The sequence below is a fragment of the Belnapia mucosa genome, assembly GCF_016775475.1.
In the GTDB taxonomy this organism is placed as follows: Bacteria; Pseudomonadota; Alphaproteobacteria; order Acetobacterales; family Acetobacteraceae; genus Belnapia; species Belnapia mucosa.
On sequence record NZ_JAEUXJ010000002.1, the window covers coordinates 564805 to 676058 of the forward strand.

The following is a 111254-nucleotide window of genomic DNA, read 5'->3' on the forward strand; positions in this document are numbered from 1 at the left end:
CGCGTCGATCGCGCCCTTCAGATTCTCCTGCACCAGGATCGCCATGCGATTGAAGCCGTTCAGGCTGCCGATCGCCGGCTGCTGGGCCAGGACGATGCTGCGCTTCGCCGCATTGCGGGCATAGTCGCCGATCCGCTCCAGCCCATGGCTGATCTTGAGGCAGGCGATGACGAGGCGAAGATCCTGCCCGACCGGCTGGCGCAGCGCGAGGATGCGGATGCAGAAATTCTCGACCTCACGCTCCAGCGCGTCGATCGCGGTGTCGCGGCCGACGACCTCGGTGGCGAGGTCGGTGTCGCGCCGGATCAGCGAGGCAACGGCATCCGCCACCTGCCGCTCGGCCAGGCCGCCCATGCGGGCGATCATGTCGCGCAGCCGGCGGAGTTCGTCGGCATAGGAACGCACGGTATGCTCGGCCATCTGTTCCATCCCTCTGGCCCCTTGCTCAGCCGAACCGGCCGGTGATGTATTCCTGGGTCTTCGCATGCTTCGGCGCGGTGAAGAGCTGCGCCGCCGGCGCCACCTCGATCAGCTCGCCCAGGTAGAAGAAGGCCACCTGGTCGGCGCAGCGCGCCGCCTGCTGCATGTTGTGGGTGACGATGGCGATGGTGAAGTCGCGCTTCAGCTCGTCGATCAGCTCCTCGATCTTCAGGGTCGAGATCGGGTCGAGCGCCGAGGTCGGCTCGTCGAAGAGGATCACCTCCGGTCGCACCGCGATGGTCCGGGCGATGCAGAGGCGCTGCTGCTGCCCGCCCGACAATCCCATGGCGGAGGTGTTGAGCCGGTCCTTCGCCTCGGTCCAGAGGGCGGCGCGGGTCAGGGCCCATTCCACCCGCTCATCCATCTGCGACTTCGAGAGCCGCTCATGCAGGCGCACGCCGAAGGCGATGTTCTCGTAGATGGTCATGGGGAAGGGGGTCGGCTTCTGGAAGACCATGCCGATCTTCGAGCGCAGAGCGTTGAGATCGACCCCGTCCTCGATGATGTTCTGGCCATCGAGCAGCACCTGCCCCTCGGCACGCTGGCCGGGATAGAGGCTGTACATCCGGTTCAGCACCCGCAGCAGCGTCGACTTGCCGCAGCCGGAGGGGCCGATCATGCCGGTCACCTGGCGGGCCGGGATGTCGAGATGGATGCCCTTCAGTGCCTTGTTGGTACCGTAGAAGAAGTCGAGGCCCTTGATGGCCAGCTTCGCTTCGTTCAGGGCCGCGCCCGAACGCGCCTGCATGGCGTTGATATTGGGGCGGGCGGCCGCGGTCTTGTCATCCATCGCTTGGTCGCTCATGGGGTGCGGGTCCTTCACTTGCGGCTGCGGAGAAGGGTGCGGGCGCCGATATTCAGCAGCAGCACGGCGAGGGTGATGAGGAGGGCGCCGGCCCAGGCGAGTTCGATCCAGTCCTGGAAGGGCGAGCCGGCATAGGAATAGATGGTGATCGGCAGGCTCGGCATCGGTGCCGAGAGGTCGGTGGACCAGGCATTGTTGCCGAGGCTGGTGAAGAGCAGCGGCGCCGTCTCGCCGGCGATCCGGGCGATGCCGAGCAGCACGCCGGTGATGATGCCGGAGATGGCGGAGCGCCAGCAGACCATCACCACCATCTTCCATTTCGGCGCGCCGAGCCCGATCACCGCCTCGCGCAGCGTGTTCGGGATCAGCCGCAGCATGTCCTCGGTGGTGCGGACCACGATCGGGATGATGATGATGGCGAGTGCCGCGACGCCGGCCCAGCCGGAGAAGCCGCCGAAGGGCAGCACCAGGAGCTGATAGACGAAGAGGCCGATCAGGATCGAGGGCGCCGAGAGCAGGATGTCGGAGACGAAGCGAACGACGTCGCCGAAGCGGGAGCCGCGGGCATATTCCGCCAGATAGGTGCCGACCAGCATGCCGATCGGCGTGCCGATCAGCGTGGCCAGCGCGACCTGGATCAGGCTGCCGACGATCGCGTTCAGCAACCCGCCCTCCGAGCCCGGCGGCCGCGTCACCTCGGTGAGGACCGAGAGGTTCATCGCCCCGAAGCCCTTGGCGAAGAGCGTGACGAGGATCGAGGCCAGGAAGACCAGCCCGATGCCGGTCGCGGCGAGGGAGAGCGTGCGGATGACGACATCCACCCGCTTGCGGCGGCTGCCCAGCCGGGCGGCGACCTTCGGGTCCTTGACCGGGCCGAGGGCAGGGGAGGCGGTGGCGCTCATCGGTTCAGCCCTTCAGCCGCGAGCGCAGCAGGAAGCGGGAGGTTGCGAGCACGATGAAGGAGATGACGAAGAGGATGAAGCCGAGCGCCAGCAGCGAGGAGAGCTTCAGGCTGCCCGTCTCGCTCTCGCCGAACTCGAGCGCGACGACTGAGGCGATGGTGTTGCCCGGGCCGAACAGCGTCGTCGTGATGCGGTTGGCATTACCGATAACGAAGGTGACGGCCATGGTCTCCCCCAGCGCCCGGCCGAGCCCGAGCATGATGCCGCCGGCGACCGAGATGCGGGTATAGGGCAGCACCACGTTCCGCATCACCTCCCAGGTGGTGCAGCCGAGGCCGTAGGCGCTCTCCTTGTAGACCGGCGGCACCTGCTCGAAGACGTCGCGCATGGTCGCCGCGATGAAGGGCAGGATCATGATGGCGAGGATCAGCGCCGCGGTCAGGATGCCGGTGCCGAAGGGCGGGCCCTGGAACAGTGCGCCGATGCCCGGCAGCTCACCGAGGCTGTCGATCAAGGGCGGCTGGACATATTGCGCCATCAGCGGGGCGATCAGGAAGAAGCCCCACATGCCGTAGATGATGGAGGGAACGGCCGCCAGCAGCTCCACCGCGGTGCCGACCGGGCGGCGCAGCCAGGGCGGCGCCAGCTCGGTGAGGGTGAAGGCAACGCCGAAGGCCAGCGGCACCGCCAGCAGGATGGACAGCACCGCGGTGACGATGGTGCCGTAGATGGACACGCCGGCGCCGAAGACCTCGCTCACCGGGTCCCATTCGGTGGACCAGAGGAAGGGCAGGCCGAAGGCCTTGAAGGCCGGCAGCCCGCCCAGGAACAGCTCGACAATGATGCCGCCGAGCAGGAGAAGCACGAATCCGCCGGCCGCCTGGCAGGCGCCGGCGAAGAGCGTGTCGCCGAGTTGGGAGCCGCGGCGGCCGGAGGCCGACCGCGCGCCCAGGGTCATGGTGGTGGCCTGCTGCACGCGCGGCGCTCCGTCCTTCGGGTTGCTGCCGTCAGCCGTTCCAGACCGGCTGGCCGTTCGCCTTCACCTCGGCCTTCCAGGCGGCGCGGATCTGGTCCTGCACCGGCTTCGGCAGCGGGATGTAGTCGAGCTGCTTCGCCAGGTCGGCGCCGTTATTGAAGGCCCAGTCGAAGAACTTCATCACGTTCCGGCTGCGGTCGGCATCGGTCGGGTTCTTCGGCAGCAGGATGAAGGTCGGCGAGACGATCGGCCAGGAGGTCGCGCCCTGCTGGTCGATCAGGCTGGCGGCCATGCCCGGCGCGTTCCAGTCGGCACTCTGCGCCGCGGCGATGAAGCTATCATGCGTCGGCTTCACGAACTGGCCGGCCTTGTTGCGGAGCTGGGTGGTGACCAGCTTGTTCGAGACCGCATAGGCGTTCTCGACATAGCCGATGGCGCCGCGGATGTTCTTCACCGTGCCGGCCACGCCCTCATTGCCGCGCGCGCCGGTGCCGGCGGGGAACCGGACCGAGGTGCCGATGCCGACCTTCTCCTTCCATTCCGGCGAGACCGCCGAGAGGTAGGAAACCCAGACGAAGGTCGTGCCAGAGCCGTCCGCCCGATAGACCGGCGCGATGGCGAGGTTCGGCAGCGACACGCCGCGGTTCAGCTCAACCAGCTTCGGGTCGTTCCACTTGGTGACCTTGCCCATATAGATCTCGGCGAGCAGCTCGCCGGTCAGCTTGAGCTGGCCGTCCTCGACGCCCGGGATGTTCACGATGGCGACCAGGCTGCCCATCACGGAGGGGAACTGCAGCAGATTCGCCTCGGCGAGCTGCTGCGGCGTCAGCGGCGCGTCGGAGGCGCCGAAATCCACCGTGCGGTTGCGGATCTGGTTGATGCCGGCGCCCGAGCCGACCGACTGGTAGTTCACCGTGATGCTGGTGGCGCCGCGGCCCGCCTCGGCCCATTTCTGGTAGACCGGGTTGGGGAAGGTCGCGCCGGCGCCGGTGATCTGGGCGGCCTGGGCGAGGACGCGGCGGCCGCCGAGGGCGGTTCCGGCGAGCAGGCTGGCCGCAGTCAGCAGATGGCGACGTTGCACGTGTGTCTCTCCACAGTTGTCGTGGCCAGGACTGGAGGGCCCCGGCGGCGGCGCCTTCCTAGAGCCGCCGTAAGACGCCCCGGTTGCAGATCGATGAAGCTTCTATGACGGCAACCGGATGATATGCCCCTGTCATCCAGTATTTATTAGGCTGACGGAGGCGGCCCCGCCCAGGCCGGCCGGCGCTTTTCGCGGAAGGCGGCCAGCCCCTCCCGCCCCTCGGCCGAGGCACGCTGCATCCAGCCTTCATGCGCCAGCAGTGCCATCTGCCGGGCATCGAGCTTCATGCCATTGACGCCGAGCAGGCTGTCCTTGGTGACGGCCGACGCGCCAGGGGCGGCGAGCAGGACCTCGCCGAGGATCGCCTCCAGCCGCGCCTCGATGTCCGATGCCGCCACCACCTCATGCACCAGTCCGATCCTGAGCGCCTCGGCCGCGTCGAATCTCTCCCCGGTGACGGCATAGCGCCGGGCCTGGCGCAGCCCCATGGCCTGGACCATTTGGGCCGAGATCGGGGTGGGGGAGACGCCGACCCGCACCTCGGTCAGGCCGAAGATCGCCTCCGGCACCGCCAGCGCCACATCGACGCAGCAGACCAGGCCGCAGCCCCCGCCGAAGGCCGCGCCCTGCACCAAAGCGAGGGTCGGGCGGGGGAATTCGTTCAGCAATTGCATGGCGCGGGTGGTGGCGAGCGAGGCCTCGAAGGCCGCCTCCGGCGGGTAGGTGGAGACCTCGGCCAGCCAATTGATATCGGCCCCGGCGGCGAAATGCCGGCCCGCCCCGCGCAGGACCAACGCCCGCACCCCGGCATCGCCGGCCAGCGCCTCCAGCGCCCCGGTCAGGGCGGCCAGCAGCGCGGCGTTATAGGCATTGCCCTGGCGCGGCCGGTTCAGGGTGGCGGTGACGATGCCGCGGGCATCGCGGCTGAGCAGGACGGGCGGCTCCTCCATCGGGGTCTTCTCCATGATTGACAGGGACTCGGCGGTGGGCGGAGCCTTCCTCGTCCAAGGGAGCCGCCGCCATGCACGCCACCCGCCCCACCCTATACGGGTCCCGCCATGCCGTCTCCGCTGGCCATTACCTGGCCGCCGCCGCCGGCTTCGCCGTGCTGGAGGGGGGCGGCAATGCCGTGGATGCCGGCTGCGCCGCCGGCATCGCGCTCGGCGTGCTGCTGCCGGATCTGGTGAATGTGGCGGGCGTCGCGCCCATCCTGATCCGCATGGCCGATGGCAGGGTCGAGACCATCGCCGGCCTCGGCCCCTGGCCCGCCTCCATCCCCGCCGACCTCTTCATGCGGGAGCATGGCGGCAAGATCCCGAACGGCGTGCTCCGCACCGTGGTCCCGGCCGCGCCCGCTGCCTGGATCACGGCGCTCGAGCGCCACGGCACCATGGGCTTCGGCGATGTGGCGCAATACGCCATCCGCTATGCCCGCGACGGCTTCGCGGTCTATCCGCTGCTGGCCGAGAATATCCGCACGCATGAGGAGGACTATGCCCGCTGGCCCAGCACGGCCGCGATCTTCCTCCCCGGCGGCAGGCGGCCCGAACCGGGGGAGAAATTCCTCCAATCCGACCTCGCCCGCAGCCTGCAATATATGGCCGATGAGGAGCGCGCAGCGTCCGGGAAGGGCAGGGCGGCCGGACTCGCCGCCGCCCATGCCGCCTTCTACCGCGGCGACATCGCCCGCGAGATCGCCGCTTTCATGGCGCGGGAGGGCGGCTATCTCACCATGGCCGATCTCGCCGCCTACCGGTCCCGCATCGAGCCGGCGGTGAGCCGCATGTGGCGCGGGCATGAGGTGCTGACCTGCGGCCCCTGGTGCCAGGGCCCGGCCCTGCTGGAGGCGCTGCTGCTCTTCGAGCGCGGCGGCTTCGCCGGGATGGAGCACAACAGCGCCGACTACCTGCATCTGATGGCCGAATGCGTGAAGGCGGCGATGGCCGACCGCGAATACCATTTCGGCGACCCGGCCTTCGTCGATGTCCCGCTCGACACCCTGCTGGGCGAGGCGCATCTCGCCGCCCGCCTGGCCGAGATCGACCCGGCCCGCGCCCTGCCGGGCATGCCGCCGCCGATCCTCAGCCCCGGCACCGGGGCGCATGGCCCGGCCGAGCGCGCCCTGCCGATGGTGGAGGCCGATACCTCCTACTGCGCGGTGGTGGATCGCTGGGGCAATGCCTTCAGCGCCACACCCTCGGACGGGTCCTGGAATTCGCCGGTGGTGCCGGGGCTCGGCCTCATCCCCTCCAACCGCGGCAGCCAGAGCCGGCCGGACCCGCGCCATCCCTGCGGCGTCGCCCCCGGCAAGCGCCCGCGCCTGACGCCGAACCCGGCCATGGTCGTGACGGCCAAGGGCGGCGTCATGCCTTTCGGCACGCCGGGCGGCGATGTGCAGATCCAGGCCATGCTGCAGGTGATGGTGAACATCCTCCATTTCGGGATGGAGTTGCAGGAGGCGATCGAGGCCCCGCGCATCGCCAGCTATTCCTTCCCCTCCTCCTTCGCGCCCTTCGACTATTTCCCCGGCCGGCTGGCGGTGGAGGACGGCATCCCGCAATCGACGCGCGACGCCCTCGCGGCCCGCGGCCACGAGGTCAAGGACTGGAAGCACCGCACCTGGCTGGCCGGCACGGTGGAGGTGGTGAAGAGCGACCCGGCCAGCGGCCTCATCGCCGCCGGCGCCGATCCGCGCCGCCCGGCCTATGCCATCGCGGGGTAGAGCGTGATCGGCGGAGGCTGGAACGGCCGGAGCCGTGAATCACGCGACGAAACAACAGGCTGGAGCATGATCCACGATCCTCGGATCGTGGATCATGCTCCAAGCGCCCCTTGCCGGCCGGCGCCTCCGGTCGCAGACTTGGTCAACCGACCAAATTCCGGAGGAGGCGCCCATGCATGACCTTGTGATCCGCGGCGGTACCATCGTCGATGGCACTGGCGCTCCCGCCTTCACCGGCGACATCGCCATCACCGGCGACCGGATCGCATCCGTCGGCGGCAAGGCCGGCCCTGGCCGGCGCGAGGTCCAGGCCGAGGGCCGCCTCGTCACCCCCGGCTGGGTCGATGTGCATACCCATTACGACGGGCAGGCGACCTGGGACCCGGTGCTCGCCCCCTCCTCCTGGCATGGCGCGACGACCATCCTCTTCGGCAATTGCGGCGTCGGCTTTGCCCCGGTGCGGAAGGCCCATCACCAGGCGCTGATCGACCTGATGGAGGGCGTCGAGGACATCCCCGGCATCGCCCTGGCCGAGGGGCTGAAATGGGACTGGGAGAGCTTCCCGGAGTATCTGGACGCGCTCGCCCGCCTGCCGCGCACCATCGATGTCGCGGCCCAGATCGCCCACCATCCCTTGCGCGTCTTTGCCATGGGCGAGCGCGCCATCAATCGGGAGATGGCGACGGGCGAGGATATCGAACTGATGGCCCGCCTGACCGAGGAAGCCCTGCGGGCCGGTGCCTTCGGCTTCACCACCAGTCGCACCGACCAGCACAAGACCCCCGCCGGCGAACTGGTCCCCGGCCGCTATGCCGAGCATGAGGAACTGATCGCGATCGGAAAGGCCATGGGCCGGGCCGGCCGCGGCGCCTTCGGTATGCTCTCCGACTTCGAGGATGAGGCGGCCGAATTCGGCTGGCTCCGCCAGGTCGCATCCGATAGCCGCCGCCCGGTCTGGTTCCTGCTGACCGATCGCAGCTACGACCCGCAGCGCTGGCGGCGGCTGATGGACAGCGTCCGCTCCGCCCGCGCCGAGGGCCTAGCGCTCTCCGCCCAGGTCGCCGGCCGTCCGGTCGGGCTGATCCTCGGCCTCGCCACCAGCCTCAACCCCTTCGCCCTGCGGGAAGGCTTCGCCGAACTCGCCCGCCTCTCCCCGGCCGAGCAGCTGGCCCGCCTGCGCGACCCTCGGGTGAGGGCCGATATCCTGGCGCAGGAAGCCTCGCCGCGGCTGATGGAGATCCTGCCGCCGCTCTCCCGCCAGATCGCCACCCGCTGGGACCGCATGTATGTCCTGGGCGAAACCCCGGATTACGAGCCGCCGCCGGAGCGCAGCATCGCGGCGCTTGCGGCCAAGGCCGGCCAGTCGCCCGAGGCCTATTGCTACGACTACCTGACCGGCGGCGATGGCGGCCGCATGCTCTATTTCCCGGTCACCAATTACGTCCATGGCGACCTGGAGGTGGTGCGGGAGATGATCGAGGATCCTCACACCGTCCTCGGCCTGTCGGATGGCGGCGCGCATTGCGGCGTGATCTGCGATGCCTCGCTGAATACCACCATGCTGACGCATTGGGTCCGCGACCGCAGCCGCGGCCCGCGCCTGAAGCTGGAATTCGTGGTGAAGCGCCAGACCAGCGAAACTGCCGACTTCTTCGGCTTCCATGACCGGGGAAGGCTGGCCGTTGGCAAGAAGGCCGATGTGAACATCATCGATTTCGAGGCCCTGCGGGCGCATCGGCCGGAACTGAGTTTCGACCTGCCCGCCGGCGGCCGGCGGCTGGTGCAGCATGTCGATGGCTATGACATGACCATCTGCAGCGGCGTGCCGATCTTCGAGCGCGGCGAGGAGACGGGTGCACGGCCGGGGCAGCTGGTTCGGGCGCCGGGCTGAGCCAGGCCCGCTTCCGGGCGACGAGACCAGCTTCGATTCGGGAAATGCCCTGCCGGAACGGCAGGGTATTTTTTTGCCCCAATCAGGCCGAACCATCGCCCGCTCGAAACCGGGCGAAAGTGGGCGCGCATCGCTTGCTGCGCATTTTGAGATGTTATAGGAAAAGCCAGGATCTACGGGAAAGCCGAGTCGTGGAAAAAGCCAAATTCGATCTCGAAAACATGAGCGTCCAGGACCTGACCGCCCTGCGCGATGCCGCCGAGGCGAAGCGCCTGGAAAAGCTGGACGGTGCGCGGGATGCGATCCTGGCCGAAGCCAAAGAGAAACTGGCGCAGCTCGGCCTCCCCTTCGAGGCCGCTTGGTCGGGGCGTTCCGCAGAGGCTCCCGCCCGCGGTTCGAAAAAGACCTCTTCGGGAAGCCAGGTCGCCGCGAAATATCGCGGTCCGAATGGCGAGGAATGGTCCGGGCGGGGCCGCCTGCCGAAATGGCTTCATGCCATGGAAGCGGAAGGCCGGAAGCGGGACGAATTCCGGATCTGAACCGTCCCGCGAAACCGGTCAGGCGAGAAAATTCAGCACAGCCGCGTTGAAATCCGCCGGGTTGTCGCTGCTCATCCCATGCGCCGCATTCGGGATGACGACCCGGCTGGTATCCGGCATTACCCGCGCCAGAGCCTCGATAATGGTGGTGAATTGCGGCTGGGTTTGCGCGCCATTCACCAGCAGGGTCGGAACCCGGATCGACTCCGCCGCGGCCTTTCCATAAGGCCGCCGCCGCTCGTCGATCTGTCCCAGGAGCGTATGGGCATTATCGAGGTTGATCGCCTTGCGCGTGGCGGTCCGCCGCTCCCAGGCGCCGGGGCCGCCGGTATGCTCGGCGAAGCGGCGCATGGCCCCTTCAGTATTGCCCGCCTTCAGCAGCGCGGCGGCCTCGGCGAAGGCCTGGCCCTGCTTGCCGGAGCCGCCCGAGGCCCCGCCCAGGCTCTCATCCAGCTCGCCGCCCGGCTCCGCCAGGACCAGCCGGCGGATCAGCGCCGGGTGCCGCTCCGCCAGGCGGAAGGCGATATGCCCGCCCCGCGAATGCCCGATCACATCCACCGGCCCCGCCCCGAGCGCGGCGATGAAGCCCGCCATGTCCTCGACATGCTGGTCGATCTTGAAGGTGTCGCCGACGCCATCCCAGCGCTCCGGCCAGTAGTGGCGGAGGCTCGGCGCCAGCACCCGGAAGCGCGCCCCGAGGGGTTCCATCTGCGGCGCCCAGTAGCGCTGGTCGTTCAGCGAGCCATGGATCAGCACCAGCGGCTCGCCGCTCCCGGCTTCCGCATAGTCCATCTCATAGCCATTGACCGTCAGGCGCGGCATCGCTTCCCTCCCATCCTTTGCCTCAGGATGCGGGCCCGCCGGCATCCCCGCAAGGAGCCCCGATGCGCCGCCGCCATCTCCTCGCCGGCCTCGCCGCCAGCCCTGCCCCAACCCTTGCGCTCTCCCAGCCGGCGGAGGTCGATCTGCTGCTGGCGCTGGCCGTCGATGCCTCCGGCTCCATCGACCCGGATGAATTCCAGCTCCAGCGCGAGGGCTATGCCGAGGCGCTGACGCATCCCGGCGTGCTCGCCGCTATCCGCGGCAAGCCGCGCGGCGCCATCGCCGTCGCCATGGTGGAATGGGGCTCGCCGGGCGGCGCGGCGACAGTGGTGGAGTGGATGCGGCTCTCGGACGGCGCCTCCGCCATCGCGCTGGCCGAGGCGGTGCTGCGCGCGCCGCGCAGCGGGCAGAGCTGGAACGCGATCGGCGATGCGCTGGACCATTGCGCCGCCCTCATCGCGCAGGCGCCCTTCCGGGCGACGGAGCGCGTCATCGACCTCTCGGGCGATGGTCCCGATCTCCGCTCCCGCACCCCGGCGCCGGTGGCCCGCGATGCGGCGGTCGGGTCGGGCATCACCATCAACGCCCTGGCCGTCGCCGCCGCCGGGCAGGTGACCCGCGCCGGCGAGCCGCTGGCCGAGACCTATCGGCGCGAGGTGATCGGCGGGCCCGGCGCCTTCGTCGTCACGGCCGAGGATCGGCGCGACATCTCCCGCGCCCTGCGGGCCAAGTTGATCCGGGAGATCGCCTGACGCGGTCCGATGGCCGCAGCGCCGCACGGCGCGAAGGGCTGAATCGGTCCGCCAGCCAAGCTACTCGATGCGGAGCCCTGCGCCGCGGATCACCCCGCCCCATTTCTCCAGCTCGCTCCGGATCAGCGCCGCGAACTGCACCTGGTCCTGCACCCAGACCGTGGCGCCGGCGCGGCGGATGCGCTCCGCGGTTTCTGGCGCCTGGACGACGCCGATCAGCGCCGCCGAGAGCCGGTCGCGGATCGGCTGCGGCATGGCGGCGCCGGCGATGAAGCCGAACCAGACATAGACCACATAGTCCCGCAGCCCGGCCTCGGCGAAGGTCGGCACATCGGGCAGGGCGGGGTCGCGCTCGCTGCCCGTCACCGCCAGGGCCCGCAGCCGTCCATCCTGCACATGCGCCAGGACATTCGGCAGGTTGTCGATGGTCATGTCGATCCGCCCGCCGATCAGGTCGGCGACGGCCGGCGCGCTGCCGCGATAGGGCACATGCACCAGCTCGAGCCCCGCCCGCGCCCGGAACAGCTCGGCCGCCAGATGCGGGCTGCTGCCGGCGCCGGAGCTGGCGAAGCTGATCCGCCCCGGCTGCGCCTTGGCCCGCGCGATGAGGTCGGCGAGCGAGGCGATCCCACTATCCGCCCGCACCGCGAGGCAGTTCATCAGCCGCGTCGTGACGCAGAGCGGCGCGATGTCCCGCACCGGGTCGTAGCCGGTATTGGCGAAGAGGAAGGGATTCATCGTCAGATTCGCCGTATTGGCGACCGCGATGGTGTGGTGGTCGGTCGCCTGCGCCGTGGCGGCGATGGCGAGCGAGCCGCTCGCCCCCGGCCGGTTCTCCACCAGGCCGACCTGCCCGAGCGCATCCCCGATCCGCTCCCCGACCAGCCGAGCCAGGGTGTCGTTGATGGCGCCGGGGGTATAGGGCACCAGGATGCGGATCGGCCGGTCGGGCCAAGCCTGGGCCCGGACCGGTGCGGCGAGCAGGGCAGGGGAGGCGAGCAGTGCCCGCCGCATGATGGCCATTCCCGTTTCCTCCCAGGCTTTGGGAGGAAGGCTACACGCCCTGCAACCGCCCGCGCAGTTCGAATTTCTGGATCTTGCCGGTGGAGGTCTTGGGCAGCGGGCCGAAGCTGACGCGCTTCGGGCATTTGAAATGCGCCAGCCGCGCCCGGCACCAGGCGATCACCTCCGCCTCGGTCGGCGGCTCGGCGCCGGGGCGTGGGGTGACGAAGGCATGCGGCACCTCGCCCCATTTCGGGTCGGGCGCGGCGACGACGGCGGCTTCCATGATGGCGGGATGGGCATAGAGCACCTCCTCCACCTCGAGGGTCGAGATGTTCTCCCCGCCCGAGATGACGATGTCCTTCGCCCGGTCCTTCACCTCGATATAGCCATCCGGGTGCATCACCCCGAGATCGCCGGTATGGAACCAGCCGCCGGCGAAGGCCTGGGCATTGGCCTCCGGATTGCGGAGATAGCCCTTCATCACCGTATTGCCGCGCAGCATCACCTCGCCGAGCGTCCGGCCATCGGCCGGGACGGGGGCCATGCTGGCGGGGTCGATGACGGCGGCCTCCTCCAGCATCGGGTGGTTGACGCCCTGGCGGGCCATGAAGGCGGATTTCTCCGCCAGCGGCATCTCCTCCAGCCCTGGCTGCCAGAGGCAGATGGTGGCCGGCCCGTAGCACTCCGTCAGGCCATAGAGATGCGTCACGGCGAAGCCCATCGCCTCCATCCCGGCGATGACCGGCGAGGGTGGCGCCGCCCCGCCGGTGGCGATGGCGACCGGACCGGGGAGGGGGCGCTTCACCGCATCCGGCGCATGGATCAGCATGGTCAGCACGACCGGGGCGGCGCACATATGCGTCACGCCATGCCCGGCGATGGCGGCGAAGATCGCGCCGGGCTCGACCCGCCGCAGGCAGACATGCGTGCCGCCCTGCAAGGTCACGGCCCAGGTATAGGTCCAGCCATTGCAGTGGAACATCGGCAGCGTCCAGAGATAGACGCTGCGCGGCGTGAGGTTGAAGGCGAGCGCATTGGCCGTGGCGTTCAGATAGGCGCCGCGGTGATGGGTGACGACGCCCTTCGGATTGCCGGTGGTGCCGGAGGTGTAGGAGAGGCCGATCGCCTCCCACTCATCCTCCGGCATCCGCACCGGCGCGGCCGGGTCGCCGCCGGCGAGGAAGGCCTCATACTCGGTCGCGCCCAGCACCTCGCCATCCGGGGCCTCGCTATCGGCGATGTCGATGACCGTCATGCCCTCCGGCACCGCGCCGCGGGCGGTGCGGGTGAATTCGCGGTCCACCAGCAGCAGCTTCGCGCCGGAATGCCGCAGGATGAAGCCGATCGCCGCCGTATCCAGCCGGATGTTCAGCGTCAGCAGCACCGCGCCGGCCATCGGCACGCCGTAATGCGCCTCCAGCATCTCCGGCGTGTTCGGCGCCATGATGGCGACGACATCGCCTGGCGCGATGCCCGCCTGCCTCAGCGCCGAGGCGAGGCGCCGGCTTCGCTCCGCCATTTGGGCGTAGGTGGTGCGCCGCTGCCCGTGGATGACTGCGACCCGCCCCGGATAAATGCGCGCCGCCCGCAGCAGGAAGGAGATGGGCGAGAGCGGGACATGGTTGGCCGCGAGCCGGGGGAGGTCCGCGTCATCCACGGTCGGCGCCCCATTTGAAGAAATCCTTGCCCTGGCGGCGGAGGAAATTCGCCAGCACCATGCGATGCACCTCGCTCGCCCCATCCACCAGCCGCGCCTGGCGGGCATACCGGTACATCCACTCCACCGGCGTATCCTTGGAGTAGCCGCGCGCCCCCAGCAATTGCAGCGAGGTATCCACCGCCTTGTGCAGCGCATCGGCGACGACGACCTTCGCCATCGAGATCTCCTTCCGCGCCAGGCTCCCCTGGTCGAGCAGCCAGGCCGCGCGCATGGTCAGCAGACGGCCGATATCCAGCTCCATCGCCGCCTGGCCGACCAGCTGCTGCACCGCTTCCTTCTCGACGAGCTTGCTGCCGAAGCTGCTCCGCTGCTCGATATGCGCCATGGCGATCTCGAGCGCGCGGCGGCCCATCCCCGTCCAGCGCATGCAATGGGTGAGGCGCGCAGGTCCGAGCCGGATCTGCGTGACGCGCAGCCCGTCGCCCACGCCCATCAGCACATTGTCGTCGGTGACTTCGAGCCCGTCGAATTCCAGCTCGCAATGCCCGCCATGCTCCTCCGGCCCCATGATCGGGATGCGGCGGACGATGCGCCAGCCCGGCTGGTCGGCATGGAAGAGGAAGGCGGTGAGCCCCGTCCGGTCGTCATCCGAGGTCCGCGCCATCAGGATGAAATGCTTCGAGGTCTCGGCGCCGGTGATGTAGTGCTTGCGGCCGGTGATGACCCAGCGGTCGTTGCCGCGCCGCTCGGCCTTCGTGTAGGTCATCGAGGGATCGCTGCCGCAGCCATCCGGCTCGGTCATGGCGAAGCTCGACTGGACCTTGCCGTCGATGATCGGCTGCAGCCAGCGCTCCTTCTGCGCCTCGGTGCCGACCATGTTGAGCACGCGCATGTTGCCATCGTCCGGCGCCGCGCCGTGGAAGACGACGGGGCCGAAGATGCTGCGGTTCATCTCCTCGTAGAAGGCGGCGATCGCCACCATGGGGAAGCCGCCGCCGCCCCGTTCCTTCGGCAGGTTGAGCGCCCAGAGACCTTCGGCCTTGGCCTCGGCCCGCAGGCGCTCCAGCAGCGGCTTGGCGATATTCTCGTGCTCGTCATAGCTGGCGGGGTCGGCCTCCAGCGGGATGATCCGCTGCTCGACGAATTCGCGGATGCGGGCGCGGGTCGCCTCGACCTCGGGAGACAGGCTGAAATCCATGGTCGGCTTCCTAGAGAGCGTTGACGGAATGCCCGCCATCCACCACCAGCGCGGCGCCCGTCATGTGGGCGCCGGCGGGGGAGGCGAGCAGGAGGAGCGGGCCGGTCAGGTCATCGGGCTGGCCGAGCCGGCGCTGCGGCACCCGCTTGACCACCGCCTGCCCGGCCTCGGAGGCGAAGAATTCCCGGTTGATCGGCGTCTCGACATAGCCGGGGCAGAGCGCGTTCACCCGGATGCCATGGCGCGCCCATTCGACGGCGAGCTGCTTCGTCAGCTGCACCAGCCCCGCCTTGGCGGCGGTATAGCCGGCGACGCCCTGGAGGATGCGCAGGCCACCGATGGAGGCGATGTTGACGATGGCCCCGCCGCGCTTCGCCGCCACCAGCCGCCGCGCCGCCTCGGTCGCCACCAGGAAGCAGCCGCGGAGATTGACCTCCATCACGCCGTCCCAGTCCTCGGCGGTCTGCTGCAGGGCGGGTTTCGAGACGGCAATGCCGGCATTGTTCAGGATGATGTCCGGCACGGTGCCGAAGGCCGCCTCGGCGGCGTCGAAGGCGGCCGCCACGCTCTCGGCCCGCGCTACGTCCAGCGGCACCGCCACGGCGCCCTCGCCGAGCTCCGCCGCCAGCGCCTCGAGCGCTTCCACCCGCCGTGCCGCCAGCACCACCCGGGCGCCGGCGCCATGCAGCACCCGCGCGAAATGCGCCCCGAGTGCCCCCGAAGCCCCGGTGACCAGGGCCACCGAGCCCGCCAGTCCGAAGATCCCTTTCGGATCGACCATGCCGTCCCTCCCACTTGCCGGCACTTGACCACCGGGGCGGGGGAGGGGGCAAGCCAGGGGCCCGTCGGGCAAGGCCGGTCGGGTCGGTCCGACGGGTCTTTTCCGCCCCCGGTGCGTCGGCCGGCTTGCCGATGCAACCAGCATCGGCCGCGCCGTCCTTCTTCCGGGGACAAAAAATCCCTCGCCGGCCCTCAACCGCCGGCCTTGCCCGACGGGCCCTAACCCGGGTTCAGGTTCATCGCCGCCACGATCGGCGTCCAGCGCGCGATCTCGCGGGCCAGCAGCGCCTGGGCTGCCTCGGGCCGGGCATCCGGCCAAGTCTCGCAGCCGGCCAAGGCCAGCCTCTCCCGCACCGCCGGCTCGGCCAGTGCCCGTGCCGCGGCCCCGCGCAGCGCCTCCAGCGCCTCGGGCGGCGTGCCAGGCCGGGCAAACAGGATCTGCCAGATCGTCATGTCGTAGCCGGTGACCCCCGCCTCGGCGAGGCTCGGCAGGTCGGGCACCAGGGGCGAGGCCGCCTCGGTCGAGACCGCCAGCCCGCGGAGCTGCCCATCCCGCAGCAGCGGCAGGATCATGGTCGGGCTGTCGATGGTGAAGTCCAGCCGCCCGGCGACCACATCCTGCACCGAGGCCGCGGCCGCCCGGTAGGGCACGATGGTGAACTCCACCCCCGCCCGCTGCCGCAGCAGCTCGCCGGCCAGGTGGTTGCTGCCGCCGGGATTGGCGGCGCCGTAATTCGCTGCCTCCCGCCGCTGCCGCAGCCAGGCGAGCAGCTCCGGCACGGTCCGCACCGGCACCGAGGGGTTCACCACCAGCACGAAGGGCTGCCGCGCCACCAGGGCGAGGGGGGTGAAATCGGACATCGGGTCGTAGGGGAATTGCGGATAGATGGTCTTCATCACCGCATGGTTGTTGGTGCCGAGGAAGATCGTGTGCCCATCCGCCGGGCTGCGCTGGAAGGCGGTGGCGCCGACCGTGCTGCCGGCGCCGGCGATGTTCTCCACCACCACGGGCTTGCCCAGGATCGGCGCCATCGCATCGGCCAGCACCCGCCCGACGATATCGGTGACGCCGGCGACCGCGACCGGGATCACCAGCCGCACCGGCCGGCTCGGGAATCGCTCCTGCGCCAGGGCGGGGGCGGAAAGGAGGGAGGCGGCCAGCAGGGTGCGGCGATGCATGAGGGGTACTCCCGGGCGTGTGGCTTCCAGGGTAGCAAGGAATGCGCCAAGCTGGCGCATGGCCCTTGCCCCGATCACCCTCCAGGAACCCTTCCGCGCCGTCTTCTACGCGCCCTTCTATGCGGCGCTGGCGCGCGGCGACTATGCCGCCGAGGGGGTCCAGGTCACGCTCCGCACCGGCACCATCCCCGCCAACGCCAAGGATGCGGTGCTGGCCGGCCTTGCCGATCTCGCCTGGGGCGGGCCGATGCGCATCCTCCTCGCGCATGAGGCCGATCCCGCCAGCCCCCTGCGGAATTTCGGCGCGGTGGTGATGCGCGATCCCTTCTTCCTCCTCGGCCGCATGCCGCGCCCGGGCTTCTCGCTGCGCGACCTCGCCGGTCTTCGCCTCGGCACCGTGGCCGAGGTGCCGACGCCCTGGTGGACCCTGCAGCAGGATATCCGCGAGGCGGGGCTCGACCCCATCACGCTCACCCGCACCACCGGCCAGGGCATGGCGGCGAACCTCGCTGCGCTGCGCGAGGGGCGGCTCGACGTCGTCCAGCTCTTCGAGCCCTTCGTCACCGAGGCGGAGGAGAGTGACGCCGGGCATATCTGGCACAGCGCCGCCAGCCGCGGCCCGACCGGCTACACCACCTTCACCAGCAGCACCGAGCGCATGGCCACCCGCCGCGCCGAGTTCCAGGCCATGCTGCGCGGCCTCGCCCGCACCCTGGCCTGGGTCGGTGCCAGCCCGGCCGAAGCGCTGGCCGAGACCATCGCCCCCTATTTCCCGGACCTCGCCCCGGCGCGGCTGATCCGGTGCCTGGACCGATACAAATCCATCGGCCTCTGGACGCCCGATCCCTTCTACCCGGAGGAAGCCTTCACCCGGCTGGAACATGCGATGTTCACCGCCGGCGCCATCACCCGAAAGCCCGGCTTCGCCGCGACGGCCGACAACGGCATCGTCAGCGAAGCGCTGCGCTGACCTCGGCTTCGATCGCCGCCAGAAGCCGCGCCGGGAAATGGCGCGGGATGCCCTGGCCGATCAGCACGATCCGCGTCCGCCGGTCGCCGCCCGGCCAGTGCTCCAGCCAGTCCGGCGGATGGACAATATGCTGGATGGCATGCACCACCATCGGCCGCGACGGGTCCTCGGCCAGCGCCACCAGCCCCTTCAGCCGCAGCAGCCGCGTCCCGGCATGCTCGGCCAGCGCCTGCATCCAGAGGGTCAGGGCAAGGGCCGGGATGGGCTCCTCCCGCTCGATGACGATACTGGCGAGGCCGGCGCTGTGGCGTGCGGTCGGATCGGGCAGGGGGGCCGGGTCGCCGGGGGCGAAGAGCCAGTCCGGCTCGACCGCGCCGCGCACCGCCGCCCGCAGCGGCAGGCCGGGATGCAGCGCCTGCACCGCCTCTGCCACCGCCGCGGCATCGCCGAGATCGGGCTTGGTCACCAGCACCCGGTCGGCCAGCAGCACCTGCCGCCGCGCCTCCGGATGGCGGTCCAGCGCGCCGGCGCCATGCAGCGCATCGACCAGCGTCACCACCCCGCGCAGCCGGTGCGTCTCGGCGACGGCGGCATCGGTCATCAGCGCATGCAGGATCGGCGCCGGATCAGCGAGGCCGGAGGTCTCCACCAGCACCCGCGCATAGGCAGGAAGCTCGCCCGTGGCGCGCCGCCGCGCCAGATCCATCAGCGTTGCGGTAAGGTCGGTCCGCACCACGCAGCAGAGGCAGCCGGTCGAGACATTGACCAGCACCTCTTCGCTCGCAGCCAGCAATTCATGGTCGAGCGGCACCTCGCCGAATTCATTGACGATGACGGCGCTGTCCGCCCATGCGGGATCGGAGAGCACCCGCCGCAACAGGGTCGTCTTGCCCGCGCCGAGGAAGCCGGTGACGACCGAGACGGGTATCACGCGCCGGCCACGCGCAGCCGCCGCGCCTCGCCCTCGCCGGCGCCGACCGCGTTGCGGAGGCTGCGCAGCAGGCCGGTGACCGAGGTGCAGGGCCGCCGCTGCCCCGGCCGTTCCAGCCACCAGCGGATCGGTCTCTCGTCGTCCCTGGCCGCCTGAATGCGCAGCCCCATCCCCTCCAGCGCCACGCCGCCCTCGGCGATGGCGACGCGCCCCGGCACCTCCCAGAGCGCCAGCGCATCCGCCAGAAGGTCGCGCAGCTCCGGCGGCGTCACAGCGCCGCGCCGGCCCTGATCTCGTCCGGGATCTTGCGCGCCACCCATTGCCCGCCGCGGTCGTCGCCGCACCACCGGTCGCCCTCCACCACCACCTTGCCGCGCAGGATGGTCATGCTGGGCCAGGCATCCACCTGCCGGCCTTCCCAGGGGGAGTAGTCGCTCTCATGCATGGCCTCGGCCCGCACCTCGCGCCGCAGCGCGGGGTCGAGGATGCAGATATCCGCATCCGCCCCCGGCGCGATGCAGCCCTTCCGCGGATACATCCCCATGATCCGCGCCGCATTGGTCGAGACGGCATCGACGAACTGCCGCAGCGTGAAGCCGCGCTTGCCGACCATCTCGGAATACATCACCGCGACCCGCGGCTCGACGCCGGAATTGCCGCCGGTGGTGTCGTCGATCCGCTTGCCCTGCGTCTTCACCGCCAGCGAGCAGCAGAGCTCATCCGTGGCGACGCAGTTGATCGTGCTGTCCATCGCGCCGCGCCACAGCTCGTCCTGGTCGGCCTGCGACTTCAGCGAAGGGTAGGTGTGATACATCTGGCCGTTCGGCCGCTTGTAGTCTTCCTGCGTGTAGAGCATGTACTGGTGCAGGCTCTCGCCATAGGCCGGCTGGTTGCGCGCCCGCGCCTCGCGGATCGCCCGCACGCCGTCGCCCGCCGAGACATGCAGCATATAGAGCGCCGTGCCCGGCACCCGCTCCGCCAGCCGCAGCACGCGGCGGAAGGAGAGGTCCTCCGACAGCGTGTTGTGCACCTCCGCCATGTTCTCGAAGCCTGCGCGGCCCTCGCGGAACAGCTTGGCATACATGTGCATGACGATGTCGTTGTCCTCGGCATGGATGACGCCGAGCCCGCCCTTCCGCGACAGCACCTGGAAGACTTCCCAGATATCGCCGAAATCGACCATCCGCCCCTTGCGGCTCGGGGTGATGTCGGTGGTGAAGATCTTCACCGAAGCATGCCCCGCCTCGATCGCCTCGGCGAGCTGGCCGGGGATTTCGGGCGGGAGGTCGCCCTCGACCATGGTGTGCAGCGCCCAGTCGCAGGCGCAGCCATCCGCCTGCCAGGCCACCATCCGCTCCTCGATCGCGCCCTGCACGGTCTTGCCATGCATCCAGCGGGTGAAGTCGATGATGGTGGTGGTGCCGCCGAACAGCGCGGCCTTGCCGACGACCGAGGGGCCCTGGGTCAGCGTCGGCGTGCCATCCGGCACCACCACCGGCCAGAGGCAATGGGTATGCGGGTCGATCCCGCCCGGCATGACGATCTTGCCGCCCGCATCCACATGGCGGGCGCCCGACGGCACCGGGAAAGCGCCACGCTCGGCGATGGCGACGACCTTGCCGCCACCGATCGCCACATCCGCCGGCCCGATCGCATGCGGCGTGACGACGCAATCCCCGCTGATGACCAGCTCGACCATGACCCATCCTCCCCCGCAGCGGCAGCCCCATGCTGCCGCCGGTGGCGGCGATGGGCAAGCTAGCGGGCGAGGGGACGGCCGAAAGCCGCTTCCCAGCGCGTGGCGAAGCGCGGCACCACATCGGGGTTGATGATGCGCGGCGGCAGCCGCCCCTCCGCCGCATCGGCGAAGGCCAGCGCCGCGATCCGGGTGATATTGGCCCGGCTTTCCTGCGTCACCCCCGCCGTGTGCTGGGTGAGGATGACATTGTCCATCTGCAGCAGCGGGTGCGAGGGCGGCGGCGGCTCCTGCGCCCAGACATCGAGCCCGGCTGCCGCGATATGCCCGCTCGCCAGCGCTTCGGCCAGCGCCGGCTCGTCATGGATATGGCCGCGCGCGGTGGTGACGAAGATGGCGCCGCGCTTCATCCGCGCGAAGCTCGAGGCGCTCATCAACCCACGGCTCTCAGGCGCGAGGGGCAGGTGCAGGCTGACCACGTCGCTCTCGGCCAGCAGCTCCTCCATCTCCACCTTGCGGGCGCCGCGGGCGGCGATGGTCGCGGCATCCAGATAGGGGTCGCAGGCGAGGACCGGGCAGCCGAAGGCGAGGCGCACGATCTCCGCGACGCGCGTCCCGACATGGCCGATTCCGACCAGCCCGACGGTCCGCCCGCGCAACTCCCGGCCCATCAGCGTCTCGCGCTTCTGGGCGCGGCCGGCGCGCATCGCGGCCTGGGCCTCGGGCATCCGCTTCAGCAGGGCCAGCATCATGCCGACCGCATGTTCCGCCACGCCTTCTGCATTGCCGCCGGCCTGGTTCACCAGCAGCACGCCCGCCTCGGTGCAGGCCTTGGGGTCCACCGTGTCGTAGCCGGCGCCGGTGCTGCCGACCATGAGCAGCCGCGGCAGCTTCGCCAGCAGCTCGTTCGTGACATGGAAGGGCCGCGGCAGCTCGTCGCGGGAGGCCATGCAGTAATAGCCGTCCATCTCCTGCAGGGCCGCCAGCACCTGCGCCTCCGGCTGGTCGAGCGGGATCCGCGTCACCTCCAGCGCCGCGCAGCCCGCCGCCGTATCGAGGAAGGCCTGGTGCGGCAGGTGGGAGAGGTAGCCGAGGCGGAAGCGACGCATGGAGTTTCCCCGATTGGTCCTTGGCCCCGGTTGTATCCCCCGCCACCCCGGGCGAAAACCCAGGCGCTGACAGGTCAGGGATGTGCCGGGTGACATTCGGGTTGGCCATCGTGATCTTCGGCGGGGCGCTGGCGGGCTTCATCCAGGGCGTCTCCGGCTTCGCCTTCGGCCTGGTGGCGATGGCCTTCTGGTCCTGGGCGCTGGAACCGGCCATCGCCGGGCCGCTGGTGGTCTTCTGCTCCCTCATCGGGCAGGCGATGGGGATGCGGCTGCTGAAGCTCTCGGCGGTGCCGCGGGCCATCCCCTTCATCCTGGGCGGGATTCCCGGCGTGCCGGTCGGGGTCCTGCTGCTGCCGATGGTGGATCCGCGGCTGTTCCAGGCGGGGCTCGGGGCGCTGCTGATCCTCTGGTGCCCGGCGATGCTGCTGGCGGCGCGGCTGCCGCGCATCACGATCGGCGGGCCGGTGGCGGATGGGGTGGCAGGCTTCCTGGGCGGCGTGATGGGCGGCCTCGGCGGGCTGCCTGGGCCGATCCCGACCCTCTGGTGCGTGCTGCGCGGCTGGGACCGGGCGACGCAGCGAGGCGTCTTCCAGCTCGTCTTCCTCAGCATGCATGTGATGACCATGGCCGGCTACCTGCTGACCGGCACCGTCTCGGCCCGCGCCGCCTGGCTGTTTCCGGTGATGCTGCCGATCGTCATCGCCACGGCGCTGCTCGGCGCCGCGGCCTATCGTCGGCTCGGCGATGTCGGCTTCCAGCGCGTGGTGCTGGCGCTGCTGGCGGCCTCGGGGGTGGCGCTGCTGGCCGGGAGCCTGCCGAAGCTGTTGCTCTGACGCCTCAGGCCGCCATCTGCCCCTCCAACACCCGCCAGACCTTCTCCGGCGTCACCGGCATGTCGATGTGCCCGACCCCGAGCGCATCGCAGACCGCCGAGACGATGGCCGGCGGCGCGCCGCAGGACCCGCCTTCGCCCGCTCCCTTCACGCCGAGATCGTTGTTCGGGCAGGGCACCACATGGAAGCCCAGCTCGAAATCCGGCGCATCGGAGGCGCGGGGCATGCAGTAGTCCTGGAAGGTCGCGGTCAGGAACTGGCCGCTCTCCCGGTCATAGAGCGCATGTTCCAGCAGCGCCTGGCCGATCCCGCTCATGATCCCGCCATGCGACTGGCCATGCACCAGCATCGGGTTGATGACGTTCCCTACGTCGTCCACGGCCGCATAGCGCACCAGCGCCACCTGCCCGGTCTCCGGATCGATCTCGACCTCGGCGACATGGCAGCCATTGGGGAAATTGCATTCCGTGTTGCGGGTATAGAGAAGCTGCTCGTCGAGCCCGGGCGTCTCCCCCTCCGGCGGGGTCTGGGCGAGCTGGTAGACCCGCTCCCAGCCGGCCTGGAGGTCGGTCCCCGCCACGCGGAAGACGCCGCGGTCGAATTCCACATCCTCCACCGCCGCTTCCAGCAGATGCGCCGCCAGCCGGCGTCCCTTGGCGACCACCAGCTCCGCCGCGCGGGCGATGGCGACGCCGCCCATCTGCGAGCTGCGCGAGCCACCGGTGCCGTTGCCCTTCTCGACCACATCCGTGTCGCCCTGGACTAGCCGCACCTTCTCGAACTCGACCCCGAGCCGGTCATGCAGCACCTGGGCATAGGCCGTCTCATGCCCCTGGCCATGGTTGAAGGTGCCGACGGTGACCGAGACGGTGCCGTCCCGCTCGAACCGCACCCGCGCCCATTCGCTCGGCTGCCCGCCCGAGGCCTCGATGAAATAGCCGAGGCCGATCCCGCGCCGCTTGCCGCGCGCCGCCGCCTCCGCCCGCCGCGCCGGGAAGCCGTCCCAATCAGCCAGTTGCAGGGCCCGCGCCTGGGTCTCGGCGAAGAGGCCGCTGTCGATGGCGTTGCCGACCACGTTCACGTAAGGAATCTGCTCCGGCCGAATGTAATTGCGCCGCCGGATCTCCTCCCGCCCCAGGCCCAGCTCCGCCGCGCCCAGGTCGAGCAGCCGTTCCAGCACATAGGCCTGTTCCGGCCGCCCGGCGCCGCGATAGGCATCGGTCGGCGAGGTATTGGTGAAGACGCAGCTCACCTGCGCATTCAGCGCCTGGATGTCATAGACCGTGCCCATGATGCGCCCCCCGGCGACGGTCGGCACCCGCGGCCCGAAATCCTGCAGATAGGCGCCCATGGCGGCGAAGGTGCGGATGGTGGCGCCGGTGATGCGGCCGGTCTCGTCGAAGCCCATCCGCGCCCGCGTCACATGGTCCCGCCCATGCGGGTCACACACAAACGTCTCGCTGCGGTCGCTGGTCCATTTGACCGGCCGCCCGACCTTCCGCGCCGCCCAGAGCACCATGCCGCTTTCGGGGTGGATCTTGCCGCGCAGCCCGAAGCCGCCGCCGACATCGGGCGAGACGACCCGCACCTTCTCCTTCGGCACCTTGAGGATCAGCCGCGCCAGCCCGTCCTGCACCCGCATCACGCCCTGGGTCGGCGAATGCAGCGTGTATTGCCCGCCCGCCCGGTCGTATTCGCCGATTGCGACGCGCGGCTCCATCGGGTTGCCGACCAGGCGGTTGTTGACCAGCTCCAGCTCGACGGTCCTGGCCGCGGCGGCGAGGCCGGCCTCGGCCTCCGCCTCCCGCCCGCTATCCCAGAGCACGCAGAGATTGCTGCCATTCTCCTCCCAGAGCAGCGGCGCGGCGGGATCGAGCGCGCCGGCGGTCTCGGTCACGCTGGGGAGGATGTCGTAGTCCACCTCGATCAGCTCGGCGGCGTCCTGCGCCAGGGCCCGCGTCTCCGCCACCACCAGCGCCACCGGATCGCCGACGAAGCGCACCTTCTCGGTCTGGAGGATCTCGCGCGGGGTCGAGAAGAGCTTGGTGCCGCCCTTGCCCGGCACCTCCACCATCACCGGGAAATGCCCGATCCCGTCCTTGGCCGCGTCCAGCCCGGTCAGCACCGCCAGCACGCCCGCCGCCGACAGCGCCTCCACCGTATCGATCGAAAGGATGCGGGCATGGGCATGGGGGGAGCGCAGGACATAGGCATGGGCCTGACCGGGGCGGTTGATGTCGTCGGTATAGGTGCCGCGCCCGGTCAGCAGCCGAACATCCTCCTTGCGCCGCACCGGCTGGCCGATCCCGAATTTGTCCATGGTGCTGCCCCCTCCGCTTCCCGGCGAGCAAAGCCGGGCCATCTCCCGCTGTCGAGGGGGGTGGCGCCGCCTGGCATTCTGGGCCACCAAGGACTCCAAGGAGGAAACGGACGCATGGCCGGACTGCAATTCCCGCTGCGGGACACCCCGCCCACTGCCCCGGCCCTCCGCGCCGAGCTCCGCGCCTTCCTCGCCGAGATAGGGCGCGACTGGCCGCCCATCGTCCCCGCCTATTCCTGGATGGGGTTCGACCGCGAATTCTCCCGCGAGGTCGGCAAGCGCGGCTGGATCGGCATGACCTGGCCGAAGGCCTATGGCGGAGGTGAGCGCACCGCCCTCGAGCGCTATGTCGTGCTGGAGGAGATGCTCGCCGTCGGCGCCCCGGTCGGCGCCCACTGGATCGGCGACCGGCAATCCGGCCCCCTCATCCTCCGCCTCGGGACGGAGGAGCAGCGGCGCGAATTCCTCCCCCGTATCGTCTCCGGCGAGCTGGCCTTTGCCATCGGCCTCTCCGAGCCCGACAGCGGCTCCGACCTCGCCAGCCTCCGCACCCGGGCGGAGAAGGTGCCGGGCGGCTGGAAGGTGAATGGCCGCAAGGTCTGGACCAGCAGCGCCCATTGCTGCGACTTCATGATCGCCCTGCTCCGCACCGCCCCGGCGCCCGACCCGAAGGCGAAGCACCAGGGCCTCAGCCAGTTCCTGGTCGATCTGCGCAGCTCCGGCCTCTCGATCCGGCCGATCCTCGACCTCGTCGGGCAGGACGGGTTCAACGAAATCACCTTCGACGATGTCTTCGTCCCCGACAGCCTGCTGGTCGGGCAGGAGGGCAATGGCTGGGAACAGGCCACCGCCGAGCTGGCCTTCGAGCGGGCCGGGCCGGAACGCTACCTCTCCTCGCTTCCCCTGCTGACCGAGGCGCTCGACGACCTCCGCGCCGAGCCGGCGGCGCCCGAGGCGGCCGGCCGGCTGCTCGCCCGCGCCAGCACCTTGCGGCAGATGTCCCTCTCGGTCGCCGGCATGCTGCAGGACGGGCATACCCCCGCCCGCGAGGCCGCGCTGGTGAAGGATGCCGGCAATGACTTCGAGCAGGCCCTGCCGGAGACCATCCGGCGCCTGATCGACCCCACCCGCACGCCGCCGCAGGTGCTGGAGATGCTCGGCCTGATGACCATGGTCGCCCGCAGCTACTCCTTGCGCGGCGGCACCCGTGAGATCCTGCGTGGCATCATCGCCCGCCAGCTGGGGCTCCGCTGAGATGAGCGATATCCGCGAGATGCTGGTGGAGCAGGTGGACCGCCTGCTCGCCGACCGCTCCGAGCCCGCCACCCTCCGTGCTGCCGAGGCCGGGACCTGGCCGCAAGCCCTTTGGGACGAGGCGGAGGCGCTGGGACTGCCGCTGGCTCTCGTCCCGGAGGAGCAGGGCGGCGTCGGCCTCGGCTGGGGTGATGCCGCGGCGCTCTGGCAGGTGCTCGGCCGCCATGCGGCGCCGCTGCCGCTCGGCGAGAGCATGGCCGCTGCCGGTCTGCTGGCCGGCGCGGGCATAACTCCGCCCGCCGGCTTCATCGGCCTCGGCCTGCCCGGCGAGCCCGTCGCCTGGGGCCGCCGTGCCGCCCATCTGGCCCTCGCCCCGGGCGGGGAGGTGGCGCTGCACGCGCCATCCGGCTGGCAGGAGGGCAGGGGGCCGATCGCCCGCGAGCCGGCCGACCGGCCGGTCCTGGCCGCGCCGCTGGCCGAGGGCAGGCTCCCCGCCGCCTATGGCCCGGACGCCGCGCTGCTCGCCGGCGCCTTGCTGAACGCCGCCCGCATCGCCGGCGCGCTGGAGGCGGTGCTCGACATGACGGTCGAGTATGCGAATACCCGCAAGCAATTCGGCCGTGCCATCGGCGGCTTCCAGGCGGTGCAGCAGCTCCTCGCCCGCTGCGCCGGGGAGGTGGCGGCGGCCGGCGTCGCCGTCGCCAATGCCGGCCGCGCCGCCGATCGCCGCGGCCTCGCCGGCGCCGAATTCGAGATCGCCGCCGCCAAGGTCGTCGCCGGCGAGGCCGGCGGCACCGGCGCCGAGATCGTGCACCAGGTCCACGCCGCCATCGGCTTCACCGACGAGCACCCGCTTCACCTCTTCACCCGCCGCATCTGGGCCTGGCGCGACGGCGCCGGGCCGGAGCGGCTCTGGGCCCGCCGCATCGGCGATGCCGCGCTCGCTCGCGGCGGCGCGCATCTCTGGGCCGACCTCACCAGCCGCGACGAGGAACCCGCCGCATGACCGACTACGTCAAGTACGAACAGGATGGCCCGATCGTCACCCTGACCCTCAACGCGCCGGAGAAGCGCAACGCCATCTCCACCTTCGCCGATTGCGACGACGTCGTCGCCGCCCTCCACCGCATCAACCGCGACCGCTCGGTCCGGGCCGTTATCCTCACCGGCGCCGGCACCGCCTTCTGCGCCGGCGGCGACCTCAAGGCCATGCGCGACCGGCGTGGCATCCTCGAGGGCAGCCACGCCGATGTCCGCGAGAATTACCGCCGCGGCGTCCAGGCCATGGCCAACGCCCTCTACGATTGCGACGCCCCCACCATCGCCGCGGTGAACGGCCCGGCCATCGGCCTCGGCCTCGACGTCGCCTGCATGTGCGACATCCGCATCGCCTCCGACAAGGCGAGCTTCGCCGAAAGCTTCGTCAAGGTCGGCATCGTCCCCGGCGATGGCGGCGCCTGGCTGCTGCCGCGCGTCGTCGGCATGTCCGTCGCCGCCGAAATGAGCTTCACCGGCGACCTGCTGAGCCCGCAGGAGGCGAAGGAGGTCCGCCTCGTCTCCAAGGTCGTCCCCCATAAGGAGCTGATGGCCGCCGCCGGCGCGCTCGCCGCCCGCATCGCCGCCAACCCGCCCGAGATGGTGCGGATGACCAAGAAGCTGCTGCGCGAGGGCCAGCACACCCGCCTCTCGACACTCTTGGAAATGTCCGCCGCCTTCCAGGCCCTGGCGCACACGACCGAGGACCACAAGGAAGCGGTGAACGCCATGCTGGAGAAGCGGAAGCCGAGCTTCACCGGGCGGTAGCCGCCCCGCCGGGCGCGCCGGAACTCGGGAGCCGGCGCGGCCTTCGCGCGTTGCCGAGGCACACCCGAGCCAAGGCGCGCCCCGATGGATCACCTTTCCGAGATGCTTCGCAGCCAGCCCCATCAGCCCTCGGCGATGGAGGCGATCCAGCGCTGCATCGAGGCCTGCACCGACTGCGCCCAGATCTGCACCAGCTGCGCCGATGCCTGCCTGTCCGAGCGTGACCCGGCCAAGCTGGTCTACTGCATCCGCCTCGACCTCGATTGCGCCGATCTCTGCGCCGCGACCGGCCGGATCATCGGCCGGCTGACCAAGCCCAACCGGGCCCTGACCGAGGCGGCGCTGGAAGCCTGCATCGTCGCCTGCGGCGCCTGCGCCGATGAGTGCCGCGAGCATGCCGAGATGCATGCCCATTGCCGCGTCTGCGCCGAGGCCTGCGACGCCTGCGCCGCCGCCTGCCAATCCCTGCTCGAAGCGATGAGGTGAGAGATGGCCAGCAAGCAGTCCCGTCCGCAGCGCGAGACGGTCGAGAGGGTGATGCGCGAGTTCAAGGAAGGGGAGCTGGAGACCAGCCGCGGCACGCCCGTCCGCTCCCAACGCCAGGCCGTTGCCATCGCGTTGCATGAGGCGGGCGCCTCCCGCGACGAGAGCCCGGCCCGCAACCGCCGGAATCTCCGCCGTACCAAGGCAAACGAAAGCATGGCGGGGCAGAGCAAGGCCGAGCTCTATGCCGAGGCGAAGCGGCGGGGCATATCCGGCCGTTCCGGCATGGATAAGGCGGCGCTGATCCGGGCACTCAACGCGCATTAGCCGACCCCGCAGGGTGGGTGCTAGGCTCCGGTCTCCGCAAGCGGAGAGCCGACGATGTCCGACGCCAAGCTCGCCCCCAACCTGCCGCAATGGATGCTCGACCACGCCAACCGCTACCTGTCCAGCGGCGGCACCGAGGGGCATGACTACAAGATCGCGCCCCCCGGCTATGGCGAGATGGTGGTTCCCGCCCTGCTGCTGACGACCACCGGCCGCAAGTCCGGCGAGCGCTACATCTTCCCGCTGTTCTACGGGAAGACCGGCAACAGCTACATCATCGTCGCCTCGAAGGGCGGGGCGCCGGAGCATCCCGGCTGGTATCGCAACCTCCTCGCCCATCCCGAGGCCGAGATCCAGGTCGCCACGCAGAAGCTCAAGGTGCGCGCCCGCACCACCAGCGGCGAGGAGCGCGAGCGGCTCTGGAAGCTCGCCCTGGGCTTCTGGCCGCCCTATGCCGACTACGCGAAGAAGACCGACCGGGAGATCCCGGTGGTCGTCCTCGATCCGGCGGGCTAGCGCCCCTCCAGCAGCCCCTGCGCCACCGCCAGCTCCGCGATCTGCACGGCGTTCAGCGCCGCGCCCTTGCGGAGATTGTCGGCCACGCACCAGAAGGCGAGGCCATGCGGCACGGTCGGGTCGGCACGCAGCCGGCTGACGAAGACCGCATCCTCGCCCGCTGCCTCGGCCGGCGTGACGTAGCCGCCATCCTCGCGCTTGTCGACGAGCTGCACCCCCGGCGCGTCGCGCAGGACCTCGGTGGCCTGCTCGACCGTGATCGGCACTTCGAATTCCACATGCACCGCTTCGGCATGGCCGATGAAGACGGGCACCCGGACGCAGGTCGCCACCACCGCGATATCGGGGTCGAGGATCTTCCGCGTCTCGACCGCCATCTTCCACTCCTCCTTCGTCGCCCCGTCATCCATGAAGCGGTCGATATGGGGGATGCAGTTGAAGGCGATGGGCTTGGTGAACTGCTCGGGCGTGGTCGCGTCGTTCACATAGATGGCGCGGGTCTGGTTGAAGAGCTCATCCATGCCCTCCTTCCCCGCGCCGCTGACCGACTGGTAGGTCGCCACCACCACGCGGCGGATGCGGGCCAGGTCGTGCAGCGGCTTCAGCGCCAGCACCATCTGGATGGTCGAGCAATTGGGGTTGGCGATGATCCCCCGCTTCGCCCCGCGCCGCAGCGCCTGCGGATTGACCTCCGGCACCACCAGCGGCACATCGGGCTCCATGCGGAACTGGCTGGTATTGTCGATGACGAGGCAGCCCGCCGCCGCCGCCCGCGGCGCCTGCACCGCCGAGATCGCCGCACCGGGCGAGAACAGGGCGATGGAGGTCCCCTTGAAGTCGAAGCGCTCCAGGCTCTGCACCTTGAGGACGGTGCGGTCCCCGTAGGAAAGCTCGGTCCCGACCGAGCGCGCCGAGGCCAGCGCCACCACCTCGCTCACCGGGAAGTCCCGCTCCGCCAGCGTCTTCAGGATCTCCCGCCCCACCGCGCCGGTGGCGCCGGCGACTGCGACCTTCATGCCCATGCTGCGCTCCCATTCCAGCCCCCTTGCATGGGCCCGATGCGCAGCGTGTTCAAGGAAGCGGGCGCTTTCGGGGGCGGATGGCTTGTGCGCTAGGCTGCGGTGCCTACCTTCCAGACACCCAATCTGAGACGGAGACAGCCATGTTCATGCGTGCCGCCGCGACCGCCACGACGGCCGGAATGGTCTTCGCGAGCCTTGCCTTCCTGACCGGCGTCGGCGTCGGCGCTGCCGCCATCGGCGGGGCCTGCCTCGCCCGCCAGGCGATGAAGCAGCGCAACAGCTGGCGCGACGAGGATGCGGGCGCGAGCGTATCCGCCACCGATGCGATGCCGGATGAAGGCGAGGCGATGCCGGGCGCCAATCCCATTTAGTCGGGAACGAGGGCGGTTGCCTCGATCTCGACCCGCGCCTCGGGCTCGACCAGCGCCACCACCTGCACCAGCGTCATGGCCGGGAAATGCCGGCCCATGACGGCGCGGTAGATGGGCCCGAGCGCCCGGAGGCTGTCCCGGTATTCCGCCATGTCGGTGACGTACCAGGTCAGCCGCCCGATATGCTCCGGCCCGCCCCCCGCCTCGGCCAGGACGGCGAGGATGTTGCGCAGCGCCTGCTCCACCTGGCCGAGGAAGCCCTCGGCCATGCGGCCCCCTGCATCCCAGCCGATCTGGCCGCCGAGGAGCACGGTCCGCCCGCGCCCGGCCATGCCATTCGCATAGCCTTTGGGTTGCGGCCAGCCCGGCGGCAGAAGGGTTTCGAGGCTCACGCGATGGCTCCCTGGCGCAGGGCGAAGCGTTGCAGCTTGCCGGTCTCGGTCCGCGGCAGGCTCGCCACGAAATCGATCCGGCGCGGGTATTTATAGGGCGCGATCGCGGCCTTCACATGCTCCTGCAGCGCCCGGACCAGCGCGGCATCGCCGGTGGCCCCCGGCTCCAGCACGACGAAGGCCTTCACCACCATGCCGCGGTCCTCATCCGGCACGCCGACCACGCCGCATTCGCGCACCAGCGGATGGCTGAGCAGCGCCGCCTCCACCTCCGGCCCCGCGATGTTGTAGCCGGCGGAGATGATCATGTCGTCGCTGCGGGCCTGGTACCAGAAATACCCATCCTCATCCTGGATGTAGGTGTCGCCGGTGATGTTCCAGCCATCCTCGACATACCGGGCCTGGCGAGGGTCATCCAAGTAGCGGCAGCCGGTCGGGCCGCGCACCGCCAGCCGCCCGGGCGTGCCGCGCGGCACCTCGGCGCCATCCGGCCCGACCACCTTCGCCTCATAGCCCGGCACCGGCAGGCCGGTGGCGCCGGGGCGGATCTGCTCCTCCCGCGCCGAGATGAAGATGTGCAGCATCTCCGTCGCGCCGATGCCGTCCATGAGCTTGAGGCCGGTCGATGCCTGCCAGGCCTCGAAGATCGGCCGCGGCAGCGCCTCCCCGGCGGAGACGCATTTGCGTAAGGATCGCAGGTCGTGGTCCGCCGCCTTCGCCGCCATGGCGCGATAGGCGGTGGGCGCGGTGAAGCAGATAGTGGCGCGATGCCGAGCAATGGCCGGCAGCAGCTCCTCCGGCGAGGCGCGTTCCAGCAGCACCGCCGTCGCCCCGACGCGGAAGGGAAACAGCACCAGCCCGCCCAGCCCGAAGGTGAAGGCAAGCGGCGGCGAGCCGATGAAGATGTCGGAGGGCTCCGGCCGCAATACCTCCCGCGCATAGGCATCGCAGATCGCCAGCATGTCGCGGTGGAAATGCAGCGTGCCCTTCGGCTCCCCGGTAGTGCCGGAGGTGAAGCCGATCAGTCCAATATCCTCGGCCGCGGTGTCGCAGGCGGTGAAGTCCGGGCTCTCGGCGGCGCAGAGCCCCTCCAGTTCGCCATCGCCCCAATGCAGCACATGCCGCAGCGCGGGCGCCTCCGCCTCGCGCAGCGCATCTGCCAGCCGCGCATCGCAGAGGGCGTGGCTGATGCGCGCCTTGCGCAGCATCTGCCCCAGCTCCTTCGCCCGCAGCAGCGGCATGGTGGCGACGACGATCCCGCCCGCCTTCAGCACGGCGAAATAGGCGGCGACCATCCAGGCGGTATTGGCGCCGCGCAGCAGCACCCGGTTGCCCGGCACCAGCCCGGTGCGGTTCACCAGCACATTGGCGATGCGGTTCACCCGCTCGGCAAGCTGCGCATAGGTCAGCGTCTCGGCCGGCGTGACCAGCGCCGGGTGGTCAGCGCGCGTCGCCAGGTTCCGGTCCAGCAGCGCGGTCGCGCAATTCAGCCGCGCCGGGTAATGGAGCTGCGGCAGGGTGAAGCGGAATTCCGGCCATTGGTCGCGCGGCGGCAGTCCATCCCGCGCGAAATCGTCGAGATGGGCGCTCGGGGTCTCCATCATCATGCCATCCATCGCAACCTCCCATCCGGAGTGCAGTCGGCCGGCTGTTTTCTGTCCCTAATCGCCCTTGAAGACCGGGCGCTGCTTGGCCGCGAAAGCCTCATAGGCGCGGCGGAAATCCCCTGTGGTCATGCAGAGCGCCTGGGCGACGGCTTCCGCCTCGATCGCCTGCTCGACGCTCATCGCCCATTCCATCTGCAGCATGCGCTTGGTCATCGCATGGCCGAAGCTCGGCCCCTCGGCGATCTCCCGCGCCAGCGCCGCGGCCTTGTCGGCCAGCGCCTCCGGCGCGTGCAGCGCGTTGAAGAAGCCCCAGGCGAGGCCTTCCTCGGCGCCCAGGCTGCGGCCGAGATAGAGCAGCTCGCTCGCCCGCCCCTGGCCGATGATCCGCGGCAGGATGGCGCAGGCGCCCATGTCGCAGCCGGCGAGGCCGACGCGGTTGAACAGGAAGGCCACCTTCGCCCGCGGCGTCGCCAGGCGGAGATCGGCGCTCATGGCGAGGATCGCGCCGGCGCCGGCCGCCACGCCATCCACCGCGGCGATGATCGGCTGCGGGCAGGCCCGCATCGCCTTCACCAGCTCCCCGGTCATGGCGGTGAATTGCATCAGCCCCTTGGTGTCGCGCTCCAGCAGCGGGCCGATGATCTCATGCACATCGCCGCCCGAGCAGAAGTTGCCGCCCGACCCGGCGAGGACGAAGACCTTCACCTGCTCCTCCCGCGCCGCGGCGCGGAACAGCGCGCCGAGCTCGGCATAGCTCTCGAAGGTCAGCGGGTTCTTCCGCTCCGGCCGGTCGAGGGTGATGGTGGCGACCGGACCCTCCACCGCCAGCCGGAAGTGCTCAGCCCGGTATTCGGCCAAGGGGATCATGTGCCGCCCTCCTGCAAGCCTGCCCTGACGCTGGCTTTCGTGCGGCCGAGCAGCCGGTGCAGCGCCTCCCGTTCGCTGTCCGAGAGGCCGGCCAGCAGCTCAGCCACCCAGCCCTCATGCGCCGCGCTCTGGCGGGCGAATTCGCGCCGGCCGCGCGGCGTCAGCCGCAGGCTCTGCGCCCGGCGGTCGGTCGTGCTGACGCGCCGCTCCACCAGCCCCTCTTCCTCAAGCCGGGCGGCGAGGCCGGTGACATTGCCGTTGCTGACCATCATCCGGCGCGAGATCTCGCCGAGGGTGAGGCCGGCCGGATGCCGTTCCAGCTGCGCCAGCAGGTCGAAGCGGGGCAGGGTGGTGTCGAATTCGGCGCGCAGCCGCCGCCTGATCTCCGCCTCGATCAGGTTGGTGCAGGTCAGCAGGCGCAGCCAGAGCCGCAACTCGTCCTTGTGGCCGGGCGGCGTATCGGCCAGCGCCGTCTCGGCATCCAGCGGCATCATGCCTCGCCCCCTGCCACCGGCAGCGCCACGCCGTTCACCGCCGCCGCTCCGGGCCCGCAGAGGTAGAGCACCGCGGCCGCGACTTCCTCCGGCCGGACCAGGCGGCCCTGCGGGTTGTGCCGGGTGAGTTCCGCCCGCGCCTCCGCCTCGCCACGGCCGGTCCTGGCCATGATGCGGGCGATGCTCTCGGCGACGATCTCCGTCTCGGTGAAGCCGGGGCAGACGCAATTCACCGTGACCCCGCGCCCGGCGACTTCCAACGCCAGTGCCCGGGTCAGGCCGAGCAGCCCATGCTTCGCCGCCGCATAGGCCGCGACATAGGGATAGCCCTTGAGCGCTGCGGTCGAGGCGATGTTGACGATGCGTCCCTGCCGCGCTTCCAGCATGGCGGGCAGCACCGCCCGGATGACGGCGGCCGCGCCGGTGAGGTTGACCGCCAGCATCCGCGCCCAGAGTTCGGCATCGGTCTTGAGGAAAGGTGCGCTCTCCGCCGCGCCGGCCGCATTCACCAGCAGCGCGCAGCGGGGCAGGGGAGGGAGTTCGCCCGCCACATCGGCGACGACGTATCCGGCCGCCGCACCCGCTTCGACCGCCGCCCGCAGCGGCGCTTCCCGCCGGCCGAGCACCGTGACCTCGGCGCCGGCGGCGCTCAGCGCCCACGCGCAGGCCAGCCCGATCCCGCTGCCCCCGCCGGTGACGAGCGCAGGCAGACCATCCAGTGCGGGGCTGCCCTGATCCATGATGCTTGAAGCCTAAAACATCGTCCGGCGGCGCCGCAACGGCCAAATCCGGTTGCCCGGCGAATAGTTGAAGCCTAAACTATCCCGGTCAGCGGAGGCTCCCTCCATGCGCATCGCGATCATCGGCGGCGGCCCCGCCGGGCTGTATTTCGCCATCCTCATGCGGCGCGACTTTCCCGAAGCGCGCATCACCGTGGTGGAACGCAACCGCGCGGAGGATACCTTCGGTTTCGGCGTGGTCTTCAGCGATGCGACGCTGGACGCCTTCGCCGCCGCCGATGCGCCGAGCTACCGCGCCATCACCGAGAGCTTCGCGTACTGGGACGATATCGAAATCCATGCGAAGGGCGCGGTGCACCGGATCGGCGGCAACGGCTTCTGCGGCTGTTCCCGCCGCACCCTCCTGCTGCTGCTGCAACAGCGCGCCCGCCAGCTCGGCGTCGAGTTGCGCTTCGGCCAGGAGGCGCAGCCGGAGGACTTCCCCGATGCCGACCTGATCGTCGCCGCCGATGGTATCAACAGCCCGATCCGCACCCGCTTCGCGGATCACTTCCAGCCGGAGATCACCCTCCGCCCCAACCGCTTCGCCTGGATGGGCTCGACCCGCCCCTTCGATGCCTTCACCTTCTTCTTCAAGGAACGGCCGGAAGGTATCTTCATCGCCCATTGCTACCAGTATGAGGCGAATGCCAGCACCTGGGTGCTGGAGACCGATCCCGAGAGTTTCGCCCGCGCCGGCCTTGGGGCCATGGACGAGGCGGAGAGCGCGCGATTCCTGGAAGGCGTCTTCGCCGAGGAGCTGGCGGGCCACCGCCTCATCACCAACCGCTCCGCCTGGCGCCGCTTCCCGGCGCTGAAATGCGCCCGCTGGACGCGCGGCAACCTGGTCCTGATCGGCGATGCCAAGGCCAGCGCGCATTTCTCCATCGGCTCCGGCACCAAGCTCGCCATGGAGGATGCGATCGCGCTGCATCGCGCCTTCCTCCAGGGCGGCAGCGTGGCCGACAGCCTCGCCCGCTACGAGCATGGGCGGCGCGAGGATGTGGAGAAGACCCAGCACGCGGCGGATGTCTCCCTGGTCTGGTTCGAGCATGTGAAGCGCTTCTGGGACATGCACCCGACGCGCTTCGCCTTCGGCCTGATGACCCGCAGCAAGGCCATCACCTGGGACAACCTCCAGCTCCGCGCTCCGGAATTCATGGCCGAAACCCAGGCCGTCTTCGCCGCCGAGGAAGGCGGCGACCCAGCCCGGCCGCCCATGTTCCAGCCGCTGCGCCTGCGCGGCATGGAGCTGGCGAATCGCATCGTCGTCTCACCGATGTGCCTGTACAGCGCGGAGGAGGGCGTCCCGACCGATTTCCACTTGATGCATTACGGCGCGCGGGCCGTCGGCGGTGCCGGGCTGATCTTCACCGAGATGACCTGCCCCTCAGCCGAGGCCCGCATTACGCCCGGCTGCGCCGGCCTCTGGAATGACGAGCAGGAAGCCGCCTGGACCCGCATCGTCTCCTTCGTTCATGCGCATGGCCCGACGAAGATCGCCCTCCAGCTCGGCCATGCCGGCCGCAAGGGCGCGACGAAGCTGATGTGGGAAGGCATGGACCGGCCGCTGGAGGAGGGCGCCTGGCCCGTCATCTCCGCCAGCCCCATCCCCTATCGCCCGGAGAACCAGACCCCGCGGGAGATGACCCGTGCCGAGATGGATGCGGTGAAGGCGGATTTCCTGGCCGCCGCCGCCCGCGGCCTCCGCTGCGGCTTCGATATGCTGGAGCTGCACTGCGCCCATGGCTATCTGCTGGCGAGCTTCCTCTCCCCGCTGACCAACCGCCGCACCGACGGCTATGGCGGCCCGATCGAGAACCGGCTGCGCTACCCGCTCGAGATTTTCACGGCGCTGCGTGCCCTCTGGCCCGCGGACAAGCCCATGTCGGTCCGCATCAGCGCCACCGACTGGGCCGATGGCGGCATTTCGGATGAGGACACGCTGGCCATCGCCCACGCCTTCGCCGCGGCCGGCTGCGACCTGATCGATGTCTCCACGGGGCAGACGGTGCATGATGCCGCCCCGGTCTATGGTCGCATGTTCCAGGTCCCCTGGTCCGACATGATCCGCCAGGAGGCCGGCATCGCCACGATGTGCGTCGGCAACATCACCACCGCCGACCAGGTGAACACCATCCTCGCCGCCGGCCGCGCCGATCTCGTGGCGCTGGCCCGGCCGCATCTGACCGATCCCAGCTTCACCCTTCGCGCCGCGGCAGCCTATGGCGTCGCCGATATCGCCTGCCCGCCGCAATACCGCTGGGGCAAGGATGCGCTGCTGCGGAACGCCGCCCGGGACCAGGCCGATCTGCGCGAGCTTCGGCTCAAGGCCCGCCCGCGCAGCCACGCCCCGCAATGGACGCTGCCGCGCGCCGCGGAGTAGGCTCCCGGGGGCAGGGAGGGGAGTAGGCCGAGATGATCCTGATCGCGGGCGGCGGCGTCGGCGGCCTGACTCTCGCCCTGATGCTCCACCAGCGCGGCATCCCCTGCACGGTCTTCGAGGCCGCGGAGGAAGTCCGCGAGCTCGGCGTCGGCATCAATACCCTGCCGCATGGCATCGCCGAACTCGCCGCGCTCGGCCTGCTGCCCGCGCTGGATGCGGTGGCGATCCGCACGCGGGAGCTGCGCTACCTCAACCATCTCGGCCAGACCCTGTGGTCGGAGCCGCGGGGCCTGCATGCCGGGCATCCGATGCCGCAATTCTCCATCCATCGCGGCCGGCTGCATGGCGTGCTCTGGCGCGCCGCGGCCGAGCGCCTGCCCCAGGGCGCGCTCCGCACCGGGGAACGCCTGCTGGGCTTCACCCAGGATGCGGAGGGCGTCACCGCGCAATTCACCTCCGGCCCGCAGCGCGGCACGGCACTGATCGGCGCCGACGGCATCCATTCCGCCCTGCGCGCCCTGCTGCACCCGCAGGATGGCGGCATCCGCTGGCAGGGCATCCAGATGTGGCGCGGTGCCCTCGATTGGCCGGCCTTCGAGACCGGCGATGTCATGCTCATCGCGGGCGACCTGAAGGCGAAGCTGGTCTTCTACCCGATCGGCCCCGGCAGCACGCCGGGGCACCGCCTGACCAATTGGGTGATCTACGCGCGGGTCGCCAGCGGGGAGACCCCGCCGCCGCGGCGCGAGGACTGGTCCCGGCGCGGCAGGCTGAAGGATGTCCTCCCGCTCGCCCGCCGACTGAAGCTGCCCTTCCTGGATCTGGAGGCGCTGATCCGCGCCTCGCCCGCCCGGCTGGAATACCCGATGTGCGACCGCGACCCGCTGCCCTGGTGGACGCAGGGGCGCGTCACCCTGCTCGGCGATGCGGCGCATCCGATGTATCCGGTCGGCTCCAACGGCGCCTCCCAGGCGATCCTCGATGCCCGCTGCCTCGCCGATCTCCTCGCTTCGCAGCCCGCCCCGGCGGCGCTTGCGGCCTATGAGGCCGACCGCCTGCCGAAGACCGCCGCCATTGTCGCCAGCAACCGCAAGGGTGGGCCGGAGCGCGTGGTGGATGTGGTCTGCGAACGCGCGCCCCGCGGCTTCACCCGCATCGAGGATGTGATCCCCATGGAAGACCTCGCCGCCATCGCCCGGGGCTATGCCCAGACCGCCGGCTTCGCCGTCACCAGCCCCATGGGATCCCGCTGATGCCCGGCACCATCCAGGTCACCCATAGCGAGGCGCCCGAGACCGGCCGCATCGCCCGCGTCGTCATCGACCACCAGGCCAAGCTGAACACGCTGAACCCCGGGCTCATGCGGGACTTCATCGCCGCCATGGACGGGGTCGGGCGGGATGAGAGCCTGCAGGCGGTGGTCGTGACCGGCGCCGGGCCCAAGGCCTTCATCGGCGGCGCCGATATCGGCACCATGGCCGCCATCGACGACAAGGACGCCGCCGAGGCCTTCATCACCCTGGTCCATGGCTGCTGCCGCGCGGTGCGCGACTGCCCGGCGCCCGTCATCGCCCGGCTGAATGGCTGGACCCTCGGCGCCGGGCTCGAACTCGCCGCCGCCTGCGACCTCCGCCTCGCCGCCGAGGGCGCCCGCTTCGGCATGCCCGAAGTCCGGGTCGGCATCCCCTCGGTGGTCGAGGCGGCGCTGCTGCCCGGCCTGATCGGCTGGGGCCGCACCCGCCGCCTGCTGCTGCTGGGCGAGACCATCTCCGCCGCCGAGGCGCTGGACTGGGGCCTGGTCGAGCGGGTGGCGCCCGAGGCAGGGCTGGATGCGGCGCTGGCCGAATGGCTGGCGATGCTCGGTTCCGCCGGTTGCCGGGCGCTGCGGTTGCAGAAGGCGCTGATCCGCCGCTGGGAGGATCTGCCCCTGACCGAGGCCATCGCCGCCGGCATTCCCTCCTTCGCCTCCGCCTGGGAGACAGAGGAGCCCCGCCACATGCTGGGCGCCTTCGCGCATCGGCCCAGAAATATCCGGTAATACCGCTCGCAGGAGTTTGACGCTGCGGTGCAGCGGCGCTCGGCCTCCCCGGTTCTTAACTGGGATGGTAGTGGACGGCGGCCTATTCTGGTCGCCCCTGCCGAGCGGGAGTGACCGTGCCGGAGCCCATCCTCATCGAACCCGATGCCGCCTCGGCGGAAGCCCGGGGCTGGCTGGCCCTGCGCAATTGCCGCCTGTCCGGCCATGTGCTGCCGCTGGTGCTGCTGCATCCACGCTACGGCATCGCCGTCCAGGGCGGGCCGGAGGACGCGCCACGCCTGGTGCAGGAGAGGCTGGACCGCGCCTGCTTCCCGGCCATCTTCCCCGGCCACCTGCCCATCGCCCGGCTGGCGCATGAGGATGACCCGCCCGAGGCCGCCTTCGCCGGGCTGAAGCCCCTCTTCCTGCCTGGCGAGGATGCCTGGATCAAGACCGTCCGCCGCACGCTGGAGCGCGAGGGACCGCAGGGCGAGCGCGTGGCGCTGCCGCGCCGTCCCGCCCGGCAACACGCCCGCCGCCGGCGGCTGATGCTGGTGGCCAGCCTCGCCGCGGTGCTGGTCGGCGGCTTCGGCGTCGGGCTGCTGGCGACCATGCCGCATAACCCCTCCTTCGCCTCGCTGCTGCCGATCGGCCGCGGCGGGCGATAGCCGGCTCAGCCCGGGGGCGGCAGGAATTCGACGTCGTATTCGGCGGCGATCCGCACCACCTCGGCCGGGTCGCCGACATTGTGGATGCGGGTGAAGAGCTCATAGAGCCCATGCGCCGGCGCCACCCAGAACAGCGCCCGCACCGGCTGGCCGGACTTGTTGAAGATGCCGTGCGGCATGCCCATCGGCATGCGGATCAGGTCGCCGGTGCCGGCGAGTTTCGTCTCGCCGGCCAGCATCAGCTCGAACTTCCCGTCGAGGATGTAGATGAACTCATCCTGCTTCGCGTGGATATGCGGCGGCACGAAGGTGCCGTCGGGGAAGAGGGTGTGGAAGGCGAAGGACGCCTCCGAGCATTGCAGCGGCTTGTAGGTCTGGCCGAGGATGTTCCAGGCAACGCCACCCTCGCCCTCGCCCGCCGGGGTGATCCCGGCCGTCATCTGCGGCATCTGCATGTTCGCCTCCCATTCACAGGTGCAGGTAAGTCTCGCGCAGGGCAGGTGTGGCTGCCAACTCCGCGCTTGTCCCGGACCAGACCGTGCGGCCTTTTTCGACCACCACATGCCGGTCCGCCAGCCGCATCGCCGCGGCCAGGTTCTTGTCGATGAGGAGGATCGCCTCGCCCTCGGATTTCAGTCGCGCCAGCACGGCCCAGATCTCGGCCCGGATCAGCGGCGCCAGCCCCTCCGTCGCCTCATCGAGCAGGAGCAGGCGCGGATTGGTCATCAGCGCCCGGCCGATCGCCAGCATCTGCTGCTCCCCGCCCGAAAGCTGAGAGCCCATATTGCGCCGCCGCTCCTCCAGCCGGGGGAAGAGCTGCCAGATGGCCGGCAGCGTCCAGCGCGGCGCACCATGCCGGCTGGCCGCTGTCGCGGTCAGGTTCTCCTCGACCGAGAGGGTCGGGAAGACCTGCCGCCCCTCCGGCACCAGGCCGAGGCCGAGCTGCCCGATCCTGTGCGGCGGCAGGCCGGCAAGGGCGGTGCCGGCGAATTCCATCCGCCCGCCCAGCACCCGCCCGCCGAGCCCCGGCAGCAGCCCCATGATGGCGCGCACCGTCGTCGTCTTGCCCATGCCGTTGCGGCCGAGCAGGGTCACCACCTCCCCGGCGCCGATCGCCAGCGAGATGTCCTGCAGCACCTGGCTCTGGCCATAGCCGGCGGCGAGGTTCTCGACCCGCAGCATCATGCCACCTCGTCCTCGCCGAGATAGGCAGCGCGCACCGCCGGGTCGGCGCGGATCGCATCCGGCGTATCGGTGGCGATGACCTTCCCGTAGACGAGGACGGAGATGCGGTGGGCCAGGGCGAAGACCGCCTGCATGTCGTGCTCCACCAGCAGGATGGTGTAGCTCCGCTTCAGCCCGCGCAGAATGCCGATCAGCCGCTCCGTCTCCTCCGGCCCGGCGCCGGCCAGCGGCTCGTCCAGCAGCAGCAGCCGCGGCTGCATGGCGAGGGCGATGGCGAGCTCCAGCTGCCGCTTCTCCCCATGCGACAGCGCGCCAGCCAGTGCCGCCGCGCGCGCGCCGAGCCCGACCGCATCGAGCGCCGCCATCGCCTCCTCGTTCAGTGCCCGCTCATCGGCCGCGGCGCGAAGGAAGCGGAAGGAGGAGCCGCTGCGCGCCTGCACCGCCAGCGCCGCATTCTCCAGCACGGAGAAGCCGGGCAGCACGCAGGTGATCTGGAAGCTTCGCGCCAGGCCGAGCCGCGCCCGTCGGGCGAGGCCCATCCCCGTCACCTCCTGCCCGGCGAAGCGGATGCTGCCCGCATCCGGCCGCAGCGTGCCGGAGAGCTGGTGGATCAGCGTCGTCTTGCCCGCCCCGTTCGGGCCGATGACGGCATGGATGCCGCCCGGCGCCACGGCGAAGGAGACATCGTCGGTCACCGTCAGCGCGCCGAAGCGCTTGCGCAGCCCCTGGACTTCAAGGATCGACTCAGCCACGGCGCAGCAGCCCCACCAGACCGCCGCGCAGGAACAGCACGGACAGCACCAGCAGCGGCCCGAAGATCAGCCGCCAATGCTGGGTCAGGTGGCCCAGCCACTCCTCCAGCAGCACGAAGGCCAGCGCCCCCAGCACCGCCCCCTGTAGGGAGCCGAGCCCACCCAGGATCACCATGAAGAGCAGGTCGCCCGACCGCTGCCAGGCGAGATAGGAGGGTGCGACGAATTCCGCCGCATTGGCCAGCAGCACCCCCGCCAGCCCCGCCACCGCCCCAGCGATGCCATAGGCCAGCAGCCGGTAGGGATAGGGCGAGAAGCCCACCGCCTGCACCCGGACCGGATTCTCCGCCGCCGCCCGCAGTACCCGCCCGAACCGCGAGTCCAGCAGCACCCGCCCGCCGAGCAGCGAGAGCGCCAGCAGGCCGAGGCAGAGATAATGGAAGACCAGCCGGTCCTCGAGCCAGCGATGCCCCAGCACCGTGGTCCGGCCATAGAGGGTATAGCCGTCATCCCCGCCATAGGCGGCGAGGGAGGCCGTGGTGAAGAAGGCCATCTGCCCGAAGGCCAAGGTGATCATGATGAAGTGCACGCCGCTGGTGCGGATCGCGACCGCCCCGGTCGCCAGCGCAAACAGCCCGGCCGCCATCATCGCCACGGGCACCACCACCGCGGCCTCGGTGATGCGGGCATCGTCCAGCACCACCACCGCATAGGCGCCGATGCCGAGCATGGCCGCATGGCCGAGGCTGATCAGCCCAGCCCCGCCGACCAGCAGCCAGAGGCTGACCGCCGCCATCGCCAGGATCATCGCACGGGCCAGCAGGGTCAGCACATAGCCCTCGCCGAAGCCGAGGAAGGGCGCGGCGGCCAGCGCCGCCAGCACCAGCAGCGCCGCCCGCATCAGCCCCGCACCGGGAACAGCCCGCGCGGCCGCACCGCGAGGATCAGCGCCATGGCGATATAGACCAGCATGGAGCCGATCGCCGCCCCCGCCTGCCGCGCCGGGGAGGCGGCCATGACCAGCCGCAGCAGATCCGGCAGCAGGCTCCGTCCCAGCGTCTCGATCAGCCCGACCAGAAGGGCTGCCAGGAAGGCGCCGCGCACGCTGCCGATCCCGCCGATGACGATGACGACGAAGGCGAGGATCAGCACCGAATCCCCCATCCCCGGATCGACCGAGAGAACGGGCGCCGCCATCACCCCGGCGAAGCCCGCCAGCATCGCCCCGAAGCCGAAGACCAGCATGAAAAGGCGCCGGATATCGACGCCGAGCGCCGCCACCATCGCCGCATTGCTCGCCCCGGCGCGGACCAGCGCGCCGACCCGCGTCCGCTCCACCAGCAGCCAGAGCAGCGCCGCCGTCAGCAGCCCCGCCGCCAGGATCGCCAGCCGGTAGATCGGGTATTGCAGCCCTGGCATCAGCGCGATCCCACCCTCCAGCAGGGCGGGGACCGGCATCTGCAGCGGCGCCGAGCCCCAGATGGCGCGGACCGCCTGGTTGAGGAACAGGATCACCCCGAAGGTCGCCAGCACCTGGCTTAGGTGGTCGCGGTCATAGAGGTGGCGGAAGACCAGCCATTCCAGCAGCAGGCCGAGCGCGAGCGCCGCCGGCAGCGCCAGCAGCAGCGCCAGCCAGAAGCTGCCGGTCATGGCGGCGAGGCTCGCGCCGAGATAGGCGCCCAGCATGTACTGCACGCCATGCGCCAGGTTGATGAAATCCATCACCCCGAAGACCAGCGTGAGCCCCGCCGCGACCAGGAAGAGCAGCACGCCGAATTGCAGGCCGTTCAGCGCCTGCACCAGCAACAGGCCGAGGCTCATGCCCCTGGCTCAGCGCATGCGGCACTCGGCGGCATAGGGGTCGGTGTCGTTCTCCAGCACCTTCCGCACCGTCTCGGTCTGGAACTTGCCGTCCGCCCGCTTCGCCACCTTGCAGAGCCAGAAATCCTGCACCGGGTAGTGGTTGGCGCCGAATTTGAAGTTGCCGCGGACGGAGCGGAAATCCGCCGCCCGCACCGCCGCCCGCAGCGCATCCTTATCGGCGATCTTGCCGCCCACGCGCCGCACCGCGCTGTCGAGCAGCATCGCCGCGTCGTAGCTCTGCGCCGCATAGCTGGCGGGGACGTAGTTGTAGGCTGCCTCGAAGTCGCGGACGAAGCGCAGGTTCTGCGGGTTGTCCATGTTCGGCGCCCAGGTGGCGGCGGCGTAGAAGCCGACCGCGGCATCGCCCTGCGCCGGCAGCGTCGCCTCATCCACCGTGAAGGTCGAGAGGAATTCGATATTGCCGAGCCCCGCCTGGCGGTACTGCCGCACCAGGTTCACCCCGAGCCCGCCGGGCATGAAGGTGAAGAGCGCATCCGGCTTCGCCGCCGCGATCTTGGCCAGCTCGGCCGAGAAATCGAGCTGGTTCAGCGGGACATAGACCTCGTCCACCACCTCGCCCTTGAAGCGGGACTTGAAGCCGGCCACCGCGTCGCGCCCGGCCTGGTAGTTCGGTGTGAGGACGAAGACGCGCTTGTGCCCGGCATCCTGCGCCGCCTGGCCCATCACGCTATGGACCTGGTCGTTGTTGTAGGAGGTGGTGAAGAAATTCGGGTTGCAGCCACGCCCGGCGAAGGTCGAGGGCCCGGCATTGGTCGAGATCAGCAGCGTGCCGGATTCCGTCACCGGCCGGATGATCGCGGCCAGGATGTTCGAGAAGACGACGCCGGCGACGACATCCACCTTGTCGCGCTCCAGCGCGGCGCGAACCTTGGTGACGGCGACCTCGGGCCGCAGCTCGTCATCGATCTGGACCACCTCGGCCGGCAGCCCGCCGAGCTTGCCGTCCAGGTGCTTCAGGCCGAGCAGGAAGCCGTCGCGGAGATGCGTCCCGAGCGATGCGGCCGGTCCGGTCTGCACCGCGACCAGCCCGATCTTGATGCCTGGCGATGCACCTGCCCCTTGGGCCCGCGCCCAAACCGCCGGCATCGCCAAGCCCGCCGCGAGGCCCAGCGTGCCCCGCCTGCCGATGGTCACCATCCCCCGATCTCCCATTCCCGGCGGCTGCGCCGATTTGCTTTAAGCCTCAACCATATCGGCGCCGCGCTCAAGCAGCTTTGCCCCGCTATCTACCCTTTTCCAAGCGGTCTTTCCGCTCCCGCCGCCTCTCCCCGCGGCGGATGACGTTCCGATGACGTGGCATAAATCGTTCCTCCGCTCAGTCTCCGCAATGAACGAATCGGTCCGGGACCTGTTGAAGCAGCAGTCGAGGCAATACTTCACGCGGGAAACCCAACAAGTGGCGATGGACAACGAGAGAGACTCATCCGTCGTTACTGAAACGGTTCCCGTGCTGGAGGAACGTCTCAGCCTGCACCGGCGGGAGGTGGAGGCCGGGCGCGTGCGGGTTGCGATCCGCACCGAGTCCGAGCCCCAGCAGTTGCATGCGCAGCTCCGCTCGGAAGCCATGGCGATCGAGCGCGTGGCTATCGGCCGCGAGCTCGCTGCCGGCGAGACCCCGCCGGCACCGCGTGAGGAGGAGGACGGCAAGGTCCTCGTCATCCCGGTGCTGGAGGAGGTCCTCGTCGTCGAGAAGCGGCTGGTGCTGCGGGAGGAGATCCGTCTCCGCCGCACCACCACGACCGAGGAGGTCACCGAGACGGTGACCCTGCGGCGCCAGCACGCCGATATCGAACGGCTTCCGCCCGAGCGGCACGACCCCGCCTGATACCCAAACCGAAGGAAACACCCATGGCTCACCAGACCATTACCGCCGTCTTCGATTCCGTCGCCGAAGCCGATGCCGTCTCGCGCGATCTCGCCACCCAGATCGGCGGCGTCCGCGCTGCGATCTACACCTCCTCCTCCGAGGCGTCGGAGCTGAGCCGGCTCGGCATCACCGGCCCCGATCGCAGCGTGCTCGACGAGGCGATGCGCCGCGGCGGCGTCGTGCTCTCGGCCACCGTGCCGGAGGCGCAGTTCCACGAGGCGGCCGATCTGATCGAGGCCAAGGGCGCCGTCGATCTCGACCAGCGCGAAGCCGAATGGCGCAGCAGCGGCTGGAGCGAGGGCAACGTGGCCGCCCATGGCGACACCGCCACGACCGCCACCGCCCCGGCGACGCCGGCCCAGGCGACGGGCACTACCGCTGGCACCACCGCCACCGGCATGGGCGCCATGAGCACGGGCAGCATGGGCACGAGCGGCACCGCCCGTAGCACCGGCACCGCCAATACCCTCGCCACGGGCGCCGAGGAGCGCATCCCGGTGGTCGAGGAGCGGCTCAGCATCGGCAAGCGCGAGACGGCGCATGGCCGCGTCCGCATCCGCTCCTACGTTGTCGAGACGCCGGTGCAGGAGCAGGTGACGCTGCACCAGGAGCATGTGCAGGTCGAGCGCCGCCCGGTGGACCGCCCGGTGGAAGCCGGCGCCGACGCCTTCCGTGAGCGCACCATCGAGGCGACCGAGACCGCCGAGGAGGCCGTGGTCGCCAAGGAGGCGCGGGTGACGGAGGAGGTGGTCATCCGCAAGACCGCCGACGACCAGACCCGCACGGTGCAAGACAAGGTTCGTCGCACCGAGGTGGAGGTCGAGGATGACCGCCAGGCCGGCGCCACCAGCCGGACCACCGGCACCACGGGCGTCAACCCGACGCGGGACCGCTAAAGCTCCTGCGCTATCCGGGCAGCGCGCGCGACCAGCGCGCTGCCCGGATCCGTGAGCGGCGCCAGGACGGTGAAGTGATTCAGCCCCGGCAGCGCTTCCCAGCTGCCGCCCCAGGCGGTGGCGAAGTCGCGGCTCTGGCGGATGAACTCGCTGCTCTCGGCCCCGCCCACCACGGCATGCAGCCGCGCCCCCGCGGGCGGCGGCAGCGATGCCGGTGAGAGCGCGGCGGCCTCCTCCGCCTCCAGCCGCAGCCCGGCGCCGATCGTCGTTGGCAGCAGCGGCAGCAACTCGAACACGCCTGAGATCGGCAGCCCCGCCGGCACCAGCCCGGCCGGCAGGCCGCGCGCCGCCCAGTCGGTCGCCATCAGCATCGCCGTCAGATGCCCGCCCGCCGAATGCCCGGTGGCCAGCACCCGCCGCGCCCCGCGCCGGTGCAGCAGCCCCACCGCCTTGCGCATCTGCTCGACGATCCGCGCCAGCGTCACGGCGGGGCAGAGATCGTAGGAGGGCACCGCGACCGCCACGCCCTGCGCCAGCAGCCCGCGGGCGCAATGGCTGAAGAAGCTTCGGTCCAGCGCCTGCCAGTAGCCGCCATGGATAAAGAGGGCTGTGGGCCAGTCCGTTCCCGGCCCGGGGCGGAACAGGTCCAGCCGCTCCCGCTCGCCTGGCCCATAGGGAAGGCCAAGCTCCGCCTCGGCCCAGCCCTCCCGGAAGGCCGCCGCGTCGCGGGCCCAGCCGGCGATGATGGCGGGATTCTCGGGCACCCGGGCCCGGTTGTCGTATTCGGCCTGCGCGTCCATGGGCCCATCGCACAGGATCGTGCCCCTCCTGTCCATGCCCCCTGGCCCGGGCGATGATGGGGCCATGCGCATCTATCTCGCCGGGCCCGAGGTCTTCCTCGCCGATTCCGCTGCCATTGCCGATGCCAAGCGCGCCATCTGCGCCGCCCATGGCGCCATCGGGGTCTTCCCGACCGAGGAAGGCGCTGGCCCGCCGCCAGGGGAAGCCCCCGAATGGCTCCGCATCTACCTGGCGAATGAGGCGCATATCCGCGGCTGCGACACGCTGATCGCCAACCTCACCCCCTTCCGCGGCCCCTCGGCCGATCCTGGCACGGTTTATGAGCTGGGCTTCATGCGGGCGCTCGGCCGGCCGGTGCATGGCTATATGAACACCGCCGCCCGCTTCGGCAGCCGGACGCTGGCGGCGCTCGGCACCGGCATCCGCCGCCGCGCCGATGGCGCCTGGGAGGATAGGGAGGGCATGGCGGTCGAGGATTTCGACCTGCATGACAACCTGATGATCGAGGGCGGCATCCGTGCCTCGGGCGGCTCCTTCGAGACTGAGGCGGTGCCGGAGGCGGCGCGGTGGACCGACCTCGCCGCCTTCACCCGCTGCGTGCGGGCTTGCCTCGGCGGAGGCGGCAGCTCTATAAGAATATAGTCACAGGGCACATTGCGCCCGCCCGCTGGGGGCGGCGGGGGTTTTGTCCGAAAACAACCGCGACGGCGTTAACCGAAGCGGCGGGGCCGCAGCCCGGCCTGGAACCAGCAGATCATCGAATAGATGTCATAGACCGGCAGGCCGAGCGCCGCCTGCAGGGCTGCCGCATAGGGCGGCATATTGGTGCATTCGAGGACGATGGCCCCGACCGCCGGATGCGCCGTGACCAGCGCCCGCCCGGCCTCGATGATGTCGGCCTCGGCGAGGGCGGTATCGAGATCCTGCTTCTCGGCCCGGATCAGCACGCGGAAGAATTCCCGGCCATCCTCGGTTCCGGCGATCGGCGTGTCCGCCGGCACGCCCGCCGCCGCCAGATGCGCCGGCGTCAGCGACGCCTTGCTGACGGTGACGATGCCGACCCGCTGGCCGGGCGGCAGCATGGCCTGCACCCAGGGCACCTGCATGAGGGAGGAGGTGGCGACCGGCACCCCGACCGCCGCCGCCAGCTCCGCCTGGAACAGGGAGAGGAAGCCGCAATTGGTGGTGATGGCCTCGGCGCCGAGATCGACCAACTCCTGCGCCGCGGCGATGAAGTCGGGCAGCAGCCCGGGCGCGCCCTGCAGCACCACCCGCTCCGGCGTCGCCCCGCGCACTACGCGGAACAGCACCGGGAAGGGCCAGGTCTCGCCATTGCCCATATCGCCGGGAATGCGCGGAAAGCGCGCTTCGAGCATCAGAATGCCGAGCGGCGCGCCATAGATGGACTTTCCGCCGCGCGCGATGCGTCCGGCCGTTGCGATGGCACTGGTCATGCAAGGAGCCTATCGCACACCATGCCGTGCCGAAAAAGGAGAGCCGGGATGCTCCGTTGGATAGTCGCCGCCCTGCTGGCCGCCGGGCCGGCCCTCGCCCAGGACCAATGGCCAAGCCGCCCCATTACCATCCTCGGCGGCTTCCCGAATGGCGCCGGGACCGACATCTATGCCCGCAAGCTGGCGGAGCCGCTGAGCCGCGCCCTCGGCCAGCCGGTGGTGGTGGACAACCGTAGCGGCGCCGGCGGCAATATCGCGTCCGATGCCGTGGCCAAGGCGCGGCCAGATGGCACCCTCTTCCTGCTCGGCACGGCCGGGACGCATGCCATCAATGCCGGGCTCTACCGCAACCTGCCCTTCGACCCGCTGCGGGACGTGACCCATATCCTCCTGCTGGGCGATGTGCCGAACGTGCTGCTGGTGAACCCGGAACGGCGGCCGCAATACCGCAGCTGCGCCGATGTGATGGCGGCCGCCCGGGCCCGGCCCGGGGCGCTCAACTATTCCTCGACCGGCAACGGCGCCTCGACCCATCTGGCGGGCGCGCAGTTCGCGGCGGTCACGGGGCTGCAGCTGACCCATGTGCCCTATCGCGGGCAGCCGGGCGCCATGTCGGCGCTGCTGGCAGGGGATGTGGACCTGTTCTTCAACCAGACCGGGCCCTCCATCGGGCCGGTGCAGCAGGGCCAGGTCCGGGCGCTGGGCACCACCACGCTGAAGCCGGTCCAGGCGCTGCCCGGCGTGCCCACCCTGGCCGAGGCCTGCAACCTGCCGGGCTTCGAGGTCAGCACTTGGTATGGCCTCTTCGCCCCGCCCGGCCTGCCGCCCGCCATCCAGGCGCGCATGAACCAGGAGATCGCCCGCATTATCGGCGCCCCGGATTTCCGCCAATGGCTGGTCGAGAGCCAGGGTATCACCCCGCCGGAGGACACGACGCCGGAGGGCTTCCGCCGCATCCATGAGCAGGACATCGCCCGCTGGGGCGAGATCATCCGCAAGTCCGGCGCAAGCGTCGACTGACCGACCGCCGCTGAACAACGATTGACGATCGTAGGACGGTTTGCGGGCCGATCCGACGGCGTGTAACCTCGGTGGCATGTCCTACCTTGCCCCGTTCGCGGCGCCGGTCCCGCTCACCACGCGCGCCCTGCAGGCGCTGCGGCGCGACATCCTAACCACCCGTCTCGCCCCCGGCGAGACGCTCTCCGAGGCGACGAGCGCGGAGCGGCTCGGCTTCGGCAAGGCGCCGATCCGCGCCGCCCTGGCGCGGCTGGGCGAGGAGGGGCTGGTGCAGCCGGTGCCACGCCGCGGCTGGGTTGTGTCCCTGGTCACGATCCGGGACATTCATGAGGTCTTTGACCTGCGCCTAGTGCTGGAGCCGGAGGCGGCCCGCCGCGCCGCAGCCAACCCGGCGGCGCGGGCCGATGCTGCGGCGCTGGCGCGGCTGGATGCCGTCTGCGCCGCCGGCTACCGGCCGGAGGATGCCGAGACCGCGCTCGGCTTCCTCGACGCCAATCGCGCATTCCACGTCGCCGTGGCGGAGCTTTCGGGCAATGCGCGACTGGCCCGACAGATCGGGCGGCTGCTGGATGAGAGCACGCGGATGCTCGTGCTCGGTCTCCGCCGGCGCGACCGCACCGGCGAGATGGCGCATGAGCACCGCGCCTTGATCACGGCCCTGGCCCGGGGCGAGGGCGAGGCGGCCGCCGAGTTGATGCGCGAGCAGGTGGGAGCCAGCCGCGCCATGGTGCTGGCGGCGCTGACCGCACCGGATGCCACCATTTCCGTCTAGTCACGGCTTGGTGTGAATTAAGTATACGATGTCACGGAAGGGCGATGCCGGCCGGCCCTAGGCTGCCTGCGCAAGCGGGAGCAGTGGGCAGATGGCAGATTTCGTGATCGTGGTGGTGGCGCTCGCCGCCGTCGCGGCCGGGGATGCCGTCCCCAGCCGGCTGCCCACTCTGGGCTTCAAGCTTTATCCAGGCCTCGATGCCTGCGAGGAGGCCGCAACCCGCAACGAGCCAAGCCCTGGCACACGGCTGGTATGTCTGCCTGTCGAGACGATGGGCCCGCTCCTCGACGCGCATTAGCTGCTGGCGGGGATCATCTCCGCCGGTTCGGTCGGGAGCTGGTCCTCCAGCACCCGCCACAGGCCGCCGATCAGGATCTCGCTCGGCCGGAAGCGGCTTTTGTAGGACATCTTCCGGCTCTCCGGCACCCAATAGCCGAGATAGACATAGGGCAGGCCGAGCGCCTGAGCGCGAGCCACCAGCCAGAGGATCGCCCAGCTGCCGAGCGAGCGGCGAACCGCATCCGGCTCATAGAAGGAATAGACCGCCGAGAGCCCGTCGGAGAGCCAGTCGGTCAGGCAGGCGCCGACCAGCCGGTCCTTGGCGTCGCGGAACTCCACCATGCCGGTGGTGATCGGCGTGTCCTCGACCATGGCGCGGTAGTCGTAGAAGCCCATCGCCGCCATGTCGCCCTCGCCATGCCGGGCCTGCTGGTAGCGCTGGAACAGGGCGAATTGCTCGGCCGTGGCACGGGCCGGCATTTCGAAGCCGGCGATATCGGCATTGAAGCGCTGCAGCTTCCGCTGCGCCCGGTTCGGCTCGAACTGGCCGGCGATGATGCGGATCGGGATGCAGGCATTGCAGCCGGGGCAGACCGGCGAATAGGCGATGTTGTGGCTGCGCCGGAAGCCGGCGCGGGAGAGGCGGTCATGCAGCGCCTCCGCCTCCGGCCCCGTCAGCTCGGTGACGATCTTCCTCTCCGTCCGTCCCGCCAGGTAAGGGCAGGGCAGGGGCGCGGTGGTGTAGAAGAATTGCGGACGGCGGTTCGGGCGGTGCAGCATCGCTGCCGTCAGTGTCGGCGCGCGAAGCGCCGGAATCAACTGCCTGCACGCCTAAAAGAGCAGGCCGGTCCGCACGGGTAACGGAGCCGGGGTCCGTTGGACGAGGCCGGTCGGGTCGGTCCGGCTGGTCTTTCCCGCCCCTGGTGCGTCAGGCGGCTTGCCAATGCAACCAGCATCGGCGGCGCCACCTTCCAGCCAGGGGCGAAAAATCCCTCGCCGGCCCTCAGCCTCCGGCCTCGTCCAACGGGCCTTGGGGCATGAGCTGGATCGCCGGGGCGCCCTCCGCCATGGAACGCCCCAGCGCGACCATGCCGCCATCCCGCCAGATCGGCAGCAGATCGCCCCAATGCAGCGAGAGGGGATGGCCCGACTGGCCGGTGGCGATGATGGCGAAGGTCGCATCCGGATCGGCGAGGTCGGCAACGAGCCGCAGCCCGGCGCCATGCACATGCTCCCAGGCCTCGGGCCCCGTGCCGCCGCGCAGCCCGCCGCGGGAGACGGTCCATTCATCGCCGCCCGTCACCGCCTCCAGCCGCGCCGCGGCGCCGAGGCCGGGGATGGCGCGCAGCACCGGATGCTCGAAGCGGGCCACATGCCGGTTGCCCCAGCGCCAAGCGGCCGGGTCCGGGCCCTCGCTGCCCTGCAGCTCCGCCACCGCCTCGGCCAGGGCCCGGGCGGCGAGCGCCCGGCAATCGCCCTCGCACCAGGCGGCGCCGGCATTGTCGGGGGCGAGGACGCGGCGGAGGAAGGCGGAATGGGCGCCGATCGTCCCCTCCGGCACGCCGCCGGCGCGCAGCGCACGCTGCCCGACCCGGCGCAGCCAGGTGTGGAAGATCAGCGGCTGCGGCCGGTCCGCCGCGACATCGCCATCCCAGGCGAGCAGCAGCGCCTGGGCGGTGCCGGCGGCGCCCTCGGCAGGCGGCAGGCCGCGCAGCAGCGAATCGGGGCCGGTCAGCACGCGGGCGAGGAGCGAGACGGTATCCCGCTGCATGGCGACGAAATCGCCGGCCTCATGCCGCTCCCGCGCGGCCAGCATCTGGCCGATGCGGCGGAAGCGCCAATCCTCGATCCAATCGCGGCCGAGGAAGACCGGCCCACCGGGCGGTGCCACCCGGTTGTTGGCATTGGCGAGGATGCCGCCGGGCGGATCGACCCGATGGGGGAGGGAGTCGAAGGGCACCCAGCCGGTCCAGTCCGCCGCCCCGTCCCAGCCGGGGACGGGCAAGGTGCCGTCGCCCGAGCGCCGCACGGGGGTGCGACCGGTGAGCAGCAGGCCGATATGCCCCGCCGCATCGGCCGTCATGAGGTTCTGCGAGGGGCTGGTGATGAGCGCCGCGGCGCCGCGGGCTTCCTCGACCGAGCCGGCGCGATTCAGCGCATGCAGCCCGGCCGCGGCGGTATCCGCCGGCGCCAGATTGGCCATGGCGACGGCGAGCACGGTGCCCTCGGCGGCGGGCATGCCTTCGAGATCCGAGAGAACGGGCCCATGCCGCGTCTCCCGCACCCGGAGGATCTCGGTCTCCCCGCCGCGCACCGCGATCCGCTCCTCGATTACGGTGAAGGGGCGGGGGCCGTCGGGCGTCTCATAGGCGTCCGGGCCGGCCAGGCGCTCGACGAAGACGTCCTGGGTATCGGATTGGGTGGTGGTGAAGCCCCAGGCGAGCCGGGCATTGCGGCCGATGACCAGGAAGGGGACGCCGGGCGAGGTGGCGCCGGCCAGCATCCGCCCGTCCTCCAGGTCGATCCGCGCCAGATACCAGAGGATCGGCGCCTGGAAGCCGAGATGCGGATCGGAGGCGAGCAGCGGCGCGCCGGAGGCCGAGCGGGCGCCGGCGACCGTCCAGGCATTGCTGGCCGAGCCGGGCAGGGTGAAAGGGGCGGGGAAGGCGGGCAGGGCGGCCGCCAGCCGGCCGAGCGCCGCCGGATCGAGCGCCGCCTGGGGCTGGTCCGGCCTCCCGGCGCTGGTCTCCTCCGGCCAGAGGTCGCGCAGCCTTTCGGGAGGCAGGAGGGCGGCGAGCCGGGCATGCAGCAGCTCCTCCCGCCAATTGCCTGAAAGCCAGAGGCCCATGACCTTGCCCCAGAGCAGGCTGTCTTCCGGCCGCCAGGGCTCGGGCGCGCCGAGGGCGAGGAATTCCGGGGCGGCGCGGCGGCCGCGCTCGGCGATCCAGGCATTCACCCCGGCTGCATAGGCCTCCAGCACCGCCCGGGTCTCGGGTGGCTGGGCATCGAGATCGGCCCGGGCGCGGCGGGCCAGGCCGAGGGTGCGGGTGAAGCGGTCGAGCCGCAGAGCGGAGGCGCCGACCAGCTCGGACAGCCGCCCGGCGGCGCCGCGCCGCATCAGCTCCATCTGGAACATCCGGTCGCGGGCATGCAGCCAGCCCAGCGCCATGGCGGCATCCCGCTCGTCCCGGGCGGCGATGCGGGGGATGCCGCGGCCGTCGAAGCCGATCGCCACCGGGGCGCCGAGGCCGGCGAGGCGGACGCTGCCCTGGCTGGGGGGCAGGGTCCAGGCGAGCAGGGCGGTGATGCCGAGGGCCGCGAGCAGCACCAGGGCCAGGACGCCGAAGCCCAGGCGGCGCAGCCAGCGGGTCCAGCGGGAACGGGTGACGACCATACCGTCCTGTATCGACTAAGGCGCGATGGCCGTCGATCCCGCTCGGGCAGCCTTGGAAAGCGGGCAGGGCTGCGCTAAACGCCCCAATCCGGCGTCGTCCTGGCTTGTCTCCGGCCTTGGGCGGGCGTGGTGGAATTGGCAGACACGCCGGATTTAGGTTCCGGTGGCGCAAGCCTTGGGGGTTCAAATCCCTCCGCCCGCACCATCGGCGCCGCTTTAGGGTTCTTGGGAAGAAAGTGACGACAATGCAGGTGACCGAGGTCGCGAATGACGGGCTGAAGCGGGCCTATACGGTATCGGTCCCGGCGGCCGATATCGCGGCCGAGCGCACGCGGCGGCTGAACGAGCTGGGCCGTGAGCTGCGCATCCCCGGTTTCCGCCCCGGCAAGATCCCGGCCAGCGTGGTGAAGCAGCGCTACGGCCAGGCCGTGATGAGCGAGGTGCTGGAGCAGTCGGTCAACAAGGCCACCCAGCAGGTGGTGACCGATCGCGGCCTCCGCCCCGCCCTGCAGCCGAAGATCGAGCTGGTGAATTTCGCCGATGGCGCCGATCTGGAGTTCAAGGTCGAGCTGGAGCTGCTGCCCGAGATCCCGATGCCGGACTTCGCCGGGATCGAGGTGGAGCGGCTGAAGGCCGAGCCCTCGGACGAGCAGGTCGAGAAGACCATCTCGACCATCGCCGCCCGCAACCGCAATCTCGAGGACATCACCGAGGAGCGGGGCGCGGAGAAGGGCGAGGTCGCGGTCTGCGACTTCACCGGCACGCTGGAGGGGGACGCCGAGCCCTTCCCCGGCGGGACCGCGACCGAGATGCCGATCGAGGTGGGCGGCGCCGGCTTCATCCCCGGCTTCACCGAGCAGCTGGAAGGCATCAAGGCCGGCGAGACCCGGACCATCCAGGTCTCCTTCCCCGAGGAATACGGGGCGAAGGAGCTGGCGGGGAAGGCGGCTTCCTTCAGCGTGACCTGCAAGGCGCTGAAGAAGCCGGTTGATCCGGCGATCGATGACGAGCTGGCCAAGACCATGGGCTTCGAGGATCTGGAGAAGCTGAAGGAGGCGGTCCGCAGCTCGCTCCAGCAGGAATACGACAATCTCAGCCGGCTCAAGGTGAAGCGGTCGCTGCTGGACGGGCTGGCCGAGCGGGCCAGCTTCCCGGTGCCGGAGGGGATGGTCGAGGCCGAATTCGCCCAGATCTGGCAGCGGATCGAATCCGATCTGAAGGCCGGCCGGCTGGACGAGGACGACAAGGGCAAGGATGAGGAGACGCTGAAGACGGAATACCGCGGCATCGCGGAACGCCGCATCCGGCTCGGCCTGCTCCTGTCCGAAATCGGCCGGACCAACAACATCTCCGTCAGCGGCGATGAGCTGTCCCGGGCGATGCGGCAGGAAGCCGCCCGCTATCCGGGCCAGGAGCAGCAGGTGATGGAGTTCTTCCGCAAGAATCCGCAGGCGGCAGAGAACCTCCGTTCCCCCATCTTCGAGGAGAAGGTGGTGGACTTCATGCTGGAGCTGGCCAAGGTGAATGAAAGAAATGTGGCACCGGAGGAGCTTTCGGCCGCCGCCGCGGCCTGAATCCGGGCTATAGTGGGGCAATACGGATCGGGGCCGGGCCGGACCCCCGCCATTCGGCGGGGCCTTCCGGCGCCGATCGCGTTGCACCACATTAAGGGACCCGGGCTTATGCTGGCCCGGACGACCCTGTCTGAGAGGCACCCACCATGCGGGACCGTGATCCTGTCGAGGTTTACAACAACACCCTTGTCCCGATGGTCGTGGAACAATCCGCCCGCGGCGAGCGCGCCTGGGACATCTATTCGCGCCTCCTGAAGGAGCGGATCATCTTCCTGACCGGTCCCGTCTTCGACCAGGTCTCCTCCTCGATCTGCGCTCAGCTCCTCTTCCTCGAGAGCGAGAATCCGAACAAGGACATCGCCTTCTACATCAACAGCCCGGGCGGCGTGGTCTCGGCCGGCCTCGCGATGTATGACACCATGCAGTATATCCGTTCGCCCGTGAGCACGGTCTGCATCGGCCAGGCGGCCTCCATGGGTTCGCTGCTGCTGACCGCCGGCGAGAAGGGCAAGCGTTTCGCCCTGCCGAATGCCCGGGTCATGGTCCACCAGCCTTCCGGCGGCGCCCAGGGCCAAGCGACGGATATCGAGATCCAGGCGCGCGAGATCCTGAAACTGCGGCAGCGGCTGAACGAGATCTATGTGAAGCATACCGGCCAGCCGATCGAGGCGATCGAGCGGAAGCTGGAGCGCGACACCTATATGTCCGCCGAGGAGGCCCGCGATTTCGGCCTGGTGGACCAGGTGGTCGAGACCCGGCCCGCCGCCCCCGGCGCCGGGCCCGAGGGTGCCAAGACCTGATCTTGGGACCCAGGCGGGCAGTGGCCGGCCGGCTTGCGCCGGCCGCTGTGACCGGTGAATGCTTTTCCCCCGATGACAGGGGGGCTACAGTACCAAGCAAGGCCCCCTTCCCGGCCCGTGGGGGGCGTGGCCTGCCGGCGCGCCGAAGCCCCGGACGGCCTTTTCAGGCGGAGTGCCCATGAGCAAGTCCGGCGACTCGAAGAATACCCTTTACTGTTCGTTCTGCGGCAAGTCGCAGCACGAGGTCCGCAAGCTTATCGCCGGGCCCACCGTTTTCATCTGCGACGAATGCGTCGAACTCTGCATGGATATCATCCGTGAGGAGCACAAGACGCATCTGGTGAAGTCGCGTGACGGGGTGCCGACGCCGAAGGAGATCTGCAAGGTCCTCGATGACTACGTCATCGGGCAGGACCATGCGAAGAAGGTCCTCTCGGTCGCGGTGCACAACCACTACAAGCGACTGGCCCACGGCGCTAAGAACAGCGATGTCGAGATCGCCAAGTCGAACATCCTGCTGCTCGGCCCGACCGGTTCCGGCAAGACGCTGCTGGCCCAGACCCTGGCCCGGATCCTCGACGTCCCCTTCACCATGGCGGATGCGACGACCCTGACCGAGGCCGGCTATGTCGGCGAGGATGTCGAGAACATCATCCTCAAGCTGCTCCAGGCCGCCGACTACAATGTCGAGCGGGCGCAGCGCGGCATCGTCTATATCGACGAGGTCGACAAGATCAGCCGCAAGTCGGACAACCCCTCCATCACCCGGGACGTTTCGGGCGAGGGCGTCCAGCAGGCGCTGCTGAAGATCATGGAGGGCACGGTCGCCTCCGTTCCGCCCCAGGGTGGCCGGAAGCATCCGCAGCAGGAATTCCTCCAGGTCGATACCGCGAACATCCTCTTCATCTGCGGCGGCGCCTTTGCGGGCCTTGAGCGGATCATCGGAGCGCGGGGCAAGGGCTCGGGGATCGGCTTCGGCGCCGAGGTACGCAGCCAGGACGACCGCCGCGCCGGCGCCGTGCTGCGCGAGGTGGAGCCCGAGGATCTGCTGAAATTCGGCTTGATCCCAGAGTTCATCGGCCGCCTGCCGGTGATCGCCACGCTCGAGGATCTCGATGAGAAGGCGTTGATCGAGATTCTGACCAAGCCGAAGAATGCCATCGTCAAGCAGTACCAGCGGCTGTTCGAGATGGAGGGGACCAAGCTCACCTTCACCGAGGACGCGCTGCGTTCGGTCGCCACCCGCGCCATCCAGCGCAAGACCGGCGCCCGTGGCCTGCGCTCGATCATGGAGCAGATCCTGCTCAGCACCATGTTCGACCTGCCCGGCCTCGACGATGTGGATGAGGTGGTGGTGAACCGGGAAGTGGCTGAAAGCCGTGCCACCCCGCTCTTCATCTATGGCGAGCGCGCAGCCGAGCAGAGCTCGGCCTGAGCCCGGGACGTGGCCGGAGGGGCGGGGGGAACCCGCCATCCGGCCGGGCGGGCTTGCGGGGGGGCATCCGGTCGCCCATCTGCATGACATCCCCGTGGCACCGCGAGTCACGCCGCCAACCGGCCCCAGGCCGGGGGTGGCTCGCGGGCCGACTGTCCATCAGTGAGGTCCAATATGGCGGATAAGACCCCAGAACTCCTCCGCGGCGAATTGCTGCCTGTCCTGCCTCTGCGGGATATCGTGGTGTTCCCGCATATGATCGTGCCGCTCTTCGTCGGCCGCGAGAAATCCGTCCGCGCGCTGGAAGCAGTGATGCGCGAGGACAAGCAGATCCTCCTCGTCGCGCAGAAGAACGCCGCGCAGGACGACCCCGCCGCCGAGGATCTCTTCACGGTCGGTACGGTCTCCACGGTGCTGCAGCTCCTCAAGCTGCCGGACGGCACGGTGAAGGTGCTGGTCGAGGGTGGCCGGCGTGCGCAGATCACCGGCTTCAAGGAAACCAAGACCCATTTCGAGGCCTATGCGGCTCCGCTCGCAGACGCCCCGGCCGATCCGCCGGAGACCGAGGCGCTCGCGCGCACCGTGGTCGGGCAGTTCGAGCAGTATATCAAGCTCAACAAGAAGATCGCGCCCGAGGTTCTGGTCTCGATCAACCAGATCGACGACCCGGCGAAGCTCGCCGATACCGTCGCCAGCCATCTCTCGCTGAAGATTCCGGAGAAGCAGGAACTGCTCGAGACCGCCGGTACATCCGCGCGGCTGGAGCGGGTCTTTGCCCATATGGAATCCGAGATCGGCGTCCTGCAGGTGGAGAAGCGCATCCGGAACCGCGTCAAGCGGCAGATGGAGAAGACGCAGCGCGAGTACTATCTGAACGAGCAGCTGAAGGCGATCCAGAAGGAGCTGGGTGAGGGCGAGGACGGCAAGGACGAGGTTGCCGAGCTCGAGGCCCGCATCAAGGCCACCGCCTTCACCAAGGAAGCACGCGAGAAGGCGATGGCGGAGCTGAAAAAGCTCCGCACCATGTCGGCGATGAGCGCCGAGGCGACGGTGGTACGCAACTACCTCGACTGGATGCTCTCGATCCCCTGGAAGAAGAAGTCCCGGGTGCGGCGCGACATCGTCGCGGCGGAGAAGGTGCTCGATGCCGACCACTACGGGCTCGAGAAGGTGAAGGAGCGGATCATCGAATATCTGGCGGTGCAGTCGCGCTCGCCGAAGATTCGTGGCCCGATCCTCTGCCTCGTCGGCCCGCCCGGCGTCGGCAAGACTTCGCTCGGCAAGTCGATCGCCAAGGCTACCGGCCGGAACTTCGTGCGCATGTCGCTCGGCGGCGTGCGGGACGAGGCCGAGGTGCGCGGACACCGGCGGACCTATATCGGCTCCATGCCGGGCAAGGTCATCCAGGGCATGAAGAAGGCGAAGACTTCCAACCCGCTCTTCCTGCTCGACGAGATCGACAAGCTCGGCGCCGACTGGCGCGGCGACCCGTCCTCGGCGCTGCTCGAGGTGCTGGACCCGGAGCAGAATTCGACCTTCGCCGACCATTACCTGGAGGTCGATTACGACCTGTCGGATGTGATGTTCGTGACGACCGCCAACAGCCTGCGCATGCCGCAGCCGCTGATGGACCGCATGGAGATCATCCGCATCCCCGGCTACACCGAGGATGAGAAGGTCGAGATCGCCCGCCGCCACCTGATCCCGAAGCAGTCCGAGGCCAATGGGCTGAAGGCGGGCGAGTGGTCTGTCTCCGAGGAGGCGCTGCGCGACCTGGTGCGCTACTACACGCGCGAAGCCGGCGTGCGGAACCTCGAGCGCGAGGTGGGTGGTCTGGCCCGCAAGGCGGTGAAGGAGATCGTCTCGAAGAAGGCGAAGAAGGTCGCCATCACCGCGAAGAATCTCGAGAAATTCGCCGGCGTGCGGAAGTTCCGCTACGGCGAGGCCGAGGCCGAGGACATGGTGGGCGTCGTCACCGGTCTCGCCTGGACCGAGGTGGGCGGCGAGATCCTGACGATCGAGTCGGTCACCGTGCCGGGCAAGGGCAAGGTGCAGACGACCGGCAAGCTCGGCGACGTGATGCAGGAAAGCGTCTCGGCGGCCATGTCCTATGTGCGCTCCCGCGCGCCCAGCTTCGGCCTGAAGCCGACGCTGTTCGAGCGGCGCGACATCCATGTCCATGTGCCGGAGGGTGCGACCCCGAAGGATGGGCCGAGCGCCGGCATCGCCATGGCGACCAGCATCGTCTCCGTCCTCACCGGCATTCCTGTCCGCAAGGATGTGGCGATGACGGGCGAGATCACGCTGCGCGGCCGCGTGCTGCCGATCGGCGGGTTGAAGGAGAAGCTGCTGGCGGCGCTGCGGGCCGGCATCACCCATGTCTTCATCCCGAAGGACAATGAGAAGGACCTCGCCGATATCCCGGACAATGTGAAGAAGGGCCTGACCATCAAGGCCGTCTCGCATGTGGATGAGGTCATCTCGACCGCCCTGGTGCGGAAGCCCGAGGCCATCTCCTGGGAGGAGCCGGCCGAGCCGCCGCCGCGTGGTGCGGAGAGCGATGGCAGCGTTCCGGCGCTGCCTCACTAAGGATATGCGTTGCGCGGGGCGGCGATGCCGGCCCCGCGCGCCATCCCTGCCACGGTGGGGGAAAAGCCGCGGAGTGCCGCGGTTCTTCGGCCACCGATCGATTGACGCCCCAAAATCCCGCCCCCTACAGTCCGGCCGAGTTACGGCCTGGAATCATCCTGGCCCGCGGACCGATCTGCTCACCAAGGGGGGCCAGCACATGAACAAGCAGGATCTCATCTCCATCGTGGCCGAGGCGGGCGACCTGCCCAAAGCCAAGGCCGGAGATGTCGTCGATGCCGTGTTCGATGCGATCACCAAGTCCCTGACGAAAGAGACCGATGTGCGGCTGGTCGGCTTCGGGACCTTCTCCGTCTCCAAGCGCAAGGCCGGCAAGGGCCGCAACCCGCGCACCGGCGAGGAAATCACGATCCCGGCGACTGCCACGGTGCGGTTCAAGGCCGGGAAGGGTTTGAAGGACGCGCTGAACTGAATCAGCCGTCCCGGGGGCGCTTAGCTCAGCGGTAGAGCGCCTGTCTTACACACAGGTGGTCGGCGGTTCGATCCCGTCAGCGCCCATTCCGCTTTGCTTTCTTGCAACCTTCGCATGGTGTATCCTTACGCCGCCTGTCCGGTACACACGGACGCATCAGGGCGGAGGCGATGTTGCAGACCAGACTTGTGCAATTCGGCGTATTGGCCCTGGCGGCGATGACGCTCGGCGGCTGCGTTCAGCAGGGCACGGCGAGCGGGCCGGTCACCGGCGCCGCGGGCGGCGGGGCCAGCGTCGGGGCAGCCGGCAATCTCCAGCGCTGCGCCGAGCCGCTCGGCACCGTCGCAATCGATGATGGCCGCGACCAGAGCTGGTGGGGTCCGTTCACCGCCCGGACCCAGATCACCACTATCGAGCCGATGGTGCGGCTTGTGGTGCAGCAATCCAACTGCTTCGTCATTACCGCCATGGGCAATAACCGGCTGGAAGGCCGGATGCGCGGCATGATCGGCGATATGCGGAACAGCGGCGAATTCCGCGCCGGGTCCAACATGCAGCGCGGTCAGCGCGTCGCCGCCGACCTCTTCATCGAACCGGCGATCCTTTTCTCCAACCAGGATTTGGGTGGCATCGGCGGCGGTGTCGGTGGCTGGGGCGGCATGGCGCTCGGCCTGGCCGGCGCGGCGATGTCCCAATCGGCCACCGCCGTGACCCTCTCGGTCTTCGACATGCGGAGCGGCGTGCAGGTCGCGGCCTCCGAAGGCTCCGCCACCGCGACGAATTTCGGCGCGGCGCTGGCGGGGATCGGCGTCGGCGGCGCCGGCGCGCTCGGCGGCTATCAGCGCACCCCGGCGGGGCAGGCGACGGTCGCTGCCTTCGTCGATGCCTACAACAAGCTGGTCGTCGCGGTGCGGAATTACCGGGCGCAGGATGTGCGCGGGGGGCTCGGGGCCGGTGGCGGCGCGCTGCGCTCCCGCTAGGGCGGGACTCGCCGTCGCGCTGCTGCTGCTGCTGGCCGGCTGCCAGCCGCGGATGGTGGGCGGCAGCGGCTTCGGCCGCGCGGTGCAGGTCTGCGACTCCGACGGCTGCCGGGTGCAGCCGCGCGAGGCGCAGACCCTGGTCATTGGCGAGGACGAGCGGCTGCGGCGCCAAGCCGATCCCGACCTCTATCGCGGCGAATCGGTGGCGGAGCTGCGCGGCGCCGCGGCGGCCGGCGATGCCGGAGCGGCCTATCGCCTCGGCCAGGCCTATGAATACGGCGCTGGTGGCCTGCCGCGCAGCGCCGGGCAGGCGGCGCGGCAATATGAGGTCGCGGCCGCGGCCGGCATGCCCTTCGCCATGTTCCGCCTCGGCCGGCTGGCCGAGCAGGGCGCGGCGCCCGGGGGCCGGGCGCGGGCGATCGAGCTCTATGCCGCGGCGGCCAATGGCGGGGTCGCCCAAGCGGCGCATAATCTCGGCTATCTCTACCTCCAGGGCCGTGGCCTGCCGCGCGACATGGCGGAGGCGGCGCGCTGGTCGACCCTCGCCGCCGAGAAGGGCGTGCCGGAGAGTCAGTACAACCTCGCCCTGATGTACTTCCGCGGCGAGGGTGTGTCGCGGCAGCCCTATGAGGCGCTGCAATGGATGCGCCGCGCCGCGCAGAACGGCTATCTGCCGGCGCAGAAGGCCGTGGGGCGCCTCTACATGACCGGGCTCGAGGAGATGGGCCAGGACCTGCAGGAGGCGCGCAGCTGGCTCTCCCTGGCGGCCAGTCGTGGCGATGCCGAATCGCGGCGGTGGCTGCAACAAATCGAGCAGGCGGAACGGGCGGAGCGCGCCTACCAGCAGCAGCTGACCATGCAGGCGGCGCAGACCCAGGCGCTCTGGGCGCAGGCGGCGCTCGCCGCCGCGCTGGCACCGCCGCCGGTGACGGTGGTGATATACTGACCGAAGGCTGTTGACACGGGAGGCCGCGGGCAATACACCCCGGCTCCTGTCGCAAGCGGGTGTAGCTCAGTTGGTTAGAGCGCCGGCCTGTCACGCCGGAGGTCGCGGGTTCGAGCCCCGTCACTCGCGCCATGCGACACTGCAACAAGCGGCGCCATTCCCCCGTGGAATGGCGCCGCTGCTGCATTCGGGCCCTTTTCGTTCTGCGCCTAAGTCGCCACATCGATGGGGCGGAAGCGCGTTTCCCCCTATGGCGGAGTGGGCGGGCCGGGGCTAATGTCCGGCCGCGCTGCGCTGCGGCAACGGTCGGAACGAGGCCCGTGAGTGACCTCAGGATGACGGCCCAGGCGCCTCTGTGGGCGGAGCAAACATGACCCAGCCGCTGCTGGCCGACTATTTCCCGATCCTCGTCTTCCTCGTCATCGCCGGTGGCATCGCCGCGGCGATGGTGGGCGGCAGCCTGCTCGTGGCCCGGCAGAAGCCGAACCCCGAGAAGCTCTCCGCCTATGAATGCGGCTTCGAGCCGTTCGACGACACGCGGCGGCGCTTCGACGTGCGCTTCTACCTGGTTGCGATCCTGTTCATCATCTTCGACCTGGAAGTGGCCTTCCTCTTCCCCTGGGCCGTGTCGCTGGGCGGGATCGGCTGGTTCGGCTTCCTCTCGATGGTCGCCTTCCTCGGCGTCCTGACGGTCGGCTTCGTCTACGAATGGCGCAAGGGCGCCCTGGACTGGGAGTGACGGCACGCCGTCGCCACCGGAGACCCGCATGAACGAAAACACAGACACCATTGCCTGGAACCGCGAGCATCTGGCGCCCGGCGCGGCGCAGGACGCGGTGGTGAAGGGCATCACTGGCGAGATCGAGGACAAGGGCTTTGTCGTCGCCAACCTCGACAAGGTGGTGAATTGGGCCCGCACGGGCAGCCTCTGGCCGATGACCTTCGGCCTGGCCTGCTGCGCGGTGCCGATGATCCACGCCTATATGGCGCGCTACGACCTCGACCGCTTCGGCGTCATCCCGCGCGGCTCGCCGCGGCAGTCGGATGTGATGATCGTCGCCGGCACGCTGACCAACAAGATGGCCCCCGCGCTGCGCAAGGTCTACGACCAGATGTCGGAACCGCGCTGGGTCATCTCCATGGGCAGCTGCGCCAATGGCGGCGGCTACTACCATTACTCCTACAGCGTGGTGCGCGGCTGCGACCGGATCGTGCCGGTCGATGTCTATGTGCCCGGCTGCCCGCCGACGGCGGAGGGGCTGGTCTACGGCATCATGCAGTTGCAGAAGAAGATCCGGCGTTCGGGGACGATCCTGCGTGGCTGAGAACGAGACATTGACGGCGCTCGGCGAGGCCGTGGCCGCGCTGCCGGGCGCCCGCACCGCGATCGAGCGCGGGGCCGAGCTGGTCCTGACCCTGCCGCGCGAAGGGCTGGTTGAGGCCATGCGCCGGCTGCGCGACGAATTCCATTTCGAGCAGCTCATGGATCTCTGCGGCACGGACTGGCCGGAGCGGCCACTGCGCTTCGAGGTGATCTACAACCTGCTCAGCCTGTCGCAGAACCGCCGCATCCGCGTGGTGGTGGCGACCGATGCGGCGACGCCAGTGCCGAGCATCGTCTCCGTCTGGCCCTGCGCCACCTGGTATGAGCGCGAGGCCTGGGACATGTATGGCATCGTCTTCGAAGGTCAGACCGACCTGCGCCGGCTGCTGACCGATTACGGCTTCGAGGGCCATCCGCTGCGCAAGGACTTCCCGCTCACCGGCCATGTCGAGGTCCGCTACGACGAGGACCGGAAGCAAGTGGTCTATGAGCCGGTGAAGCTGCAGCAGGATTTCCGCAATTTCGATTTCCTCTCGCCCTGGGAAGGCCTGACCACGCTGCCCGGCGACGAGAAGGTGCATCTCAACCGCATCGAGGGAGGCAAGTCATGAGCGGCAGCTCTGCCATGGCTTCCGAGGCCGGGCCGCTCGCCACGAGCGCCGACCCCGCCACCATGCCCTCGGCGACCGGCACCTCGAATGAGGTGAAGACCGTCGAGGTCGACAGCCATACGATCAATTTCGGCCCGCAGCATCCGGCGGCCCACGGCGTGCTGCGCCTCATCCTCGAGATGAAGGGCGAGATGGTGGAGCGCGCCGATCCGCATATCGGCCTGCTGCATCGCGGGACCGAGAAGCTGGTCGAGTACAAGACCTATCTCCAGGCGATGCCCTATATGGATCGCCTGGATTACGTCAGCCCGATGTGCATGGAGCATAGCTGGGTGCTGGCGGTGGAGCGCCTGCTGCATATCGAGAAGGACGTGCCGGAACGCGCCCGCGTCATCCGCACCATGTTCGCCGAGCTGACGCGCATCCTGAACCACCTGCTCAACGTCACTACCTATGCGCTCGATTGCGGCGCCATCACGCCAGCACTCTGGGGCTTCGAGCAGCGCGAGCACCTGCTGGAATTCTACGAGGCAGCGGGCGGCAGCCACTACCACGTCAACTACTTCCGGCCGGGCGGCGTTGCGCGCGACCTGCCTGCGGACCTGCCGGGGCGCATCGCCACCTGGGCGGCCCAATTCCCGAAATTCCTCGACGACCTCGAGGGGCTGCTGACCAACAACCGCATCTTCAAGCAGCGCACCGTCGATATCGGGGTGATGACGGCCGAGCAGGCGATGGAATGGGGCTTCTCCGGTCCCTGCCTGCGCGCCTCGGGCGTGCCCTGGGATCTGCGCAAGGCGCAGCCTTATGAGATCTACGACCAGCTGGATTTCGACATCCCCGTCGGTCGCCAGGGCGATTGCTATGACCGCTACCTGATCCGCATTATGGAGATGCGGCAGAGCCTGCGCATGGTCGAGCAGTGCCTCGGACGCTTGAAGCCGGGCCCGATCAAGATCCTAGACAACAAGATCGTCCCGCCGAAGCGCGGCGAGATGAAGCGGTCGATGGAATCGCTGATCCACCACTTCAAGCTCTACACCGAGGGCTTCCACGTGCCGGAAGGCGCGACCTACACCGTGACCGAAGCGCCGAAGGGCGAGTTCGGCATGTATCTGGTCGCCGACGGCACCAACCGGCCCTATCGCTGCAAGGTCCGGGCGCCGGGCTTCGCGCATCTGCAGGCCATGGAAGTGCTCTCGAAGGGGCATATGCTGGCCGATGCGGTGGCGATCATCGGCTCGCTCGATATCGTTTTCGGGGAGATCGACCGCTAATGGTCGCCGAGATGTCCACCGGGGTCGAGTTCCCGCAGCCCGAAAGCTTTTCCTTCGACGAGGAAAGCATGAAGGCGATCGACACCATCGTGAAGCGCTACCCGCCGGGCAAGCAGGCGAGTGCCGTCATCCCGCTTCTTTATGTCGTGCAGCGGCAGATGAAGCGGCAGACCGGCAGCGCCTGGGTGCCGAACAAAGGCATGGATGCGGTCGCCGAACGCCTCGGCATGGCGCCGATCCGCGTCTATGAGGTCGCGACCTTCTACTTCATGTTTAACATGAAGCCGATCGGCAAATTCCACCTCCAGGTCTGCGGCACCACGCCCTGCTGGCTGCGCGGCTCGGATGAGGTTGCGCGCGCCTGCCGTGACACGGCGAAGGTCGGCGGCTATGGCCAGACCAGCGAGGATGGGATGTTCACCATGTCCGAGGTCGAATGCCTCGGCGGCTGCGTGAATGCGCCGATCCTCCAGGTCGATGACGACTATTACGAAGACATGGACTACGAGAGCACGGTCAAGCTGATCGAGGCGCTGCGGCGCGGCGAGCGGCCAGCGCCGGGTTCCGTCATCGGCCGCCAGACCAGCGCGCCGGAAGGCGGGCCGCTGACGCTGCTGGACGTGCCGGGAGAGTGATGCGATGGCACTGAGCGACAAGGACCGCATCTTCACCAATCTCTACGGGATGCATGACTGGCGCCTGCCGGCCGCGCGTCGCCGTGGCCATTGGGATGGCACCGGCGCGCTGATCGCGAAGGGGCGCGACTGGATCATCGAGGAGGTCAAGAATTCGGGGCTGCGCGGCCGTGGCGGCGCCGGCTTCCCGACCGGCCTCAAATGGTCCTTCATGCCGAAGCAGCCGGGCGACCGGCCGCACTACCTGATCGTCAATTCGGACGAGTCCGAGCCGGGGACCTGCAAGGACCGCGATATCCTGCGGCATGACCCGCATACGCTAATCGAGGGCTGCCTGATCGCCGGCGTCGCGATGGGCGCGCATGCCGGCTACATCTATGTCCGCGGCGAATACTACAACGAACAGCTGGTGCTGCAGGCGGCGATCGACGAGGCCTATGCGGCCGGATTGCTCGGCCCGAATGCCTGCGGCAGCGGCTGGGATTTCGATCTCTATGTCCATCGCGGCGCCGGCGCCTATATCTGTGGCGAAGAGACGGCGCTGATTGAGAGCCTCGAGGGCAAGAAGGGGATGCCGCGGCTGAAGCCGCCCTTCCCGGCGGCGGTCGGGCTCTATGGCTGCCCTTCGACGGTGAACAATGTCGAGACCATTGCGGTGGTGCCGACCATCCTGCGCCGTGGCGGCGCCTGGTTTGCCGGCTTCGGCCGACCGAAGAACAGCGGCACCAAGATCTTCTGCATCCAGGGCCATGTGAACAAGCCCTGCAATGTCGAGGAGGAGATGAGCATCCCGCTGCGGGAGCTGATCGAGCGGCATGCCGGTGGCGTGCGCGGTGGCTGGGACAACCTGCTCGCCGTCATCCCCGGTGGCAGCTCCACACCGATGATCCCGAAGGCCGTCTGCGACGACGTGCTGATGGATTTCGACGCACTGCGCGAGCACAAGACCGGCCTCGGCACCGCGGGCGTGATCGTGATGGACAAGTCCACCGATCTCATCAAGGCGATCGCCCGGCTTTCGACCTTCTACAAGCATGAGAGCTGCGGCCAGTGCACCCCCTGCCGCGAGGGCATGGGCTGGGTGAAGCGCATGATGGACCGCATGGTCGAAGGCCGCGCCGAGGTGGCCGAGATCGATGTGCTGGAACAGGTGACGCGGCAGATCGAGGGGCACACGATCTGTGCGCTCGCCGATGGCGGTGTCTGGCCGGTGCAGGGCCTGATCCGGCACTTCCGGCCGATGATGGAAGAACGCATTGCCGCCTACAAGGCGGGCAAGGCCGCGCCGATGGCGCTGGCGGCGGAGTAGGACCATGGCGAAGGTTACCGTCGACGGGATCGAGGTGGAGGTGCCGAACGGCGTCTCCGTCCTCCAGGCCTGCGAGGCCGCGGGCAAGGAAATCCCGCGCTTCTGCTACCATGAGCGACTGAGCGTCGCCGGCAATTGCCGGATGTGCCTGGTCGAGGTGGAGAAGGCGCCGAAGCCCATCGCCTCCTGCGCCTATCCGGTGGCGGATGGGATGAAGGTCTTCACCGACAGCCCGATGGTCCGCAACGGCCGCCGCGGCGTCATGGAATTCCTGCTGATCAACCACCCGCTGGATTGCCCGATCTGCGACCAGGGCGGCGAGTGCGACCTGCAGGACCAGGCCATGGCCTTCGGCGGCGATGCCAGCCGTTACCGCGAAGAGAAGCGCGCGGTGAAGGACAAGTATCTCGGCCCGCTGGTCAAGACGATCATGAACCGGTGCATCCAGTGCACCCGCTGCGTGCGGTTCGCCACCGAGGTTGCCGGCGTGCCGGAACTCGGCGCGACGAATCGCGGCGAGAACATGGAAATCGGCACCTATGTCGAGAAGGCGCTGACAACCGAGCTTTCCGGCAATCTGATCGATATCTGCCCGGTCGGCGCGCTCACCTCACGTCCCTATGCCTATGTCACCCGGCCCTGGGAGCTGCGGAAGACCGACAGCGTGGACGTGCTGGACGCCACGGGGACCAATATCCGCGTCGATGCCCGCGCTGGCGAGGTGCTGCGCATCCTGCCGCGCACCAATGACGACGTGAACGAGGAGTGGATGGCCGATCGCGGCCGCTTCGCCTTCGATGGGCTGAAGCGGCGCCGGCTGGACCGGCCCTGGGTGCGGAAGAACGGCAAGCTGCATCCGGCGAGCTGGGCCGAGGCTTTCACCGCCATCGCCGCCGGCATCAAGGGCCGCAAGATCGGCGCCGTGGCGGGCGAGCTGGTGGATGCCGAGGCCGCCGTGGCGCTGCGCGACCTGATGGCGGCACTGGGCAGCAACCATCTCGAATGCCGCACCGATGGCGCGGCGATCGATGCCTCGCGGCGGGATTTCTACACCTTCAATACCGGCATCGCCGGGATCGAGGAGGCGGATGCGCTGCTGATCATCGGCAGCAATCCGCGGCTGGACTCCCCGGTGATCAATGCCCGCATTCGCAAGCGGGTGGCGACGGGCGGCATCCCGGTCGGCTTCATCGGTCCGCGTGGACTGAATCTGACCTATGCGCAGGATTGGCTGGGGGAGGGGGGTGCGGTCCTCAACGCCCTGATCGGCGGCCAGCATCGCTTCAATGAGGTGCTGCGGGCGGCGAAGCGGCCGATGCTGATCCTTGGCCGCGGCGCCCTGGCACGGCCGGATGGCGCGTCGGTCCTGGCCGCGGCCTGGCAGGTGGCGGCGCAGAACGGGATGCTCCAACCCGACTGGCACGGCTTCAACCTGCTGCACCACTTCGGTGGCCAGGTGGCGCCGCTTGATCTCGGCTTCACCACCGGGATCCCGGCGGATATCGGCGCAGTCTGGCTGCTCGGCGCGGAACCGGTCGGCGTGCCGGACGGGGCCTTCGTCATCTTCCAGGGCCATCACGGCGAGGCCGGCGCGGCCCGGGCCGATGTGATCCTGCCCGGCGCGGCCTATACCGAGAAGGACGCGACCTGGGTGAATACCGAGGGTCGGGTGCAGCGCGGCCGTCTCGCGGTCTATCCGCCGGGCGAGGCGCGGGAGGATTGGAAGATCCTCCGCGCCGCGAGCGAGGTGCTGGGCGTGCGGCTGCCCTATGACTCCCTCGCCGGGGTGCGGGCGCGACTGGCCGAGGCGAACCCGGTCCTCGCCGGCCCCGGCTTCGAGCCGCATGGCTGCACCGATACCGCCGGGCCCGCGGGCGATGCCGGCGGCGTCTCGGAGGCGGCCTTCCTGCCGCCGGTTGCGAATTACTGGCAGGCGGATCCGATCAGCCGCGCTTCCGCCACCATGGCGGAATGCGCGCGGACCTACCTGCCCCAGGCGGCGGAGTAAGCGGGCATGGATGGTTTCCTCGCCTCGCCCATCGGCATCCTCGCCATCACGGTGGCGCAGACCCTGGCCCTGCTGGTGCCGGTGCTGATCGCCGTCGCATATCTGACGCTCGCCGAGCGCAAGGTGCTGGCGGCGATGCAGCTGCGGCGGGGGCCGAATGTCGTCGGCCCCTTCGGCTTGCTGCAGCCCTTCGCCGATGCGCTGAAGATGCTGATGAAGGAGACGATCATCCCCTCCGGGGCCAATCGCGTCCTCTTCATCCTGGCGCCGATGCTGCTCTTCATGCTGGCGATGATCGCCTGGGCGGTGATCCCGGTGCAGGATGGCTGGGCGATTGCCGATATCAATGTCGGCATCCTCTACCTCTTCGCCGTCAGCTCGCTCGGCGTCTACGGCATCATCATCGCCGGCTGGGCCAGCAACTCGAAATACGCCTTCCTAGGCGCGCTGCGCTCCGCGGCACAGATGGTCAGCTACGAGGTCTCGATCGGCTTCGTCATCGTGACCGTACTGCTCTGCGTCGGCTCGTTGAACCTGTCCGATGTGGTGCGGGCGCAGGAGCGGGTGTGGTTCTTCATCCCGCTCTTCCCCATGTTCATCATCTTCTTCATTAGCGCTTTGGCCGAGACCAACCGCGCGCCCTTCGACCTGCCGGAGGGCGAGAGCGAGCTGGTGGCCGGCTTCTTCGTCGAATACAGCAGCATGTCCTTCGCGCTGTTCTTCCTCGGCGAATACGCGAACATGATCCTGATGTCGGCGCTGACCACCATCCTGTTCCTGGGGGGCTGGTATCCGCCGGTGCATGTGGTGCCCTTCACCTGGATCCCGGGCTTCGTCTGGTTCGCGCTGAAGATCGCGCTGCTGCTTTTCGTCTTCATCTGGGTGCGGGCGACCTTTCCGCGCTACCGCTACGACCAGCTGATGCGGCTGGGCTGGAAGGTCTTCCTGCCTTTCAGTCTGGTCTGGCTGGTGCTGACGGCGGCGGTGCTGAAGCTCACCGGCTGGCTCCCGGCCTAAGGATATCCCGCTATGGCAAGCCTCGACCGCGCTGCCCGCAGCATGCTGCTCTCCGAGCTGGTCTCGGGCATGGCGCTGACCTTGAAGTATTTCTTCAAGCCCAAGGTCACCATCAACTATCCCTATGAGAAGGGCGCTCTCAGCCCGCGCTTCAAGGGAGAGCACGCGCTGCGCCGCTACCCGAATGGTGAGGAGCGGTGCATCGCCTGCAAGCTCTGCGAGGCGGTCTGCCCGGCGCTCGCCATCACCATCGAGGCCGAGCCGCGCGAGGATGGCAGCCGCCGCACCACGCGCTACGACATCGACATGACGAAATGCATCTATTGCGGCATGTGCGAGGAAGCCTGCCCGGTGGATGCCATCGTCGAGGGTCCGAATTTCGAGTTCAGCGTCGAGACCCGCGAGGAGCTGCTCTACGACAAGGCCCGGCTGCTGGCGAATGGCGACCGGTGGGAGCCGGAGCTGGCCAAGCGGCTCGAACTCGACGCCCCCTATCGCTGAAGCGGAAGCCCCGATGATCGCCGCGCTCGCCTTCTACCTCTTCGCGGCCATCCTGATCGCTTCTGCGGTCATGGTGGTCACAGCACGCAACCCCGTCCATAGCGTGCTGTTCCTGATCCTCGCCTTCTTCAACGCCGCGGCGCTCTTCCTCATCGCGGGGGCGGAGTTCCTGGCGATGACCCTGGTCATCGTCTATGTCGGCGCGGTCGCGGTGCTCTTCCTCTTCGTGGTGATGATGCTGGATATCGACTTCGCGCGGCTGCGCGAGGGCTTCCAGCGCTACGCCCCGGTCGGCGCCGTGATCGGCGGCATCCTCTTCCTCGAGCTGCTGCTGGTGGTCGGGAGCTGGAGCTTCGCCGACCAGGCGGAGGATCTGCGGCTGGCGCCCATCACGGGCGATGTCACCAATGCCCAGGCGCTCGGGCGGGTGATCTATACGGATTATGTCTACCTGTTCCAGACCGCCGGCCTGATCCTGCTGGTGGCGATGATCGGCGCCATCGTGCTGACGCATCGCCAGCGCCCCGGGACGCGGCGGCAGAACATTGCGGCCCAGGTCAACCGCAGCGGCTCCGTCCTGCTGGAGAAGGTGCCGAGCGGCGCCGGCATCGCCACCCTCGGCATCCGCCGGCCGCCCGAGCCGGAGGCCGAGAAGCCGAAGGTCACGCATGAGGCCGGGCATGGCCATGGGGGGCACCACTGAGATGACGATCGGCCTCGCCCATTACCTGACCGTCAGCGCCATCCTGCTGGTGCTTGGCATCTTCGGCATCTTCCTCAACCGGAAGAACGTCATCGTCATCCTGATGAGCGTGGAGCTGATCCTGCTCTCGGTGAACCTCAACTTCGTCGCCTTCTCCTCCTGGCTGAACGACCTGAACGGCCAGGTCTTCGCCATGTTCGTCCTCACCGTGGCAGCGGCCGAGGCGGCGATCGGGCTCGCCATCGTCGTTATCTACTTCCGCAACCGCGGCAGCATCGAGGTCGAGGATATCTCGACGCTGAAAGGCTAGGCCATGTTCGTCGGCGCGATCTTCTTCCCTCTGCTCGGGGCATGCCTCAGCGGATTCCTCGGCCGCTGGCTTGGCGACAAGCTGGCCCAATGGGCGACCGTGATCTGCATGGCCCTGGCCGCCGTTTGCGGCAGCCTTGCCTTCGCCCATGTCGCCATGGACAGCCAGCCGGCGACGGTGCCGCTGCTGACCTGGATGGATGTCGGCGGGCTCGAGATTTCCTGGGCGCTCCGCTACGACACGCTCAGCGTGGTGATGGTGGCGATGGTCACCTTCATCTCGACGCTGATCCATCTCTATTCGGTCGGCTATATGTCGCATGACGCGACGCCGACGCGGTTCTTCGCCTATCTCAGCCTCTTCACCTTCATGATGCTGATGCTGGTGACAGCGGACAACCTCGCCCAGCTCTTCTTCGGCTGGGAGGGCGTCGGCCTCGCCTCCTACCTGCTGATCGGCTACTGGTACGACCGCGAGAGCGCGAACCGCGCGGCGATGAAGGCCTTCATCGTCAACCGTGTCGGCGACGTGTTCTTCATGCTTGGCTTGGCGCTGACCTTCTTCACCTTCGGCAGCATCGAATTCGACACGATCTTCCCGGCGGTCGCCCAGCACGCGAATGACCGCTTCGCCGGCCTGCCCGCGATCGAGCTGATCGGCGTGCTGCTCTTCCTCGGCGCCTGTGGCAAGTCGGCACAGCTCGGGCTGCATACCTGGCTGCCGGATGCGATGGAGGGGCCGACGCCCGTCTCGGCCCTGATCCATGCGGCGACCATGGTGACGGCCGGCGTCTTCCTCATGGCCCGCATGTCGCCGCTGATGGAATATGCGCCGGTGGCGCTGGCCATCGTCACCGTCGTCGGTGCCTCGACGGCGCTGTTTGCCGCGACGATCGGCTGCGTGCAGAACGACATCAAGCGCATCATCGCCTATTCGACCTGCTCGCAGCTTGGCTACATGTTCTTCGCGGCCGGGGTCGGGGCCTATCAGGTCTCGGTCTTCCATCTGTTTACCCACGCCTTCTTCAAGGCGCTGCTCTTCCTTGGCGCCGGCAGCGTGATCCACGCGATGTCTGACGAGCAGGACATCCGGAAGATGGGCGGCATCTGGACCAAGATCCCGGTCACCTATGTGGTGATGTGGATCGGCAACCTGGCGCTGGCCGGCATCCCCTTCTTCGCCGGCTACTATTCCAAAGACGCGATCCTGGAGGCCGCTTACGCCGCCCATAGCGGCGTCGGCGCCTATGCCTGGGTCTGCGGCATGCTGGCCGCCTTCCTCACCGCCTTCTATTCCTGGCGTTTGCTGATCCTGACCTTCCACGGCAAGCCGCGGGCGGATCATCACACCATGGAACATGTGCATGAGAGCCCGGCGGTGATGCTGATCCCGCTGCTGCTCCTCGCCGTGGGTGCGGTGCTGACCGGCGCGGTCTTCGCCCCCTTCTTCGTCGGCGAGCACGCGCATGAATTCTGGAACGGCGCGATCTTCAACGGCGAGCACAACCACATCCTGCACGCCATGCATGAAGTTCCGGAATGGGTGCCGCTGGCGCCGACCGTCATGGGCATCGCCGGCATCGCCCTGGCCTATGTCATGTACATGGCGGCACCGGGCCTGCCGACGCGGCTGGCACAGATGTTCAGTGCCCGGCCGCAGCTCGTCCGCCGCCTGCCGCTGATCCCGGCCGAAGGCGAGGAGCAACAGACCGAGCCGAATCCTGGCGGGCTCTACGGCTTCCTGCTGAAGAAATGGTATTTCGACGAGCTCTATGACTTCCTCTTCGTCAGGCCCGCGCGACGCTTGGCCGAGCGGTTCTGGAAGGTCGGCGATGCACGTATCATCGACGGCATGCCGAATGGCGTGGCCAGCCTGGCCGCGGCCGGTGCCCGCGGCGCGGTGCGCATTCAGACCGGGCGGGTGGCGAATTACGCCTTCGCCATGATCATCGGCCTCGTCCTCTTCGTCACCCTCTTCCTGATCGGGCGCTGAGAATGAACGCCGCCGGTTTTCCGCTGCTCTCGCTGCTGACCTTCCTGCCGCTGGTGGGGTCGGCGGTCATCCTCTCGATCCGGGGGGAGGAGGCTGTCGTCGCCCGCAATGCCCGCTGGACCGCGCTCTGGACCAGCCTGATCGTCTTTCTGCTCAGCCTGATCCTCTGGGCGCGCTTCGACACCTCCTCGGCTGCCTTCCAGTTCGAGGAAAAGCTGGCCTGGCTGCCGGAATTCGGGGTCGGCTACCATATGGGCGTCGATGGCATCTCGGTGCTGTTCGTCCTGCTCTCGACCGCGCTGACGCCGCTCTGCATCCTTGCATCCTGGGAGTCGGTCACGGCCCGGGTGCGGGAATACATGGTCGCCTTCCTCGTCCTCGAGACGATGATGGTCGGCATGTTCTGCGCGCTGGACTTCATCGTCTTCTACATCTTCTTCGAGGCGGTGTTGATCCCGATGTTCCTCATCATCGGGGTCTGGGGCGGGGCGAGGCGGGTCTATGCCGCCTTCAAATTCTTCCTCTACACCCTGCTCGGCAGCGTGCTGATGCTGCTGGCGATCCTCTATCTCTGGTACACGGCCGGCACCACCGACGTCCCGGCGCTGTTCGAGCTGCAGATCCCCCGCTCGGCCCAGGCCTGGATCTTCTTCGCCTTCCTCGCCAGCTTCGCGGTGAAGGTGCCGATGTGGCCGGTGCATACCTGGCTGCCGGATGCGCATGTGGAGGCACCGACCGCCGGTTCCGTCATCCTGGCCGGCGTGCTGCTGAAGATGGGAGCCTATGGCTTCCTGCGCTTCACCTTGCCGCTACTGCCCGAGGCCTCGGCGGAATTCGCGCCGCTGATCTTCGCCCTCTCGGTCGTCGCCGTGGTCTACACCTCGCTGGTGGCGCTGGCGCAGGAGGATATGAAGAAGCTGATCGCCTATAGCTCGGTCGCCCATATGGGCATCGTCACGATCGGCATCTTCACCTTCAACCAGCAGGGGCTGTCCGGCGCGCTCTTCACCATGCTGGCGCATGGCGTGGTCTCCGGCGCGCTCTTCCTCTGCGTCGGCGTGCTCTATGACCGGGTCCATAGCCGCGAGATCCTGCGCTATGGCGGCGTCGCCAAGATCATGCCGGCCTATGCGCTGGTCTTCATGCTCTTCACCATGGCGTCGGTCGGCCTGCCTGGCCTCGCCAATTTCGTTGGCGAGTTCCTGGTGATCGTCGGCGCCTGGCGGGTGAATCCCTGGGTCGCCTTCGGCGCGGCGCTCGGCATGATCCTGGGCGCTGCCTATATGCTCTATCTCTACCGGCGGGTCGCCTTCGGGCGGATCACGCGGGATGACCTGCGCGCGCTGCTCGATCTCAGCCCGCGGGAATATGCGGTCTTTGCGCCGCTGATCGCACTCACGCTCTGGATGGGCATCTATCCGCAGCCCTTCCTCTCCTTCTTCGAAGCCAGCGTCGCCGCGCTGGTGGCGCGGCACGAGGCTGCGCTGAACCTCAGCCGCCTGGCGGGAATGTAAGCCGATGTCCTGGACCCTTGCCCTGCCGGAACTCGTGCTCGCCTGCAGCGGCCTCGTGCTGCTGCTGGCCGGCGTGATCCCGAAGCAGGAGACCTTCTTTCCCATCACCATGGGCGCCATCGGCGCCCTGCTGGTGACCGCGGTGCTGGTGCTCGGCCAGGGGGAGGGCACGGCCCTCGGCGGCCATTACGTCGCCGATGCCTTCAGCGGCTTCATGAAGATCCTGGCGCTTGGCGCCGCAGCGCTCGGCTTGCTGCTCTCGATCGATTTCAATGAGAAGGAGGGGCTTGGCCGCTTCGAATTCCCGGTGCTGGTGCTCTTCGCCAGCCTCGGCGCGATGGTCATGATCTCCGCCAACGACCTGATGGCGCTCTATCTGGGGCTCGAGCTGCTGTCCCTGCCGCTCTATGTCATCGCCGCCTTCAACCGCGACAATGCCCGCTCCTCCGAGGCGGGGCTGAAGTATTTCGTCCTCGGCGCACTGGCCTCCGGCCTGCTGCTCTATGGCACCACATTGGTCTATGGCTTCGCCGGCACGACCAATTTCGACCGGCTGGCGGATGCCTTCTCGGCCGCGCAGGGTGTCTCGGCCGGGGTGATCGTCGGCGTGGTCTTCGTCATCGCCGGCCTCGCCTTCAAGGTCTCGGCCGTGCCCTTTCATATGTGGACGCCCGACGTCTACGAAGGCGCGCCGACGCCGGTGACGGCCTATTTCGCCTCCGCTCCCAAGGTCGCGGCGATTGCCCTGCTCACCCGCGTGCTGCTCGGCCCCTTCGGCGACCTCGCCGCGCAATGGCAGCAGGTCATCCTGCTGATCTCCTTCGGCTCAATGATCCTCGGCAGCTTCGCCGCCATCGGCCAGATCAACCTGAAGCGGCTGATGGCCTATTCCTCCATCGGCCATGTCGGCTATGCGCTGATGGGCCTCGCCGTCGGCAGCGATACCGGGCTGCGCGGCCTGCTGTTCTACATGGCGATCTATGTCTTCATGAATGTCGGCGCCTTCGCCGTGCTGGTCGCCATGCGCCGCCAGGGCCGTGCGGTGGAGCAGGTCGAGGATCTCGCGGGCCTCGCCCGCACCGATCTCGGCATGGCGCTGTGGATGGCGGCCTTCATGTTCTCGATGGCCGGCATCCCGCCGCTCGCCGGCTTCTTCAGCAAGCTCTACGTCTTCCTCGCCGCGGTGCAGGGCGGGTTCTGGACGCTGGCTGTGGTTGGTGTGCTGACCAGCGTGGTCTCGGCCTATTACTATCTGCGGGTGGTGAAGGTGATGTTCTTCGACCAGCCGGCGGGCGCGCTGGACCGGGCGCCGGCCAGCCTGACCATCGTCATGGCCGGCACCGGCCTCTTCACCCTGCTCTTCGGCCTGTTCCCGGCACCGCTGCTGGCGGCGGCGCAGGCCGCGGCCGCGGCCTTGCTGGGGTGAGCCTGCCACCGGGCTGGCGGCTGGAAGTCCATGCCACCCTGCCCAGCACCGCGGACCGCATCGCCACCGCGGCGGAGGCGGGCGAGCCCGGCGGGCTCGCCGTCCTGGCGCGGCAGCAGACCGCCGGACGAGGCCGGGCCGGCCGCGCCTGGGCCTCGCCGCCCTTGGGCAATCTCTATCTCTCGGTGCTGCTGCGTCCCGGCGGGTCCGCGCGGGAGGCGCCGCAATGGTCGCTCCTGGCCGGCCTCGCGCTGATCGAGGCGGCGGCCGCGATCGATCCGGACCCGGCGGCGCTGCGGCTGAAATGGCCGAACGACATGCTCCGCCACGGCGCCAAATGCGCCGGCATCCTGGCCGAGACGGCACTGGCGCCGGATGGCGGGCTGTCCTGGCTGGGGCTCGGCTTCGGGGTCAACCTCGCCCATGCGCCCTCGCTGCCGGACCGGCCGACCGCCTGCCTCGGCGCGGCCGAGCCGCCGGAGGAATTCGCCGCCCGTCTCCTTGCCCGGCTGGATCATTGGTCCCGGCGCCGGGCGGCCGAGGGGTTCGGCCCGGTGCGCGCCGCCTGGATGGCCCATGGCCCGGCCCCCGGCGCGCCGATCACCCTGCGGGACGGGCCAATCCCGGGCGGCGCCTTCGCCGGGCTGGCCGAGGATGGCGGGCTGTTGCTGGACCAGGACGGGGTGCGGCACACCATCCGCGCCGGCGAAGTCGCGGCGGGATGACGCCCATGCGGCGCCCCGCCTGTTGGCTTAAGGCCGGCTGGCCCCCATCTTTCAACCAACTTCGCTCTGCGTTTCCGGTTGAACCAGATCTCCGCATCGGGGCGGCGAGCTGACCGCCGGGCACGGAGGGGATCGATATGACATGAAAGGCCAGGGCCAGGTCCATGCGACCCGCCCTGGAAGGTGGCAATGAACGATGTCCTGGCTTCGGCCGTACCCGATGCGGCCGACGATCTAGCCTTCATCCCGCTCGGCGGGACCGGCGAGATCGGCATGAATCTCAATGTCTATCGTTGCGACGGACGCCTGCTGGCCATCGATTGCGGCATCGGCTTCGGCGGGCCGGAAATGCCCGAGGTCGATGTGATGGTCCCCGATCCCGTCTGGCTCGCCGAGCGGCGGGACCGGCTGGTCGGCCTGATCATCACCCATGCGCATGAGGATCATGTCGGCGCCGTCGCACATCTCTGGCCGCAGCTGCGCTGCCCGATCTATGCCGGGCCCTTCGTTGCCGCTGTGCTGCGCCGCAAGCTGGGCGAGGCGGGGCTGGCCGGGGAAGCGAAGGTGCATGTGGTGCCGCTCAGCGGCAACCTCTCCCTCAAGCCCTTCGAATGCCAGTTCCTCCGCGTCGCCCATTCGGTGCCGGAGGCGCAGGCGGTGGCGATCCGCACCCGCCACGGCCTGGTGCTGCATACTGGCGACTGGAAGCTAGATCCGGAGCCGCTGATCGGCCCGCCGACCGACGAGGCCGCCTTCGACGCGCTCGGCGATGAAGGCGTGCTGGCCATGGTCTGCGATTCGACCAACGCGCTGGTCGAGGGACATTCGGGCTCGGAGGCCGAGGTGCGGCGGAACCTGGCGGCCCTCATCAAGGGGCTGCGCGGCCGCGTCGCGGTGACCTGCTTCGCCACCAACCTCGCCCGGGTCGAAAGCATCGCGCTGGCCGCCCAGGCGGCGGGCCGGCAGGTCGCGCTGTTCGGCCGTTCGCTCCGCAATGCCGAGGCGGCGGCGCGGGAATGCGGCTACCTCAAGACCATCGAGCCCTTCGTCTCGGAGGATGAGGCCGGCTATATTCCGGACGACAACCTCCTCATCATCTGCACTGGCAGCCAGGGGGAGCCGCGCTCGGCGCTCGCCAAGATCGGCGCCGATACCCATCCGGCGATCGCGCTGGGGGAGGGGGATACGGTCATCTTCTCCTCCCGCATGATCCCCGGGAATGAGCGGGGCATCCTGCAGATGCAGGATGCGCTGGCCCGCCGCGGCTGCCGGGTGCTGACGGCGGACGACCATATGGTCCATGTCTCCGGCCATCCCGCGCGGGATGAGCTGCGACGTCTCTATGGGCTGGTGCGGCCGAAATATGCGGTGCCGGTGCATGGCGAATGGCGCCATCTCTCGGAACATGCCGCCCTGGCGCGGGAGCTCGGGGCGACCCCGATCCTGGTCGAGGATGGCGATGTGCTGCGCCTCTCCCCCGGCCGGCCGGATGTGGTGGAGGGGGTGCCGACCGGACGGCTCGCGGTCGATAACGGACGGCTGTTGCCACTCACCGGCGGGGTGCTCTCGGCCCGGAAGCGAATGCTGTTCAATGGGGTGGTCATCGCCTCCCTCGCAGTGGACGGAACTGGGCGGGTGCTCGGCACGCCGCAGGTCTCGGCCCCCGGCCTCTTCGATGGCGGGGAGGATGACAGCGCCCAACTCGCGGCCGAACTCGCCCGGGCGGTGGGCGAGTTGCCGAGCACGCTGCGGCGGGAGGACGATGCCCTGCGCGAGGCGGCGCGGAGCGTGCTGCGGCGGGCGGTCGGCCGCCGGCTGCGCAAGCGGCCGAATGTCGAGATCCATCTGCTGCGGGTCTAGACCGCATTCTCGATCGATGTGAGTCACGCCGTCGGCCCTTCTGGCCGGCGGCGTTCACGCCATGGGGGCTGGGCTGATGGGTTGGGTCAGCGGGACCGTCGTCTATTTCCTGATCTGGTGGGTGGTGCTCTTCGCGGTGCTGCCCATCGGCACGCAACCGGTCGCCGAGGGCGACTCGCAAAGCGGCTGGCGCGGGGCTCCGCAGGAGCCGCGACTCTGGCGGAAGGTGCTGATCACCACCCTGGTCTCGACGGTTCTGTGGTTCGGAGCCTATGCGCTCATCACCAGCGACTGGCTGAGCTTCCGGAGCGGCTTGCTGGCGATGCCAGAAAAATAGGCGACTTTCCGGCTTTTAAGCCGGTGTCGCTTCTTGTTTGTGCGGAACGTGTTTGGGAGCCACTTTTTTCAGCTTTCGCGGCATCGATTGCGATTGTGCCGCGTTGGTCCCCCGCGCCAACATACTGACAGGAAGAGGGTTGGTCCTCTTTCTGCCGTGTGACTGGCGTTTCCTCCCTAAACTCGGGCCGTGCCTCAGGGCGCGGCCCTTTTTTTCGTCTAGCGGAGCGGAAGCGGCGGGGCAAGCCGAAACCGACGCGGATGCGGAAATTTCTTTAGAGATCGTGCGTTTTGCACCGCAACATCGAAAGAAAATTGCTGCAAAGCGGCGTAAATCGGGGCCCTGGCGGAGCCGGCAGCCTGCGACTAGTCTCCGGCGCCCTCGCCCAGACCAGGAGCCCGCCTTGCGTCTCTCCCGCGCCTTCCTGCCGACCCTGAAGGAAACCCCGGCCGATGCGCAGATCGCCTCGCACCGGCTGATGCTGCGTGCGGGCATGGTGCGGCAGACCAGCGCCGGCATCTATGCCTGGCTGCCGCTCGGCTGGCGGGTGCTGCAGAAGGTCGAGCAGATCGTCCGCGAGGAGCAGGACCGCGCCGGCGCCCAGGAAATCCTGATGCCGACGATCCAGACCGCCGATCTCTGGCGGCAATCCGGCCGCTACGACGCCTACGGGCCGGAGATGCTGCGCCTCAAGGACCGGCACGACCGCGAGATGCTCTACGGCCCGACCAACGAGGAGATGGTGACGGATATCTTCCGCACCTACGCCAAGAGCTACCGCGACCTGCCGCGCAACCTCTACCACATCCAGTGGAAATTCCGGGACGAGGTGCGCCCCCGCTTCGGCGTTATGCGCGGCCGCGAATTCCTGATGAAGGATGCCTATAGCTTCGACCTCGACTATGCCGGCGCGCAGCGCAGCTATAGGCAGATGTTCGTGGCCTATCTGCGGACCTTCGCCCGGATGGGGCTGAAGGCCATCCCGATGCAGGCCGATACCGGCCCGATCGGCGGCAACCTCTCCCATGAATTCCTGATCCTCGCCGAGACCGGGGAGAGCCAGGTCTATCTCCACCGCGACCTGCTCGATTTCGACGTGCTCGGCCAGGCGCCTGACTACGAGGGCGACCTCTCGCCCATCGTCGATTTCTGGACCAGCCGCTACGCCGCCACCGACGAGAAGCATGACGAGGCGGCCTGGAATGCTATCCCGGCCGAACGCCAGGTCTCGGCGCGGGGGATCGAGATCGGCCATATCTTCTATTTCGGCACGAAGTACAGCGCCTCCATGGGCCTCCAGGTCCAGGGCCCGGACGGCAAGCCGGTGGCGCCCGAGATGGGCAGCTACGGCATCGGCGTCTCCCGCCTGGTCGGCGCCATCATCGAGGCAAACCACGATGAGGCCGGCATCAAATGGCCCGAGGCCGTGGCGCCCTTCCGCCTCGCGGTGCTGAACCTGAAGCAGGGCGATGCGGCAACGGATGCGCTCTGCGACAAGCTCTATGCCGCCTTCGAGGCCGATGCCGTCTATGACGACCGGCCGGAACGCGCGGGCGTCAAATTCGCCGATGCCGACCTCATGGGCTATCCCTGGCAGGCGATCGTCGGTCCTCGCGGCGCGGCCGCCGGCAAGGTGGAGCTGAAGCGGCGCGCGACCGGCGAGCGGGAGGAGCTGTCGCTCGAGGATGCCATCGCCCGCATCCGGGGCGCCTGAACGCCATCATGTTCAACGCCTTCGAGCGCGCCGTCGCCTTCCGCTATCTGCGCGCCCGGAAGGGCGAGCGCTTCGTCTCCGTCATCGCCATCTTCTCGCTGGTCGGCATCGCCCTCGGCGTCGCAACGCTGATCATCGTGATGAGCGTGATGAACGGCTTCCGGCAGGAATTGCTGGGCCGTATCCTCGGCCTCAACGGCCATATGGGCGTCTTTGCCGCCGATGGCGGACCGGTCCGCAACTATGATCCGGTGGCGGAGGCGATCCGCCGCGTGCCAGGCGTGACGGCCGCGACCCCGATCGTCGAGGGCCAGGTGTTGCTGACCAGCGAACAGGGCGGCGCCTCGGGCGGCCTCGCCCGCGGCATCAAGGCAGAGGATCTGCGGTCCAAGGCGATCATCGCCAACAATATCCGCCGCGGGTCCCTCGCGGAATTCGACGGCGAGGACAGCATCGTCATCGGCACCGGCCTTGCCAGCAAGATGCGGGTCGGGGTCGGGGACCGCATCACCCTGGTCTCGCCGCAGGGGCGCACCACCGTGCTCGGCACCCTGCCGCGCGTCCGGGCCTATCGGGTGGTGGCGCTGTTCAATGTCGGCATGAACGAATACGACAGCAGCTTCGTCTACCTGCCCATGGCCGCCGCGCAGCTGTTCTTCCAGACCGGCGATGCGGCGACGCAGGTCGAGGTCTTCGTCAACGACCCGACGCGGGTGCGGGGCGTGAATCTCGAGATCCGCCGCGCCCTCGGCCAGCAGCAGCCGGTCCGCATCGTCGATTGGCAGGATGCCAATAGCAGCTTCTTCAATGCGGTGCAGGTCGAGCGGAATGTGATGTTCCTGATCCTGACCCTCATCATCATCGTCGCCGCCTTCAACATCGTCAGCTCGCTGATCATGCTGGTGAAGGACAAGGGGCGCGACATCGCCATCCTGCGGACGATGGGTGCGACGAGCGGCGCGATCATGCGCATCTTCCTGCTCTGCGGCGCCTCAGTCGGCGTCATGGGCACGCTGATCGGCTTCGCCCTCGGCCTCGTCTTCTGCCTCAACATCGAGAGCATCCGCGAGGCGCTGCAAGCGCTGACCGGGACGGAGCTGTTCAGCCCGGAGGTCTATTTCCTGTCTCAGCTCCCGGCCGTGGTCGATCCGCATGAGGTGGTGCAGACGGTGCTGATGGGGCTCGGCCTGTCGCTGCTCGCGACGCTCTATCCGAGTTGGCGCGCGGCACGGCTCGACCCGGTGGAGGCGCTGCGCAATGAGTGAGGCGCCGCTGCGGCTGGAGGGCGTGGCCCGCCGCTTCCGCACCGAGGCCGGGGAGCTGACGGTGCTGACCGGCGCCGAGCTGCGGTTGGAGGCCGGGGAGATCGTGGCGCTGGTCGCACCCTCCGGCACCGGGAAATCGACCCTGCTGCATCTGGCGGGGCTGCTGGAGCGGCCGGATGCGGGCGAGGTCTTCGTCGCCGGCCGCGCCGCCGGCACGCTGTCGGACGATGCGCGCACCGCCATCCGCCGCACCGCCATCGGCTTCGTCTACCAGTTCCACCACCTGCTGCCGGAATTCACGGCGGAGGAGAATGTGGTGCTGCCGCAGATGGCCAATGGCATCGCCCGCACCGCGGCGCGGGAGCGGGCGCGGCAGCTCCTCGGCAGCTTCGGCCTTTCTGGCCGGGAGCATCACCGGCCGGGCCGGCTCTCGGGCGGCGAGCAGCAGCGCGTCGCCATCGCAAGGGCGCTGGCCAATGGGCCGCGCATCCTGCTGGCCGATGAGCCGACCGGGAACCTCGATGTCGGCACCTCGGACCTGGTCTTCGAGGAGCTGCTGGCATCGGTGCGCGGCCAGGGCGTGGCGGCGCTGATCGCCACCCACAACCCGGCCCTCGCGGCGCGGATGGACCGGGTGGTGACGCTGCGGGATGGGCGGGTGGTGCCCGGCTAAAGGCCTATTCGGCCGCGACCAGCCGCGCCGGGGCAGGCGACCGCCCGAGCAGCATCGGCAGCAGCCGGCCGAGGAAGAGCAACGTGCCGGCGAAGAAGACGAGTGCGGCGCCGATCGCCAGGCCCGGCGTCTCATGCTCGATCGAGAGGTAGATTCCGAAGGGGAAGGCCACTGCCGCCCCGGCCGAGAGCGCGAATTGCAGCGGCGCCAGGATGCGGGATTCGGAGAGCTGCGGCCAGGCGCGGTAGCTCAGCCCCATCAGCGCTAGCGTGGTCCAGCCGACCAGATTGAGATGGGCATGCACCGGCGCCAGGTGGAAATCATGCGCGATGCCCATGGCGATGCCGAGTGCGGTGCCCGTCACCAGGCAGAGCGCGGCCGAGGCCAGGAACAGGACAGGCATACGGGACATCGCGATTCCTCCGGTCGTGATCGGGGGCGCAATCTGCCGCAGATGCGCGATGGTTGCATCGCATCGTATACGCAAAATTGTCTCATTTGTCGCGCCGCCACAGGGCGCCGCAGAGCATGCCGGCAATCACCAGCACCATGCCGGCCACCTGCATCGGCGTGACCTGCTCGCCGAGCAGCAGCCAGGCCCAGAGCACGCCGAGCGCCGGCACCAGGGGCGGCAGCAGCGCCGCTCGCGCCGGGCCCATCGCCACCACGGCGCGGCTATAGAGCACCACCGCGATGCCGCCGGCGATGAGGCCCTGATATATGCCCTGGCGCAGCGCCTCTGCTGGATGCGCCATCAGCCCGCCGGGGCCGAGGATCAGCAGGTGGATGGGCACCCAGGCGAGCGAGAAGGCGCCGATCACCGCCGCCGCCCGCAGCCCGCTGACGCCCCAGCGCCGCATCAGCACGCCGTAGAGCGCCCAGTTGAAGCCGCTGGCCACCACCATCAGGTCGCCGATCCAGGCCTGCCCGCCGCCCTCGCCGAAGCCCGCCCCGCCGATCAGCAGCAGGCCGAGGGCGATCACCGGCAGGCCGATCCGCACGCCCGTCTCCGGCGGGGTCCGCAGCAGCCACCAGGCCAGCAGCGGGGCGAAGATCATCGTCCCGCCGGGATTGAGGATGGAGGCATGCACGGCCGGGGCGAAACGCAGCGCCGCCGCGGTCAGCAGGAAATAGGGCGCCCCGGCCAGCGCGGCGAGCACCGCCGCCCGCCCCCAGGACAGCCCCCCGAGTCCCAGTCGCGCCAGCAGGGCGAGGAAGAGCGGCCCCGCCACGCCATAGCGGATGAGGACCAGATCCGGCACCGAAAGCCCCGCCGCCAGCGCATGGCCGGAGGCGGCGAAATTGGCGCTGAACATGACCATGGCGAGGATGCCGGCGAGGACCACGGCACGGCTGGGCTGTTCCGGCATCGTGCCCAGCATGCCGGGGAGGGGCGCGGCATGCTAGTCTGCCCCGCATGATCGCCGACTCGACTCCTGGCTTCGTCCACCTCCATGTCCATTCGAGCTATTCGCTCTCAGAAGGCGCCATCAAGGCGGAGAAGCTGGCCAGCCTCGCCAAGGAGGCCGGGATGCCGGCCGTGGCGCTGACCGATTCGGCCAACCTCTTCGGCGCGCTGGAGTTTGCCCAGGGCTGCCAGGGCAAGGGCATCCAGCCCATCATGGGCTGCCAGCTCTGGCTGTCCCGCACCGCCTCCGACCCGCGGCCCGAGGCGGAGCGCCTTCCGCCGGACCCGATCGTCGCGCTGGCGATGAACCCGCGCGGCTATGACAACCTCCAGCGCCTCTCCTCGCGCTCCTTCCTCGGCTCGGACGCCTCGGGCAGGCCCTGCCTTTCCTATGCGACGCTGGAGGAGCATGCCGAGGGCATCTTCCTGCTGACCGGCGGCACGCTCGGCCCGGTCAGCCGCCTGCTCGCCGAGGGGCGGCGGGAGATGGCGGAGGCGCTGCTGCGACGCCTGGCCGCCACCTTCCCGGACCGGCTGGCGGTGGAACTGCACCGCCATGGCCTGGAGGTCGAGAAGGCGATCGAGCCCGCCCTACTGGCGCTGGCCGACGAGCTGGCGCTGCCCATCGTCGCCGCCAACGACGTCTATTTCGCCGTGCCCGCGATGCATGAGGCGCATGACGCACTGCTCTGCATCGCCGAAAGCCGGGTCCTGGCCGAGAAGGACCGCCGCCGCGTCACGCCCGAGCACTGGTTCAAGCCGCCGGCCGCCATGCGTGCGCTCTTCGCCGACCTGCCGGATGCCTGCGACAACACCCTCGCCATCGCCCGCCGCTGCGCGGTGATGGCGGAGACGAAGAAGCCCGAGCTGCCGATCTGCCCCAAGGTGCAGCCCGGCATGACCGAGGCGGAGACGGTGCGCGACATGGCCCGCCGCGGCCTCGCCGCCCGGCTCGACGCGGCCGGCATCGAGGCCGACAAGCGCGAGGTCTATGACACGCGCCTGGAATACGAGCTCGGCGTCATCGAGAGCATGGGCTTCGCCGGCTACTTCCTGATCGTCGCTGACTTCATCCAATGGGCGAAGGCGCAGACCCCACCCATCCCGGTCGGGCCCGGCCGCGGCTCGGGCGCCGGCTCCGTCGCTGCCTGGGCGCTGCAGATCACCGATCTCGACCCCTTGCGCTTCGGCCTGCTCTTCGAGCGCTTCCTCAACCCCGAGCGCGTCTCGATGCCGGATTTCGACATCGATTTCTGCCAGGACCGGCGCGACGAGGTCATCGCCTATGTCCGCCGGGAATATGGCGAGGACCGCGTCGCGCAGATCATCACCTTCGGCAAGCTGCAGGCGAAGGCGGCCGTGCGCGACGTCGGCCGCGTCCTCGGCATGCCCTATGGGCAGGTGGACCGCATCGCCTCCCTCATTCCCTTCAACCCGGCCAAGCCGGTGACGCTCGCCCAGGCGATCGAGGGTGAGCCGCGCCTGCAGCAGATGCGCGATTCGGATGAGCAAGTGGCGCGCCTGCTCGAGATCGCCAACCAGCTCGAAGGCCTCTACCGGAACGCCTCGACCCATGCGGCCGGCGTCGTCATCGGCCGTAAGCCGCTGATCGACATCGTCCCGCTCTACCGCGACCCGCGCAGCGACATGCTCATCACCCAGTATTCGATGAAGTATGTCGAGCAGGCGAGCCTGGTGAAATTCGACTTCCTCGGCCTGAAGACACTGACGGTGATCGAGCAGGCGCTGGAGATCCTGAAGGGCCAGGGGGTGGAGATCGATATCGCCGCCATCCCGCTGGATGATGCCAAGACCTACGAGATGCTGCGGAAGGGCGACGCCGCCGGGGTGTTCCAGTTCGAAGGCCAGGGCATGCGGGACTGCCTGCGGCAGATGAAGGTCGACCGGTTCGAGGATCTGGTCGCCGCCGTCTCGCTCTATCGCCCCGGCCCGATGGCGAACATCCCCGCCTATTGCCAGCGCAAGCATGGCGAGCCCTGGGAGAGCCCTCATCCGAAGATCCACCCCATCCTGGCGGAGACCTTCGGCATCATGGTCTACCAGGAACAGGTGATGCAGATCAGCCAGGAGCTGGCGGGCTATTCGCTCGGCGGCGCCGACCTGCTGCGCCGCGCCATGGGCAAGAAGATCGCCAAGGAGATGGAGCAGCAGCGCGCCATCTTCACCGAGGGCGCGGTGAAGAATGGCATCGAGCCGGCCAAGGCGACCGAGATCTTCGACATGATGGCGAAGTTCGCGGAATACGGCTTCAACAAGTCGCACGCCGCCGCCTACGCCCTGGTCAGCTACCAGACCGCCTGGCTGAAGGCGAACCACACCGTCGCCTTCCTCGCTGCCTCGATGACGCTCGACCTCGACAAGACGGACAAGCTGGCCGGGCATATGCAGGAATGCTCGCGCCTCGGCATCCCCGTGCTGCCGCCCGATATCAATCGCTCCGGCGCTTTCTTCCTCGTCGAGCCGCAGGAGGATGGCAAGCAGGCCATCCGCTTCGCCCTGGCCGCGGTGAAGCGGGTCGGCGCGGCGGCGATGCAGGCGCTGGTCGCGGCGCGCGATGCCGCCAAGCCCTTCGCCTCGGTCGCCGACTTCGCCCATCGCGTCGATCCGAAGCTGCTCAATAAGATGCAAATTGAGAACCTGGCCAAGGCCGGGGCCTTCGATGCGCTGGAAGGGAATCGCGCCAAGCTGGTCTCCGGCGCCGAGGTGGTGCTGCGCGCGGCCCAGGAATCGGCCGAGCGGCGCGCAGACCCGACTGCCGACATGTTCGGCAGCACCGGCGGCCCGGTGCCGCTGCGGCTGAAGCAGATCCCCGATTGGCCGCAGCTCGAGAAGCTGGCCTATGAGGCGGAAGCGGTGGGCTTCCACCTCTCGGCCCATCCGCTGGATACCTACAAGGATGTTCTGCGGCGCCTGGGCGTCACGCCCTTCCTCGCCATCGCCGACCGCGCCAAGGGCGGCTCGGCCAAGCTGTCGCTCGCCGGCACCGTTGTCGCCACCAAGGAGCGGCCGACCCGCACCGGCAGCCGCATGTGCTGGCTGACCCTCTCCGACCAGACCGGCAGCTTCGAGGTGACGCTGTTCAGCGAGGTGCTGAACCGTGTCCGCGACCTGCTGACCGAGGGCAATGCCCTGCTGGTCAAGGCCGAGGCGCGCCTGGAGAACGACAATCTCCGCCTGACCGCGAGCGAGGTCGAGAGCCTGGAGAAGGCCAGCCAGGGCGTCGGCCAGGGCATCCGCCTCTGGCTGGAGGGCCCGGCCGCGGTGGATCCGATCCGCATGCTGCTGGAGCGAGAGGGTCGGGGTCGCGGCCGGGTCGTCGTGGTCGCCCAGACCGGCGAGGGCCAGCAGGTGGAACTGGCCCTGCCCGGCAAATACAACGTCTCGCCCCGGCTGATGCAGGCGATGAAGGTGCTGCCCGGCGTGGCGGATGTGGAGGCTGTCTAGCCCTTCGCCCCCGCCCGTTCCTTCGCCAGCAGGACCCGCTTCCGCGGCACGCCCCAGCGATAGCCGGTGAGGTCTCCATCCGCTCCGACCACCCGGTGGCAGGGCACCGCCAGCGAGACATGGTTCTGCGCGCAGGCCCGGGCCACCGCCCGCACCGCCCTGGGCGCGCCGATGGCGACGGCCATCTGCCCATAGGTCCGCGTCTCGCCGAAGGGGATGGCCTGCAAGGCTTCCCAGACCCGCCGCTGGAAGGCGGTGCCGCGCAGGTCGAGCGGCAGGGCGAGGGCGGCCTTGGGTTCCTCGAGGAACGCCACCACCTGCCGCACCGTCTCGGCCAGGGCCTCGGGCGCCGGCTCGATCCGGGCCTTCGGGAAACGCTGGCGGACATCGCCTTCCAGCGCATCGAAATCCTCGGCGAAGCCGATGAAGCAGACGCCGCTCTCGGTGGCGCCGACCATCAGGGGACCGAGCGCGCTGGTTGCCGTCGCGATGCGGATCGTCTCCCCTTCACCGCCGCGGCGCGCGGCGCCCGGGGTCATGCCCAGCACGCGGCCCGGGGCCTCATAGACCCGGCTCTCGCTGCCATAGCCGGCGCCGGCCACGGCCTCCGCCACCCGGTCGCCGGCCGCCAGCGAGGCTTGCAGCCGCCTGGCCCGGACCGAGGCCGCGTAGGAATGCGGCGTCACCCCGGTGATCTCCTTGAACAGCCGCAGGAAATGATGCCGCGCATAGCCGGCCCGGTCGGCGAGCGTCGCCAGAGAGGGCGTCGCCTCGCTCGCCTCGATCAGGTCGCAGGCCGCGCGGATCGCGGCGGCATGGATGGCGGCGCGCTCGCCCTTCGGGTCGCAGCGCTTGCAGGCGCGGAACCCCTCCGCCTCGGCCGAGGGCGCATCCGCATAGAAGCGCACATTCCGCCGCAGCGGCGGGCGGGAGGGGCAGCCGGGCCGGCAATAGACCCCTTGGGTCGTGACGGCATAGAGGAAGGCGCCGCAATCGGGCGCCGGGTCGCGGGACAGCAGGGCTTCCCAGCGGAGGGCATCCTGGTCGAGCATTGGTCGGGCCTCCTCGGTCGATGGGATGCGATGATGGCGATGCGGCAGGGTGGCGGCCATCCGGGCATTGCCCCGGCACGTGGGGAGGCGCGGCGATGACCGAGGCGATCAGCGGCTGGCACGCCCATATCTACTACGATCCGGCCACGACCCGCAGCACTGCCGCGGCATTGCGGGAGGCGATCGGCGCCCGTTTCCCGGCCGCGGTGCTCGGGCGCTGGCACGATGTCCCGGTCGGGCCGCATCCGGGTGCCATGTATCAGGTGGCCTTCGCGCCCGATCTGCTGGCCAGGATGGTCGGCTTCCTGGCGCTGCACCGCGCCGGGCTGACCGTGCTGCTGCATCCCGAGACCGGCCGGGCACGCGCCAATCACCGCGACCATGCGCTCTGGATGGGCGGGGTGCTGCCGCTCAGGCTGGAGGTGCTGCCGGAGGGGTGAGCAGCGCCTGGACCAGCGCCTCCAGGGGCTGGTCGGAGTCCAGCCGCAGCACGGGGCAGGGGAGGTCAGCCAGCCAGCTCTCCTGCTGCACCCGGCTGCGCTGACCGAGCCCGGCCGTGTCATAGGCCGTGGCCCAGGCCATGAAACTTGCATGGACCGCGGCGAGGTCGCCGCCCGGCTCGATCCGCGCGCCGTGCCGCGCCGCCTCCCGCCGCTTCAGCCGCTCCATGCGCCGCGCCGGATCGAGGCTGAGGAAGACGACCAGCGAGAATTCCGGGATCAGCGCATCGCCCCAGCCGGTGACGGCGCCGGAGAGGACCCAGTCCTCGCTCGCCGCCAATGCCCGGCGCAGCCGCTCCAGCCGCTCCGGCATCGGCCGGATTGCGGTGAAGGGCGGGTCGGTGGGCAGCCAGAAAGTGGTATCCGCATCATGGAAGGGGCAGCCCAGCCGCCGCGCCACCGCCATGCCCAGCGTGGTCGTGCCGCTGCCCGAGGCACCAAGGATATGCAGCCGCACCATCGGCTGCGATCACGCCCGCGCCGACACCAGCCAGATCGCCGCCGGCATCACCACCCCGTCCGGCCCCTCGGCCGCCCGATAGAAGTCGAGCAGCCGCGCCCGCACCGCCTCCCGCAGGTCCTCCGGGGCGTCCTGCAAGGCCCGGCTGACCTGGCCGAGCGTCATGGCGAAGCCCGCCGCCTCCTCGGCATCGGCGCCGAGCCGCATCGGCACATCCTCCGACGCGAGCGCCATCTCGGCGAAGCCGGCGCCGCGCAGGATGCGCTCCACCCGCGCCGGATCGGCGAAGGCGAATTGCCCTGGATCCTCTGGCCCGGGCGGCGGCGGGGGCGAGATCAGGTCCCGCACCGCCGCCACCGCGCCGCTGGTCCAGCGATTCTCGGCGCCGGCCCGGAAGGCCGCCAGCGCCACCCGCGCCCCCGGCTTCAGCGCCGACCGCAAATGGGCGAAGGCCGCCACCGGCTCCTCGAAGAACATCACCCCGAAGCGGGAGACCAGCAGGTCGAAGCTGCCGGGCGGGAAGGGATGCGTCGCCGCATCGGCCAGCAGCACCTCGGCCTGCCGCAGCCCTGCGGCGGCGATGCGGCGCTGCGCCACCGCGACGGATTCCGCGGCGATGTCGATGCCGACCACCCGCCCGCCAGACCCGACCCGCTCGGCCAGCGCCAGCACCGAGGTGCCGCTGCCGCAGCCAATATCGAGCACGCTCTCCCCCGGCCGCGGTGCCGCCCGCGCCAGCAGCAGGTCGAGGATGGGGGCGAAGCGGGCATCGATCCGGTCATGCTGCCGCGCCCAGGCCCGGGTCAGCGGCCCGTTCCAGAATTCCGCCTGCGGCGCGTTCAGGCCTCTCGCTGGCATCGCCTTCCCTCCTACCGGTAGAGCGCTGCGATCTCCGCCTCGTGCCGTTCCAGCACCGCGCGGCGCTTCACCTTCATGGTCGGGGTCAGGAGGCCGTTCTCCACCGAAAAGGCAGCCGGCGCCACGCTCCAGCGGCGGATGCGCTCGATCGTGGAGAGCCTGGCATTCACCCGGGCGATGGCCTGGGCGATGCCCGCTTCCTGCCCCTCCGTGGCGACGACCAGCGCCACCACCCCCGCCTGGCCCTCGCCGGCGACGACGGCCTGGGCGATCTCGGGCTCCGCCATCAGCAGGGATTCCAGCTTGGCGGGGCTGACCATGTCGCCGCCGAGCGTCTTGATGAAATCCCGCTTGCGGTCGGTGATGGTGATCCGCCCGGCCTCGATCCGGGCCATGTCGCCGGTATGCAGCCAGGGGGCGACGCCGGGCGGGTCGCCCGCGGCGGGGTGGATGGCGGCGGCGGTCGCCTCTGGGTTCCCCCAATAGCCGTCCATCACCAGCGGGCCGCGCACCAGCAACTCGCCATCCTCGGCCAGCCGCGCCTCCACCCCCGAAAGCGGATAGCCGACGGTCTGGCGGACATTGTCCCAGGGCGGGTTCACCGCGATGACCGGCCCGGCCTCGGTCTGGCCATAGCCCTGGATCAGCGGCAGGCCGAGGCCGATGAAGAAGCCGGAGAGATCCGGGTCCAGTCGCGCTCCGCCGCAGACCATGGCCTGGAGGTTGCCGCCGAAGCGCGCCCGGACCTTCTGCCGCACCAGCCGGTCCAGCACCGCATCCTGCACCCGTTCCAGCAGCGAGAGCGGCGGCCCATCCGCCCGCCTCAGCCCGAGATCGAGCGCCGTGCGGAACAGCCGCTGCCGGAAGGGCGTCTCCTTCTCCAGCTGCGCCAGCATCCGGCCGCGCAGCACCTCGAACAGGCGGGGGACGGCGGTGATGATGCTCGGGCGGAATTCCTGGAATTCGGCCGAGAGCCGGTCGGCGCCCCGCGAATAGACCACCTCCACCCCGAGCGAGGGCAGCAGGAAGACCCCGACCGTGTGCTCATAGCTGTGCGAGAGCGGCAGGAAGGAGAGATAGGTCGTGCCGTCGAGGTGCAGCCGCTCCGCCAGCGCCGCGACGCCGTCGCGGTTCGCCAGCATGGCCCGGTGCGGCAGCATCACCCCACGCGGCGTGCCGCCGGTGCCGGAGGTGTAGATCAGGCAGGCCAGCCGGCCGGGCGGGATCTGCTCCACCTCGGCCATCAGCATGGGCAGGTCGCCCGGCTCGGCCAGCAATTCCGGCCAATGGGCGGTGCGGGCGGCGGCCTCGGGCGGGGGAGGGGCGTCGAGGCCGATCAGCAGCTCCAGCCGCTCCGGCGCCGCCCCCGCGACCCGCGCCAGCAGCGCGGCGGAGGAGGCGATGGCGATCCGCGCCCCGGAATCGCGCAGGATATGGGCGTGGTCGGCATCGGTATTGGTGGTGTAGGTCGGGACCGTCACGGCCCCGATCGCCATCAGCGCGGCATCGGCGATGTTGAATTCCGGCCGGCTTTCGCTGACCAGCACCACCCGGTCCCCGGGGCTCACCCCGGCGCGGCGCAGCCAGGCGGCGGCGCTGGCGACCGAAAGGGCGAATTCGCCCCAGCTCAGCCGCTGCCAGCGCTTCCCGCGCCAGAACCGGACCATCGGCCGGTCCGGCCGCTGCCGGGCGATGTCGAGCAGCATCCAGGGCAGGCTGCCCCAGGGGGTGCTGCCCTTGCTGCCCTGGAATGCGCCATCCTGGCCCGTCCCGATATCCGGCATCCTGCGCGTTTCCCCGTGACCTTTGCTCTGACGGCTTGGCCCTGCCCCCATGCGCCATATATGCAAAGCCGTGACCCGAGCCGAGCCCCAATCGACCCTGCCCCTGGCCGCCGCGGATTGCGCCGCCGCCGGGCAATCCCCCCTAGCCCATCGCGGGCCTGTCCTTTCACCCCTCGATGCCGGTGGTGAGGCGGGTGTTCCGCTGCCGGTCTGGGACCTCTCCGACCTTTATGCCTCGCCCGAGGATCCGAAGCTCACCGCCGATCTCGATGGGGCGGATGCGGCCGGGAAGGCCTTTGCCGCCCGCTTCTCCAGCCGGCTCGGCGGGCTTTCGGGCGATGCCCTGGCCGAGGCGATCGGCGAATATGAGCGGATCGAGGAGGTGCTGGGCCGGGCGATGAGCTATGGCCAGCTCATCTTCGCCGGCGACGCCACCGACCCGGCCAATGGCCGCTTCTACCAGACCCTGCAGGAGCGGGTGACGGCGATCAGCAGCCATCTGCTGTTCTTCACGCTCGAGCTGAACCGGCTGGAGGATGCCGAGATCGAGCGGAAGCTCGCCGGGAGCCCGGCGCTGACCCGCTGGCGGCCCTGGCTGCGCGACCTCCGCGTCTTCCGCCCGCACCAGCTCTCGGACGAGCTGGAGAAGCTGCTGCATGAGAAGGAGGTCACCGGGCGGTCCGCCTGGAACCGCCTCTTCGATGAGACCATCGCCGGCATGAAGGTGCAGGTGGGCGCCGAGGAGCTGACCGTCTCCGCCGCGCTCAATCGCCTCTCCGACCGCGACCGGTCGGTGCGGGCGGCGGCGGCGGAGGGCGTCTCGGCCGCCTTCGGGGGCCGCGTCCGGCTGTTTTCGCTGATCACCAATACGCTGGCGAAGGACAAGGAAATCATCGATAGCTGGCGCCGCTATCCGCGCCCCGGCTCCTCCCGCAACCGGGCCAATATGGTCGAGGACGAGGTGGTGGATGCGCTGGTGACGGCGGTCAAGGACAGCTTCCCGCGCCTCTCCCATCGCTACTACGCCATGAAGGCGAAGTGGCTCGGCCTGCCGAAGCTCCAGCACTGGGACCGCAATGCCCCGTTGCCGGAGGAGCAGGACCGCAGCATTCCCTGGCCGGATGCGGTGCGGACCGTGCTCGACAGCTACCGCGCCTTCAGCCCGGAGCTGGCCGAGATCGGCGGCCGCTTCTTCGAGCGGGCCTGGATCGATGCCGCGCTCCGCCCCGGGAAGGCCAGCGGCGCCTTCGCCCATCCGACCGTGCCGAGCGCGCATCCCTATCTGCTGCTCAACTACCACGGCAAGTCGCGCGACGTGATGACGCTGGCGCATGAGTTGGGCCATGGCGTGCATCAGGTGCTGGCCGGCGACCAGGGCTACCTGCTCTCCGGCACGCCGCTGACCCTGGCCGAGACCGCCTCGGTCTTCGGCGAGATGCTGACCTTCCGCGGGCTGCTGGATGCCGAGACCGACCCGAAGCGTCGCCGCCTGATGCTGGCCGGCAAGGTCGAGGACATGCTGAACACGGTGGTGCGGCAGATCGCCTTCTACCGGTTCGAGACGCTGCTGCATGACGAGCGGCGCCGCGGCGAGCTCTCGGCCGAGCGCATCGCCGAGCTCTGGATGCAGGTGCAGCGGGAGAGCCTCGGCCCCGCCTTCGACTTCACCGAGGATTACGGCGTCTATTGGGCCTATATCCCGCACTTCATCCATTCGCCCTTCTACGTCTATGCCTATGCCTTCGGCGATTGCCTGGTGAACGCGCTCTATGGCGTCTACCGCGACGGGGCGGTGCCGGATTTCCAGCGGAAATACCTCGACCTGCTGCGCGCCGGCGGCACGCTGCGGCACAAGGAATTGCTGGCCCCCTTCGGCCTCGATGCTTCGGACCCCGCCTTCTGGCAGCGCGGCCTCGACGTGATTGCCGGCTTCATTGATGAGCTTGAGCGCGATGTCTGAGCGAAGCCCCGAGAGCAGCATCTTCGGCGAAATCCGCCGCATGGCCCGGACCTCCGGCGCCGTCGGCGGCATCGCGGCCCGGGTCGCGGGCGAGCGCTTCTTCGGCGTGAAGACCGACAAGTCGGCCCATGCCGAGGACCTCAAGGCGATCCTCGGCGGGTTGAAGGGCCCGCTGATGAAGGTGGCGCAATTTCTCTCGACAGTGCCGGATGCACTGCCGGAGGAATACGCGCAGGAACTCGCCACCCTCCAGTCCAACGCCCCGCCGATGGGCTGGCCCTTCGTTCGCCGCCGCATGGCTTCCGAACTGGGCCCAGCCTGGGAGCGGCGCTTCGCCAGCTTCGGCCGCGAGGCCGCCGCTGCCGCCAGCCTCGGCCAGGTCCATCGCGCCACCCTGCCGGATGGGCAGGAAGTCGCCTGCAAGCTGCAATACCCGGACATGCCGAGTGTGGTGGAGGCCGATCTCCGCCAGCTCAAGCTCGCCGTCAGCCTCTATCGCCGGATGGACAGCGCCCTCGACAATGGCGAGGTCTATCAGGAGATGTGCGACCGGCTGCGCGAGGAGCTGGATTACCTCCGCGAAGCTTCGCAGATGCGCCTCTACGGCATCATGATGCGGGATACGCCCGACGTCTCCATCCCGACCCCGGTCGAGGGCCTCTGCACCAAGCGGCTGCTGACGATGAGCTGGCTCGACGGCCGCGCCATCATCAAGCGGTTGGAGGAGGACCCGCCGCTCGAGGAGCGCAATGCCTATGCCAAGGCGCTGTTCCGTGCCTGGTACAAGCCCTTCTACCAATACGGCGTCATCCACGGGGACCCGCATCTGGGCAATTACCAGGTCCGGCCGGACCGCGAGGGCATCAACCTCCTCGATTTCGGCACCATCCGGGTCTTTCCGCCGAGCTTCGTCGGCGGCGTGATCCTACTCTATGAGGCGGTGCGCGACGGCGATGACGAGAAGGCGGCTGAGGCCTATCGGATCTGGGGCTTCCGCAACCTCTCGAAGGAGACGATGGAGGTGCTGAGCCTCTGGGCCAAGTTCCTCTACGAGCCGCTGGTGCAGGATCGCGTCCGGCCGATCCAGGAGGTGGACGACATGTCCTATGGTCGCAAGATGGCGGCCAAGGTGCATGAGGGGCTGAAGCGCACCGGCGGCGTCCGCATCCCGCGCGAATTCCCGCTGATGGACCGGGCGGCGATCGGCCTCGGCAGCGTCTTCCTGCGGCTGCGGGCGCAGATCAACTGGCACCAGATGTTCATGGAGCTGGCGAAGGACTTCTCCGAGGCGGAGCTGACGCAGCGCCAGGCGGCGGGGTTGAAGGAGGCGGGGGTTCCGGCGGCGGCGGGGGCCACGGCCTGACACGCTGGGTGGATGACGGGCCATAGGGCCCGCCTTCCGCCCAGATCCCCGACTGTGGCTCGGACATTCGGTCTTGCCTCCCCTGCGTCCCATGCGCATGTTCCGCGCCCGAAGGGGGAGACCCGCATGCGACTTGCAGTCCTCAAGGAACGCCGCCCGGCCGAAACCCGGGTCGCCGCCACGCCCGAGACGGTGAAGAAATTCATCGCCCTCGGCCTGACCGTTGCGGTGGAGGCCGGGGCCGGCCTCAGCGCCGGCATTCCGGACGCGGAGTATGGCGCCGCCGGTGCCGAGATCGCCCCGAATGCGGCCAGCGCCCTGAACGGCGCCGGCATCGTCCTGAAGGTCCGCGCCCCGCTCGGTGCCGGTGAGGGCGCCGTCGACGAGCTCTCCCTGATCCCGCGCGGCGCCCTGCTGCTCGGCCAGCTCCAGGCCTCGCCTGAAATGGCGGCGGCCTATGCCAAGGCCGGCATCGAGGCCGGGGCGATGGAGCTGCTGCCGCGCATCACCCGGGCGCAGAGCATGGACATCCTCTCCTCCCAGGCCAATCTCGCCGGCTACCGCGCCGTCATCGAGGCCGCCGCCGCCTTCGACCGCGGCTTCCCCATGCTGATGACGGCAGCCGGCACCATCCCGGCCGCCAATGTCTTCGTCATGGGCGCCGGCGTCGCCGGGCTGCAGGCGATCGCCACGGCCCGGCGCCTCGGCGGCCGCGTCTCGGCGACCGATGTGCGGCCGGCGGCGAAGGAGGAGATCAAGTCCCTCGGCGCCAGCTTCGTCGGCTACGAGGACGAGGAGAGCAAGGCGGCCCAGACCGCCGGCGGCTATGCCAAGCAGCTCTCGGCCAATTTCTACGCCAAGCAGGCCGAGGTGGTGGCGACCCATATCGCCAAGCAGGACATCGTCATCACCACCGCCCTGGTGCAGGGCCGCAAGGCGCCGACACTGGTGACGGCGGAGATGGTCCGCAGCATGAAGCCGGGCAGCGTCATCGTCGACATTGCCTCCGATGCCGGCGGCAATGTCGCGCTGACCAAGCCGGGCGAGGCGATCACCACCGAGAATGGCGTGACAATCCTTGGCCATGCCAACTGGCCTGGCCGCATCCCAGCCGCCGCCTCCGCCCTCTATGCCCGGAACCTGCTGACCTTCCTGACCACCTTCTGGGACAAGGAGGCCAAGGCGCCGAAGCTGCCCGAGGGCGATGAGATCGTGAAGGGCGTGCTGCTGACCCGTGGCGGCGCCGTCATCCACCCGAGCCTCGCCCCCGCCCAGGCCGCCTGAGGAGACCAGAGCGATGAATCCCACCGACCTGGCCAACCAGGCCAGCGCCACGGCGCAGCGTGCGCTGGAGCTGGCAACCCAGGCCCGCGCGCTGGCCGAGGCGCATGTCGCCCCGGTCGCCGCCGCGGCCGATCCCTTCCTCTACCTGCTGACGATCTTCCTGCTGGCCTGCTTCGTCGGCTACTACGTGGTCTGGAACGTGACGCCGGCGCTGCACAGCCCGCTGATGGGCGTCACCAACGCCATCTCCTCGGTCATCGTCGTCGGCGCCATCCTGGCGACGGGCCTTGGCGAGAGCCTGGCGGCGCAGGTCTTCGGCTTCCTCGCCGCGATGCTCGCCGCGGTGAACATCTTCGGCGGCTTCATCGTGACGCGCCGGATGCTGGCCATGTTCCAGTCGAAGAAGAAGGGCTGAGCCGATGGCCGCAACGCTTTCGACGCTGGCCTATCTGGTCGCGGCGGTCCTCTTCATCCTCGCCCTTCGTGGCCTTTCCCACCCGACCACCTCCCGTCAGGGCAACCTGTACGGGATGATCGGCATGGGCATCGCGATCGTCGCCACGCTGCTGCGCCCCGGCATGGGCGGGGGCGGGGTTGGGCTGATCATCCTGGCGCTGGCCATCGGCGGCGGGGCAGGGGCCTATATCGCCACCCGCATCCAGATGACGGCGCTGCCGCAGCTCGTCGCCGCCTTCCACTCGCTGGTCGGCCTCTCGGCGGTCTTCGTCGCGGCCGCGGCCTTCTACGCGCCCGAGAGCTTCGGCATCGGCCATTCCGGCAACATCCATGGCGGCAGCTTGGTCGAGATGTCGCTCGGCCTCGCCATCGGCGCCATCACCTTCTCCGGCTCGGTCATCGCCTTCGCCAAGCTCCAGGCGCTGATGTCCGGCGCGCCGATTACATTCAAGGGGCAGCACTGGCTGAACCTTGGCCTCGGCATCCTGCTGCTGGTGCTGATTATCGCCTTCGTCGCCTCGGGCAGCGCGGGGCTGTTCTGGCTGATCGCGATCCTGGCCTTCGCGCTCGGCTTCCTGCTGATCATCCCAATCGGCGGCGCGGACATGCCGGTCGTCGTCTCGATGCTGAACAGCTATTCCGGCTGGGCGGCGGCGGGCATCGGCTTCACCCTCAGCAACCTGCTGCTGATCGTGACCGGCGCGCTGGTCGGCGCCTCGGGCGCCATCCTCTCCTACATCATGTGCAAGGGCATGAACCGCAGCATCATCAACGTGTTGCTGGGCGGCTTCGGCACGGATGCGGGCGGCGCGGCGGCCGGTGGCGGCGGTGACGGCGACCGGGCGCCGGTGAAGGCCGGCAGCCCGGAGGATGCCGCCTACATCATGAAGAACGCCCAGAAGATCATCGTCGTGCCCGGCTATGGCATGGCGGTCGCGCAGGCCCAGCAGGTGCTGCGCGAGATGGGCGACCTGCTGAAGAAGGAAGGCGCCCAGGTGGAATACGCCATCCACCCCGTCGCCGGCCGCATGCCTGGGCATATGAACGTGCTGCTGGCCGAGGCGAACGTCCCCTATGAGGACGTGAAGGAGCTGGAGGAGATCAACCCGGAATTCGCCGAGGCCGATGTGGCCTTCGTCATCGGCGCCAATGACGTGACGAACCCGGCGGCGAAGACCGACAAGTCCAGCCCGATCTACGGCATGCCGATCCTCGATGTGGAGCGGGCGAAGACGGTGTTCTTCATCAAGCGCGGCATGGCGAGCGGCTATGCCGGCGTCGACAACGAGCTCTTCTTCCGCCCCAACACCATGATGCTCTTCGGCGACGCCAAGAAGGTGACGCAGGAGATCGTCCAGGCCCTCCAGAAATAGCGTTAATGGTTCCCCATCAGCGCCGCGCGCAGCTCGGCGCCGGTGGTGAGCCAGCCGAAGAACTGCGCGACGTTGAACTCGGTGGCCGCCTGGGCCGCCGGACCGCCCGCCGCCAGGGTGGCGTCGGTCACCATCACCGGGAAGAATTCCCGGTGATAGGCGTCGCGCAGGGTGCTCTCCACGCAGACATTGGTGGCGACGCCGGCGATCAACACGGTCCGGATGCGCCTGGCGTGCAGGATCTGCTCCAACGCCGTCCCGGCGAAGCCGCTGTAGCGGGATTTCAAAACCAGGATGTCGCCCGGCTCCGGTGTCAGCTCCGGCACGATCTCATGATCCCAAGTGCCATGGGTGATCAGCCTGCCGGCATAGGCTTCATGCGCCCGCATGTATTTCAGCGCGTTCGACTTGTGCCAGACCGGCGCCGAGGGGCCGCCCGCCTCCCGCAGGTCGGATGAGAAGCCGTTCTGCAGATAAATGACCGGGATGCCGGCGGCGCGGCAGGCAGTGGCGAGGCGCGCCGTTTCCTCGATCACCGGCGGCGCGCCGGAGATGTCGAAGCCGACCAGGTCGATATAGCCGCCGGGCGAGCAATAGGCGTTCTGCATATCGACGACGATCAGCGCCGTCTCCTTGGCGACCACGGTGATGGGTTCGGGCCGGGCGGCCAATTCGATGGTCCGGGACATGTCGGGCTCCGCGATGCGTGCCTGGGCCCAGCATGCAGCGTGCCAAATAGCGGGGATCACGTTGCCGTAGATCGAGCAGTCGACATAGGAGCCGCCCTCGTCTTGCGCTAGGTGATGACTGGTTGTTAGGAAGCATCGTTCCGGCGTCATGTGCCAAACCGTACAGGATTCAGCGAAAGCACACACGAAATCTCCAGCCGGGCGGACACCCTGGCCGGCGGTGGTTCTCGCTGCGCTTCTGCTGATCTGGCCTGCCTTCTACAATGGCTTCCCGCTGGTCTTCGCCGATAGCGGCACCTATCTCGGCCAGGCGCTGATGTTCTATGTCGGCTGGGACCGGCCGCCCTTCTACAGCCTCTTCCTGCACCTGTCGCATTGGCGGCTGTCGCTCTGGCTCCCCATCTTCGTTCAGGGATTGCTGACCGCGCATCTGCTGCATCTGGCGCTCCGGGTGCAGGGGATGGGTGGGCCGCTGCCGCTGCTGCTGGCTGCGGTGATGCTGGCAACCGTCACCGGCCTGCCCTTCGTCACCGCGCAGCTTCAGCCGGATATGTTCACCGGCCTCGTCATCCTCTGCGCCTGGCTGCTCGGCTTCCGCCGCGATGCGCTGACGCGGCTGGAGGCGATCTATGTCTTCCTGCTCGCCAGCCTCGGCATCATGGTGCATCAGAGCCATCTGCCGCTGGCGCTCGGCCTGGCGCTGGTCGGAGCGCTGCTGACCGCGCTTGCCTGCGGCCTGAGGGAGGCGCTGCGCCGCTTCACCCGGATGGCGGCACCGGTGCTGTTGGCGGTGCTCGGCCTGCTCTCGGTCCATCTGGTGGTGGAGCGCACCGTCTCGCTCTCGCCGCATGGCGCCGTCTTCTATGCCACGCGGCTGCTCTTCGACGGCACCGCCCTCGACTATCTTGATCGCCATTGCCCGGAGATCGGCTTCCGCATCTGCGACATCCGGGGCGAGCTCGGCGACGATCACAACGAGTTCCTGTGGATGCCGACCAGCCCGCTTTACATCCATCTGGGTGGTCCCAAGGCCTGGACGCCGGAGGCGAAGGCGCTGGTCCGCGGGGTCCTGATCGAGGATCCGTTCGGCGTGTTTCGGAAGGCGGTGGAGAACACGCTGATCCAGCTCGCCCATATCGACAGCAGCGACGGGTTGGGCGCCTGGCGGGGGGCGCCGGGGCCCGAGGCGATGATCGAGCGTTACTTCCCGCGCGACTACCCCGCCTATGTCGCATCGCAGCAGCAGATCGGGATGCTCTTCCCCCTGGTGCGGCGGCTCGGCCCGCTGCATGCCGTCGCCTTCTGCGCCGGGCTGTCCGGCCTGCTCGCCGCCCTGGCCTGGCGCCGGCTGACCCTGCCGGAGCTGGCGCTCGCGGCCATGCTGCTCGCCGGGCTGCTGGGCAATGCCGTCATTACCGGGGCGCTGTCCGGCCCCGCCGATCGCTACCAGGCCCGGCTGATCTGGATCGCCCCCTTCGCCGCCATGGTCCTGCTGGCGCCTCGGCTGCGCACCGCCGCGGCCGAGGCGGCGCTCAGCCCCGGGCGAGGTCTATAGGTGCTTGCCGCCATCCACCAGGATGGCGGTGCCGGTGGTGTAGCGGAGATGGGTGATCGCCCCGAGGATCGACAGCGCCACGTCATCCGCCTCCGTCACCCGCCGCAGGGGCGAGCTGGCGGCCTGCCGCTCCACCGCCGCCCGGCCACGGCCGGGAACGAAATCCGTCGCCACCGCGGCCGGTGAGATCGAGATTACGCGGATCTCCGGCCCCAGCACCCGGGCCAGCGCCAGCCCCATCGTGTCGAGCGCTGCCTTGGAGGCGCCGTAGATGATGCTGCTGCCCGACCCGGCCGAGGCGGCGAGGGAGGAGATGTTGACGATCACCGCATCGCCGCTCCGCTTCAGCAGCGGGGCGAAGGCGCGGATGGTGGCGAAGGGCCCCCGGACATTGGTGACCAGCACCTGGTCGATCAGCGTATCGTCCAGCGCTTCCAGATCGGCATGCGGCACGGCACGGGTAACCCCGGCGGAGTTCACCAGGATGTCGCAGCGGCCGAGCCTGGCCTCTACCTGGGCGGCTGCGGCCCGCAGCGCCTCGGTCTCGGCCATTGGCATGCGGAGGGCGAGATGCCCGCTGCCGGGGAGTTCTGCGGCCAGGGCCTCGGCCCGGTCGGCGCCGCTATTGTAGCCGATAACGACGGCAGCCCCCGCCGCGGCCAAGCGGCGGGCGGTGGCGGCGCCGATGCCGCTGCTGCCGCCGGTGATGACGGCGACCCGTCCCGTCAGCTCATAGGCGCCGAGATTGCCCGGCAGCGCCTCGCTCATCGCTTCCTCCCCCGTTCGATTCATCCAGCTTGGCCCTTGCCGGCGCCTGGCGGAAGCGCCGGGCGTTGACCCGGGGAGGGGCGGCGCGCAGCATCGACCCCGAAGCGGGAGGAGAGCGGCCCATGACCGGGGGCGGCCCCATCGATGTCGATCTGCATCCGGCCCTGCCGGGCTGCCAGGCGCTGCTGCCCTATCTGGAGCCCTTCTGGCGGGAAGTGGTGGCGGCGCGCGGGATCGACGAGCTGGACCTCGCCCTCTATCCGCGCGGCGCCCCGCTGACGGCCCGGGCGGATTGGAGGCCGGAGACCGGCCTGCCCGGCGCGACGCTGGAGGCGGTGCGGCGCGAGGCGCTGGACCCCTTCGGCCTGGATCTGGCCATCTGCAACCCGCTCTTCGGCGCGCCGGCCCTGCACAACCCGGACCTCGCCGCCGCCCTTTGCCGCGCCGCCAATGACTGGATGGTGGCCGAATGGCTGAACCGGGACCCCAGGCTGCGCGCCGGCATTCTGGTCCCGGTCGAGGATCCGGCCCAGGCGGTGGAGGAGATCGAGCGCCGCGCCGCGGACCGGCGCTTCGTCCAGGTGCTGCTGTTTGGCAGTGCGGAGACGCTGTTCGGCCGCCGGGCGAATTGGCCGATCCTCGCCGCCGCCGAGCGGCACGGCCTGCCCATCGCCATCCATGCCGGCAGCGGCAACCGCCATGCCCCGACCGCCAATGGCTGGCCGACCTACCTGATCGAGGACCACGCGACCTTCGCCCAGACCTTCCAGAGCCAGCTCCTCAGCCTGATCGGGGAGGGGGCCTTCACCAAGTTTCCCAGTCTCAAGGTGGTGCTGCTGGAGAGCGGCTTCGGCTGGGTGCCGAATTTCCTCTGGCGCGGGGTGAAGATGTGGCGGGCGATGCGGCAGGAGATCCCCTGGGTAGACCGGTCGCCGGCCGAGATCCTGCGCGAGAGCATCCGCATCTCCATCCAGCCGGCCGATGCGCCGGAGGATCCGGCCGGGATGGAGGCGCTGCTGGAGATGATCGGCTGCGATGATCTGCTGCTCTTTGCCACCGACTACCCGCATGCGCGTTTCGAAGGGCAGGCCGCATTGCCCGCCGCGCTGCCGGCGCGGCTGCATGGGCGGGTGCTGCGGGAGAATGCGCTGGCGACCTATCCGCGCCTTCGGGAGACCCCAAGGGAGGGAATGGCATGAGCGCGACCACGCTGCCGCGGGCGGAGGCCCCGGCTTCGACCAGGCTCCGGGTGATCGATTGCGACATCCACCCTTCGCCGCGCGATGGCGCGGTGCTGGACCGCTGGCTGCCGGAACGCTGGCGCCGGCACCGGCAGGAATACGGCTTCCGGCTGCGCCAGCCCTTCGCCACCGGGCACCCTTATCCCAAGGCGACGCCGGCCCTCTCGCGCTATGATTCCTGGCCGCCCGATGGCGGGCCGCCGGGCAGCGACATCGATTTCATGCGGCGCCAGCATCTGGACCCCTTGGGGATCGAATATGGGATGCTCCAGCCGCTGACCGCGCGCGGCATGGATGAGCGCAATCCCGGCTATGCCGAGGCGCTGAGCACGGCGGTGAACCACTGGATGCGCGAGGACTGGACCGCGCGCGAGCCGCGGCTGAAGGCAACCATCTGCGTCCCTGGCGAGGATGCCGCCGCTTCGGTCCGCGAGATCGAGCGCTGGGCCGGCCAGACGGACTTCGCGCAGATCGCCATGGTCAGCCGGGCGCTGGAGCCGCTCGGCCGCCAGCGCTACTGGCCGATCTACGAAGCCGCCGAGCATCACGGCCTGCCGCTCGGCCTGCACAGCCTCGGCACCAGCGGCCATGCGGTGACCGGCGGCGGCTGGCCGAGCTTCTATTTCGAGGAGCACCAGGCGGTGGCGATGAGCATGGCCGCGCTCTGCGCCAGCTTCATCCTGGAAGGCGTCTTCGATCGCTTCCCCCGCCTGAAGGTCGTCATCATCGAGGGCGGCTTCGGCTGGGTGCCCTCGCTCGGCTGGCGCATGGACGGGCTGTGGCGGAGCCTGAAGTCGGAAGTGCCGCATCTGCACCGCAAGCCGTCCGACTATCTGAAATCCAACATCTGGTTCACCACCCAGCCGGTCGAGGAGCCGGAGCGGCCGGAGCATCTCCGCCAGGTGATCGACTGGATCGGCTGGGACCGGCTGCTCTTTGCCACTGACTACCCGCATTGGGACAGCGATGATCCCCGCTACGCCTTCAAGCTGCCGATGAGCGAGGCGGAGCGGCGGATGATCCTGGCCGAGAATGCCCGGGCGGTGTACGGCCTGTCCTGACAAGCGCCGCAGGGGAACAGCCTTCATGCCGGGACCGCTCGCGGGCATCCGCGTGCTCGACCTGACGACCGTGCTGGTCGGCCCCTATTGCACTCAGCTCCTGGCGGAGATGGGGGCCGAGGTCACCAAGGTGGAATCGCCGGAAGGCGACATGGTCCGTCTCATCGGCCCCGGCCGCAGCCCGCGCATGGGGGGCATGTTCCTCACCATCAACCGCGGCAAGCGCAGCCTCGTGCTCGACCTCAAGCGGCCGGAGGCGCGTGGCGTGCTGCTGCGCCTCGCTGGGGCGGCCGATGTGCTGGTGACGAATATCCGCCCGGCGGCGATGGCGCGGCTCGGCCTCGACTATCCGGCGCTGCGCGCGGTCAATCCGCGCCTCGTCTATGCCGCGGTGGTGGGCTATGCGCAGGCCGGCCCCTATGCGCCCCGCCCGGCCTATGACGACCTGATGCAGGGCGCTGCCGGAATCGCCCATCTGCAATCCCGCACCGGTGACGGCACGCCGCGCTATGCGCCGCTGGCCATGGCGGACCGCATCACCGGCCTCGCCGCGATGGGTGCGATTAACGCCGCGCTGCTGCACCGCGAGCGGAGCGGGGAGGGGCAGCAGGTCGAGGTGCCGATGTTCGAGACGATGCTGAATTTCGTCCTCGGCGACCATCTCGGCGGCAAGGCCTTCGACCCGCCGCTGGATGCCGGCGGCTACGGCCGCCTGCTCTCGCCCGACCGCCGCCCGTACCAAACCAGGGACGGGCATATCTGCACCATGATCTACAATGACCGGCAATGGCGCAGCTTCTGCGCCGCGGTCGGCTGGCCGGACCTGGTCTCGACCGATCCGCGCTTCGCCAGCCATGCGACCCGGACGCAGCATATCGACGCGGTGCTGGCCATGCTGGCCGAGGAATTCCGCCGCCGCACCACCGCCGAATGGATGGAACTGCTGACCGCGGCCGACCTGCCGGTGACGCCGGTCCACACCCTCGACACGGTCTTCGAGGACCCGCACCTCCAGGCCACCGGCTTCTTCAGCGAGGAGGAGCATCCGAGCGAGGGCCGGCTGACCCGGATGGCCGTGCCCTTCACCTTCTCCAGCAGCCCGACCGGCGAGCGGGCGCCCGCGCCCCGCCTCGGCGAGCATTCCGAGGCGATCCTGCGCGAGGCCGGCTATGCCGAGGCGGAGATCGCCGCCCTGCGGGAGGCCGGGGCGATCGGCTGACGCTTTCAGGGCGAACCCGGCAGCCCGGCCGGCGTTGCCCGCCGCATGACACGCCTGCTCGCCCTTCTCCTCCCGCTGCTCGTCCTGGCCTGCAGCCCGGCCCCGTCGCGGGCGCCAGGTGGGCTGACGCGGTCGGAGCCGCCGGCGCCGAATACGGGGCTGCTGCGGCCCGAGGCGGGGATCGATCCCGGCATCAACACCAACCCGCCCAGCGCCAGCCCGGGCATGACGCCGGTCATCCCGCCCAACCCGCGCATCCAGGCACGCTGACTCTTCGCATCGCACGGCGCCGGTTATGCTCTCCGCATGCCCGGCTTCACCCTCACTCCCATCGGCCATCTCGAGACGCCCTGGCCGAGCCCCGCCGATTGCCCGCGCAATGGCCGCTTGCCCGACCCGCGCCCGCTCTGCCGCGCCGTCATCGCCGAGCCCTACCGCGAAGGCCTCGACCAGCTCGACAGCTTCTCTCACCTGATCCTGCTCTACTGGATGCACTTGGCCGGGCCGGCGCCGCTGACCATCAGCCCGCGCTTCGCCGCCGGCCCGCGCGGCGTCTTCGCCACCCGCGCGCCCGTGCGGCCCAACCCCATCGCCCTCTCTGTGGTCCGGTTCGAAGGCTTCGCCGAACCTGGCGTGCTGCTCATCCGCAACCTCGACTGCGTCAGCGGAACGCCGCTTCTCGACATCAAGCCCTATTTGCCGACGGTCGATGCCGAGCCCGAGGCCAGCATGGGCTGGCTCACCCCGCGCAGCCCGGCCTGACCGGGCTTCCGTCAGGCGGCCCGCAGGCGCTCCAGGAAGTCGCTGACCCGGTGGCTCATCAGCTCCGCCTGCCGGGACAGGTCGCCCGAGGCCTGGCGCAGATGGCCCGCCGAAGCCCCGGTCCGTTCCGCCTCGTCCTGCATGCCCGCCGCATGGGTCGCCGCCTCTCCCGTGCCTGAGGCCGCCTCCGCAACCGCGCGGCCGATCTCGCGCGTCGCGGCCGCCTGCTGCTCCGTCGCCGCCGCGACCGCCGCGCTGGTCGTGTCGATCGTCTCGATGATCCTGGCGATGCTGGCGATGGCCTCCACCGTGCGCACCGTCTCGCCCTGCATCGCGGCGATCTGCGCGCCGATCTCCTCCGTCGCCCGTGCCGTCTGCCCGGCGAGGGCCTTCACTTCCGAGGCCACCACGGCGAAGCCCTTGCCGGCTTCGCCCGCCCGCGCCGCCTCGATCGTCGCGTTCAGCGCCAGGAGGTTGGTCTGGCCCGCGATGTCGTTGATCATCCGCACCACCTCGCTGATGCGCTGCGCCGCCTGGGCCAGCCCCTGCACCGTGGCATCGGTCTCCCGCGCCTGCTCCGCCGCACGCCGGGCCACCGCGGCGCCGGCACCGATCTGCTGGGCAACCTCGGCGATGGAGGTGGACAATTCCTCGACCGAGGCGGCGACCGCCTGCACATGGGTGCTGGCCAGACCAGTGGCGCCGGCGACGGCCGCCGCGCGTTCCGTCCCATGCTGCGCCATGGCCGTCATCTCGCCGGCCGTCTGGTCGAGTTCGGTCGCGGCCGAGGCCACGGTGCCGAGCATCTCGGCGGCCTCAGCCTCGAATCCCTTCACCAGCACCCCCACCCGCTCCGCCTGCTCGGCCTTGGCCGCGCGCTCCGCCAGGCGGGCCGCCGCGGTGGCCTCGCGCTCGATCGAGGCGATCCGCAGGGTTTCGACCGCATCCGCCATCGTGCCCAATTCGTCCCGGCGCCCGAGGCCGGGCACGGTCAGATGCAGATCGCCGGAGGCGATGCGCTTCACCGTGCCCGTGAAGCCCTGCAGCGGCCGCACCACCCGCCGGAACAGCAGCCAGGCCGCGCCCAGCATGGCGATGGCGGCGCTCGCCACCAGCGCGAGCGCCAGCAGCAGCCCGGTGCGGCCGGCATCGGCCAGGCTCGCGCTCTCCGCCAGTACCTGATCCAGCGCCGCGTCCCGCAGCAGGATGATCTCCGCCTGGGCCGGCACGCTCCAGCCGCGGAAGGCGGCCACGGTCTCGGGCCATGGCTCCACCGGGGCGCCGACTGCGCGCTCTCGGCCCCATTGCATCAGCCGCTCCCAACGTGGGGCGCTCTGGCCTTCGTAACTCTCGCGCAGCCGCGCCGCGGCGGCCTGCAGGCGCGGCGCATCCGGCAGCATGGCGAGCTTGCGCCTTATATCCTCCCAGACTTCCTCGGCCCGGCCGGTCAGCCGCTCGGCCCTGGCATAGTCCGCGAGGGGGAGGGGCTGGCCGGCGACCCAGTTGTTCATCATCAGGTTCCGGCGCCCCGTCGCGTCGCGCATCGCCATCGCCAGCATGGCGATGTCGATCGCCGTGGCGAGCGACGGCGCCCTGATCGCCGTCTGCTTCGCGGCGGCTGCCGCGATCCCCGCCAGGCGGTCGTGGAAGGCCGTGCGCCCGGCCATGACATCCCGCGCAAAGGCCGGGTCCCGCTCCGCCGGCGGCCGGGCCAGGACGCTGTCGAGCCGCTGGCGGAGATCGGCCATGGCCGATCGCGTCTCGGCCGGCACCCGCGCATCGCCGCCCGATCTGGCGAGGCTCAGCTGCGCCGCTTCGAGCAGGCTTTCGGTCGCCTGTGCGCTGCGCCGCAGCCCTTCGCGGTCCGGCTGGGCGGCGAGGCTGGAGGCCAGAAGTAGCCCGGCCTCATTGACGACCGCGGTCTGCGCGCGTTGCACCGCGCTGATCACCTGTGTGCCCGCAGCGGCGGAGCGCGCCTCGCTCCAGCGGTCCCAGGCCGTGCCCGCAACCCAGGCCGAGCCGATCAGGCCGGGAAGCGAGACAACCGCGAAGCCAAGAAGAAGGACGGTACGAACGCGCACGAATCTGCTCCTTGTCGCCAGGAGCAGGCTATGCCCTTCGGCATGACGATACGGTTAAGTGCCGTCAGGCCGCAGGCGCCGTGCGGGGCTTCGGGGCTTGAGCGGCCACGAATGGCCTAGCGGGGAATTCTAGACCCCGCCGCATCCCTTCGCCTTCAGCGAAGCCACCACCCAATCGCGTTCCCAGGTCCCGCCATCGATCGCCTGCTGCGCCTTGGCTTCCTTCGCCTGGTGGCCCTCGGCGGCGGCGATGGCGCTGGCGGCGTCGTCGAAGGGCAGCACGACCACGCCATCCTCATCGGCCATGATCAGGTCGCCGGGCATCACCACCTGCCCGCCGCAGGCGACCGGATAGCCGATCTCGCCCGGCCCGTCCTTATATGGGCCGGAAGGGGTGAGGCCGCAGGCCCAGATGCCGAGATCGAGCCCCCGCAGCGCCACTGCATCGCGCACCGCGCCATCGATGATGACGGCGGCGATGCCGCGCCGCGCCGCCCAGCCCATCATCAGCTCCCCGGTGATGGCGATGGACAGATCGCCGCCGGCATCGACCACGATGACATCGCCCGGCTCCGCCAGGTCGATCGCGCGGTGCAGCATGAGGTTGTCGCCGGACCGGGCGCGCACGGTGAAGGCGGGGCCGGCCACGGTGGTGCGCCCGCCGAAGGGACGGAAGCCGCCGCGCATCGTCTGCATGCGGTTGACCACATCGCCGATATTGGCCGCCGGAACGGCGGCGGCACGGGCGCAAAGGGCGGGATCCACCCGGCGAGTCATGGGCCGGATGCGGAAGCCAAGGGTCATCGATTCTGTCCTGGACGCTGCAAGGGCCGCATCATGACCGCTTGGCGGGACCTGTCGAGACAGGCGGCAAGCCGGCCTTCACGATTGCGCAATTCCGGCCCTGCAACCGCATCGGGTTACATCCTGTTTCGCCGGTCTATCACCCCACCATGCTATGCCCCGCAGGGCCGAATTTGCGACGGCAGGGCGATTCCTGGGGCTGTTTTGTGCAGAAACGGAGACAGGCCTCCCGCCACTCGACGCGGCTCGGAAGAAGAAGCCTTGGTCCCCTGACGGGATCGTGTCCGGTTCTGGAATGTACGGGCATTGTGCGGCAACGAAAACCAAGTAAAGCATCCAATAGGTTGAAGTCCCGGGCTGAAGTTCAAAGACGGGTCGATACCGTGCTCGCCTCTTCCCCCATTCGGAGGTTCGAATGACTGCCCCGCGTCCCATTCTGATCGTCGAAGACGATGCCGCCCTGCGTGCGACGCTGGCCGAGCAGCTCGCCCTCGACGGCGACTTCACCGCCGACGAGGCGGAAAGCGCGAAAGAGGCCGAGGAGAAGCTCGCCAGCGCCGATGCGCGCTACGACGCCATCCTGCTCGATATCGGCCTGCCCGATGTCGATGGCCGCGACTTCTGCGCCAAGCTGCGGCGCGAGGGGCGGCGCATGCCGGTGATCATGCTGACCGGCCAGGATGCCGAGCAGGATGTGGTCCGCGGCCTCGATTCCGGCGCGAACGACTATATCGCCAAGCCCTTCCGCCTACCCGAGCTGCTGGCCCGGGTGCGGGCGCAGCTGCGGGTCTTCGACAACTCCGAGGACGCGGTCTTCACCATCGGACCCTACATGTTCCGTCCCAGCGCCAAGCTGCTGCTGGAGCCGGCGCGGAACCGCAAGATCCGCCTGACCGACAAGGAAAGCGCGATCCTGAAATTCCTCTACCGGGCCGGCGGCAAGCCGGTGCAGCGTCAGGTGCTGCTGAACGAGGTCTGGGGCTACAACAGCGCCGTCACCACCCATACCCTCGAGACGCATGTCTACCGCCTGCGCCAGAAGATCGAGCCGGATCCGGCGAATGCCTCGCTGCTGTTGACGGCCTCCGGCGGCTACAAGCTGGCTCCGGCCGCGCTCGGCGCCGGCCACGCCTGAACCAAAGGGGGGCGCGGCGACGCGCCCCCCTTCGGATG

107 protein-coding genes and 3 tRNA genes (1 of these 110 running past the window's edge) are annotated in these 111254 nt (G+C 69.5%); 67 read left to right on the plus strand and 43 right to left on the minus strand.

Going from position 1 to position 111254, the window contains the following annotated elements; all coding sequences use genetic code 11:
- From phoU to JMJ55_RS07300, 6 genes are all read right to left on the minus strand, one after another.
- A protein-coding gene (gene phoU / locus JMJ55_RS07275; RefSeq protein ID WP_202824842.1) for a phosphate signaling complex protein PhoU crosses the window boundary here: on the minus strand, window positions 1–429 show its 5' portion. It extends 291 nt beyond the left edge of the window; only the first 429 of its 720 coding nucleotides appear in the window; its start codon is at window positions 427–429; its stop codon lies beyond the left edge, outside the window.
- Window positions 430–445: 16 nt separating this feature from the next.
- Window positions 446–1228, minus strand: coding sequence for a phosphate ABC transporter ATP-binding protein PstB (gene pstB, locus JMJ55_RS07280; RefSeq protein ID WP_407927531.1), 783 nt, complete (start codon window positions 1226–1228; stop codon window positions 446–448).
- A 71-nt stretch (window positions 1229–1299) separates the two neighbouring features.
- The gene (gene pstA, locus JMJ55_RS07285; RefSeq protein WP_202824844.1) at window positions 1300–2187 is read right to left on the minus strand and encodes a phosphate ABC transporter permease PstA; all 888 of its coding nucleotides are present in this window, start codon (window positions 2185–2187) and stop codon (window positions 1300–1302) included.
- A 4-nt stretch (window positions 2188–2191) separates the two neighbouring features.
- The gene (gene pstC / locus JMJ55_RS07290; protein ID WP_202825020.1) at window positions 2192–3145 is read right to left on the minus strand and encodes a phosphate ABC transporter permease subunit PstC; all 954 of its coding nucleotides are present in this window, start codon (window positions 3143–3145) and stop codon (window positions 2192–2194) included.
- A 49-nt stretch (window positions 3146–3194) separates the two neighbouring features.
- Entirely contained in the window at window positions 3195–4244 is a 1050-nt protein-coding gene (gene pstS / locus JMJ55_RS07295) for a phosphate ABC transporter substrate-binding protein PstS (RefSeq protein WP_202824845.1), read from the minus strand.
- 146 nt (window positions 4245–4390) lie between these two features.
- A complete protein-coding gene (locus JMJ55_RS07300) occupies window positions 4391–5194 on the minus strand; it encodes an enoyl-CoA hydratase-related protein (RefSeq protein ID WP_202824846.1) in 804 nt (267 codons plus the stop codon).
- 71 nt (window positions 5195–5265) lie between these two features.
- On the opposite strand from JMJ55_RS07300, the gene JMJ55_RS07305 reads away from it, so the two are divergent.
- The 3 genes from JMJ55_RS07305 to JMJ55_RS07315 all read left to right on the plus strand — a co-directional run bounded on the left by JMJ55_RS07305 (window position 5266) and on the right by JMJ55_RS07315 (window position 9396).
- Window positions 5266–6966, plus strand: a complete 1701-nt coding sequence (locus JMJ55_RS07305; protein WP_202824847.1) for a gamma-glutamyltransferase family protein — start codon at window positions 5266–5268, stop codon at window positions 6964–6966.
- Window positions 6967–7138: 172 nt separating this feature from the next.
- On the plus strand, window positions 7139–8857 hold the full coding sequence (locus tag JMJ55_RS07310; protein WP_202824848.1) for an N-acyl-D-amino-acid deacylase family protein: 1719 nt from the start codon (window positions 7139–7141) through the stop codon (window positions 8855–8857).
- Window positions 8858–9048: 191 nt separating this feature from the next.
- Window positions 9049–9396, plus strand: coding sequence for an H-NS histone family protein (locus JMJ55_RS07315; RefSeq protein WP_202824849.1), 348 nt, complete (start codon window positions 9049–9051; stop codon window positions 9394–9396).
- Between the two features lie 18 nt (window positions 9397–9414).
- Here JMJ55_RS07315 and JMJ55_RS07320 read toward each other — a convergent pair whose 3' ends face one another.
- Window positions 9415–10218: an alpha/beta fold hydrolase gene (locus tag JMJ55_RS07320; protein WP_202824850.1), complete on the minus strand. Its 804-nt coding sequence runs from the start codon at window positions 10216–10218 to the stop codon at window positions 9415–9417.
- A 62-nt stretch (window positions 10219–10280) separates the two neighbouring features.
- Between JMJ55_RS07320 and JMJ55_RS07325 the strand changes: the two genes are divergently transcribed.
- The gene (locus JMJ55_RS07325; RefSeq protein WP_202824851.1) at window positions 10281–10970 is read left to right on the plus strand and encodes a DUF1194 domain-containing protein; all 690 of its coding nucleotides are present in this window, start codon (window positions 10281–10283) and stop codon (window positions 10968–10970) included.
- A 60-nt stretch (window positions 10971–11030) separates the two neighbouring features.
- Here the strand turns inward: JMJ55_RS07325 and JMJ55_RS07330 are convergent, their stop codons facing one another.
- The 5 genes from JMJ55_RS07330 to JMJ55_RS07350 form a co-directional block, all read right to left on the minus strand.
- Window positions 11031–11993, minus strand: a complete 963-nt coding sequence (locus JMJ55_RS07330) for a Bug family tripartite tricarboxylate transporter substrate binding protein (RefSeq protein ID WP_202824852.1) — start codon at window positions 11991–11993, stop codon at window positions 11031–11033.
- 31 nt (window positions 11994–12024) lie between these two features.
- On the minus strand, window positions 12025–13632 hold the full coding sequence (locus JMJ55_RS07335; RefSeq protein ID WP_328702578.1) for an acyl-CoA synthetase: 1608 nt from the start codon (window positions 13630–13632) through the stop codon (window positions 12025–12027).
- Window positions 13625–14833, minus strand: a complete 1209-nt coding sequence (locus JMJ55_RS07340) for an acyl-CoA dehydrogenase family protein (protein WP_202824854.1) — start codon at window positions 14831–14833, stop codon at window positions 13625–13627. The genes JMJ55_RS07335 and JMJ55_RS07340 overlap by 8 nt, the downstream gene beginning before the upstream one ends.
- A gap of 10 nt (window positions 14834–14843) precedes the next feature.
- Entirely contained in the window at window positions 14844–15614 is a 771-nt protein-coding gene (locus tag JMJ55_RS07345; protein ID WP_202824855.1) for an SDR family NAD(P)-dependent oxidoreductase, read from the minus strand.
- 218 nt (window positions 15615–15832) lie between these two features.
- Window positions 15833–16792, minus strand: a complete 960-nt coding sequence (locus JMJ55_RS07350) for a Bug family tripartite tricarboxylate transporter substrate binding protein (RefSeq protein ID WP_202824856.1) — start codon at window positions 16790–16792, stop codon at window positions 15833–15835.
- 58 nt (window positions 16793–16850) lie between these two features.
- Here JMJ55_RS07350 and JMJ55_RS07355 point away from each other — a divergent pair, with 58 nt between their 5' ends.
- On the plus strand, window positions 16851–17762 hold the full coding sequence (locus JMJ55_RS07355) for an ABC transporter substrate-binding protein (protein ID WP_202824857.1): 912 nt from the start codon (window positions 16851–16853) through the stop codon (window positions 17760–17762).
- Here the strand turns inward: JMJ55_RS07355 and JMJ55_RS07360 are convergent.
- From JMJ55_RS07360 to JMJ55_RS07375, 4 genes are read right to left on the minus strand one after another with little or no spacing between them, the layout of a single operon-like run.
- Window positions 17743–18693: a CobW family GTP-binding protein gene (locus tag JMJ55_RS07360; protein WP_202824858.1), complete on the minus strand. Its 951-nt coding sequence runs from the start codon at window positions 18691–18693 to the stop codon at window positions 17743–17745. The two genes, JMJ55_RS07355 and JMJ55_RS07360, sit on opposite strands and share 20 nt — an antisense overlap.
- Window positions 18690–18965, minus strand: a complete 276-nt coding sequence (locus JMJ55_RS07365; RefSeq protein WP_202824859.1) for a hypothetical protein — start codon at window positions 18963–18965, stop codon at window positions 18690–18692. Before JMJ55_RS07365 ends, JMJ55_RS07360 begins: the two co-directional genes overlap by 4 nt.
- A complete protein-coding gene (locus JMJ55_RS07370) occupies window positions 18962–20392 on the minus strand; it encodes an amidohydrolase family protein (RefSeq protein WP_202824860.1) in 1431 nt (476 codons plus the stop codon). Before JMJ55_RS07370 ends, JMJ55_RS07365 begins: the two co-directional genes overlap by 4 nt.
- A 59-nt stretch (window positions 20393–20451) precedes the next feature.
- Complete coding sequence (locus tag JMJ55_RS07375; RefSeq protein ID WP_202824861.1) at window positions 20452–21498, minus strand: hydroxyacid dehydrogenase; 1047 nt, start codon at window positions 21496–21498, stop codon at window positions 20452–20454.
- Between the two features lie 89 nt (window positions 21499–21587).
- Between JMJ55_RS07375 and JMJ55_RS07380 the strand changes: the two genes are divergently transcribed.
- Window positions 21588–22331: a sulfite exporter TauE/SafE family protein gene (locus JMJ55_RS07380; protein ID WP_202824862.1), complete on the plus strand. Its 744-nt coding sequence runs from the start codon at window positions 21588–21590 to the stop codon at window positions 22329–22331.
- A gap of 4 nt (window positions 22332–22335) precedes the next feature.
- Here JMJ55_RS07380 and JMJ55_RS07385 read toward each other — a convergent pair whose 3' ends face one another.
- Entirely contained in the window at window positions 22336–24651 is a 2316-nt protein-coding gene (locus JMJ55_RS07385) for a xanthine dehydrogenase family protein molybdopterin-binding subunit (RefSeq protein WP_202824863.1), read from the minus strand.
- 114 nt (window positions 24652–24765) lie between these two features.
- On the opposite strand from JMJ55_RS07385, the gene JMJ55_RS07390 reads away from it, so the two are divergent.
- The 6 genes from JMJ55_RS07390 to JMJ55_RS07415 all read left to right on the plus strand — a co-directional run bounded on the left by JMJ55_RS07390 (window position 24766) and on the right by JMJ55_RS07415 (window position 29034).
- Entirely contained in the window at window positions 24766–25905 is a 1140-nt protein-coding gene (locus JMJ55_RS07390) for an acyl-CoA dehydrogenase family protein (protein WP_202824864.1), read from the plus strand.
- A gap of 1 nt (window position 25906) precedes the next feature.
- Complete coding sequence (locus JMJ55_RS07395) at window positions 25907–26911, plus strand: acyl-CoA dehydrogenase family protein (protein ID WP_202824865.1); 1005 nt, start codon at window positions 25907–25909, stop codon at window positions 26909–26911.
- Window positions 26908–27708: a crotonase/enoyl-CoA hydratase family protein gene (locus JMJ55_RS07400; protein ID WP_202824866.1), complete on the plus strand. Its 801-nt coding sequence runs from the start codon at window positions 26908–26910 to the stop codon at window positions 27706–27708. Before JMJ55_RS07395 ends, JMJ55_RS07400 begins: the two co-directional genes overlap by 4 nt.
- An 84-nt stretch (window positions 27709–27792) precedes the next feature.
- Window positions 27793–28194 carry a four-helix bundle copper-binding protein gene (locus tag JMJ55_RS07405; RefSeq protein ID WP_202824867.1) on the plus strand — a complete coding sequence of 134 codons (402 nt, stop codon included), beginning with the start codon at window positions 27793–27795 and terminating at the stop codon, window positions 28192–28194.
- Window positions 28195–28197: 3 nt separating this feature from the next.
- The gene (locus JMJ55_RS07410) at window positions 28198–28518 is read left to right on the plus strand and encodes a DUF6496 domain-containing protein (protein WP_202824868.1); all 321 of its coding nucleotides are present in this window, start codon (window positions 28198–28200) and stop codon (window positions 28516–28518) included.
- Window positions 28519–28572: 54 nt separating this feature from the next.
- Window positions 28573–29034, plus strand: coding sequence for a nitroreductase family deazaflavin-dependent oxidoreductase (locus JMJ55_RS07415; RefSeq protein ID WP_202824869.1), 462 nt, complete (start codon window positions 28573–28575; stop codon window positions 29032–29034).
- Here JMJ55_RS07415 and JMJ55_RS07420 read toward each other — a convergent pair.
- The gene (locus tag JMJ55_RS07420; protein ID WP_202824870.1) at window positions 29031–30056 is read right to left on the minus strand and encodes an aspartate-semialdehyde dehydrogenase; all 1026 of its coding nucleotides are present in this window, start codon (window positions 30054–30056) and stop codon (window positions 29031–29033) included. The two genes, JMJ55_RS07415 and JMJ55_RS07420, sit on opposite strands and share 4 nt — an antisense overlap.
- A gap of 140 nt (window positions 30057–30196) precedes the next feature.
- Here JMJ55_RS07420 and JMJ55_RS07425 point away from each other — a divergent pair, with 140 nt between their 5' ends.
- A complete protein-coding gene (locus tag JMJ55_RS07425; RefSeq protein WP_202824871.1) occupies window positions 30197–30427 on the plus strand; it encodes a hypothetical protein in 231 nt (76 codons plus the stop codon).
- On the opposite strand, the gene JMJ55_RS07430 is transcribed toward JMJ55_RS07425, so the two are convergent.
- Genes JMJ55_RS07430 through JMJ55_RS07450 form a run of 5 tightly spaced genes read right to left on the minus strand, consistent with a single transcriptional unit; the run spans window position 30424 to window position 34527 of the window.
- A complete protein-coding gene (locus JMJ55_RS07430) occupies window positions 30424–30819 on the minus strand; it encodes a RidA family protein (protein WP_328702579.1) in 396 nt (131 codons plus the stop codon). The two genes, JMJ55_RS07425 and JMJ55_RS07430, sit on opposite strands and share 4 nt — an antisense overlap.
- Entirely contained in the window at window positions 30816–32435 is a 1620-nt protein-coding gene (locus JMJ55_RS07435; protein WP_236033463.1) for a benzoate-CoA ligase family protein, read from the minus strand. Before JMJ55_RS07435 ends, JMJ55_RS07430 begins: the two co-directional genes overlap by 4 nt.
- A 45-nt stretch (window positions 32436–32480) precedes the next feature.
- Window positions 32481–33293, minus strand: coding sequence for an enoyl-CoA hydratase family protein (locus tag JMJ55_RS07440; protein WP_202824872.1), 813 nt, complete (start codon window positions 33291–33293; stop codon window positions 32481–32483).
- The gene (locus JMJ55_RS07445) at window positions 33290–33787 is read right to left on the minus strand and encodes a MarR family winged helix-turn-helix transcriptional regulator (protein WP_202824873.1); all 498 of its coding nucleotides are present in this window, start codon (window positions 33785–33787) and stop codon (window positions 33290–33292) included. The genes JMJ55_RS07440 and JMJ55_RS07445 overlap by 4 nt, the downstream gene beginning before the upstream one ends.
- Window positions 33784–34527 carry an SDR family NAD(P)-dependent oxidoreductase gene (locus JMJ55_RS07450; RefSeq protein WP_202824874.1) on the minus strand — a complete coding sequence of 248 codons (744 nt, stop codon included), beginning with the start codon at window positions 34525–34527 and terminating at the stop codon, window positions 33784–33786. The genes JMJ55_RS07445 and JMJ55_RS07450 overlap by 4 nt, the downstream gene beginning before the upstream one ends.
- Before the next feature lie 106 nt (window positions 34528–34633).
- Between JMJ55_RS07450 and JMJ55_RS07455 the strand changes: the two genes are divergently transcribed.
- From JMJ55_RS07455 to JMJ55_RS07470, 4 genes are all read left to right on the plus strand, one after another.
- Window positions 34634–36952 (plus strand): bifunctional salicylyl-CoA 5-hydroxylase/oxidoreductase, encoded by a 2319-nt coding sequence (locus tag JMJ55_RS07455; RefSeq protein ID WP_202824875.1) that lies wholly within the window; start codon window positions 34634–34636, stop codon window positions 36950–36952.
- A 32-nt stretch (window positions 36953–36984) separates the two neighbouring features.
- Window positions 36985–38205: a flavin-dependent oxidoreductase gene (locus JMJ55_RS07460; RefSeq protein ID WP_202824876.1), complete on the plus strand. Its 1221-nt coding sequence runs from the start codon at window positions 36985–36987 to the stop codon at window positions 38203–38205.
- The gene (locus JMJ55_RS07465) at window positions 38205–38990 is read left to right on the plus strand and encodes an enoyl-CoA hydratase (RefSeq protein ID WP_202824877.1); all 786 of its coding nucleotides are present in this window, start codon (window positions 38205–38207) and stop codon (window positions 38988–38990) included. The genes JMJ55_RS07460 and JMJ55_RS07465 overlap by 1 nt, the downstream gene beginning before the upstream one ends.
- Before the next feature lie 116 nt (window positions 38991–39106).
- The gene (locus tag JMJ55_RS07470; RefSeq protein ID WP_202824878.1) at window positions 39107–39637 is read left to right on the plus strand and encodes a hypothetical protein; all 531 of its coding nucleotides are present in this window, start codon (window positions 39107–39109) and stop codon (window positions 39635–39637) included.
- A 5-nt stretch (window positions 39638–39642) separates the two neighbouring features.
- On the opposite strand, the gene JMJ55_RS07475 is transcribed toward JMJ55_RS07470, so the two are convergent.
- The 6 genes from JMJ55_RS07475 to JMJ55_RS07500 are packed head-to-tail and all read right to left on the minus strand — an operon-like array spanning window position 39643 to window position 44595.
- On the minus strand, window positions 39643–40092 hold the full coding sequence (locus JMJ55_RS07475) for a cupin domain-containing protein (protein ID WP_236033464.1): 450 nt from the start codon (window positions 40090–40092) through the stop codon (window positions 39643–39645).
- Window positions 40093–40105: 13 nt separating this feature from the next.
- On the minus strand, window positions 40106–40822 hold the full coding sequence (locus JMJ55_RS07480) for an ABC transporter ATP-binding protein (protein ID WP_456237068.1): 717 nt from the start codon (window positions 40820–40822) through the stop codon (window positions 40106–40108).
- Window positions 40819–41574, minus strand: coding sequence for an ABC transporter ATP-binding protein (locus JMJ55_RS07485; RefSeq protein WP_202824879.1), 756 nt, complete (start codon window positions 41572–41574; stop codon window positions 40819–40821). Before JMJ55_RS07485 ends, JMJ55_RS07480 begins: the two co-directional genes overlap by 4 nt.
- Complete coding sequence (locus JMJ55_RS07490) at window positions 41567–42475, minus strand: branched-chain amino acid ABC transporter permease (RefSeq protein WP_202824880.1); 909 nt, start codon at window positions 42473–42475, stop codon at window positions 41567–41569. The genes JMJ55_RS07485 and JMJ55_RS07490 overlap by 8 nt, the downstream gene beginning before the upstream one ends.
- The gene (locus tag JMJ55_RS07495; protein ID WP_202824881.1) at window positions 42475–43395 is read right to left on the minus strand and encodes a branched-chain amino acid ABC transporter permease; all 921 of its coding nucleotides are present in this window, start codon (window positions 43393–43395) and stop codon (window positions 42475–42477) included. Before JMJ55_RS07495 ends, JMJ55_RS07490 begins: the two co-directional genes overlap by 1 nt.
- A gap of 9 nt (window positions 43396–43404) precedes the next feature.
- Complete coding sequence (locus tag JMJ55_RS07500; protein WP_202824882.1) at window positions 43405–44595, minus strand: ABC transporter substrate-binding protein; 1191 nt, start codon at window positions 44593–44595, stop codon at window positions 43405–43407.
- Window positions 44596–44905: 310 nt separating this feature from the next.
- On the opposite strand from JMJ55_RS07500, the gene JMJ55_RS07505 reads away from it, so the two are divergent.
- Both JMJ55_RS07505 and JMJ55_RS07510 read left to right on the plus strand, forming a co-directional pair.
- Window positions 44906–45283, plus strand: a complete 378-nt coding sequence (locus tag JMJ55_RS07505; protein ID WP_202824883.1) for a YsnF/AvaK domain-containing protein — start codon at window positions 44906–44908, stop codon at window positions 45281–45283.
- A 23-nt stretch (window positions 45284–45306) separates the two neighbouring features.
- The gene (locus tag JMJ55_RS07510; protein WP_202824884.1) at window positions 45307–46221 is read left to right on the plus strand and encodes a YsnF/AvaK domain-containing protein; all 915 of its coding nucleotides are present in this window, start codon (window positions 45307–45309) and stop codon (window positions 46219–46221) included.
- Here JMJ55_RS07510 and JMJ55_RS07515 read toward each other — a convergent pair.
- The gene (locus JMJ55_RS07515; RefSeq protein WP_202824885.1) at window positions 46218–47021 is read right to left on the minus strand and encodes an alpha/beta hydrolase; all 804 of its coding nucleotides are present in this window, start codon (window positions 47019–47021) and stop codon (window positions 46218–46220) included. The genes JMJ55_RS07510 and JMJ55_RS07515 overlap by 4 nt on opposite strands.
- A 64-nt stretch (window positions 47022–47085) precedes the next feature.
- On the opposite strand from JMJ55_RS07515, the gene JMJ55_RS07520 reads away from it, so the two are divergent.
- Window positions 47086–47664: a nucleoside 2-deoxyribosyltransferase gene (locus JMJ55_RS07520; protein ID WP_202824886.1), complete on the plus strand. Its 579-nt coding sequence runs from the start codon at window positions 47086–47088 to the stop codon at window positions 47662–47664.
- Window positions 47665–47732: 68 nt separating this feature from the next.
- Here the strand turns inward: JMJ55_RS07520 and JMJ55_RS07525 are convergent, their stop codons facing one another.
- Window positions 47733–48476, minus strand: coding sequence for an aspartate/glutamate racemase family protein (locus JMJ55_RS07525; protein WP_202824887.1), 744 nt, complete (start codon window positions 48474–48476; stop codon window positions 47733–47735).
- Between the two features lie 48 nt (window positions 48477–48524).
- On the opposite strand from JMJ55_RS07525, the gene JMJ55_RS07530 reads away from it, so the two are divergent.
- From JMJ55_RS07530 to JMJ55_RS07540, 3 genes are all read left to right on the plus strand, one after another.
- Entirely contained in the window at window positions 48525–49496 is a 972-nt protein-coding gene (locus JMJ55_RS07530; RefSeq protein ID WP_202824888.1) for a Bug family tripartite tricarboxylate transporter substrate binding protein, read from the plus strand.
- 76 nt (window positions 49497–49572) lie between these two features.
- Window positions 49573–50268: a GntR family transcriptional regulator gene (locus JMJ55_RS07535; protein WP_202824889.1), complete on the plus strand. Its 696-nt coding sequence runs from the start codon at window positions 49573–49575 to the stop codon at window positions 50266–50268.
- A 91-nt stretch (window positions 50269–50359) separates the two neighbouring features.
- Complete coding sequence (locus JMJ55_RS07540) at window positions 50360–50566, plus strand: hypothetical protein (protein ID WP_202824890.1); 207 nt, start codon at window positions 50360–50362, stop codon at window positions 50564–50566.
- On the opposite strand, the gene JMJ55_RS07545 is transcribed toward JMJ55_RS07540, so the two are convergent.
- Window positions 50563–51327 carry an arginyltransferase gene (locus JMJ55_RS07545; RefSeq protein WP_202824891.1) on the minus strand — a complete coding sequence of 255 codons (765 nt, stop codon included), beginning with the start codon at window positions 51325–51327 and terminating at the stop codon, window positions 50563–50565. The genes JMJ55_RS07540 and JMJ55_RS07545 overlap by 4 nt on opposite strands.
- A 223-nt stretch (window positions 51328–51550) precedes the next feature.
- A complete protein-coding gene (locus JMJ55_RS07550; protein ID WP_202824892.1) occupies window positions 51551–53941 on the minus strand; it encodes a penicillin acylase family protein in 2391 nt (796 codons plus the stop codon).
- Window positions 53942–54061: 120 nt separating this feature from the next.
- Between JMJ55_RS07550 and JMJ55_RS07555 the strand changes: the two genes are divergently transcribed.
- The 30 genes from JMJ55_RS07555 to JMJ55_RS07700 all read left to right on the plus strand — a co-directional run bounded on the left by JMJ55_RS07555 (window position 54062) and on the right by JMJ55_RS07700 (window position 83938).
- Window positions 54062–54146: transfer RNA gene (locus JMJ55_RS07555), tRNA-Leu, on the plus strand.
- Window positions 54147–54186: 40 nt separating this feature from the next.
- Window positions 54187–55515, plus strand: a complete 1329-nt coding sequence (gene tig, locus JMJ55_RS07560; RefSeq protein ID WP_202824893.1) for a trigger factor — start codon at window positions 54187–54189, stop codon at window positions 55513–55515.
- Window positions 55516–55661: 146 nt separating this feature from the next.
- Entirely contained in the window at window positions 55662–56315 is a 654-nt protein-coding gene (gene clpP, locus JMJ55_RS07565) for an ATP-dependent Clp endopeptidase proteolytic subunit ClpP (protein ID WP_202824894.1), read from the plus strand.
- A 178-nt stretch (window positions 56316–56493) separates the two neighbouring features.
- Window positions 56494–57750 (plus strand): ATP-dependent Clp protease ATP-binding subunit ClpX, encoded by a 1257-nt coding sequence (gene clpX / locus JMJ55_RS07570; protein WP_202824895.1) that lies wholly within the window; start codon window positions 56494–56496, stop codon window positions 57748–57750.
- Between the two features lie 174 nt (window positions 57751–57924).
- Complete coding sequence (gene lon, locus JMJ55_RS07575; RefSeq protein WP_202824896.1) at window positions 57925–60339, plus strand: endopeptidase La; 2415 nt, start codon at window positions 57925–57927, stop codon at window positions 60337–60339.
- A 199-nt stretch (window positions 60340–60538) separates the two neighbouring features.
- Window positions 60539–60811, plus strand: coding sequence for an HU family DNA-binding protein (locus JMJ55_RS07580; protein ID WP_202824897.1), 273 nt, complete (start codon window positions 60539–60541; stop codon window positions 60809–60811).
- A 14-nt stretch (window positions 60812–60825) separates the two neighbouring features.
- A tRNA-Val gene (locus tag JMJ55_RS07585) sits at window positions 60826–60897 on the plus strand.
- An 84-nt stretch (window positions 60898–60981) separates the two neighbouring features.
- The gene (locus JMJ55_RS07590) at window positions 60982–61791 is read left to right on the plus strand and encodes a hypothetical protein (RefSeq protein WP_202824898.1); all 810 of its coding nucleotides are present in this window, start codon (window positions 60982–60984) and stop codon (window positions 61789–61791) included.
- On the plus strand, window positions 61766–62737 hold the full coding sequence (locus JMJ55_RS31895) for a tetratricopeptide repeat protein (RefSeq protein WP_202824899.1): 972 nt from the start codon (window positions 61766–61768) through the stop codon (window positions 62735–62737). The genes JMJ55_RS07590 and JMJ55_RS31895 overlap by 26 nt, the downstream gene beginning before the upstream one ends.
- A 55-nt stretch (window positions 62738–62792) precedes the next feature.
- Window positions 62793–62869: transfer RNA gene (locus JMJ55_RS07600), tRNA-Asp, on the plus strand.
- A 238-nt stretch (window positions 62870–63107) separates the two neighbouring features.
- On the plus strand, window positions 63108–63476 hold the full coding sequence (locus JMJ55_RS07605; protein WP_202824900.1) for an NADH-quinone oxidoreductase subunit A: 369 nt from the start codon (window positions 63108–63110) through the stop codon (window positions 63474–63476).
- 28 nt (window positions 63477–63504) lie between these two features.
- Window positions 63505–64062: a NuoB/complex I 20 kDa subunit family protein gene (locus JMJ55_RS07610; RefSeq protein ID WP_202824901.1), complete on the plus strand. Its 558-nt coding sequence runs from the start codon at window positions 63505–63507 to the stop codon at window positions 64060–64062.
- Window positions 64055–64672 carry an NADH-quinone oxidoreductase subunit C gene (locus JMJ55_RS07615; RefSeq protein WP_328702581.1) on the plus strand — a complete coding sequence of 206 codons (618 nt, stop codon included), beginning with the start codon at window positions 64055–64057 and terminating at the stop codon, window positions 64670–64672. The genes JMJ55_RS07610 and JMJ55_RS07615 overlap by 8 nt, the downstream gene beginning before the upstream one ends.
- A 62-nt stretch (window positions 64673–64734) precedes the next feature.
- The gene (locus JMJ55_RS07620) at window positions 64735–65949 is read left to right on the plus strand and encodes an NADH-quinone oxidoreductase subunit D (protein ID WP_236033523.1); all 1215 of its coding nucleotides are present in this window, start codon (window positions 64735–64737) and stop codon (window positions 65947–65949) included.
- Window positions 65949–66584 carry a complex I 24 kDa subunit family protein gene (locus JMJ55_RS07625; RefSeq protein WP_236033465.1) on the plus strand — a complete coding sequence of 212 codons (636 nt, stop codon included), beginning with the start codon at window positions 65949–65951 and terminating at the stop codon, window positions 66582–66584. Before JMJ55_RS07620 ends, JMJ55_RS07625 begins: the two co-directional genes overlap by 1 nt.
- 4 nt (window positions 66585–66588) lie before the next feature.
- Window positions 66589–67893, plus strand: a complete 1305-nt coding sequence (nuoF, locus tag JMJ55_RS07630) for an NADH-quinone oxidoreductase subunit NuoF (RefSeq protein ID WP_202824902.1) — start codon at window positions 66589–66591, stop codon at window positions 67891–67893.
- A gap of 4 nt (window positions 67894–67897) precedes the next feature.
- Window positions 67898–69901, plus strand: a complete 2004-nt coding sequence (nuoG, locus tag JMJ55_RS07635) for an NADH-quinone oxidoreductase subunit NuoG (RefSeq protein WP_202824903.1) — start codon at window positions 67898–67900, stop codon at window positions 69899–69901.
- 6 nt (window positions 69902–69907) lie between these two features.
- Complete coding sequence (nuoH, locus tag JMJ55_RS07640) at window positions 69908–70918, plus strand: NADH-quinone oxidoreductase subunit NuoH (RefSeq protein ID WP_202824904.1); 1011 nt, start codon at window positions 69908–69910, stop codon at window positions 70916–70918.
- Window positions 70919–70930: 12 nt separating this feature from the next.
- On the plus strand, window positions 70931–71419 hold the full coding sequence (gene nuoI / locus JMJ55_RS07645) for an NADH-quinone oxidoreductase subunit NuoI (protein WP_202824905.1): 489 nt from the start codon (window positions 70931–70933) through the stop codon (window positions 71417–71419).
- A gap of 13 nt (window positions 71420–71432) precedes the next feature.
- On the plus strand, window positions 71433–72122 hold the full coding sequence (locus JMJ55_RS07650) for an NADH-quinone oxidoreductase subunit J (RefSeq protein WP_202824906.1): 690 nt from the start codon (window positions 71433–71435) through the stop codon (window positions 72120–72122).
- Window positions 72106–72432, plus strand: coding sequence for an NADH-quinone oxidoreductase subunit NuoK (gene nuoK / locus JMJ55_RS07655; protein WP_328702582.1), 327 nt, complete (start codon window positions 72106–72108; stop codon window positions 72430–72432). Before JMJ55_RS07650 ends, nuoK begins: the two co-directional genes overlap by 17 nt.
- A 3-nt stretch (window positions 72433–72435) precedes the next feature.
- Entirely contained in the window at window positions 72436–74424 is a 1989-nt protein-coding gene (nuoL, locus tag JMJ55_RS07660) for an NADH-quinone oxidoreductase subunit L (protein WP_202824907.1), read from the plus strand.
- Window positions 74425–74426: 2 nt separating this feature from the next.
- Window positions 74427–75938, plus strand: a complete 1512-nt coding sequence (locus tag JMJ55_RS07665; RefSeq protein WP_202824908.1) for an NADH-quinone oxidoreductase subunit M — start codon at window positions 74427–74429, stop codon at window positions 75936–75938.
- A gap of 4 nt (window positions 75939–75942) precedes the next feature.
- Complete coding sequence (nuoN, locus tag JMJ55_RS07670; RefSeq protein WP_202824909.1) at window positions 75943–77364, plus strand: NADH-quinone oxidoreductase subunit NuoN; 1422 nt, start codon at window positions 75943–75945, stop codon at window positions 77362–77364.
- Window positions 77361–78089 (plus strand): biotin--[acetyl-CoA-carboxylase] ligase, encoded by a 729-nt coding sequence (locus JMJ55_RS07675; RefSeq protein WP_202824910.1) that lies wholly within the window; start codon window positions 77361–77363, stop codon window positions 78087–78089. The genes nuoN and JMJ55_RS07675 overlap by 4 nt, the downstream gene beginning before the upstream one ends.
- 189 nt (window positions 78090–78278) lie before the next feature.
- Complete coding sequence (locus JMJ55_RS07680) at window positions 78279–79949, plus strand: ribonuclease J (RefSeq protein WP_202824911.1); 1671 nt, start codon at window positions 78279–78281, stop codon at window positions 79947–79949.
- Between the two features lie 76 nt (window positions 79950–80025).
- Window positions 80026–80286 carry a DUF1467 family protein gene (locus JMJ55_RS07685; RefSeq protein ID WP_202824912.1) on the plus strand — a complete coding sequence of 87 codons (261 nt, stop codon included), beginning with the start codon at window positions 80026–80028 and terminating at the stop codon, window positions 80284–80286.
- 403 nt (window positions 80287–80689) lie between these two features.
- Window positions 80690–82000 (plus strand): proline--tRNA ligase, encoded by a 1311-nt coding sequence (gene proS, locus JMJ55_RS07690; RefSeq protein WP_202824913.1) that lies wholly within the window; start codon window positions 80690–80692, stop codon window positions 81998–82000.
- An 8-nt stretch (window positions 82001–82008) separates the two neighbouring features.
- A complete protein-coding gene (locus tag JMJ55_RS07695) occupies window positions 82009–83265 on the plus strand; it encodes a lipoprotein-releasing ABC transporter permease subunit (protein ID WP_202824914.1) in 1257 nt (418 codons plus the stop codon).
- The gene (locus JMJ55_RS07700; RefSeq protein WP_202824915.1) at window positions 83258–83938 is read left to right on the plus strand and encodes an ABC transporter ATP-binding protein; all 681 of its coding nucleotides are present in this window, start codon (window positions 83258–83260) and stop codon (window positions 83936–83938) included. The genes JMJ55_RS07695 and JMJ55_RS07700 overlap by 8 nt, the downstream gene beginning before the upstream one ends.
- Window positions 83939–83942: 4 nt before the next feature.
- On the opposite strand, the gene JMJ55_RS07705 is transcribed toward JMJ55_RS07700, so the two are convergent.
- Together JMJ55_RS07705 and JMJ55_RS07710 are read right to left on the minus strand one after the other, a co-directional pair.
- A complete protein-coding gene (locus JMJ55_RS07705; protein WP_202824916.1) occupies window positions 83943–84350 on the minus strand; it encodes a hypothetical protein in 408 nt (135 codons plus the stop codon).
- Window positions 84351–84432: 82 nt separating this feature from the next.
- Entirely contained in the window at window positions 84433–85308 is an 876-nt protein-coding gene (locus JMJ55_RS07710; RefSeq protein WP_202824917.1) for a DMT family transporter, read from the minus strand.
- 47 nt (window positions 85309–85355) lie between these two features.
- Between JMJ55_RS07710 and dnaE the strand changes: the two genes are divergently transcribed.
- A complete protein-coding gene (dnaE, locus tag JMJ55_RS07715; RefSeq protein ID WP_202824918.1) occupies window positions 85356–88811 on the plus strand; it encodes a DNA polymerase III subunit alpha in 3456 nt (1151 codons plus the stop codon).
- On the opposite strand, the gene ada is transcribed toward dnaE, so the two are convergent.
- Entirely contained in the window at window positions 88808–89863 is a 1056-nt protein-coding gene (gene ada / locus JMJ55_RS07720) for a bifunctional DNA-binding transcriptional regulator/O6-methylguanine-DNA methyltransferase Ada (protein WP_202824919.1), read from the minus strand. The genes dnaE and ada overlap by 4 nt on opposite strands.
- A gap of 95 nt (window positions 89864–89958) precedes the next feature.
- Here ada and JMJ55_RS07725 point away from each other — a divergent pair, with 95 nt between their 5' ends.
- The gene (locus tag JMJ55_RS07725) at window positions 89959–90303 is read left to right on the plus strand and encodes a DOPA 4,5-dioxygenase family protein (RefSeq protein ID WP_202824920.1); all 345 of its coding nucleotides are present in this window, start codon (window positions 89959–89961) and stop codon (window positions 90301–90303) included.
- Here JMJ55_RS07725 and JMJ55_RS07730 read toward each other — a convergent pair.
- From JMJ55_RS07730 to JMJ55_RS07740, 3 genes are read right to left on the minus strand one after another with little or no spacing between them, the layout of a single operon-like run.
- Window positions 90275–90823: a P-loop NTPase family protein gene (locus tag JMJ55_RS07730; protein WP_202824921.1), complete on the minus strand. Its 549-nt coding sequence runs from the start codon at window positions 90821–90823 to the stop codon at window positions 90275–90277. The two genes, JMJ55_RS07725 and JMJ55_RS07730, sit on opposite strands and share 29 nt — an antisense overlap.
- 9 nt (window positions 90824–90832) lie before the next feature.
- Window positions 90833–91681 (minus strand): class I SAM-dependent methyltransferase, encoded by an 849-nt coding sequence (locus JMJ55_RS07735; protein ID WP_202824922.1) that lies wholly within the window; start codon window positions 91679–91681, stop codon window positions 90833–90835.
- An 11-nt stretch (window positions 91682–91692) separates the two neighbouring features.
- Window positions 91693–93465 carry an AMP-dependent synthetase/ligase gene (locus JMJ55_RS07740; protein ID WP_202824923.1) on the minus strand — a complete coding sequence of 591 codons (1773 nt, stop codon included), beginning with the start codon at window positions 93463–93465 and terminating at the stop codon, window positions 91693–91695.
- A gap of 70 nt (window positions 93466–93535) precedes the next feature.
- Between JMJ55_RS07740 and JMJ55_RS07745 the strand changes: the two genes are divergently transcribed.
- The 5 genes from JMJ55_RS07745 to JMJ55_RS07765 all read left to right on the plus strand — a co-directional run bounded on the left by JMJ55_RS07745 (window position 93536) and on the right by JMJ55_RS07765 (window position 99901).
- A complete protein-coding gene (locus JMJ55_RS07745; protein WP_407927529.1) occupies window positions 93536–95425 on the plus strand; it encodes a M3 family oligoendopeptidase in 1890 nt (629 codons plus the stop codon).
- On the plus strand, window positions 95418–96788 hold the full coding sequence (locus JMJ55_RS07750; RefSeq protein WP_202824925.1) for an ABC1 kinase family protein: 1371 nt from the start codon (window positions 95418–95420) through the stop codon (window positions 96786–96788). The genes JMJ55_RS07745 and JMJ55_RS07750 overlap by 8 nt, the downstream gene beginning before the upstream one ends.
- Before the next feature lie 126 nt (window positions 96789–96914).
- Window positions 96915–98072, plus strand: coding sequence for a Re/Si-specific NAD(P)(+) transhydrogenase subunit alpha (locus tag JMJ55_RS07755; protein WP_202824926.1), 1158 nt, complete (start codon window positions 96915–96917; stop codon window positions 98070–98072).
- A gap of 13 nt (window positions 98073–98085) precedes the next feature.
- Entirely contained in the window at window positions 98086–98487 is a 402-nt protein-coding gene (locus JMJ55_RS07760) for an NAD(P) transhydrogenase subunit alpha (RefSeq protein ID WP_202824927.1), read from the plus strand.
- A 4-nt stretch (window positions 98488–98491) separates the two neighbouring features.
- Complete coding sequence (locus tag JMJ55_RS07765; protein WP_202824928.1) at window positions 98492–99901, plus strand: NAD(P)(+) transhydrogenase (Re/Si-specific) subunit beta; 1410 nt, start codon at window positions 98492–98494, stop codon at window positions 99899–99901.
- A gap of 2 nt (window positions 99902–99903) precedes the next feature.
- Here the strand turns inward: JMJ55_RS07765 and JMJ55_RS07770 are convergent, their stop codons facing one another.
- The gene (locus tag JMJ55_RS07770) at window positions 99904–100590 is read right to left on the minus strand and encodes an isochorismatase family protein (RefSeq protein ID WP_202824929.1); all 687 of its coding nucleotides are present in this window, start codon (window positions 100588–100590) and stop codon (window positions 99904–99906) included.
- A gap of 220 nt (window positions 100591–100810) precedes the next feature.
- Here JMJ55_RS07770 and JMJ55_RS07775 point away from each other — a divergent pair, with 220 nt between their 5' ends.
- Complete coding sequence (locus JMJ55_RS07775; RefSeq protein ID WP_202824930.1) at window positions 100811–102145, plus strand: hypothetical protein; 1335 nt, start codon at window positions 100811–100813, stop codon at window positions 102143–102145.
- Here the strand turns inward: JMJ55_RS07775 and JMJ55_RS07780 are convergent.
- A complete protein-coding gene (locus JMJ55_RS07780; RefSeq protein WP_202824931.1) occupies window positions 102140–102913 on the minus strand; it encodes an SDR family NAD(P)-dependent oxidoreductase in 774 nt (257 codons plus the stop codon). The two genes, JMJ55_RS07775 and JMJ55_RS07780, sit on opposite strands and share 6 nt — an antisense overlap.
- A gap of 122 nt (window positions 102914–103035) precedes the next feature.
- Here JMJ55_RS07780 and JMJ55_RS07785 point away from each other — a divergent pair, with 122 nt between their 5' ends.
- From JMJ55_RS07785 to tsaA, 5 genes are read left to right on the plus strand one after another with little or no spacing between them, the layout of a single operon-like run.
- The gene (locus JMJ55_RS07785) at window positions 103036–104112 is read left to right on the plus strand and encodes an amidohydrolase family protein (protein WP_202824932.1); all 1077 of its coding nucleotides are present in this window, start codon (window positions 103036–103038) and stop codon (window positions 104110–104112) included.
- On the plus strand, window positions 104109–105215 hold the full coding sequence (locus tag JMJ55_RS07790; RefSeq protein WP_202824933.1) for an amidohydrolase family protein: 1107 nt from the start codon (window positions 104109–104111) through the stop codon (window positions 105213–105215). The genes JMJ55_RS07785 and JMJ55_RS07790 overlap by 4 nt, the downstream gene beginning before the upstream one ends.
- A gap of 25 nt (window positions 105216–105240) precedes the next feature.
- The gene (locus JMJ55_RS07795; protein ID WP_202824934.1) at window positions 105241–106434 is read left to right on the plus strand and encodes a CaiB/BaiF CoA transferase family protein; all 1194 of its coding nucleotides are present in this window, start codon (window positions 105241–105243) and stop codon (window positions 106432–106434) included.
- A 45-nt stretch (window positions 106435–106479) separates the two neighbouring features.
- Window positions 106480–106704 (plus strand): hypothetical protein, encoded by a 225-nt coding sequence (locus JMJ55_RS07800; protein ID WP_202824935.1) that lies wholly within the window; start codon window positions 106480–106482, stop codon window positions 106702–106704.
- A 36-nt stretch (window positions 106705–106740) separates the two neighbouring features.
- Complete coding sequence (tsaA, locus tag JMJ55_RS07805) at window positions 106741–107196, plus strand: tRNA (N6-threonylcarbamoyladenosine(37)-N6)-methyltransferase TrmO (protein WP_202824936.1); 456 nt, start codon at window positions 106741–106743, stop codon at window positions 107194–107196.
- A gap of 11 nt (window positions 107197–107207) precedes the next feature.
- Here tsaA and JMJ55_RS31900 read toward each other — a convergent pair whose 3' ends face one another.
- Together JMJ55_RS31900 and JMJ55_RS07815 are read right to left on the minus strand one after the other, a co-directional pair.
- Window positions 107208–109277, minus strand: coding sequence for a methyl-accepting chemotaxis protein (locus tag JMJ55_RS31900; RefSeq protein ID WP_202824937.1), 2070 nt, complete (start codon window positions 109275–109277; stop codon window positions 107208–107210).
- 129 nt (window positions 109278–109406) lie between these two features.
- Entirely contained in the window at window positions 109407–110081 is a 675-nt protein-coding gene (locus tag JMJ55_RS07815) for an RraA family protein (protein ID WP_202824938.1), read from the minus strand.
- 415 nt (window positions 110082–110496) lie between these two features.
- Between JMJ55_RS07815 and JMJ55_RS07820 the strand changes: the two genes are divergently transcribed.
- A complete protein-coding gene (locus JMJ55_RS07820; protein WP_202824939.1) occupies window positions 110497–111216 on the plus strand; it encodes a response regulator transcription factor in 720 nt (239 codons plus the stop codon).
- The last annotated feature ends 38 nt before the right edge of the window (window positions 111217–111254 follow it).

Bases quoted from the DNA above. Each gene is read 5' to 3' on its own strand.
- JMJ55_RS07625 (WP_236033465.1), top strand. From the start codon at position 65,949: ATGGTCGCCGAGATGTCCACCGGGGTCGAGTTCCCGCAGCCCGAAAGC.
- JMJ55_RS07350 (WP_202824856.1), bottom strand. From the start codon at position 16,792: ATGCATCGCCGCACCCTGCTGGCCGCCTCCCTCCTTTCCGCCCCCGCC.
- JMJ55_RS07820 (WP_202824939.1), top strand. From the start codon at position 110,497: ATGACTGCCCCGCGTCCCATTCTGATCGTCGAAGACGATGCCGCCCTG.
- JMJ55_RS07740 (WP_202824923.1), bottom strand. From the start codon at position 93,465: ATGCCGGATATCGGGACGGGCCAGGATGGCGCATTCCAGGGCAGCAAG.
- JMJ55_RS07515 (WP_202824885.1), bottom strand. From the start codon at position 47,021: ATGGACGCGCAGGCCGAATACGACAACCGGGCCCGGGTGCCCGAGAAT.
- JMJ55_RS07695 (WP_202824914.1), top strand. From the start codon at position 82,009: ATGTTCAACGCCTTCGAGCGCGCCGTCGCCTTCCGCTATCTGCGCGCC.
- JMJ55_RS07735 (WP_202824922.1), bottom strand. From the start codon at position 91,681: ATGCCAGCGAGAGGCCTGAACGCGCCGCAGGCGGAATTCTGGAACGGG.
- JMJ55_RS07425 (WP_202824871.1), top strand. From the start codon at position 30,197: ATGTTCATGCGTGCCGCCGCGACCGCCACGACGGCCGGAATGGTCTTC.
- JMJ55_RS07760 (WP_202824927.1), top strand. From the start codon at position 98,086: ATGAATCCCACCGACCTGGCCAACCAGGCCAGCGCCACGGCGCAGCGT.
- JMJ55_RS07725 (WP_202824920.1), top strand. From the start codon at position 89,959: ATGACCGAGGCGATCAGCGGCTGGCACGCCCATATCTACTACGATCCG.
- JMJ55_RS07305 (WP_202824847.1), top strand. From the start codon at position 5,266: ATGCACGCCACCCGCCCCACCCTATACGGGTCCCGCCATGCCGTCTCC.
- JMJ55_RS07440 (WP_202824872.1), bottom strand. From the start codon at position 33,293: ATGATCCCCTTGGCCGAATACCGGGCTGAGCACTTCCGGCTGGCGGTG.
- clpP (WP_202824894.1), top strand. From the start codon at position 55,662: ATGCGGGACCGTGATCCTGTCGAGGTTTACAACAACACCCTTGTCCCG.
- JMJ55_RS07535 (WP_202824889.1), top strand. From the start codon at position 49,573: ATGTCCTACCTTGCCCCGTTCGCGGCGCCGGTCCCGCTCACCACGCGC.
- JMJ55_RS07390 (WP_202824864.1), top strand. From the start codon at position 24,766: ATGGCCGGACTGCAATTCCCGCTGCGGGACACCCCGCCCACTGCCCCG.
- JMJ55_RS07750 (WP_202824925.1), top strand. From the start codon at position 95,418: ATGTCTGAGCGAAGCCCCGAGAGCAGCATCTTCGGCGAAATCCGCCGC.
- nuoG (WP_202824903.1), top strand. From the start codon at position 67,898: ATGGCGAAGGTTACCGTCGACGGGATCGAGGTGGAGGTGCCGAACGGC.
- JMJ55_RS07310 (WP_202824848.1), top strand. From the start codon at position 7,139: ATGCATGACCTTGTGATCCGCGGCGGTACCATCGTCGATGGCACTGGC.
- JMJ55_RS07395 (WP_202824865.1), top strand. From the start codon at position 25,907: ATGAGCGATATCCGCGAGATGCTGGTGGAGCAGGTGGACCGCCTGCTC.
- nuoL (WP_202824907.1), top strand. From the start codon at position 72,436: ATGTTCGTCGGCGCGATCTTCTTCCCTCTGCTCGGGGCATGCCTCAGC.
- JMJ55_RS07370 (WP_202824860.1), bottom strand. From the start codon at position 20,392: ATGGTCGAGCTGGTCATCAGCGGGGATTGCGTCGTCACGCCGCATGCG.
- JMJ55_RS07530 (WP_202824888.1), top strand. From the start codon at position 48,525: ATGCTCCGTTGGATAGTCGCCGCCCTGCTGGCCGCCGGGCCGGCCCTC.
- JMJ55_RS07345 (WP_202824855.1), bottom strand. From the start codon at position 15,614: ATGGTCGATCCGAAAGGGATCTTCGGACTGGCGGGCTCGGTGGCCCTG.
- JMJ55_RS07410 (WP_202824868.1), top strand. From the start codon at position 28,198: ATGGCCAGCAAGCAGTCCCGTCCGCAGCGCGAGACGGTCGAGAGGGTG.
- JMJ55_RS07815 (WP_202824938.1), bottom strand. From the start codon at position 110,081: ATGACCCTTGGCTTCCGCATCCGGCCCATGACTCGCCGGGTGGATCCC.
- JMJ55_RS07680 (WP_202824911.1), top strand. From the start codon at position 78,279: ATGAACGATGTCCTGGCTTCGGCCGTACCCGATGCGGCCGACGATCTA.
- JMJ55_RS07520 (WP_202824886.1), top strand. From the start codon at position 47,086: ATGCGCATCTATCTCGCCGGGCCCGAGGTCTTCCTCGCCGATTCCGCT.
- lon (WP_202824896.1), top strand. From the start codon at position 57,925: ATGGCGGATAAGACCCCAGAACTCCTCCGCGGCGAATTGCTGCCTGTC.
- JMJ55_RS07415 (WP_202824869.1), top strand. From the start codon at position 28,573: ATGTCCGACGCCAAGCTCGCCCCCAACCTGCCGCAATGGATGCTCGAC.
- JMJ55_RS07700 (WP_202824915.1), top strand. From the start codon at position 83,258: ATGAGTGAGGCGCCGCTGCGGCTGGAGGGCGTGGCCCGCCGCTTCCGC.
- dnaE (WP_202824918.1), top strand. From the start codon at position 85,356: ATGATCGCCGACTCGACTCCTGGCTTCGTCCACCTCCATGTCCATTCG.
- JMJ55_RS07540 (WP_202824890.1), top strand. From the start codon at position 50,360: ATGGCAGATTTCGTGATCGTGGTGGTGGCGCTCGCCGCCGTCGCGGCC.
- JMJ55_RS07800 (WP_202824935.1), top strand. From the start codon at position 106,480: ATGACACGCCTGCTCGCCCTTCTCCTCCCGCTGCTCGTCCTGGCCTGC.
- JMJ55_RS07450 (WP_202824874.1), bottom strand. From the start codon at position 34,527: ATGGATCAGGGCAGCCCCGCACTGGATGGTCTGCCTGCGCTCGTCACC.
- JMJ55_RS07785 (WP_202824932.1), top strand. From the start codon at position 103,036: ATGACCGGGGGCGGCCCCATCGATGTCGATCTGCATCCGGCCCTGCCG.
- JMJ55_RS07465 (WP_202824877.1), top strand. From the start codon at position 38,205: ATGCCCGGCACCATCCAGGTCACCCATAGCGAGGCGCCCGAGACCGGC.
- JMJ55_RS07500 (WP_202824882.1), bottom strand. From the start codon at position 44,595: ATGGTGACCATCGGCAGGCGGGGCACGCTGGGCCTCGCGGCGGGCTTG.
- nuoH (WP_202824904.1), top strand. From the start codon at position 69,908: ATGGATGGTTTCCTCGCCTCGCCCATCGGCATCCTCGCCATCACGGTG.
- JMJ55_RS07650 (WP_202824906.1), top strand. From the start codon at position 71,433: ATGATCGCCGCGCTCGCCTTCTACCTCTTCGCGGCCATCCTGATCGCT.
- JMJ55_RS07685 (WP_202824912.1), top strand. From the start codon at position 80,026: ATGGGTTGGGTCAGCGGGACCGTCGTCTATTTCCTGATCTGGTGGGTG.
- JMJ55_RS07580 (WP_202824897.1), top strand. From the start codon at position 60,539: ATGAACAAGCAGGATCTCATCTCCATCGTGGCCGAGGCGGGCGACCTG.
- JMJ55_RS07765 (WP_202824928.1), top strand. From the start codon at position 98,492: ATGGCCGCAACGCTTTCGACGCTGGCCTATCTGGTCGCGGCGGTCCTC.
- JMJ55_RS07550 (WP_202824892.1), bottom strand. From the start codon at position 53,941: ATGGTCGTCACCCGTTCCCGCTGGACCCGCTGGCTGCGCCGCCTGGGC.
- JMJ55_RS07780 (WP_202824931.1), bottom strand. From the start codon at position 102,913: ATGAGCGAGGCGCTGCCGGGCAATCTCGGCGCCTATGAGCTGACGGGA.
- JMJ55_RS07730 (WP_202824921.1), bottom strand. From the start codon at position 90,823: ATGGTGCGGCTGCATATCCTTGGTGCCTCGGGCAGCGGCACGACCACG.
- JMJ55_RS07320 (WP_202824850.1), bottom strand. From the start codon at position 10,218: ATGCCGCGCCTGACGGTCAATGGCTATGAGATGGACTATGCGGAAGCC.
- JMJ55_RS07705 (WP_202824916.1), bottom strand. From the start codon at position 84,350: ATGTCCCGTATGCCTGTCCTGTTCCTGGCCTCGGCCGCGCTCTGCCTG.
- JMJ55_RS07475 (WP_236033464.1), bottom strand. From the start codon at position 40,092: ATGCAGATGCCGCAGATGACGGCCGGGATCACCCCGGCGGGCGAGGGC.
- JMJ55_RS07665 (WP_202824908.1), top strand. From the start codon at position 74,427: ATGAACGCCGCCGGTTTTCCGCTGCTCTCGCTGCTGACCTTCCTGCCG.
- JMJ55_RS07325 (WP_202824851.1), top strand. From the start codon at position 10,281: ATGCGCCGCCGCCATCTCCTCGCCGGCCTCGCCGCCAGCCCTGCCCCA.
- JMJ55_RS07330 (WP_202824852.1), bottom strand. From the start codon at position 11,993: ATGGCCATCATGCGGCGGGCACTGCTCGCCTCCCCTGCCCTGCTCGCC.
- JMJ55_RS07495 (WP_202824881.1), bottom strand. From the start codon at position 43,395: ATGAGCCTCGGCCTGTTGCTGGTGCAGGCGCTGAACGGCCTGCAATTC.
- JMJ55_RS07790 (WP_202824933.1), top strand. From the start codon at position 104,109: ATGAGCGCGACCACGCTGCCGCGGGCGGAGGCCCCGGCTTCGACCAGG.
- JMJ55_RS07445 (WP_202824873.1), bottom strand. From the start codon at position 33,787: ATGATGCCGCTGGATGCCGAGACGGCGCTGGCCGATACGCCGCCCGGC.
- nuoF (WP_202824902.1), top strand. From the start codon at position 66,589: ATGGCACTGAGCGACAAGGACCGCATCTTCACCAATCTCTACGGGATG.
- JMJ55_RS07300 (WP_202824846.1), bottom strand. From the start codon at position 5,194: ATGGAGGAGCCGCCCGTCCTGCTCAGCCGCGATGCCCGCGGCATCGTC.
- JMJ55_RS07340 (WP_202824854.1), bottom strand. From the start codon at position 14,833: ATGGATTTCAGCCTGTCTCCCGAGGTCGAGGCGACCCGCGCCCGCATC.
- ada (WP_202824919.1), bottom strand. From the start codon at position 89,863: ATGCTCGACCAGGATGCCCTCCGCTGGGAAGCCCTGCTGTCCCGCGAC.
- nuoN (WP_202824909.1), top strand. From the start codon at position 75,943: ATGTCCTGGACCCTTGCCCTGCCGGAACTCGTGCTCGCCTGCAGCGGC.
- JMJ55_RS07620 (WP_236033523.1), top strand. From the start codon at position 64,735: ATGCCCTCGGCGACCGGCACCTCGAATGAGGTGAAGACCGTCGAGGTC.
- JMJ55_RS07385 (WP_202824863.1), bottom strand. From the start codon at position 24,651: ATGGACAAATTCGGGATCGGCCAGCCGGTGCGGCGCAAGGAGGATGTT.
- JMJ55_RS07355 (WP_202824857.1), top strand. From the start codon at position 16,851: ATGGCCCTTGCCCCGATCACCCTCCAGGAACCCTTCCGCGCCGTCTTC.
- JMJ55_RS07525 (WP_202824887.1), bottom strand. From the start codon at position 48,476: ATGACCAGTGCCATCGCAACGGCCGGACGCATCGCGCGCGGCGGAAAG.
- JMJ55_RS07480 (WP_456237068.1), bottom strand. From the start codon at position 40,822: ATGATGCTGCGGGTCGAGAACCTCGCCGCCGGCTATGGCCAGAGCCAG.
- tsaA (WP_202824936.1), top strand. From the start codon at position 106,741: ATGCCCGGCTTCACCCTCACTCCCATCGGCCATCTCGAGACGCCCTGG.
- pstB (WP_407927531.1), bottom strand. From the start codon at position 1,228: ATGCAGGCGCGTTCGGGCGCGGCCCTGAACGAAGCGAAGCTGGCCATC.
- tig (WP_202824893.1), top strand. From the start codon at position 54,187: ATGCAGGTGACCGAGGTCGCGAATGACGGGCTGAAGCGGGCCTATACG.
- pstA (WP_202824844.1), bottom strand. From the start codon at position 2,187: ATGAGCGCCACCGCCTCCCCTGCCCTCGGCCCGGTCAAGGACCCGAAG.
- JMJ55_RS07770 (WP_202824929.1), bottom strand. From the start codon at position 100,590: ATGTCCCGGACCATCGAATTGGCCGCCCGGCCCGAACCCATCACCGTG.
- JMJ55_RS07400 (WP_202824866.1), top strand. From the start codon at position 26,908: ATGACCGACTACGTCAAGTACGAACAGGATGGCCCGATCGTCACCCTG.
- nuoK (WP_328702582.1), top strand. From the start codon at position 72,106: ATGGGGGGCACCACTGAGATGACGATCGGCCTCGCCCATTACCTGACC.
- nuoI (WP_202824905.1), top strand. From the start codon at position 70,931: ATGGCAAGCCTCGACCGCGCTGCCCGCAGCATGCTGCTCTCCGAGCTG.
- clpX (WP_202824895.1), top strand. From the start codon at position 56,494: ATGAGCAAGTCCGGCGACTCGAAGAATACCCTTTACTGTTCGTTCTGC.
- JMJ55_RS07510 (WP_202824884.1), top strand. From the start codon at position 45,307: ATGGCTCACCAGACCATTACCGCCGTCTTCGATTCCGTCGCCGAAGCC.
- pstC (WP_202825020.1), bottom strand. From the start codon at position 3,145: ATGACCCTGGGCGCGCGGTCGGCCTCCGGCCGCCGCGGCTCCCAACTC.
- JMJ55_RS07545 (WP_202824891.1), bottom strand. From the start codon at position 51,327: ATGCTGCACCGCCCGAACCGCCGTCCGCAATTCTTCTACACCACCGCG.
- JMJ55_RS07405 (WP_202824867.1), top strand. From the start codon at position 27,793: ATGGATCACCTTTCCGAGATGCTTCGCAGCCAGCCCCATCAGCCCTCG.
- JMJ55_RS07710 (WP_202824917.1), bottom strand. From the start codon at position 85,308: ATGCCGGAACAGCCCAGCCGTGCCGTGGTCCTCGCCGGCATCCTCGCC.
- JMJ55_RS07795 (WP_202824934.1), top strand. From the start codon at position 105,241: ATGCCGGGACCGCTCGCGGGCATCCGCGTGCTCGACCTGACGACCGTG.
- JMJ55_RS07435 (WP_236033463.1), bottom strand. From the start codon at position 32,435: ATGGATGGCATGATGATGGAGACCCCGAGCGCCCATCTCGACGATTTC.
- JMJ55_RS07420 (WP_202824870.1), bottom strand. From the start codon at position 30,056: ATGGGCATGAAGGTCGCAGTCGCCGGCGCCACCGGCGCGGTGGGGCGG.
- JMJ55_RS07610 (WP_202824901.1), top strand. From the start codon at position 63,505: ATGAACGAAAACACAGACACCATTGCCTGGAACCGCGAGCATCTGGCG.
- JMJ55_RS07755 (WP_202824926.1), top strand. From the start codon at position 96,915: ATGCGACTTGCAGTCCTCAAGGAACGCCGCCCGGCCGAAACCCGGGTC.
- JMJ55_RS07460 (WP_202824876.1), top strand. From the start codon at position 36,985: ATGATCCTGATCGCGGGCGGCGGCGTCGGCGGCCTGACTCTCGCCCTG.
- JMJ55_RS07375 (WP_202824861.1), bottom strand. From the start codon at position 21,498: ATGCGTCGCTTCCGCCTCGGCTACCTCTCCCACCTGCCGCACCAGGCC.
- JMJ55_RS07590 (WP_202824898.1), top strand. From the start codon at position 60,982: ATGTTGCAGACCAGACTTGTGCAATTCGGCGTATTGGCCCTGGCGGCG.
- JMJ55_RS07455 (WP_202824875.1), top strand. From the start codon at position 34,634: ATGCGCATCGCGATCATCGGCGGCGGCCCCGCCGGGCTGTATTTCGCC.
- JMJ55_RS07490 (WP_202824880.1), bottom strand. From the start codon at position 42,475: ATGCGGGCGGCGCTGCTGGTGCTGGCGGCGCTGGCCGCCGCGCCCTTC.
- JMJ55_RS07605 (WP_202824900.1), top strand. From the start codon at position 63,108: ATGACCCAGCCGCTGCTGGCCGACTATTTCCCGATCCTCGTCTTCCTC.